A 111,182-nucleotide genomic window follows, 5' to 3' on the forward strand; every position below is an offset into this window, starting at 1 on the left:
ATGTATACTTATAATAATATGTCAAAAAATAATAAGTTATTTTCACTTGAACACTTTTTCAAATACAATCTCGCAAGTCAAAAAACTATTCAAATTCCTTCATTGCATTTAAACAAAAAGAGTTTAAACGCTTTTTTGATTATTGATAATTCTACAGAACTGCTTGGAGATGGTTTTGCCAACATTCTGCACTCAAATTCAGGTATAAAAACACTTCAATATTATGATCAAAATTATAAATTCAATGAAATATTGAACAACAAACAAATACTCAAAAAGACATCATTCTATAACATTGAACACCTCAACCAAAAAACTGATAATATTCCAATTGTTTATGAATACCAACGCATCAAATCCAACTATGTTTCATACAAAAATCGACTTAATTACCTTTCACAAATACTACAAGCAAATGAGTATAAACTGCGTCTTTTGCTAATCAACACTATTAAACAAAATATAGATACTTTTCACACAGAAATGAATGATTTTAAACGAGAGCATATGTTTTTATTCGAAAAATTCATTCGAGAAATAAATCAAGCAAATTTCACTGAGGCCAATAATATCATCAATCGTGAATGTGAAAACTTTGATTGATTTTTAGATAATGTTATAAGTGCATTTATCAAGATTTTTAAGGCCTTATATCAAGAAGGAACTAATTTGCGTGAAACTTTTTACACAAGTTCTGCATACCAAAATAAGGCAAAAATAACAGCCACATTTAAACAATTAAATATGCTTAAAACAATGCAACAAAGTTCTAAGCAAGCACTCAAACAACAACTCTATAAGAATGGAGTTAAAAAAGAACTTTCAATTATTTATAAACTGCGAAAAAACACACGCAAGAATGCATTCAAACGTACTAGCAACCTAATTTTATGATACAAATCAAGTGTTAAACAACTGCGTGAAAAACTGAAAAACTTCAAAAAAACATCACCTGAATACATTCAAATATACAAAGAATTGTACACATCCAAACTAATCATTAAACAACTAAAAAGTATCCGTTTACAAATTCAATATCTTAACATTGAAATTTTTGATGAATTCAAGCAATACCTTGAATCACGAAAAGAACTGTTTATCTCAAATAACCTTTCAACAAATACTCTTCGAGATAAAAATAATCTTAAATTGATACGAAAAATTTCTCAAAGAGAATTTTGCATCGATTTGAACTCATATATAGAACTTTCTTATTCAAATTACAGCCATTTTGTTGATGAAGCAAATAAGTTAAGACATGTTATAAACGATATCAAAACAACACGTCCAGGTGTTTATGGAATTGAAGACTACAAGACTCAAATATCTAAAATTAAAGACGACTTAGAAATAATGATCGCGCAGGATGATTGAAATAAACAAATCGACAAAGAGGCATTGCGCAGCAACATATCAATTAATTCAATAACAAATTCCAAAACAAAAACATTTATACAAAACTATTATTCAATACTTAAATTTAACAAAACCATAGCACCAAAAATCAAGAAAACTATTGAAAATTCAATGTTAAGGGAAAAAGCAGACATTGAATCACTAAACCAATATAAAGCAAAAATTCAAAATATTTTAGGCATCTATAGCTCAATATCATTTATTTTTGATTACCTTGAATTAGTGCGTTATATGGCTTTTGTTAAATTTAAAACAAAAAAAGAAACACTTGAATCTATTGATATTGGTTATCGTTTAATAGAGGTGCTTAATACAGTTGCATTTAACAATAGCACTCTAGTTAAATTAAATGACAATATTTCTCCAATATCTCGATTAAAAATGGGTCTGTTAAGTGAAATTTCAATAGGTTCTAAATTGCTTTTTGTTTCAGACGATGCAAGAAATGATGATAAAAATCTTAAAAATGAGTTTATTCGCATCACTGAAGATTTTTGTAAAACTTATAAACTTAGTTTAGTTTTTATCACAAACGACCTTGAAATTGTTAAAGAAAACAATTTCGAAAATCTTTATGTATTCTGCGACAATAAACTTATTGAATATGGCTTTAAAGATAAAGTTTTATATCAACCACTACACCCTATATGAAAACGCTATCTTGAATCAAATAAATCAAGAAAAATACCGCATGAAAAAATCGAAATAAATAACTATATATTCAGCGATATGTTTGAATATGATGATGATCATTGAATTATTGCGCCTAGTCAAATAACCAAGAACCTAGGTAATAACAATGAAGATCAATGACAAGAATTCACTAAACAACAAACATTAATAAGTGATCTAGAGTCTTATTCTAATGACTCAGACACTATTATTATTGATATTTCTAAGACATCTGACAATGATGTGGAAATTGACCTCAATCAAGGTCTCACACGTGAATTCTATTTAACACAAAAAAACACTATTGAAACTGATACAAAATCAAACACCACAATCAATGATAATACATTCTAATTTTTGACCAATAATACTCAAAAACGTGTATATTGGTCATTTTTTTGTCTTCTTTTTATATCCTTGAGTTGCTCTCAAAGATTATGCAAAATGTGATATAATTTACAAAACTATTACTATATAGATTTTCTTTATTTGTTAGGCGGTATTATGGCATTATTTAAAACTTATGAGCCAAAAAAATTTGAAGCAAAAATATCTAAAAAATGAATAAAAAAAGGATTTTTTAGTACTCATGATGAGACTAAAAAACCTTTTACTATTCTTTTGCCTCCACCAAACGTAACAGGTAAATTACACATCGGACATGCCTTAAACACCGCAATACAAGACACATTAATTCGTTATAAAAAACTAAAAGGCTATGATGTATTTTACATTGCTGGTATGGACCATGCAGGAATTGCTACTCAGTCAAAAGTTGAAAGCAATATTTATAAATTAAGTGGAAAATCACGTCATGACTTTGGTCGTGATGAGTTTTTAAACAAAATATGAGAATGAAAAGACGAATACTCAGCTTCAATTCGTAAGCAATGAGAAGTATTAGGCCTATCATTAGATTACAAACGAGAACGTTTTACACTTGATAGCAAGTCAAACAAGGCAGTAAACAAGGCATTTATTGAACTTTACAACAAAGGACTAATTTACAGGGGTACTAAACCAATAAATTGAGACACAAAACTTAAGACTGCTTTATCAAATATTGAAGTTATCCCAAAAGCAACTGAACAAAATATGCTTTATATCAAATATCATATTGCAAATTCAAATGATTATTTAGTTGTTGCTACAGTTCGACCCGAAACAATGCTTTCTGATGTTGCAGTAATTTATAACCCGCATGATATTCGTTACAACAAACTCAAAAATGTCCAACTAATTCATCCTCTAACCAAAAAAATTATTCCACTGATTGCTGATTCGTATACTGAAGTTGGTTTTGGTAGCGGACTAATGAAGCTTTCTGCACACGCACAAGTAGATATAGATATTATTAAAAAACATGGTCTTGAGGTTATTGAAACAATTGATCAAAACGGTTTTATTAATGCACCAGATTCAATTTTTCATGGTCTTGAACGTTTCGAGGCACGTAAAGAAATTGAAAAATACTTAAAAGAACAAAATTTAATTGAAAAGATTGAAAAAACTGTATCAAATGTAGGTTATTCTGAAAGAAGCGGTGAACCTGTTGAAATATTGGTTATGCCTCAATGATTTGTGAAAATGGACTCACTTTCTAAATCAATTCTTGAGCATCTTAAAACAAGTGATTCAATTAAATTTTTCCCTCCTCGCTTTAAATCAACACTCAAAACATGAATGCAAAATGCATATGATTGAACAATTTCGCGTCAATTGTGATGAGGACACCGCATTCCTGCATGATACAAAGATGACCAAATTAAAGTGCAAATTAATTCACCAGGCGAAGGATGAACACAAGACAATGATGTTCTTGATACTTGATTTTCATCAGGTTTGGCACCTTTTTCATTTTTAGGTTGGCCAGATAAAAACGCTTCAAAAAACCTTCAACGTTATTTCCCTAACTCATTGCTAGTTACTGGTTATGATATTATTTTCTTTTGAGTAGCACGAATGTACTTTTTCTCATTAGCATTCACAAACAAAAAACCTTTCCAACACTTGTTGCTTACAGGTCTTGTTCGTGATGAACAAGGTCGCAAAATGTCTAAATCATTAGGAAATGGTATTGATCCTATGGACGTTGTTGATCAGTATGGCGCTGATGCAATGCGTTGATTCTTGTGTACTAACTCAACTCCTGGTCTTGATATTCGCTATTCAAATGAAAAAATTAAATCAGCTTGAGGTTTGTGTAATAAATTGTGAAATATTGCTCGCTACATTCAAAATCTTGGACAAAATTCAACTACAAAACTAACACCAGCAGATAAATGAATCAACAACCGTCTTACAGAATTAAGCAAAAAAGTTGATAAAGCATATGAAAAATATGAATTAACAATTGTTGGTGCTGAATTAAGTAGATTTATTTACACAGATTTTAGTTCTTGATATGTTGAACTCTTAAAAATAATGCCAAGTAAACAAGCAGCACTCGATAATTTCAAAAAACTTTTAATTCTTTTACACCCTTTATTACCGTTCATCACTGATTATCTATACAAAAAACTATATAATGAAGAAATATTGCTTGCTCAACCACTACAATTAAAAAATAAATCAAAACAAACAGTGGAAGAAGTGCAAAACATTATCAAAATTGTTAATATTATTCGTAAATATCGTGAAGACAAATCGATATCTAAGAAGGTTACTATCAAATATGATCTAAATTTTGCACCAAGTACATTCACATCTGATTCGATTGCTAAATTAGCAAATGCTCAATTACAAAGCAACAAAGACTCGTTGTTTGCTGATGGTAATTTAATTGTATATATTGCTGAATCAAATGAACAAAAACAAGCATATATTACTGAATTAAAAGCAAAAATCCAATACACACAATCAGAGCTTTCTCGTGCTCAAAATATGCTAAATAATCCTAATTTTGTTGCAAAAGCACCAGCTGCAAAAATTGCTCAAGAACGTGAAAAAGTCATTAAATTTACAACAGAATTAGAGCAGTATAGAGAGGAGTTAAAATGAAAATCTTAAAAGGAAAACCTGTTGCTGAAAAATTAAGCGAAAATTTAAAAGTCGAATTTAAAAAAGTTATTGAAGCACTTGGTCGAAAACCTATTTTAGCAATCGTACGTGTTGGTGATAATGAAGTCTCAACCAAATTTATTCAACGTAAAATTGAAAAAGCTAATGAACTTGGTGTTGAAGCAAAAGTTTATCATTTTCCTGAAAGTGTTAAGTACAAAAACTTACTCAGAAAACTTGATGATATAAACGAAGAAGCTGATGGAATTATTGTCCAACTACCTTTACCCGAGCCTCTTAACACTTCAACTCAACCAATACTTGATGCAGTGCGCTGAGATAAAGATGTAGATGGCTTAACCAACAGAAATACATTTAATTTTTACAACAAAACTGATGAGTTTAACTTTACTCCAGCCACTGCTCAAGGTGTAATGGAACTTATTGATTATTATGGTATTGAAGTTGAAAATAAACGTGCAGCTGTAGTAGGTCGTTCACTTTTGGTTGGTCGACCTACAGCAAACCTTTTAAAATCACGCAATGCTACTGTCTCAACACATAACCGTGAATCAGGAATCAAAGGTGTAGAAAACGCTGATATTCTTGTTGTTGCTGCTGGTTCACCTAAATTAATCAAAAAAGAAAACATTAAAGAAGGCGCTGTAGTTATTGATATTGGAACCAGTTGAGTTGAAGAAAATGGTGAAAATAAACTAGTTGGTGATGTTGATCACGACGGATTAGATGGATACATTGAAGCAATTGCGCCAACTCCTGGTGGTGTAGGTCCATTAACTGTAGTTTGTCTATTTGCTAACTTGCTAAAAGCAATCAAATTCAATAATGATTTATAGACCAAAAATACTCAATTTTGTGTCTTTAATGTGCAAATGTGGAAACTTTTGCACATTTATTTTTGATTTTAAATAATATTAATATAAAATATACTAATTAAAAGGAGACAAAATAATGGAATTTACATCTTTAATTCAACACAATGTTGAACAAATTCAAACAAAAAAACGAATTGTGCTTGTAGATGGTAATGACTCTCGTGCAATTGAGGCTGCACAACTATTAGAGCATTTCCATAACCTTGAAATCATTTTGCTTACTGAAAATGATGAAAAAATCAACACTAAAGCTACAGTGTTAAATATCAATGCCAACAAAGCAAAACAAGAAATTTATGCACACACATTATTCAATCGCCGTCAAGCAATGGCTGATGCAAAAGGTAAAGAAAACAAGGACACTCTTGATGTTTGTTTAAAAGCTATGCAACAAAGACCATCTTATGCGATGATGATGTTAGAAAACGGAGAAGTTGATGGTGTTGTAGGTGGTCTAATTTATTCAACTGCAGACATGCTGCGAGCTGCATTCAAAGTTGTTGGACCTGCTCAAGGCATCAAAACAATAAGCTCAGTAATGGTTATGCACCGTGGAGAAGAAACTCTTTTCTTCTCAGATATTTCAGTTAATGCAAGACCACATAAAGCTGCACTTACCGATATTGGAATTAATGCTGCAAAATTTGTTAAAGGTTTTGGAATTGAACCTAAAATTGCATTCTTATCATTCTCAACAGATTACAGTGCTAAAACCGAAGAAACTGTAATGGTGCATGAAGCCACTGAAGAATTCAATGCAAAATATGATGGCGTTAAAGCAATTGGTGAAGTTCAATTGGATGCTGCACTAGACTTAGGTGTTAGAAACAAAAAATACAAAAAAGAATCATTTAATGAACCTGCAAACACCTTAATTTTCCCTAACCTTGAAGCAGGAAATATTGGTTATAAACTTGTTCAAAGACTTGCTGGTTTTGGAGCAATTGGACCAATTATTGTTGGTACTAATAAACCAGTTAATGACCTTTCAAGAGGTGCAAAAGTAAATGATGTTGTCAACACAATTTTAATCACTATGATACAAAGTGAAGAAGGAGAAAAATAATGTCAAAAAAAGTTTTAGTTATTAATGCTGGATCAAGTTCAATTAAATTACAATTATTCCTAAAGGACACTCTAGATGTTATTGCAAGTGGAATAGCTGAAAGAATTACACTTGCTGATGGAATAATCACAATTAAGGCTAATGGTGAAAAATACATCAAAAATGTTGCAATGCCAAATCACACAGTTGCTGCTGAACACATTCTAGAACTTATGTCTCAAGCCAAAATTATTGAAAATGTTGAAGAAATCGAAATAATTGGTTTTAGAGTTGTGCACGGTGGAAAATTTTTCACTAAAACTACTGCAATTAACGATGAAGTTATTGAAGTTATTAAAAAATGTTCAGACTATGCACCATTGCACAACCCTGGCGCATTACAAGCTATCAGTGCATTTAAATCAGTTCTTCCACATGCAAAATTAGCTGCTGAATTTGACACAAGTTTCCACACAACAATGCCAGATGTAAACTCTATTTACCCTATTCCTGCTGAATGAACTGAAAAATACGGCATTCGTCGTTTCGGTTTTCACGGAATTTCACACCAATTCATTACTCTAAAAATGGAACAAATTTTAGGCAAAGAAAAAGTTAATATTGTTAATGCACACATTGGAAACGGTGCTTCATTATGTGCCATCAAAGATTCTAAATCAGTAGATACAACAATGGGATTTACTCCACTTGCAGGAATTATGATGGGTACTCGTTCAGGTGATATTGACCCTGCGATTATTGAATTCGTTGCTTCTCATGCAAATCTTAGTGCTGCTGAAGTAACTAGCGCGTTAAACAAAAAATCTGGTCTTCTTGGTGTTAGTGGAATTTCATCAGATATGCGAGATATTGAAAAAGGAATTGTCGAAGGCAATCTAAAAGCAATTTTTGCTTGAAAACTTTATGTTCAAAAAATTGTTGATTATATTGCAAACTATGCAAACAAAGTTGGCAAATTAGATGCTATTGTTTTCACTGCTGGTGTAGGTGAAAACGCACCTGACTTACGTCAAGACGTTGTTGAAAAAATTACATTTGCTAATATTAAATTAAACAACGAAGCAAACACTAAACCAATTGAAGAATATGCTTTGATTTCAGCTCCTGAAAGCGAAGTTAAAGTTTATGTAATTAGAACAAATGAAGAACTTTTAATTGCTCAAAACTCAATAAAAATCTTCAAATAATGCTCACTAAAGCAATTTATGCAGGTAGCTTTGACCCTTTACACTCGGGTCACCAAGCCGTTATTTCTAAAGCTCTCAAATTGGTTGATCATTTAATAATTGTAGTTTCAAACAACCCAGATAAAAACAATCTCAATAACCTTGAACAAAGATTTAATTTCATAAAAAATCTTTATGCAAATAACAAAAATATTGAGGTTTTATGCAACAAAAACGAATTAATAGGAAACATTGCTGCTCGTTTAAATGTCAATTTTCTAATTCGTTCAGCACGCAACAACACTGATTATCAAAATGAACTTGATATAGCTGCTGGAAACCATGAAGTCAATCCGCAACTTGAAACAATTTTAATAATTCCTGATTATGAAATGATAGGTATATCTTCAACACTTATTCGTCATAAACAAGCTCTCAAAAAGGATTAATTATGTGAAAATTTATTACAAGTTCGCTTGAACCTTCAACCTGACATAACACACAAAATAATCAACAAATTGTGTTTTGAGGTCGTTCAAATGTTGGTAAGTCTTCTTTGCTTAATGCACTAACTTCACAAAATTTGGCGTTTGTTTCTAAACGACCAGGCCGCACTCAATTAATTAACTTTTTTGCAGACAATAACAATAAATATATTGTTGATTTGCCTGGTTATGGATATGCTGAAATGTCTAAAACTCAACAGGAAAAGATGCTCAAAAACATCAAAATGTTTTTAAGCAACGACCCTAATCCAAAACATATTTTTATTCTTTTAGACTCACGCAGCGGAATAACCAAAATTGATTTAGAAATATTGAATTTTATTAGCCAACTTCAATGAAATTATTCACTAATATACACAAAAATCGATAAATTAAACCAAAAAGAAAAATCTGCTTTAATTAAAAAACACACTGAATTTTTAGAGAATTATTCGCTTGGTACCAACATAAACACATTCTTGGTTTCAGCTCAAAAAAGAATAAATCTAGATGAATTAGTATCCTTTGTAGACCAATTACTTTATAGCAATTAAGGAGTAAAATGAAATTTAACAAGAAATTATCTTATTTATTAGTTGCTGGCATTGCTTCAGCTGCCTTTATCACACCACTCGCATTACTTTATAAGCATGCTCATAAAGCTCCTAATGCACTACAACAAATTGCTAACTACAAGTTAAGTTTTGGTAAAGGTCTAAACAAAAAAGAAGCTGCCAAACATTACGCAAGCGAATTTTCTTATGCTTCTTATAATGATTCTAGAACTAATTATTCATACCAAGAGCTTTTTCAACCATTGCTAAAAAATATCTCCACAAAAGACAACGATTTTTGAAAATATCAACTTGAAATTAGTTACAACCGAAAAGACTCTTCTGTTGAAGAATACAAACAATATAAAGATCCTTTATTTACATTAAAAAACAAAATATCTTCAGCACCTATTGATGTTTTAAAGCAAACGCATAACATCTATTATCATTCATATAGCAATGATTTTGAAGGAAAATTGTATCTTAATGTGCTTCTTGAAGACAAAAATGGTATTGAAGGCAAAAAAGATTTATTACAAAAATCAACTTCAAATGAAGAACGTATCAATTCATGAGCCTACTTCACATTTGAACTTGGCGGTTTTAAAAAACTAGATCCAAAAGCAAAAAATGATGCACAATTACTTCAGTCTCCTAACTCAAATCAACATTCATTAATCACACCTTATGGTGTTTCTCAAACATCAACATTAAATGAAGTATTAAACTCTTCACAATACAAAACAACTATCAATGACAAAGAAGTAGTTAAAGAAGTCAAATCGGTCGCACAATTATATGATCTTTTGCCTCATGAAGACATACAAAGACCAATCATTGAACGCTTTACAAATAAACCAGAAGGTGCTAACGAACCAAATAAATTAATCAACCATGTTATCAATACACAAATTGAACTTCTAGAAAACTCACGAGTAGTGAGCGAATTATCAAATAGATTTAAAAACAATCAAAAAAATGCTTATATTGACTCACTCCAAAAACAAGGTTTAAATGAACAACAAATCAATGAAGTAGTAAAAGAAATTGAAAAATATTTAAAATATTTTGAAGACTCAAAAGACGAACTGAAAAAATTTATTGAGCAAAAAGTTTCATCTAGCAATCGTGATGAACTCAAAAAATCACTTAAAAATGCTAAAAATATTGAAGAGTTAATTGAATTGGCTGAACAAGCCTATGAAAAAGCTGCTGAACCAAACAATAATATTGTTAGCAAATTTTTCTCATTTGATACAACAAACTCGCAAAACAAACTTCTTAAATTAGACAATAAACGTCCAATTTGATTCAGTTTAGATCCTAATGATTCTTCAAAACTCATTGCACACTATTACGTGATAAGATATGTGCCTGACGCTGATAAAAAAGATCTCAAAACACTTGCAAAACACAAAATAGTTAAAATCAACCAACCTTTAAAACAACAAATCTACATTAATTACTTTAAACTCAAAGAAATCGCAGACAGTGTTGTAGAAATTAAGGCTAAAGATGGTATTGACATTTCTCAACACACTCAAGAAGGCAAAAATAAATTAAATTTCACACGTAATTCTTCATCTTCAATAGAAAATTCATCAAAAGGTTACTTTGATGAATTAGTTCTTGAGTTTAATAAGCCCAAATTTGAACAACTTATCAAAGACAAAAAATTGCAATTAAGCAATGATGAACAAAATCTTAATCACTATACACTTGCATTCGAAACAGACAACTTTTATAAACCAATTGATTCAAAAACCAAAGAGAAAACAAAAGATTTATTTCCTTTTGTAGGTGAGCAAAATAAAGACGAAATAACCTTTGTTGTTAGTCTAAAATTCACAAATTCACACAGCAAAACTGGTATTAGTCAATACTGAAAAATAATTAAGCTTAAAGGTTTTAAACAACCTGAACAAGAAAACAAAAACTCATAATTGAGTTTTTTTCATTTATGTTTTATGACGCAAAAACTTTTGTTTAATTAATATTGTAATATCATTTATATACGTTATTTAATCAAGGAGAAACATGAAAATAGATAACCATAAAATAAAACTTACAACTACTCTAGGACCTGTAAGTTCTTCTGTAGAAATGATTAAAGAATTAGTAAAAACTGGAGCTACAACAATTAGAGTAAACTTCAGTCATGGCTCAGTTGATGAACAAGTACTTAAATTCGATGCTGCTCGTCAAGCGGCCAAAGAATTAAACACAAACATTTCATTGCTTTTAGACACAAAAGGACCTGAAATTCGTGTTGGAAAAATGCGTGATGGTGCTGTTGCTTTTGCTCAAAACCAATCATTTAAAATTCTCACTACACCTGAAGCATTTGCAACCGTTATTGGCGATGAAAAACAAGTTTGCGTTCCTTATGATATGTCAAAAGACTTAAAAGTAGGCGATAAAGTTCTTTTTGATGATGGTAAATTAACAACCACAGTAACTAATGTTATTCCTGGTGAAATTACAGTTCTAACAGCTAATGCACACACACTTAAAACAAACAAAAGAATTAACCTTCCAAATGTAGAATTTTCATTGCCATTTTTAGATGCTAAAGACATTACTGATGTAACCTTTGGTGCTAAATATGGTGTTGATTATATAGCCGCTTCTTTTGTTAATAGTGCAAAAAATGTTAAAGAATTAAGAGACTTGCTCGATAAAAATGGTGGCAAAAATATTCAAATAATCTCAAAAATCGAAAGTCAAATGGGCATTAACAATATCGATGAAATAATTGAGGCAAGTGATGGAATTATGATTGCTCGTGGTGATTTAGGTCTTGAAATCCCTTATTGAGAAGTTCCATATTGAGAAATTCAAATTGTTAAAAAATGTCGAGCATTAGGCAAAATTGTTGTAGTTGCTACTCAAATGCTTGATTCACTTGAAAACAACCCTCAACCAACACGTGCTGAAGTTAGTGATGTTTATTGAGCAACCTCGCTTGGAGCCGATTCAACAATGCTTTCAAACGAAACAGCTGCTGGTAAATATCCTATTCGCGCAGTTGAAGTAATGCGTACAATCAACAAAAAAGCTGAATATGACTACTTCAATACTGAAGAATATAACACAAATATCAATTCATTAATTTCACAATTTGTAGTTGATGGTGATCAAGCAGTTTTAATTAAAAATATAATTAAAACTACACAAAATGGTGATTATAAATACTGTTTTGTGGTTACAGATGATGCTGAATTACTACACAAATTATCACGTTTCAGAGTTGATACAATGTTTATTGGTATTATCAACAACGAACAAAAAACTACCAGTTTTGGTCTAAATAGTGGTATTAAAATTGCTCCTAAATCTGTAGAATTATTCTCAAAATTAGAAAACAATGCACAAAATACAGAAATTCTTGAAGAATTAGTTGAATTTAATCCAGGTGATAATTATTTAATAGTTATAAATAATGAAATAAAACACAAAAAATTTAACTAATGAAATTTAACTCAGGTATATTTAAACATTTAATTGTTCTTGGCTCACCATTATGTGTCATTTTTAGTTCAAGTTGCACATTAAATCTAAGCAATAATACTGCACACAATTCACCAAAACCTCCTTTACCAAGAGACAACGAAAATAAAATTAATTTAGACAAAAATATCAAATTACTAGATAAATTACCTTATAAATTAGGCAAAACCAGTCAATTTGAGTACAATAAAGCATATAAAGTTCGTATTGAATGAATTAAGGATGGTGATACATTTGATTTTGTTGAACTTATAAGTAATAAACCATTAACATCGCGTTTTTCTGGTGTTGATACACCAGAAAAAACAACAAAAACAAAGCACGGACGCGTGCCTACAAAAGGTCAACAACTCAAATATGCACAAAAAGCAACTGAATTTACAACAAAAATGTTGCAACTTCCTGGTATCGAGGTTTATTGTGTATTTCAAAAAACAAAAAATGGAAGAGATAGATTTTCAGACCATTATGGTCGTTATGTGACAATAAATTACATTAAATATCAAGGAAAATACATAAACTTAAATAGTTCTCTAGTACGTCTAGGTTATGCACGTGTTCAATATATTTCTCTTAGTAAAAGAAGTAAATACTTTACAGAAAATTCTGCATGATTTTATGAACTAGAAGCCGCACAAGATTATGCTAAACAAAATAAACTTGGAATATGAGCACCTGAAGCAAATATAGATAAAATATATCCTTATAACTAATTATGAATAAGCAAAATAACTTTACACAATTCATAAAAAATGAATTAATCTCAAAGAAGAAAAATAAAGTTGAAATCCGTGAATTTATACGCGGGTTTATTTTTGCTAACTCAATAATAGACACAAATATAAAGTTAAAAATAATCAATAAAGACCTTTTTAATTATGTGTGTAATTTGCTCAAAATACTGAATTATGAGTACTATACGTCAAAATTTACTTTATCTCTTGACTTATCACTCTTTAATCTAGATAATAAATTCGAAAGTCCAACAATGTTTTTTGCAGGTGTATTTGTTGGAGGTGGTAGTATATCTGATCTTGATAGGTCTTCATATCATCTGCATCTAAGCTCTCGTTATGAAAATCTTATAGACATCTTGTTAGAAAAACTAAATGAATATGACTTTGGTTTTCAAAAAATTAAGCATCATAATAAGTTTTTGATTTATGTTAAAAAGCATGAAAAAATATCTGATTTTTTAAAGGCAATAAGTGCTTTTGATTCAATGTTTAAGTTTGAAGATTCACGAATTCAACGAGATTTTGACAATTCATTGAACAGAATTAACAACGTAGATTTAGCCAATATCAAGAAAATTGTATCCTCTAATCAAAAACACATAAAAAACATAAAATACGTTTTCGACAACAAATTAGAGTACTTATTCAATCAAAACCAATTAGATTTCTTTAATTTACTTTTAGAAAATCCAGATGAAAGTTTGAGTTCTTTAAGTGATATCTACAACAATAAATATGCACACAAAATTTCCAAAAGTGGTCTTAACCACTGACTCATAAAACTTAATAAAATAAGCAAAAGCACATAGAAATATGTGCTTTTTGATTGTTCAAAGCAACTCATAATATATAATTTTTGTATGTATTTGATTTATGGACCTGAAAAATATTTAGCACAAGAGTTTATCGATAAATTAAAAAAACAAGATCTAAGTATGGACTTGGTGAATTTCTATTGAAGTGATGAAAGTAATATCAAGGATCTTATTGATTTAATATCGCAGAATTCTCTTTTTGGTTTTAAGCGTTTGATATGCATTTATGATTGTCCATATTGAGAAGCAAAAATTGCTAAAAGTGAAAGTCATTGAGCTAATAAATTAGCTCATGAAATTGACATAAACACTGAAGATACAGTAGTTTTTATCAATAATTCATTAAGCGCAAAAGACAAAATTCCGTTTAATTCATTTACAAATAAAATGATGCAGTCCAATATTGAATTCTTCTTTGCAAACACATTAAGCGGAGCAAATTTGCGCAAACAAATTGAGGTTATTGCTAATAATCACGGAGCAAAAATAGATAATTTAGCAATAAATTCACTAATAAGTAAACTTCCAAATGATCTAAATTTAATTAACCATGAACTTATTAAACTTTCTCATTTAAGTCCAACAATTACAGTAGAAAATATTGAAAAAACTGTAAGTGATGTGTATGTTGAAGACGTATTTGGATTTAGCAACAGCATAGATTCAAATGATTTTAATTTAATCTGACGTAAATATAAAGAAAAAACCAATGAAAGTGTTGAAATATACTCATTAATTGCGCAAATAAGTCAATTACTTGTTTTAGCTCACCAGATTTATTGTTTTCTAACCAGCAACCAAACATTAAATGACATAGCAAATAAACTTAAAATCAATCAGTTTCGCGTAAAAAAAGTATATGGTTTTTTAAAAAATACAGGTATCAATAAAATCAATGCAATGATTAAATCGCTTGCGTTAATAGACCAAGAAATTAAATTTGGTCAAACAAACGAAGTATATGCTTTTGAACAATTCCTAATTAAATATTTTCATTAATCACATGAATTGTTTTTACCAAAACACACAAATTTGTGTAGTTTTGGTAAATTCACAATCACAAACAAGTCCAATAAATTTATATTATAATTATCTTGCATTGGCCAACAGCTACAAATGTAGAGGAAAGTCCACGCTAGCACTTCCTGAGATGGAAGTAGTGTTCATGCTAAGCCCAATAAGCTTAGGCCTAGACGACTAGTGCCACAGAGACGAGAATTGTGAAACGCGGTAAACTCCATGAGCTAGAAACCCAAATTTTGGTAGGGGAACTTTTAATTTAAGAATTCAATTAGTTAAAAGAGTTAGAATTTTCTAACTAGATAAATTGTTGGCACCTAAAAGGTACAGAACGTGGCTTATAGATGCAAAATATGTAGAGTATATCTACATATTTTTTTACTAAAAGTACTCAAAAATGTGTATTTTAGTAAAAAAATATATCAACATCAATAAAGCACACTTGCCTAATCATTGCAAAAAAAAAGAGAAATTTATGATAAAATTCTTATTACTTATTATGGAGGTTTTATGTCATTAAAAGCAGGGATTGTTGGATTGCCAAATGTTGGAAAAAGTACTTTATTTAGTGCTTTAACCAAATATCAAGTAGAGGCAAGCAACTACGCATTTACTACTATTGAACCAAACATAAGTTCAGTACCTTTGAAAGACCCTCGTCTTTATGAATTAGCTAAACTTGTAAGACCTAACAAAATAGTGCCTGCAACATTTGATTTTGTTGACATTGCCGGACTTGTTCAAGGTGCTTCAAAAGGTGAGGGTTTAGGAAATAAATTTCTTGGAAATATTCGTGAAGTGGATGCAATTATTCATGTTGTGCGTTGTTTTGAGGATAAAAACATAATGCATGTTGCCAATCAAGTTAACCCAGTTGCTGATAAAGATGTAATCAATCTAGAACTGATTTTAGCTGACTTAGAAACCATAAAAAATGTGCTTAATAGAATAGCAAAAAAAGCAAAATCAGGCGATAAAACCGCACTTATTGAACAAAATTTGTGTTCAAAATTGCAAAAATTGCTTGAACAAGGAATAGCTGCTCGTGAATTAAAAAATTTAACTGAAGAAGAAGCAAAAATAATTAAAGGTTATCATCTTTTAACATTCAAACCAATGATCTACGTTGCAAATATAGCAGCCGACCAAATTCATACATATCAAAATCATCCTCTTTATGTACAGTTTAAGAATTCATGTATGCCTAATGAAAAAATTTTGCCTATTTGTGTACAACTTGAAAGTGAAATTTCACAACTTGCCGAAGAAGACATGAATGAATTTATGCAAAGTTATGAAATAAAACATAGTGGCCTTGACTTATTGACTCGAGAAGCTTTTGATCTATTAAAATTAAAAACTTATTTTACTGTTGGTCAGATTGAAGTAAGAGCGTGAGTCTTTCATGATGGAATGATGGCACCACAATGTGCAGGTATAATTCACACTGATTTTGAAAACAAATTTATTAAAGCCGATGTTATTTCATATGAGGATTTTATAGAGTTAGGCTCAGAACAAGCAGTAAAAGCAGCAGGAAAGATACGTTCTGAAGGCAAAAGCTATGTTATGAAAGATGGTGATATTTGTCATTTCAAGTTCGGTAAATAAATTTAAATAATCATTTACAAATATTAATTTGTAAATGAAATATGGGAGTTTAGTATAGTGGTAGTACTGCAGTCTCCAAAACTGCTTGCAAGGGTTCGATTCCTTTAACTCCTGCCAGATGTTTTGAACCAAAACACCTTTAAATTTAGAAAATAAAAAAATAGAACAATTCCTGAAAAGGATTCAATGTCTATTTTTTTATTTTGTCAATTCATTGAACAATATTATTGATTATTCCTGCAAACTAGTCTGATAAATTTCGTATGAAAGATGTTTATTTAAGCTTATTACATCGAGTAAAATTGCAGTTTTTTTAGCACTTAACTGTGCTTTTTTTGCTTCATCACTTTCATCTTGAAAAGTTTTTAACTTTTCAAGTTTTATAGCAAATATATTTATGATACTAATTACACTAATTCCATAAATAACTATTAATGATAATAAAAGTATAAAAACAAGGTATATTGTAAATCAAATTTTTGAATTAGTTTGATGAGTGGTTGAAAATGCAAATGGTTCTATACCTCTTGCTCAACACACAGCAATCAAAAGAGTTGCTAGAGTTGAAACTATAGACACTCAAAAATAGTTCTTTGCATGTTTTTTGTATTTGACATAATTATTTTGCTGCATAATGTCTCCGTTTCTACATATTATACATTTAAATTCATTACATATAATTTCCCAATATACTCATTTTTCAGTATTAAACGTAAAATTAAAAATAAAATCACTTGCAGAATTAGTGCAAGTGATACTATGTGCCATGTTTGTGGAATGATAAAACAATTATCGTGAACAATACTCCTAAAAAGAACATTGCAAAGGTTAATATTCATCGTTTTTTACCCATTCTATGATGGTAGAACTCAGGTAAAAATTCCATTATTGCAGTGAAGACCATTACAACACCAACTATTGCCATTATAACTGCTTTCAATGCAGGAATAGACTCGATAAAATCACCACCATAAAGTCCGATAAAAATAAAAGGAATTATCAATGATAGTGCACCCATTGAGTTTAATGCAGCAAATGTGCTCGATATACCCATTTCTCGTTGGCGATAGTAAAAAACAATCTCTTCAGGTATTGTGTGTAAAACAAATGAAATGAAAAAAGCTACTGAAATTGCTGAAACATTAGGATTATTTATCAAGTTCGCTAAACTTATTCCAATTAATAAGCCTTCCGGGATTCTATGCGAAAGCAATAAAATTAGTGCAGTTCACTTGTTTTTTGCAACCGCATTTGATTCATTATGCTCAATATTTGCAAGATCATTTGCGTTAAAAATATGATCTTCATGGTGGTGTTCATGAACTTCATCACCATGAGTGTGCTCTTCGCCCATTCCGTGGACATGAATAAACACTGAATTTTTTAAGTTATATTTCTTTTTGATTATTTTATAAACCAGTATTTTCACACCAAAAGCTAGTGTAATTCCAATTAATGCACCACCTCCAACACAAAGGATGTTGTAAATGTAAATATTTGCAGTTGGAATATTTTCACCTTTTAATCCAGCACCACTACTAGTTATTTCAATTGATTCACGTAAATATCCAAATGTTCCAAGAATAATAAACATTCCAGTTATAAACGAATAAAGATAAATTGAAAACTCTTTTTTAGGTTTTTTAAAAATTAGCGGTACAAATGTTGCAACAATTACAGGTATTAAAATCAATAATAAACTGATCGAAAATCCAAAAATAAATTTGGATACACCACCGCCTAATTGCAATGTTTCAGAGAGATAAGAATAAAATGAGTGTAATTTATTGTCCAAAATTTTCCTTAAATCTCAATTTCAAACATTTGTTTAAAGTAATATTGCGGTTTTGATGTATTGTCCTGATCAACGTTTTTAGAAGCAAATGAAGCTTCAAAATATAATTTACCATTTTCATAACCAAACACAATTTTAGGCTGCGTTGTTAGAAGCATTTGAAAAGCCAATACCTTGGTGCTTGGTTTAGAAATATCATTTAATTGTTCCTCATGAATATGTGAATATGAGTTTTTAGTGTCTCAACCTTTGTGAGGTCTTAATGCTGTAAGTTTAATAACAAAATTTCGCTTTATAAAATTATTGATTTTATTGACTAAATCTTTTGATGCGCCAGTATTTTCAATTTCAGTTTCAATATCTTTAATTTTAGGCAATAGTGTTTTATGTCTAAACTCTTGAGAGGTTTGATTTTTATATTCGATATGAACAGATCCAGGTTTTATTGACTTGTAATTTTCAAGACCTTCTAACTCATTTAGACGTCATTCGCCTTCTTTTTCAACAAAAGTGCCATCCAAAAAACAAGACGCAGTCATAACAACAGGTGAAAATGCAAAAACAGAAGCTAATAAGCTTAATTTTTTCATCTTACTCCTTCCAAGCAAAATAATCTATTATTTTATTTTGCTTATCATTAGTATTTTTGTCCTCTAAAATGTCTAAAATATAGTCCAAGTTAGAGCTTATTATATTATGTTGACTTATCTGTTTGTTAATCAAGGTTTTGTTGGTACCATTGAACCCATAAAATTTTATTACTTTTGAGCGATTTTTTTCGTTTAAAATTGATTTTCTTTTATTGTCTAAAAAATCAATTTTAAATGTTATTGTGCCTGGTTCTTCATCGACTTTAATACTGTCTTTGTCTATTGCAATATCATCAATTCATGTGTTTGAATCAGTGTTTTTACCAATTAAATATTTAAATAGATCAATACCTATTCCAGTCTTAAATTGTTCCCAAAAGTACTCATTTTTCAGTATTTTGTGTGCTTCATATGAACTAAAAGGTTTATTGTCAAAAAGAGATAAATCATCTTTAAATTTATAAACTTGAAGACTCAATAATTTCAAAAGTGCTTTTTCGAAGAAATCATTTGGATCAATAATTTGTTCTTTTTTAACTTTAAAGTCACCTTTTTCACGATTGATAGATACAAAGCCATATCTATTTTTATTATCATCAAAATCAAAATCTGGTTTTGTTTTATATTTTGCAAATGTGTGATAATGAGAGTTAAAATCTATCGAAAACCATTTATAAAATTTAGGTTGTAGATCATGAAGACGTTGTACTTCAACCAAAATTTCAATAAGAGAGTGCGATCCATCAAGATATTTATTATTAATTTTTGCTTCCTTTATTATGTATTTTTTGTCTATATTTTTGCGACTTTTAGGAACTTCAATTTCAAAATATTTGTTCAATTTATTATTGCTGGTGATTTGTGAATAATTATGAGTATCTAATGATCCATCATGCTTTAGAAACCATAAAAACGATCTTGCTGTTGCATGATTAAATTTTTTACTTGGGTTTACATAAAATTCGTATTGATTATCATGCAAGGAACGTTGATTTTTGTACATTAATAAAGTAATATCACCAATGTAGCCATTTACATACTCATTAAAAAGAACCTCATCCTCATCAATGTCAAGTGTTGAACTGAAATCGCTTTTTGTGTCATAGTTTCTAAAGACACTTTGAAATTTATTTTGCTCATAATTTTCTTTTGGAATTAAGTATCTAACCAATTCATTAACACTTGATTTTTTTGTTTTTGCAAGAACTCATTCTTTGTCTTTATATTTATTTAACAACGATTTATTATCTTTATCTAATAAATCAATTTTAATGATTGGAGCAATCTTATAATTAGAATTTTTGTTTTTATTTATAAGTCCAACCACATCAATTTTCACTCTCGCTATTGGTTTAAGGTTGCCGAAATTAAATCTCAAAAGGTCGAGTAAAATGTAATCTTCTCAGTATTTTATTTGCTCAGTGTTCAATTTTCAAGCATTCGCTCTAATTCATTCAGCAGGAATAAAGTTAGGATTTAATGTGTTATAAGCACTGTTTAAATTCTCGCTAGTTAATCTTTTTAATATGCTGTTTATATCGGGAGAGTCTACATCATCTTGTTCGAATAAATAATCTTTTTGTTCGAACAAGATATCATAATTAGTTAAATTTGTAGGTTCCGAATATGAACCTTTTATATAACTAAAATCATTTTGCTTCTGAATTACTAAATTTAACTTTTGCACTGGTTTTTGAGTAGTTTTGGTCAATTTAGAATTGTAATTTATTGCTATTTCATGATCACTAAACTTTATATCATTTGAAGTTAAATTTACTCCATTTATTGAGCTATAGATTGGTTGGTATTTGTTTATTAATTTAAGTTGCTCAAGTGTAAAAGTATCGAAGATATTTTTATTATCACTTAATTTATATGTGATGTTTTTGTTAATTTCTGCATTGAAAACACTATTGCAACTAATTGTTGCAATAGGCAAAGTTAATGTAGTTAATGCAAGATATTTAAGATTTTTCATTAGACTCCGTCTACCTTTATGTCTTCAAAATATATTAAATCATCATCTCTTGTTGGTTTAGTAAATCATGGTTGTAATAACTCATATTTAAAGTTATCTAAATCAATGTTTGAATCCAAGTCATAAGGAACTGAATACAGAACTTTTATCTCGTTTATTAGTTTAATGATATCGAAATAGCCTATCATTTTATGCACCTTAAAAACAAATAAATCAATATTTGCTTTGAATTGGTTAGACTCAATTAGCGAACTCAATTCATCAACATTTTGTTTAAATTTGTAATGAAACTCTGTCTCAAACATTTTTTTAAGTCTTGCTAAATAAGGAAATTTTTGTTCATCTATGTAATCAAGAGCAATAAGCAAATTATTACTTCTAGCACTCAAAATTTTAGTTAAATATTCTTGAGTTGATTTTGCATCTAAATCAATAAAGTTGTAGTCAGTCTTGCTTTTTTCATCATGCAAGTTAGTTAATTTAAATCGCAGTCTTTTATCAATATTATTTAATAAAATTTCTATTTCATTGATTAAATTAATGTCTAATTTTGTTGTTTCTATTGGAATGAAAATATCAATAGGTGCAGTAATATTATTGTTGTTTAAAAGCTTTGTTAGACTATCTTTTATTTTACCAAAATACACATTTTTGAGTTGTTCTCGTAAATTTATGTAACTTTCATTTGTATAGTACTTGGCTTTATTTTCATCAGAATAATATTGAGTAATATCACCATTTTCATTAAAAATAATATTATTATTAACGTGGTCATAAGCATCTCTTATACGAACATAATTTGTGTTAAATGCATTTGTAATTTGTGCATCAGGATTAATAAAATTGTCATAATATTGTGTTTTGTTTGCAATGAAATTGATGCTAAATTTATTTAATATTTGAGTAATATTATTCCTAAAAATTAGTCCAGGACCATTGTAAAAATGTCTATACTGATCGCTTAATTTATTACTTTTTCCAAACATTAATTTACTAAAATCACTATCGTTTTGCTTTTTATCCTTGAAAAGAATGCTTAATTTTTTTGAGTTATTTTTTGTTTGTACAATATTTAATTTTGTTTTAGAATTTTGCGTTTTAAATGATTGAATTAGATTTTGCTGTTGCAAATTATTAAATGTTGAAATGTTTTGAGAACTTATAAGACCTTGATTATACTCATTTATTAAGTGAAGTCTGTGTGTCTCAATATCAGTCTTGCCTAGTGAGTTGTATTTGAGTATTACTGTCTTTATGTCACTGTTTTTAAGTGATTTATATTTGGTGTGTTTTGCATCATTTTTAAATAAATAATATGAGCCAGCATAATGATTTTCTTTATACGCGCTAAAAATTTTGTTATTCAATATTTCGCTCAATAAAGTATTAGGTTGTATTGACTCATTTAGTGTGAAAATTACTGATTTTTCAGTAGTTTTGGTCAAATTAAGAAGATCTTTAAAACCGACAAGACTTAAATAATTTAACTGATTAGAACTTAATTCTGCACGCTTGAATGAATTAATTACATCTGTAGGTTTTAAGTCATTATTTGTTATATTGCCTTTTGAATCGTATCATTTTTGCTCATTGAAAATAAACTCAATTTTAGACGCTGTTGATAACTTTTGTATAAAATTGTTTGAATTTATTGATCTTGGATTCTTGCTCTTAAGTGTGTAAAGATAATTTTGATAGCCACGATTTATGTCTCGAGGAATAAATTTGTTTGGTTTATCAAAAACATCATCATCGTCGCTATCAAAAAGATGTTCTTCACCATTTATATTTATCAATTTGATTGCTTTAATAAAACCAAATTTCATAAATTTAGCTGAAATACCTTCATGTAAAAAGTAATTGTTTAAGTAGTCGTATTTTGATTCGCCTATAAACTTATATCTTAAAAAATAGTTGCCTACTAGAGAATCGTGTAATGTATTTCTTGAACCAAAAACACCAGAAACCTGTGCAAAATTATCAATATTAGGGTTAGGTTTGTTATATTCAATCACATACGCGTCTTTAGAAACATAACTATTTGAACAAGCAACAATAGATAAAGGAGTTAGAAGTGCTGGTGTAAGAAATATTTTTTTAAGCATCTTGCCCCCTTTCATTAATGTATGCAGAGTTAAGTGCAAATGATATGGACTTCAAGGAGAATACAAAGGTTGAAATTAAAACAGTTTGAATGATTAGATAATAAGGATTATGACCTACTAAATTAAGTGATTCTTTGATGCTTGTTCCTATAGTTAAAGAAGTTGTATTGATATCAAAAATACTGATTGCACTATAACAAACAAAAATGATATTAATTTGTTCAACAATTTGAATTAATTGAGACATAAACACTGGTTTTAGAGTAGTTTTGGTCAAAATATCTCATTTAGAAAAACCGGTTGCTATGTTTGCATTTACGTACTCATTTTTGAGTATTTCTATAGATTTTTGATAAGCATTAATAAATAAAGAAATTGAGCTCAATGTACTAAATATTACTATCGCATTTACTACATTTATATCAAAGATCAAAAACAGTATTAGACTAATAAATAAATAAGGAATCAATGCAAAAGTTGTAAATATTTTTTCAATAGTTTTAGAGATCTGTTTATTCAAATAAACAGCAAAAAAAGATGCTAAAAAAGTTGAAAGAGTTAATGAAACAACTCCTGAGACTATTGCTATTAAGCAAACATAACCAATTGTATAGATCATTCTTGAGTAAATATCAACTCCATTTGAATTGGTTCCTAATAGATGAATATTAGTGTCATTAAAAAGTAAGTAGGCATTATAAGAAACGCTAAATGTTTGTAGGCCGTCCTTTTGGTCGATAATCCGTGATATTTTAACTGCGTCAGGTTGCAATTTTGCAAATTGTTGAAAGACATTTAATTCATCGGATTGAGGAAGCACAATGTTTTTTCAAGGGTTTAGACTAGAAGGAAGTTCAAAATTTAATGCATAAGCCTTATTTATACTTTTAAATGGACTTTGGTTGTAGAATAATGCACTGAAAATCAACAGTATAAAGAATAAAAATAACAAAATTAGAGTAGGTATACTTGATTTAATGCTAATGAATTTAGCTCAAAAACGACGTCAAGAAGAAAGCGGAATAAATGCATCGTGTTGAAGTAATTTTCGTGATGAAATACTCATTAATTGCTTATTTTTTGTTTTTTTTGCTGCAAATTTAAATGAAATTATCTTACTCATTTTATACCTCGCAGTCTAAAAACCTTCATATTCTTTTCAACATCTAAAGAATAGTTGACTAAATCAGAAATTGATTTAATAACAAAAACAATAGAAATATTAACTAAAATTGTATGCATCAATAAATTGAAGTAATTTCTATCTTTGAGATACTGAAAGATAAAAGATTGGCCTGGTATATAGAAAAATCGTTCAATAACCATACCAAATGAAATTAGGAAGATGTAGATATAAACAAAATTTTGCACACCTTGTGCTATTCAGTTTCTCACAATGACACTAAAAAATGTTTTTCTATTTGAATATGACATTGCAAGAGCATGTGTATAGTATTGACTTTGTATTATTTTTCTCAAAATAGGGTAGTTAAATGCAACAATCATAGGCACAACGACAATAATCAATGTTAAAATTGGCACCAACAATGATAGAATGGTTGCAGCATAATTTTCATAAAAACTATCAATATAAATAATTGGTAATTTTAATGAGTTATTGAGAATAATTAACAGTGCTCCTAAAATAAAAATTGGTATTGAACTAACTATAAAAACAATTGTATTTATTGATTTTAATCAATAATTTTGAGAGTTTTTGGCCAATTTATACGAAATTAAAAAACCAATAATGAAGCTTAAAATAAAACTTATAAACAAGATTACAAAACTTAATAGAAAATAAGGGTTAAATAAGTCAACAACACTTTTTTGTGTATCAAGTTGAATAGTTCCATAGTTGAATATTAGTATATTTGCAATATATTTAAGAGAATTAAGTAGTGAAAAATTATTTGAATAATGAATACTTAATGAAAAATGAACAAAAAACAATATAGCAACAATGACTATAAAATTTAAAATTATATTTTTAAATAAATAAGTAAGGTAATTTAAAAATTTCATTTAGTCCATTCTACATATATGAATATATTTATATTTTAATATATATATTAGTAAGTGATTATTTTTTTTGCTAGTGTATTAAAAAACCAAAAATACACGTTTTTGAGTACTTTTGGTAAATTTTTTACTATAAGCTTTTTGTAAATCTGCAATTAGGAAAATTTGAGCAACCAGCAAATTCAGTTCCTTTTTTCTTATTAACACGTACAACAAGTTTACTTTTACACAATTCACAAGGCTCTTCTAGATAAGGAATAGGCATTTCAGTCAAAATCATTTTTTCTTTTGCTTCTTCAAAAACCTTGCTATATCTATCTCAAAAGTCTTGCATAACAGGTCTATATGGTTTTTCATTACTTGCAATTTTATCTAATGCATCTTCAACACGTGCTGTATAGTTTTCCTCAATGATTGTTGGAAATGATTTGACAAGTTTATCAACAACTGTGCAACCAATAGGGGTAGGTCTCAATGCACCATTAATGTTTTTTGCATACTGACGATCAAGGACAATGTGAACAGTAGAAGCAAATGTAGAAGGACGTCCAACTTTGATCTCATCAAGAGCCTCAATCAATGAACCTTCACTATAACGAGCTGGTGGATTAGTTTGGTGATCTGTAATTTTGAATTCTTGCACATCAATGACTTGATTAGCAATGAAATTAGGGTCTATATTTTCTTCTTTGTCGCCCTTAACCACATAGTAACCATCAAAAAGAATTTTGCTAGCTATAAATTTAAATTTTAAGTTTTCTTTTGCAAAAATATAGGTCTTAGACATTCTTTGTGGCGGAGTTATTAATGCTTGTAAAGTATGTTCATAAATGAGTTTATAAATTTGGTAGTCATAGTTGTCTAGGCTGAATTTTTCTTTTGCTTTTTCAGGTGTTAGAGTTATGTCAGTTGGTCTTATTGCTTCGTGAGCATCTTGATCACCTGAAAAACCTTTAATATTTTTTGCAACATACTCATCGCCAAATTTTTCTCTAATATAAACTCGTGCATTATCTATAAAATTTTGACTTAAACGTGTGGAATCAGTACGTGGATAACTAATTAAACCGCCATCACCATAACCCTCATACAGATTTTGCGCAGCTCGTTGAGTGCTACTTGAATTAAATGGTGATTTTTTGTATAGTGTAGCTTGTTTTAAAGGCGTAATTGCAGCAATACTTTTTTTAGATTGTTTAATAGATTCTACAATTACTGATTTTGGCAAACTAAACATTTGCTCTTCAATTTGAGCTTTTTGTTCAGGATAAATTCAATCTTTTTCGCCTGATTTATTTGCATCATTGAAGTAATCAGCCTTAATATTTTCGTTTATCTGAGCATATGCCTTGTGGTAAAGCACTGGAACAAATGCTTCAATTTCTCTTTCGCGATCAACGATTAATTTCAATGCAATTGACTGAACACGACCAGCAGAAAGATTAGTTGGTGCATTACGAATTTTTTGTTTAAGTAGGTTAGATAAACTAAAACCAATTATTCTATCAAGCATTCTTCTAGCTTTTTGCGCATCAATGAGTGATTGATCTAGTTTTAAAGGGTTAGCAATAGAATTTAATATTGCATCCTTTGTAATTTCGTTGTACTTGATTCTTGAATATCTATTTAAACAATTTAAATATTTAACCAAATGTTCGCCTATTGCTTCACCTTCACGGTCAGGGTCAGTTGCAATGTAAATATGTTCTGCTTTTTTTGCTGCGTTTGAAAGTTTTTTGACTGTTGCTTTATTATTTTTGTTTGAATCTAAAATATAAACAGGTTCTCATTGTGCAATATCAACACCTTTTATAGGACTACCTTTTATGGTTTTAGTTGATAACTTCATAATATGGCCAACCGAAGCCATTACTTCATAATCACTACCTAAATATTTTTGAATGGTTTCAACTTTATTTGGTGACTCAACTATAACTAATTTGCTCATGCTATTAAATTTACCACAATTAATTAGATAAATTTAAAAAACACAAAAAAATGATTTTTTTTGCTTAAATAAATTTCATTTTTTTTGAACATTTCAAATATTTTTTTTAATCAGCATAGGTGTTTTTTTGTTCAACAATCTCTTTATAAAATGTTTAAAAAGTACTCAAAAACGTGTATATTAGTAAAAAAATAAGAAGCTAAAATAGATTAAAAATCAATCAATATTGCAATCTATTAAATATAAAACCTTTTGATATAATTGACAAGAGTAAATTTTACTCCTTGGTCAAATGACCCTGATGTCCAAAAGGAGGATGTATGCATAAATATGAAATTATGATGATACTAGATCCTAAAGCAAACCACGAAATTGGTTTTGAATTAGTTGAAAGTGTCTTCGGAAAATCAAACATTTCAAAGGCTGAAAAATTAGAAAACACTAATTTAGCATATCCAATTAACCATTCAACTCAAGGACAATATCTTTTAATCGAAGTTAATTCAGAATCAAAATTAATCGCTGAATTCGTTCGTCGTTCAAACATTTCAAAAGAAATTTGAAGACAATTGGTTATCAATTTAGATAGCGAAAAAGGTTTTGGAAAACCACGTAAAGGTGTTAAAGGACCTAAAGCATATCTAAAAGACAAACCAAGAACAGAAAAAAGAATTATTAAAAACGACGACACAAAAGAAACCAAAAAAATTACAAAAAACATTAAAGAACAATAATATGTGAAAGGCAAAATATGAATAAAGTTTTATTAGTTGGACGCATCGCAAATGATGTTAGAGTATTTAGTACACCAAGTGGAATTACTTATGCACGTACATCTATTGCAGTTGCAAGAAGAACAAATTCAACTGAGCCTGTAACAGATTTTATCCCTGTGGTTGCTTGAAGAGCGACTGCTGATTACTTGGGTAAAGTATTGTCTAAAGGTTCATTAGTTTCAATTGAAGGTTGATTTACCACTGGAACGTTTAGATCTCAAAACGGTGAAACAGTAAGAACATATGAAGTAACAATTGAAAACTTGCAATCATTGGAAACAAGACAACAAAGAGAAGCAAGAGAAATAAATTCACAAAATAGAGCAAATTCATATTCAAACCAAACATCTAATCAATCTAAATTTACTGGAGCAACACATCAACAAGCAAATAATTTTGCTTCAAACTCATTAAATGAGCGTGATACGCAATATACAGAGCAAAACCAAAATATCCCTGTTAATAATAAGTTTGTAATTGATGATTTTGATGGTGTTGAAGATAATTTAGACTAGGGAGGAATAATGCCTAAATTTCGTAATAAAAAACAAGGTTTCAACAAACGTCGTAGAAGTTTAATTGAAGAATTAAACCTAAATTACATCGATTATAAAGATATTGATTTATTAAGCAAATTTGTTACAGGAACTGGACAAATTAAAGCTAGATCTTTAACTGGTTTATCAGCTAAAGACCAAAGAAAAGTTGCAATGGCTATTAAAAGAGCAAGATTTATGGCTCTAATGCCTTTCACCAAAGAACGTGTGCGTGTAGTTAACAATCAACACAACAATTCTCAACAAGCACAACAAACCACACAACAATAATAACTTAATATTTTAAGTAGACAAAAATAGACTCAAATCATGTTAGATTTGAGTCTTTTTTATTGTATAAATTAAATACGCGTAATTAGACTAGTTTTTTGGAGACTTTGAGCATTTTTTTGCTTTGACAAATACAGGGTTAGTAAGGTCATATTTTCTAGACATTTCAATCAATTCTGCATAGTTTTGTTTAACTCATTCAGAATCTTTTTTATCTCAAACAAAGTGGTAATCATTGATAAAAATGTATTCAAGATCGGCGGTATTGTCTGGAATTTGATTATAAATTTTTTTCAATTTTAGCTTATCTGCATCACTAATATCATTTTTTCTTATTGACATGTCTGCTCGACCAAATTTATTTTTTCAAAAATCGAATTCATGCATTTGTTCCATAAAGTCGAAGTTTTTGCATGTTGATACATAATAGAATGCTTTTTCTAGAATTTCATAGGTTTTTGGATTTTGTGCATCAGAAGCGTTTAATACATAATCAACAAAGTCTTCATCGCTTTTTGATACGAAGTCTCTGTGCACGCCTGTATAGATAATTCCATATTGATATGCTCTAAGTTTGTTAAAGTCACCTATTGCATCATTAGCTATTCTAAATAAGTTGACCATAACAAGGAAATTTAATAATTTTATTGAGTGTTTTTTTACATAATTTAATAAACCTTGTTTTGAAAGGTTTAATTTTTTCATATATCACTTGATATATCTTGCTTGTCATTGGTTTGTTTCTAAATTCATATTTCCTCCTCAATGAAAATATGAATAATTATTAACTTAAGATTGCATTTGTGCTTCATAAATTTTCATTTAAGGCAAAAAAAATCAACAAAAAACACATAATTGTGGAAATATTTTCAATTATGTGCTTAATTTAACGTATTCATTGATGAGTGTCTAAATTATATATTTTGCTAGCTTGGCCACTAGGTTGACCAAAATCATAGACATTGGAAATTTGAGGAAAAATGCTTGCTGCTTGTGAAATTTCAATAGGCGCACAACCTGAAATATTTGCACTTGTGACATACATTGGACCTTTATCTAATAAAAAGTTGATAAGTCCTTGTTGGTTTGGCATTCTAAATCCTTGATTATTTACAACAATTGAGTAATTACCCGGTCAATATTTTTTAGCAAACTCATCAGCCTCATTATTTCATTGTTTAAATTTACGTGCTTGTTCAATTGAACCTACTAAGATCATTATTTTTTTGTTTGCTGGTCTGTGTTTAAGAACATAAAGTTTTTTTAATGTTTCATCATTTATTGGACCGCCTATTCCACATACAGTGTCAGTAGTGGTTATGAAAATATCTGCATACTTATTCATTTTGAGTACCTTTAATGAATAACTTTTTGTTTTCAAAATCTAGTTCAATTTCTTGATTAGAGTGAATTTTGTACTCTAAATCGTGTATATTAGGAAATACATTAGCAACAAGACCTAAGACAAATTCATAAACAACAATCATTGCAACAACATCATTATGGCAATATTCTTTCAATTTATCACTTTTTGCTGCTCATTCTAAGTCTTTAGTTGTATTGTTTGCACGACTTATTGCTAATTCAAGAGCCATTGAACCATTTTTTATTTCAAGCGTAGCATACTCTTTAATTTCATTTTTGTATTTATAGCCTGATTTAGTGATCAATTTTTCTAATTTTTTTATGCTTGTAAATCCTAGCAGTTCCATTATCCTGATTGGTTTAAGACTTTTATCTGCAAAAAACGCATTTTTGTATGAAGAACATAAGTCTAAATATTGTCGCTGAGAACCTGAAAAATTAATAAAATCAAGTTCAAAGATTGGTTTGTGATATTGATTATGCTTAATGTAATTAGATGTAAAAAACATTTCGCATCCAGCGTTTTTTGAGAAGAAATCAACTAAATCTATTGTGTTGGTGTTTATATGTTTGACAATACTATTAAATTCGAGTCAAGAATCTATACCTCTTTGTTGCATTTTACTAATAAATTCAATGTTGCCATTATCATAATATTTTTTAACAAGATCTCTAATTTCTCAGTTACGTGTATTTTCATAGTTTTTATTAAATACTACGTATTTGTGTGCTTTATTTTGATAAACAGCAAGAATCACATCAACAAGATCAATTAAATTTATATTTTTAGGGTCTTTTAATATATCTTCGGAGTGAATTTGACGACCATTTTGCGTAACAATTATTGAAACTTGGTGAGGAATTTGATTTCATGATTTAAGATTATCAAATAGAGGAACTAAGGAACTTACCCCCTCATAGTCGTATCAAACAATTCTCTCATCCTTAATCATTAACAACTTCAATAAGTCAATAGCATCCTTTGTAAAGTAGTTCGGAAAACTATATAACTTATCAACAATTTGTTTATGTTCATCAATATATTGTTGAGTTAATGATGTTCTTAAAGATTTTCCAGTACCGTTATTGCCTGTTGAATATAAATATTGAGTGCCTAAATAAAGATTTTTTATTTTTTGTATTTCTGGATTTTTACCTCAAGGTGATATTGAATCCACAGTGCAATCAAAAACGTATTCATCGCCTTGTTTAATAGAATAAGTAGGCTGTGCAATATCTCTTGCTTCTATTATTTTTTCAATAATTTCATCAAAATCGTCAAATTCTACAGATACTTTTTTAATATCTATTTTTTTGTTATCGTTGTAGTACTTTTTAAGATCGCTTATATTAGCATTTTTTCAGACTTTACCTTCAGTTATTGATGCAAAGACAGTTGGAATAGCGTTCTGTGATGTTAAAGCAATCTCCATTGCCTGACCAGAATTAATCATGCCACGCATTCTAAGTTCATCATCACTTTTAAACATGTTTTCACCATCTCGTTTGACACCAGAATTAGAATTTGATGAGTTGCAGCCATGAATAACATTGAAAGGTATGATCTCTTTTTTATAACTGTTTAAATCTCAATCGAATACAATAAATTTTATTTCTTTTACATCAACATTCATTTTTGTTGCAATTTTGTAGGTAAAAAATGCATTTTGATAATCAGAAAGAGATGTTTTATCTTTTGTTTTAAAGAAATAAAGCGATTTGTGTTCTTTGCAATATGCAAAACAACTTGATTTTGGTAAATAATTAATACCATTAGCACTTTTATGTAAATACACAAAAGCAGGGTCGATAATCATTTTTTTTGTATCATTTTGTATAAATTCATTGAAATTTTCTCCAATTTGGTGGAGTTTTTCAACTGGATAAATACGCGAATTGAAATAAATTTCATCAAAAGTTAAATTATGATTAGCAACAATAAAATCTACTGCTTGCTTTTGAGCTTTCGAAAACATCCCCATATTTTCGCTTTTATAATTTCACTCACTATTTAAAAATAGTTTAAGTTCTTTTGAGTGATAGTGATTAAAAAGTTCATCTTCAAGAGTGTCATCATCGTCATCAAAATCGCTAAATATAGACAAATCATGAGAAGTCAGATTATTAAAAGAGTTATTGTTTTGATCTAAATCATAAAGTTTAAAACCATTTGCATCAAGATTTGGAATGTATTCAATATCTCCATCTACATTTCGCTTAGCTCAAATAAAATAAGGTTGTGAATTGAGAAATGTACGAAAATGACTTAGTGTGATTGGTTGTGCTGTAGTTTTATCTAACTTGGCTAAAGTCAATATCTTCATCGATGTCCCCTAATCTTTTTCAACGGTTAAATAATTGTTCTCATTCCTGTTCGTTGTGGCACTCTAGATATTCAATTACCTTGTAATCTCTTCTTGCATCATATTGTGGACTAATTCCAGTTCTTGAATAATGAGTAAAAAAGTCAGTTATTTCTTTAATATCATCTTCAACCTTAGCTTTTTCTATTGTAAAACTATAAATACCAATGTTTCTTTGCGTAACATCAATAAGTTCTGGTTTTGCATAATCTTGCTCTTCAAGAAAAGCAGCAACAATTGAATATTTGTTATATCCTAATAGGTAAGCATATAATTGAGCCTGTTTTCGATAATCTAAAGGCACTCCTGAATTGTTGTTTTCTTCTCATATTGCTTGTTTTTTTGCTTGTACAGCTTTCATTTCAAGAACAATTTTTTTAGAAGGAATAATTCCATCAGGGACTCCACCTAAAATATCATGGACACCTTTAAAATAATCATAACCGACTTTTGCTGCTTCAATGTGTTGAATATCTAATGCAGGGTTTGCTTTTTTCATCTCTTCAAAAATTTTAGGTTCAACCGCTTCACCAGCAGCAGTATATTTCTTCTGAAATAAAGGAAGTGAAAGTCTAGTCATGTGTAAAAATGCTAAAAATTTACCTTTATATGCGTCTGTTTCGAAAATATTTCCGATCGATGAACCTCCGAATTTTTTAAAACCTTTAGGCGTCCCTACAGGGGCTGATAATAGTTGTTCATGATAAAAATCTCTAAGTTTTAAAGTCTGCGAAAACTTGTCTAAATCATAGTGTACACCATTGTATTTTCTCATAATTCTCCTATATTTTTTATATATAAAAAATATATACTAATTTTTAAAAAAACAAAGAAAAAAAATGCAAATTGCATTTTTTTGCATTTTTAGGTAAATTGTAGAACAAGTAGTAAAGCAATTATGACTAATTCTATAATTATTAGATTTACTAATAGTCAAATTATAGTTTCATATTTTTTTGATGTTGATGCTGGTTTAGTGGTTTCAACAATTTGTTCAGTAACTTCAAGTGGTTGCTCGAGTTGTTCATTTTCTTGTTGTTCAATAACTTGTTCTTGTTCAATTAATTCTTGCTGTGGTGCTAAAACAGTTTCATATAATTTGTTGCTTTCTTCGTTTTGATTATTAAAATCAAAATATGCTCTCTTGATCTCTGAAACATAGTTGTGTTTAGTAAAGAAATAATCAACAACTGCTCTATATTTATCAGTAACATTAATTGAAATTATTTTAGCATCTAGACTCGAATCAGACATAATATGACTACATTTCAATTCAATAGCACTTGTGACATTATCTTTATCTATATAGATATTTGAATGATCCAATAAATCGTTAAAGTCTTCAACTCTAAAAATTTCATCAGTTGCATAAAGTTTGTCTTGACCTGGTTTTAATGTATCGAAAAGAAATACGCATTCTAAAAGGTCTGAAGTTTGGTCATCTTTGAATAGTCTAAAATGCATTAGAGCAATTTTTTTGCACAATACATTTATTTGCTCAATTTTTACTTCTAGATCATTTGTGCAAAAAATGTTTTTATGACATAAGTCAAATGTGTTGTCATTTGGTTTAACACTTGCATAAATTTTTGCAACTGAAACAAGTTCAGAAAACTCGTCTGCACTCATTTTTGAGTATTTTTGGTCATTTTCTTCACTTAAATGTTCTTCTGTGAATACTTCTACTTCTTCTTGTTTATTTGTTTTTTTAGGAGTTGATTTTTCAACTAATTGTTCTTGATTTATGAATTCAATTACGTGTTCATCTTTGGTTTTTTCTTCTTTAATACGTTTTAAAATTACATAACATTGCTCAAGTGAAGCAGTACCTTTGAATGCGCCTTCACGGTGAAATCAAACTTTAGTAGGTGATTTTGATGCTAATGATTTTTCAATGAATGTTTCTAGTGCTTTTTGGAATGTTTTGTAGTTTTCGTGAGTTTTAAGACCTTGTTTTTTAAGATTGAAACTTATATTTCTATTTTTATCGAATTTTTCTGCAAGATAATATTTTATTAATGGTGATTTTTTACTAGCCATATATCTCCTTGTGCTTGTACATAAATAATACAATATATACAAACATATAAATCAATTTTATTGAATTTTTATTAATATTTATTGAATAAGTCAATAAAAAAATGTATCTTAGACATTTTTTTAACCTATCATAACTTCTTCATGAATGTAGTCAATTTTGCGTGAGTTATTTATTTTATTGCCTCAAACGAGCACAGTACTACTAATACCAAACTGACCAACAAACATTATTATTATTAAGAAAATTTTAGATACAAGATTGAAATGACTTGTTGCTCCGGTGGTTAAACCACATGTTCCAAACGCTGAAGAAACTTCAAAAATAATGTGTGAGAAGTCATATTTATTTGCATCAAGTTCACCTCCATAACGATCGAGACTTGTTGTGCAAATTAAACTAAACAAGACAACAAGTAATGTTGAAGTGGTGAATATTATTGAACTCATTTTTACAGTTTTTTCATCAACTCGTCTTCGGAAGGCTCGCACACTATCTTGTCCTTTTATTCTTGCAATTATAGACATAATTAAAATTGCAATAGTTGTTGTACGAATTCCACCACCTGTTGAAACAGGGCCAGCACCAATAAACATTAAAATAGTCATTGTTGCAATACTTCCAGTACTTATATGACCTAGATCGACAGTACTAAAGCCAGCTGACCTTGTTGAAATTGAAAGGAAAAATAGGTGCCAAATTTTTAGCGGTGATGAACCATATTCTCTGCGATCTCAAAACGAATCACCTGCTAATGAGTTTCGAGCCATAAGTTCAAACAAAAGAATAAAAATAAAGCCAAAAAATGTTGTGATTAAGTAAGTCAATAAAGAAAGTTTTGTTATTAATTTGAACACATAACGTTTTTTATATGGTCCTTTATGAATGATTCGAAAACGAATAAAACTTAAAATATCATAAATTACTGGATAACCAAGACCGCCAAGCACAAATAAAAATGAAAAATAAACTTGCAAGCCAACATTGTTATAGTAAGAAAGCAATGATTTTTTACCTATGATATCAAAACCAGCATTATTTAGTGCGGAGATTGAATGAAAAAAACCATATCGTAGTGATAAAGCAAAATCGCTTTTTGGCGAAACAAAATCGCCATGTAAAAATTCATCACCTGCAGGAAGCGGACTAGACAAATAAAAATAAAGTGTTAGAAAAATACCCGAAATAAACGTTGTTATTAATAAAAAACCTACTGAGTTGAATATTATTTTCTTAGTAGTTCCAAAATCATCTGAACCACGCTCATGAGAAACAATGCCCATCTCAGAAATTGAGTTCTTGGAATTTGGCAAAATTAATGAAATAAAGAAGACTTTTAATACAAAAATTCCAATCCCGCCAGCCAAAATTAATATCGCTATAAGTGCTTGACCAAAAGCGTTTCAAGTTTTATAAGTATCTACTGTTACAAGACCTGTGTCACTAAATGCACTAGCAGTTGTAAAAATTGCGTCAGTATATGATACATTAACATCACCAGTTTGAGCCAAAGGACTAAATAAAATTAAACTTGATAGCAAAATAACAAATAAATGGACTAGAAAAATAATTCTAACCTTTGATAATTTGCGTATTTTTAAAATAATTTTATTGAAAAATTGTTTAAAAGTCAATTTGGAGTAATTATTACCTTGTTGAGCATCATTTTGCTTTTTCATAACATAAATTGTATAACATAATTAAAATAATTATTTAGAATATAATAAGATGCAAAAGGAGCAATATGAAGAAAAAATCTATTCAAAATATTTGTGTTATTGGTGTAGGAAGGTTTGGAAGCGCTATTATTAGACAACTTCTAAATACAGATGTTTCTTTAATGGTGGTTGATAAAGATGAAAAAAATCTTAAACCTTTTTCAGACACAGTTGATAAACTCGTTATTGCTGATGCTGCTGATCCAAAAACATTAAAAACTCTTTCAATAACTGACATGGATATAGTGGTAGTTGCAACAAATGATAATATTGAAATAGTTGCAGCATTATTTGAACTAAAAGTTACAAGCATAATAGCTCGTGCAAGATCATCACGGCATGCTAATGTTTTAAAACAAATTGGAGTTAATGTAATTATTCGTCCTGAAGAAGAAGCAGGTGTAAGAACTGCTTTACTTGCTGCTAATCCCTACTTTGCAAAATATTCACTTGACTTACAAGAATTGGGCGATGGTTTTGTAATGGGTACAACCGTTTTAACTTCTCCAAAATTCATTAACAAAACACTTAAAGAATGCAAATTTGTTGATAAAGGTGTTTCAGTAGTACTTATTAAGCGTGCTTCTGAAAGCATATTGCCAAATGGACATAGTATTTTAAAAGAGGGTGATTTTATAACAATTCTCGGTAAGATTGTTGATGTAACTCATGTCTTTGGACTGCTAAATAATGTGGATTAATGTGGATAAGTCTAATAATGTAAAAAATGCGATTTTGCTTCATTTTTAATGCAAAAATCGCATTTTTTCTTTTTTGTGGCTTATTGTGGTGATTTATTAATTTTTTTTGTGTTTTTTTATACGAATATGTATTAAAAAGTTGTAGAATAGTGGTGGATAGTGGAGGTAAGTGGTGTACGGACAGTATGAACGAAATATCGATGTCAAAAACCGAGTAGCGTTGCCCGCAAAGCTGCGTGATGCACTTGGATCGAGCTTTTTTTTGACTATTGGCCTTGATGATATTGTTGAATTACGTAGCAAAAGTGAATTTGATTCATTGACTGCTAATTTGACTTCACAAAGCATTTATGATAAAAATGCTCGTTTGTTGAAACGTTGATGATTAGGAAATACTCATGAAATCGAACTTGACTCACAAGGACGTTTCATTATTCCAAAACAAATACTTATCAAAAGTGCTATCCAAAAAGAAGTAATTTTTGTAGGAGTAGGCAATTCAGTTGAAATGTGAGCTGCTGAAAAATATCAAAATTACAACGAGTCAATGAGTGTAGAACAATTACAAGAGGCTGCTCAAGCATTAGCGGAGAAAAGTTAATATGTTAGACAATCACTTTTCAGTGTTGCTAAATGAAACAATTGATGCTCTCAAAATTAATCCTGAAGGTGTCTATGTAGATTTAACTTTAGGAATGGGCGGTCATTCAGCAAAAATTTTGCAAAAACTAACTACAGGTCGATTGATTTGTTTTGATAAAGATGATTTTGCGATAGAGAAAAGTCGCGTTCATTTGAGCAAAATAAGTCAAAATTTCACACTAATTCATTCAGATTTTAAAAACATAAGTCAAGAATTAGCAAAAATTGGAATAGATCAAGTAGATGGAATAATTGCAGATTTAGGTATTTCTTCTCCACAAATTGATAATAGCCAAAGAGGCTTTAGTTATAACAAAGATGCTCGTCTAGATATGCGAATGGATACAACTCAACAACTAGATGCTCACTATATTGTTAATAATTATGATGCCAAATCACTTGCAAGAATTTTAAACGATAACGCAGAAGTAAAGCTTGCACATAAAGTTGCGAATGCCATCGTTGCAAATCGACCAATTGAAACAACATTACAATTAGCCAACATCATTAGGAAATCATTGCCTGCAAAAATTGTAAAAGCAAAAAACCCTTGCAAAGCAATCTTTCAAGCAATCCGCATCGAAGTAAATAATGAATTAGATTCATTAAAGCAAATGCTAGCGCAAAGTATTAAATTGTTGAAAACTAATGCTCACTTAGCAATAATAACCTTTCACTCATTAGAAGACAGAATAGTTAAAAATTTTTTTGGTGATTTAATAAAAGATAAATTACCAATAAAAATGCCAATAAAAGAAGAAAAAACATTCAGTGTAAAAGTAATCAATCCATCAAGTGATGAACTTGAAATAAATAATCGTTCACGCAGTGCTCGATTAAGAGTTTTAAGCAAACTAAAATAATTAAAGGAGGTAAGCACAATGAAAAATATTGCTGTAAATATCGAAATAAAGAAATATTTAGCAACCGCAAGTATTGTTTATTGCACAAATTCAGCATACAATGTGCTTGCTAACTTTAATCAAAAATATGCAAATATTGAAGAATTAGGTTCTTTAATACAACAAATTAAAGCATTTAGTAAAAAATACATTAATTTAAGACGTTCTAAAGTTTCGTTTAACTTGATCTTAGATCCAAATTTAGTTCAAATTGATATTTTAACCAATCATTTTGAGCAAAAAGTAGATAATTTAATAAACAAAACACACATAAACAACTACAAAAAATACATTGCAAAATCAAGCTCAAACAAAAATTATGACTTGATAAACGATAGTGTATTTATCTATGAAGTTGTTGATAATGATCAACGAAAAAAATATTCTTCATTCCCAATTGATAAAAACGGATCTAAATTAATTATGCACTATGCATTATGAGTCATTAAAAAAGACAACAAAATGTATGCAAAACTAATGGATTTGTTCAAACGCAGCGGAATAGAATTAAGCAATATTTTTAGTCCGCAAAGTTGTTTATTAGCATCACAAGAAGTTAAAAATCACTCAATTTTGATTGATTTTGATTGAAAAACATTGTCAATTGACAATTGTTTCAATACAACATTATTAATCAGCACTCAAAGCAAGTTAAACTTCACAAAACTTTTTAAAGTATGTGGAAATATAGCAAAAGTAAGTGACATTTTAATTATTCCATATGTTAAATCAATACTAAATAATTGAGAACATTATGTAAATGAAACAAAAAATGAGTCTAATGAACAACAAATTTTCAATATCCTATATAAATGCTTTACCGATACACTTAAAACTGTAGAGGAAAATTACGACAAAAACTATCCAGAAGGCCAAAAAGTTGAATTCATTATTAAGGGAGACAACTCTAGATTATTCCAATATCTTTTGGCCAAAGAATTTGGAATAAAATGCCAACTGTATGATGACTATGAAGCACAAATAAGCGCACTAGAAAACACACATTTAGGTGCAGCTATACTAACTTTTGATAAGTCAAAAATAGATCTAGTACAAACATTGACCAATCTTGAAGAAATTAAACCAAAAAACTTCATACAAAAAATCTTTGCTTCACTAAAAAATCATCGTGTTTAGATATACAAAGGAGTTAATTTAATGGATGATAACATTGTTAACATTAAAATAATTGGCGTTGGTGGTGCTGGAAGCAATATCGTTAATGCTTTTCAGCAAGAAAACTCAACAAAAATTGAACTTTTAATAGCTAACACAGATAACCAAGATTTATTAAAAAGCAAAGTAGAAAATAAGATTTTTTTAGGTAAAAACACACGAGGATTTGGAGCTGGTGGCAATCCTGAAGTAGGTGCTCAAAGAGCACAAGAAAGTATTGAAGAAATTAAGCAAGCTCTTGCTAATACAGATTTATTAATAATTGTTTCGGGAATGGGTGGCGGAACTGGAACAGGGGCAAGTCCAGTGATAGCCGAAGTTGCTCGCGAACTTAATATTTTAACTTTAGCAATTATGATAAGTCCTTTTAGTGAATTTGAAGGTGCAAAAATCAATAATATAGCTCAATATGGCATTGAAAAAATGCAAAAATTAGTTAATTCATATGTTATTGTTAACAATGAAAAAATTGCAGAGCAATATGAAGATTTACCTTTTCAACAAATTCTTAAGATTGCAGACATGTCTGTAAAAAATATGATCAATATTATCGAAGAAATGATTTCAAGCAAAATGCATATCAACATTGACTACAATGATATCCTTGCATTATTATCAAATGGTGGTCAATTAATAATTAGTAAAGGGAAAGCTCAAGGTGATAGTTGCGTTTCTAATGCAATTGAAGTAGCAATAAATTCATCAAATTATCTTGAAAAACCTAATAAATTAAGTAGTCTTTTGCTTCATTTCTATATCGATCAAAAAATTAATTATAATTCTCTTAAATTATTAAGAAATACATTTATTGAAAAATATCAACTAGACCAAAAAATCCATTCAAAAATAGGTATAAGCTTTACAGAAAGTAATGAAAAGCATGCTGAAGTAGCAGAATTTAGTTTTATAGCTATAGAAAATATTGATAAACTAGAAATTCAAAACGTTGATCAAAGTCAACAAAACGTTAATACAAGTATTGAAGAATTAACAAGCAGCATAAGCATAATTGATAACACCGATACAACTGAAACAAACATCGATTCTAGTGGTCATAAACTACCTGATTTCTAATAAAAATTTAAACTGACCTTTGTGGTCAGTTTTTTTCATAAAGTACTCAAAAATGTGTGTATTGGTAAAATTATAATATTCAAAATGAATAATTTTTAAGTATAATAATTATTGTATAAAGGTGTGATATGCATAGATTTTTTTGTGATACAAAACAAGGTGATTATTTTATTCTCGACAAGGAATTATTGCATCATATTAAGGTTGCAAGATTACAAAATGACCAATTTTTGATAAATTTTCAAGGTGAATTTTATAAATGCAACTTAATAGCAAACACTAATAAAGCAATAATTCACTCAAAAGAGAACATAGATCATGAGTTTAAAGGTGATATTGTTTTAGCAGCCCCTATAATTAAACCTAGTCGTTTTGAAATAATGCTTGAAAAAGCAGTTGAATTAGGTGTTAAAAAAATCATTCCACTTATAAGTCATTATTGTAACCGCAACCAAATTGAGTTTATATTTGGTTCTGATAATAAAATAAATCGTCTAAATACTAAAATTAAAGAAGCAGCACAGCAATCATTTCGCAATATAATTCCATATTTAGATAAACCTACTGAATTGCAACAAATAATTAAATTATATAAGGAGCAAAATTACACAATTTATGTAGCTCATGAACTCATTAAACCTAGTTGGCAAATTGATAATCTAGCAACAAATTGCCTAATTTTAGTAGGGCCTGAAGGTGGTTTTAGTCAAAACGAGATTGATAACATTTGTGAGGCTGCTGGCGAAAATGTTAAATTAGTTTCGTTAGGTAAAAGAATATTACGTGCCGAAACTGCAGCTATAACTATGCTAGCCAAAATTAAAGAAATCTAGGAGAAATATGCCTGAAATGCCTGAAGTAAGCACGATTGTTAATGCTTTGAGACCTTATGTGAAAGGTGCAAAAATTATTGATATTGAAGTCTATAATGCAAAATTAATTAAAGATATTAGTGCCGCAGATTTTACCAATACACTGAAAAATGAGTATATTTTGGATGTTGAAAACTTAGGAAAACATATCATATTTAAATTAAGTAATGACTTATTTTTAATAAGTCATTTAAGAATGAGTGGAAATTATAGTTTTTATAATAAATACCATCCACCTATGCACCATGACCATATAATCTTAAGACTTGATAAAGGATTTTTATATTACAATGATCCAAGAGCATTTGGTACATTTCATTTGCGCAATACTTTTAATTTGTATACAAGCAAACCATTAATGAATTTAGGTGTTGAACCACTAAAATTAGATACACATAATTTATGAAATAAAATCAAAAATCGCTCTATTGCAATTAAAAATGTGTTATTAAATCAAAATTTAATTTTAGGAATAGGGAATATCTATGCTAATGAGGCATTATGAAGTTGTAAAATTCACCCGCTTACACCAGTTAAAGCATTAAGTTATGAACAGTTTAATGAATTAGTATTATGTGTTGGTAAAATTATGAATGAAGCAACATTAAAAGGTGGATCATCAATTCAATCTTATTCTTCCTTGAATGGTGTAAAAGGTACATATCAAAATGAACTTAAAGTTCATGGAAGAGAAAATTTAAATTGCTTAAGATGTCAAAATAGATTGCAAAAAATTTGAGTCGGTGGTCGTGGAAGCGTTTTTTGTAGCGAGTGTCAGAAGGAAAAAAATGTATAAAATAGATTTACATGGTCATAATGTTGAACAAGCAATAGGAAAATTAACTTCAACTATCTATTTAGCTGAATTAAATGGACATGATGTAATTGAAATTGTTGCCGGTAAAGGAACAGGTGCAATGCAAGTAACTGTTGAAGAATTTTTGAGCAGCGGTGGATATGATTTTGAACGTCAGCGAGACGGTGTTTATGTGGTTTATATTGCAAAAACTCGTTTAGATGACTGAAATATTCAAGATATTATTGAAAACTAGTCAGTATTACATAGAATAATAATATAATTTAAATATTAATTACATATTTATATAAGAGGTATATCTAAAAATGAAAAATAAATGACTAATTTCACTCGGTGCAATTACATCAAGTTTTGCAGCAATGCCTTTACTTGCTGCTGGTTGCAGTCAAAAAGGTCTTAAATTAATTAAAAATGATGAAAATCTAAAAGGTAAAGAAGTTGACGATGATTCTCAAGATGATCGTAAAAAAGCAGTATATTTTTCAGTTACTGAAGAAAAAATTGATTTATCTAAAATAAAATTATCATTAATAAAACCAATCGAAAAAGATAAATTATTTACTAGAAAAAATGTAGAAGGTTTTACAGCTTACTTCCAATCTTTTGAAAATGAAAACCAATTTCAATTCAAACCAGATTCTAGTGATAAAAAAGTCTATCAAGGTGAACCATTTGCAAAATTGTTAAATATTCCTGATGGTTATACAATAACAAATGTACAAAAACCTGTCTATGTTAGCGGCAAAGGTTATAAAAATGCAAGTGGTTTTATTAAATTAACTCAGGAAGGTGATGGTTGAAAAGCAACATTTAGACTATTCAGAAAAGGTTCTAAAAATGTTGATCCAGCTGTGTCAACTGAAGTTTATGAGTTATTCATTCCAAACAAATAGTTTAAGTCAGCTTTAGGCTGATTTTTTGCTAATCTTGCAAAAAATCATTATAGTTATGCATAAAATGTCTTTCAAGGTTGAATATATAGTTAATATACTTAAAAAGAATATAATTTATTTACAACAAAACAAATTACGAGGTACTAATGAAAAATAAATGATTGATAACTCTTGGTGCAATTACTTCAAGCATTGTAGCCGCTCCATTGGTGATTGCCGCAGGATGCAACGACCAAAATAAAGATGGAAAAGGCAAAGATAATACAGGTAATACTCAACCAGGTAAAAACGAAAAGCAAAACAACGATAATAATGCCGGTGGTAATACAGGCAATACTCAATCAGGTCAAAATGAAGACCAAAAAAGTGGACAAGATTCTACTGATAAACAAGCAGTTAAATTAGTTAAAGACGATGCAAGTCTTGAAGGTACATTACCTAAAGGAGTAGATGTTAAAAAACACAAAGAAGTAAAATATACATCATTTGTCAAAAATGTAAAAATTTTCGATGTTTCAAAATTAACTCTAGAATTATTAAAACCTATTGATGAGGATAAGTTAATAACCAATAAAAAAGACAAAAACAAAAAACAAGTCTTTTGACAAGATCACAAGAGCGAAAATGAATTTCGTTTTAAATCAGAAACCGACAAATTCTATGAAGGTGAAACATTTGCTAAATTGCTAAATATTCCAGAAGGATACACAATCGCAAATGCTGAAAATCCAATTTATCACCCTAATCCAAAAAATAAAAATAAAAAAGCTCACAAAAAAGATAAAAATAAAAAAGGTCACAAAGAAATGGCTGCAAAAATGGACGAAAAAATGACCGAAATACAAGATTCTAGAGCTAGTTCATATATAGATGTTACTAAAGATGAAAAAGGGTGAAAAGCAACATTTAGATTATTTAGAAAAGGCACTAAAGATGTTGCGCCTGCTGTGTCAACTGAAGTTTATGAAGTTTACTTTATAGCTGCCTAAAATAAAGAAAAAATCAGCATTAATGCTGATTTTTGTTTGCGCTTTGGAGCGTTAATTAATGAATTAGTTGAAAAAGTCTTCTGAATCATCATCAAATTCGATATTGTTGTCATTTGAAACGTGATCGCCGACTTCTTCAAGTGAAAGATCTGAGAAAATATCTTCGAATTCTGAATCAAGTATTTCATTTTCGTAGTGAATATTATTTTGGTTAAATAATTCTGTGTGTTCAGGTTGATATTTTGAACTAAAGTAACTACGTGGATCACGAATGTCGTATTTTTCTTTATCTTCATAGTTAGCATTTGTACCGGCAGGAATTTTGTGACCAAGAATAATGTTTTCTTTAAGTCCTTCAAGTTTGTCGGTTTGAGCTGCAATAGAAGCATTAACAAGAATTTTTGGTGTTTCTTGATATGAAGCAGCTGCAAGGAATGAATCAGAAAGTAATGGAGTTTGTTTAGCACCTTTAATTTTTACTTCGCCAAATGGAGGACGTTTACCTTGAGCTAAAAGACGGCCAGATTCTTTTTGGAAAGTAAGAATGTCTACAAGTGAACCAGAGAAGAATTTCGAATCACCTGTATCAGTGATCATTACTTTTGAAAGCATTTGACGGATTATGATTTCTATGTATTTGTCAGCAATAGAAATACCTTGAAGACGATAAAGTTTTTGCACTTCTTTTAAAAGATAGTTTTGTACTGCTCGAGTGTCAGCATATTTTAATAGGTCACCAAGAACAATAGGTCCTTCAACAATTTTTTGACCAGGAACTAGTTCATCACCTTCTTTAACAACAATACGACGATCTGCTTTGGTATCAAATACTTTAGATTCAAGATCGCCAATTTCATTGTAGTATTCAATTTCGATTAGTTTAATATTACGAACTGTACTATCAAGTGGTGTAGATATTGATACAACTTTACCATAACCTGGAGAAATAATTGCAGGGCGTCCTCATGGTGAATCATAAGCATCGATTAGTTCCATAAGACGACCAAAACCACCAGTAATATCTTCAACACCCGCAACACCACCGGTGTGGAATGTACGCATGGTTAACTGAGTACCAGGTTCACCAATTGATTGTGCAGCAACAACACCAACAGCTTCACCAATGTTTACAACACGGTTTAATGCAAGATCTTTACCATAGCATTTTTTACATACACCATTACGTGTATAACATGATAATACTGAACGAATTTCTACTTCTTCAATTCCAGCATTTGAAATTCTAGAGGCAATTTCAGGAGTTATGAGTTCATTAGCACCAACAATCAATTCACCTTTAGAATCTATAATCGGTTTGTTTGTAAATCTTCCTTCAATTCGTTCAATTAATGATTCAATAACTGTATTGGTTTTTGTATCTTTAATATCACGAATCACAAAGCCAAAGTCACTTCCACAATCTTCTTCACGAACAACAATACCTTGAGCAACATCGACAAGACGACGTGTTAGATAACCTGATTTAGCAGTGTTAAGCGCTGTATCGGTTAGACCTTTACGAGCACCGTGAGTAGATGAGTAAAATTCATAAGCGGTAAGACCATCAAGGAATGATGATTTAACTGGAATTTCAACAGTTGAACGAACAACACGTTCGTTTTCAGCATCGGCTTTAAGAATTTTAACGTTGTTGTTCATTAAACCACGCATACCAGCAAGTTGCACGAAGTTTGATGAGTTACCACGAGCTCCAGATGTAAACATCATGAATAGAGGGTTATGTGGATCAGATTTTGTTACCTTTTTAAGATCATCCTCTATTGAGTTCTTAATTTCAGATCATTTTTTAATTGATAAACTGTAGCGTTCATCATCAGTAAGCATACCTTCGTAGAAGAATGATTTAAGTTTTTCAATGTATTGCTCACCTTCTTTAATTTTGTTTTTGGTTTCAGGAAGAGTTTTAACATCACTTACAGCAATAGTTGTACCTGAAATAGTTGAGAATCTAAAACCTAATTCCTTGATTTTATCTAATACATTGGCTACAACATTGGTGTATTTAAATCATACTCGTTCAAGCAATCTTGTATAGTCATCAACTGTTCAAATTGCGTTTTGATATTGTTGATCTCTTGATACTTCATATGAAATTTGTTTGAATTCTTCTTTGATTAAATTGCAAAGAATTTCTGAGTGAGCTGTATTAATTTTCTCGCCATTATATGTTGTTAATTCATTACATTTACTGAATACACTATCAAGAGTTTCGCTTGTGGTTTCATTAAGAATTGAAGCTAAGTCTTCCATGCAAATCACTGAAACATATTGGTCATATACACGACGCACAATTTTTGCAATATCTTTTTTAGAAAGAGGTAAATTAAGAGGCATTTTAGCTATGTGTTGAGCAAAGTTTGTTCCTGAAGGAATTAAATAGTGTGATAAATGCTCTTGATTAGCTGATGTATGCACAATTTCTTTACCGTTTTGGTCAATGTATTTACCAAAAATAAATTCAAATGTATTTGGAAAGGCACGGTTGAAAATGAATTTACCTACTGTTGAAACAACATAAATATTGTTATCTTGAGCATTTATTCATTTTTTATCAATTTGATCAATTGGTAAAACAACACGAGAATGCACACTTACAACTTTATTTTCATAAGCAGTTAACAAGTCATTAAATGAAGCAAAATATTTACCTTCACCTAATGCACCTTCTTTTTCCATTGTTAGGTAGTAAAGACCTAGAATCATATCTTGACCAGGGTTAATGATTGGTTCACCATCTTTAGGACCTAAAATGTTTTTAGATGCAAGCATCAATTCACGTGCTTCACGAGTTGCTTCAGGTGAGATTGGCACATGGACAGCCATTTGGTCACCATCGAAGTCAGCGTTAAATGGTGTACATGAAAGAGGGTGTAATTTAATTGCTTTACCACGAATTAACACTGGTTCATATGCTTGAATACTTAAACGGTGCAATGTAGGCGCACGGTTTAAAAGTACAGGGCGTCCTTGAATTGCTTTTTCAACATAAGGTCAAATAATTGGATCAAGGTTTTCAACTGCTTTTTTACCAGCTTTAATTGAATAGATATTATTATCAGTTGCTTTAATTAATTCACGAATAATTCAAGGTTCAAAAAGTTTAGCAGCCATTTCACGTGGAATACCTACTTGGTGCATTTTTAATTCAGGACCTACAACAATAACTGAACGACCTGAATAGTCAACACGTTTACCAAGAAGGTTTTGACGGAAACGACCTTTTTTTCCTGTTAAAGCATCAGAAATAGATTTAAAAGGACGACCATCTTTGGAAGCGACTGGATTTGGTTTTTTTCTTGCATTATCAATTAAAGAATCGACTGCTTCTTGAATCATACGATACTCATTTTGTTTAATAAGCATTGGAGCATCGTTTTCATCTCATTTTTTAAGACGATTATTACGGATGATTATACGTCTATAAAGTTCATTAATATCACTAGTTGAGTGACGACCACCATCAAGTTGTACTAAAGGACGTAAATCGGCTGGAATAACAGGTAAATTGTAAATCAACATTGATTTAGGACTTTGACCAGATTTTATAAAGGCATTAATAACAGAAAGACGTTTGTAAAGTTTGGCACGTTCTTGAATTTTTGAGTTAGCAGAAGGATTTTGAGCAATTTGGAAATTCAATTCATCAATTTCTTCTTCAAGTTTTTTTGCTTCTTCACGAGGATTAACATGTTCTAAAAGATATTCAATAGCTTTAGAACCTGTAGATATTTTTGCATCTGAATACTCATGAATAATGTCATTGTATTCATAAAAGTCAATACCATAATCCTGACCCATTTTTGAAGTCGCTTGCTCTTTAAGTTCGTTGATAGCCTCATCAATAACTTCATATGCTTCTTGCTCATATTCATCAGCTTGTTGATTGAATTGTTCTTTTAATTCTTTTAAAGCTTCATAATAGATAATTGCTGCATCTGAAATATCAATTATTGTGTTTTTCTTAAGAGATTTTAGTCCACCATCTTCTAAAACTATATGACTTTTATAGTAAATTAATTTTTCAAGTTCAGATTTAGTAACTGAACGCGAACTGTTTGCTACTCTAAGCCCTAAAAGTTTAGAAATTATAGAGTGGTCAATTTTAAAGAATCAGAAGTGAACAACAGGATTTTTAAGCTTAATGTGGCCCATACGACTACGACGGGCGATTTTTGGCAATATTTTTGGTTTGTGTTTTACACACATTGGAGTTTTAATACATTCTGCATTTTCATCGCTTCGTTTGTATTTAGTATTACATACAGGACACTTGTAATCAGTGGTTGGCCCAAAAATTATTTCATCAAAAAGACCTTCACGTTCAGGTTTATAACTCTTATAATTAATTGTTTCAGGTTTTGTAACCTCACCATGAGATCATTCCATCACATCAGTATCTGTAGCTAATGATAATGTAATTTTTTCGATTAAGGATTTATTTTCATTTATTCGATTTCTATTCATTTAAGCCTCCTGAAGTGTCAAAGTGTTGAAGAGATGAATCTTCATCATCGCTATCAACTTCATTTATATCTAATTTCATACCTAAGCCCCTAAGTTCATATTTAAGAACGTTAAATGATTCAGGTACTCCTGGTTTTGGTAATTCTCTTCCAGATGCTAATGCAGCATAAAGTAAATTACGACCATTTATATCATCAGATTTATAAGTTAGAATTTCTTGAAGAATGTTTGTAGCACCATACGATTCAATAGCTCATGTTTCCATTTCACCAAATCTTTGACCACCATTTTGTGATTTACCACCTAATGGTTGTTGAGTAATTAATGAATAAGGACCAACTGAACGAGCGTGCATTTTATCATCAACCATGTGGTTAAGTTTTAGCATATACATCACACCAACAGACACAGGGTTGTCAAATTTTTCACCAGTAATAGGATCAATTAAGATCTGTTTTCCTGAAACAGGAAGATTTGCTTCTTTAATTACATCATAAATTGCTTCTTTTTTAATACCATCAAAAGCACGAGTAACAAACTTGGTATTCAACGATCTTGCAGCCATACCTAAATGGATTTCAAGAACTTGACCAATGTTCATACGTGAAGGAACCCCTTGAGGGTTTAACATTACATCAACTGGAGTACCATCTTCTAAGTGTGGCATATCTTCTTCTGGAAGTACTATTGAAACAACACCTTTGTTACCGTGACGTCCAGACATTTTGTCGCCGACTTTAATTTTTCGTTTTACAGCAATAGAAACCTTAACAATTTTGTCAATACCATCTTCTAATTGGTCTTTGTTTTCTCTGCTTAAAATTTCAACACCAATTACAGTACCACCATGACCATTTTTAACTTTTAATGATGTGTCTTTTACAGGAGTTTGTCTTTGTTGTAATACTGCTAAAAGCAATTTTTCTTCTTGTGAAGGGTTGTCATCACCTTTAGGACTTACTCTACCAACTAAAACATCACCAGGAACAACATCACTACCTACACGAACAATACCTAACTCATCAAGATGACGTGTTGAATATTTAGAAACGTTAGGAATATCAGAAGTTAATTCATCATCACCTGCTTTTGAAGATCTAAATTGAATTGTTTGTTCTTCAATGTGTATTGATGTAAAGACATCATCTTTAACCAATCTTTCGTTAAGAATTACAGCATCTTCATAGTTATAACCTTTATAGGTGCTAAATGCAACAAGAACATTTTTACCTAATGCTAATTCACCATTTTGGAATGATGAACCATCAACAAGTAATTGACCTTTTTTGATTTCTTGGCCTTCTTTAACTAATGGTTTTTGATGAATAACTGTATCTTGGTTTGAACGTTGGAAATTTTTAAGGTTGTAGGTATCTAAACCGCCTTTTAAATTTCGAACCTTGATTTTTCTTCCATCAACAAATTCAACTAGACCATCTGCTTTTGCAACAAAGTTACCAGATGAATATTTTGCAATTTCACTTTCAATACCTGTAGCAACATAAGGAGCTTCAGCTTCAAGCAAAGGAACTGCTTGACGTTGCATGTTAGCCCCCATAAGAGCACGGTTAGCATCATCATTTTCTAGAAAAGGAATGCAACCAGCTGCAACCGAAACCATTTGATTAGGTGCAACTTCAATAAAATCAATTTCATCAGCATTACCAATTTGATAAGTATAGTTATGACGAATTGTAATGTTATTGTCGATAATTTGGTTGTTTTTGTCAACTTTTACTGTAGATTGTGCAATTTTGTAGCCCATTTCATCAGCAGCAGTTAAATAAACTGGTTCGCTATAATCAACTACACCATTTTCAACTCTATAATATGGAGTTTCTAAAAAGCCAAATTCATTAACTTTTGCATAAGTTGCAAAGTTCAAAATCAAACCGATGTTTGGACCTTCAGGAGTTTCAATTGGACAAATACGTCCATAATGAGTTGCGTGCACGTCACGAACCTCAAATTGAGCAGTGTCTCTGTTAAGACCACCAGGTCCTAAAGAAGTAATACGTCTCTCATTAGAAATTTCCGCAAGTGGATTGATTTGATCCATAAATTGTGAAAGTTTTGAAGAGTTAAAGAACGTTTTCATTTGATTTGAAATTAATTTGTTGTTTGTAACATTTTTTGGAGTTACTTTTTCAGGATCTTTAGCACCCATACGTTCTCTAGTTGTTTTTTCTAATTTAGAAAGACCAACTTTTAAGTTATTTTGAACTAGTTCGCCAACTGCAACTATACGTTTGTTGGTCAATGCATCAGGATCATCATCTTGACCAATTCCATCAAGAAGGTTGAAATAATAATTAATTGTTGCAATAAGATCAGAAACAACAAGATGTGTTTCGTTAGCTTTAGGATCAGTACCTATAACACGAACTGGTTCTTTTCCTTTTTCCATTCATTTTTTAGATGGATAAACTTTAATTGAAACGATTTTATCTCTTCTTTTTAACGAAACATTAGCTGGATCACTTAATAATTTTGCATAAACAACATCTGTTTTAATGCATTTTAATTTTTCAGAAGGTAATTTTCCGTTATTAAAGTTTCATTGGATTAATACAGCTAACTTGTGTGTTAATTGTGTTCCAACTTCTAAAATGATTGGATTACCAGCTTTATCAACAATTTCAAGTTTTTCAGCCAAGATTGTACCTGAAATACGATCAACTAAATTCAATTTTATGTTGAGCATATATCGACCAGTTTGACTTAAATTATAATGTCTTTTATGGAACAAAAGACTTGGTATTAAGTTGGCAATTGATTCATCCGAAACACGGTCACCTTTACGCAATGTTCTAAATAAGTCATCTTGACAATTTCTTATAATTTCCTCACGAGTCATTTCTTCAGAAACAAGTTTTCTATCTCTACGAATAGATTCAATTAAAACTTCTGATTGACCAAAAAGCTCATAAATATCATCATGAGTTAAACCGAGCGCGCCTAAAAAAGTAATTAAATTAACATTTTTGTTTTTGTCGATTTTTATTTTAACTGTATCAGGGTTTTTTGATGTAACTTTGTGAGAAATTTCTACTCAAGAACCTAAACGAGGCAAAATTTCAACCTTGTTAAAAAGGTCGTCAGATTGTTTATTACGAACTCCACGTCCAAAATATGCACCAGGCGAACGAATTAACTGACTCACGATAACTTTTTCACTACCGTTGATTATAAAACTACCACCTGATGTCATTAAAGGTATTTCACCTAAAAACACTTCATCTTCATGAACTTGTCCATCAGTTGTGATTGTGGTTTTAAATTTACCATACAGTTTAGCTGCATAGTTTGTCCCTTTAACTTTTGCTTTTTGAACTTCGTCGTATTCTTTTGGTGGAATTTCTAGACGAACACTGTTGTGAATGTAGTCTAAAGTCACCATCTTGTTAGATGATGAAATTGGATAATGTTCTCTAATTGCTTCTTCAATTCCATATTTTTTAAATCATTCAAAAGACTCTTTTGAAGTTTTTAAAAAATCTTGAACTTGAAAAATGGTTTTAGTTACTGAATAATCTCTTCTTTGTGTTCCTGCACCAAAATTTGAAATTTTGTAAGGGTGCATTGATTTATTTTCTTCCATATTTCTCCCTCTGTGTGTAGTGCTAAACTAATATATAAATATTAACATAAAATATTTTTTTACAAAATAAATTTTTGATTTTTTCAAATTATTTGTTTTTTTACGAAAATACTCATTTTTGAGTACTTTTGGTAAAATTTAAAAATTTATTTTTTGCCATATTGATAACATTTAGATCAAAAATCGAAAAAAATATTTTTTTTGTTGCTATTGTTGATTAAAATTTAATAAGACTACAAATGAACTCAAATAAAAAAATCAACTGAAAGGTAAAAAAATGATAAAACTTGGCTCACATGTTGGTTTCAATTCTCCAGACTATTTACTCGCAAGTGCTAAAACTTCTATTGATAATGGTGCAAATACTATGATGATTTATGTTGGTGCACCACAAAACACAAAACGAGTTAATGTTGAAAAATATAAACTAGAAAAATTTAATGCAGAATATAGTGCTGTGCTAAAAAATGAGGATATTGTGGTTCATGCTCCTTATATTGTGAATCTTGCTTCTCCTCTAAAGGGAGACTTTGCTGTTGAATTTTTAATTGAGGAAATTAAAAGAGTTGATTATATAGGTGCAAAATACCTAGTTTTACATCCAGGTGCATATACAAAATTCACAAAAGAATTAGCAATTGAAACGCTTATTGAAAATTTAAAAAAAATCATTGCAAAAACTAAAAATGTTGTCATTTGTCTTGAAACAATGTCGGGAAAAGGTAGCGAAATTTTTAGTGATTTTGCAACAATGAAATATGTTTTAGACACACTTAACTCACCTCGAATTCAACTTTGCCTAGACACTTGTCATCTCTGAGATGCGGGCTATAACATTAAAAAATACGCTGAATTTAAAGATGAATTGAATAGTTTTGGCTTACTAAAATATGTAAAAGTTATCCATTTAAATGATTCATTAAACGATATAAATTCGCACAAAGATAGACATGCAAACATTGATAAAGGTTTTATTGGACTTGAAACACTAGCTAAATTTGTTTTTGATAAGGATTTTGATAATATTCCAATAATTTTAGAAACTCCTTGAACGGATCAGGGACCAATTTATAAAGAAGAAATTCAAATGCTTTTAAATTACAATATTAAAAACTAAGTGAATAATTAATTAAAGTATAATAAACATATGAAAAATATTGCAACGGAAAAACCCGTCATTTATAAACCTTATTTTGCAAAAATTGAGCAAAAAAAACAAAATGAAATTATCGCTACTCAATCATTAGGTATAGGAGCTGAATTCATTAAGTTTTTCTTGCTTGTTTTGCTTGTTTCTATATTGCTTTTATTTCAATTTTCACATCATTTAATCAAAGATGATGCAGTAGTTTCAAAAATTGAAATAATATATAAATATTCTTTAGGTTTATCGTTTGGTAATTTAGCTTGGTTTATTGTTTTTGGTATTTTTGCATCACTTGTAATCAATTGAGCTGAAGCAATATTGAAAAAATATTACTGCTTTTGACTCAAACATTACACTCGAGTAGATTACTGAATCATTCGCAAACGAGTAAAAATGTTTTTATGAATGAATATACTCGTTTTTGTGTTGATTTATCATTGATTCTTGGTTTCACAAAGACAATTGAGTTCAAATTTTGTCTATAATAGTGAAGATCTAAAAAACATTTTTATAAGAGGATGATATTGATCTTTTACACAAGATTCAAGTAGCAATAATTTAGGTCATATAGGAATTTTTCTTGATAGCATTCTAAACATTTTGCACATTGTGGCAGTAAGTCCATGACTAGTATTAACATTAATTTTATTGATTCAACTATTAGCTTGATTATATTTACTTACACTTAAGCCATCTACCTACTTCAAATATTTTGCAGGTAATAAAAACCTAAAAATTGTTAAAGCTCAACTCAAAAAAATCAATAATATTTTTCACTACACAAATGAAACTGAACGTTATTTAAACTATTTAATACTTTCAGCGCAAGTACTTGAAATTGATATCAACACAGTTTCGATGAATAAATTAATTAAATTAATTAAAAAAGACATTGATATTGTTGCTCAAAACCCTTTAACATCTAAGTTTTTCATTAAACCACAAAAACTTAAAAAACGATCTAGCGATCAAAATGATGAGTTTGTTGAAAATATTGACCGCGAGTTAAATAAAAGCAGTATTGATGAACATGAAGATAATCAAGTAGTAATTATTGAAGCACAAACAAATAGTGAAATTTCCCAAAACACTGATAATTCAGTAGTTTTAGAAGAAAACAACAATTATTTAACACATTCAAATAACACAGAAACTCAAGATAATAATATTGAAACTAATAATCACGCTTCTAATGAAGAACATGAAGAAGAAATAGCAGATTTATCAAAAAATGTTGATAGCACAGAGACTAGTATCCAATTAAACACCAACACAGTTGAGCAGTCAAATTTAACCAACAATATTGACAAGACCATTGAACTAAACAGTGTTTTAACAAGTGAATTCATTGCAAATCAGACAATTAAAGACATCACAAAACCAGAAACACAAACCGAATCAATAGTTATTAATGTCAATAGTGAAAATGCTCAAACAAGTGATAAATCAACTAGAAAAATAGGATTTATAATTCCAAATACTGAAGAAACAAACATTGAACATGACGAACAAAAAAATGACGTAAACACACAAAAAACAGTAGGTTTTGTCAATATAGACACATCTGAATTCAATACAGTTGAGACTGAAAAAACACAACAAAATGCAAATGAAACTCATTCTTCAGTTAACAAAAAAAATAAAAATTGTATAGAACTTGATGATGGTGATTGAGAAAGTCCTTTTGAGGCTTAAATATGAAACAGTTAAATTGAGATGAAGCACAACACATAATAAGCGACAAAAAAAACAAAAATAAAGTTTTTTTTGTAGTTTTTACTATGCATAATCAATTTGAATCAGCAGTCATGGAATATATTTACGATGAGATTTTTCAGGACTTCAAAAACGAAGGTAATGTTAAATGTATTCAAATTGATATTGATGAAGCAAAAATTTATCAAGATCTCAATGATAAATATCATATCCTTTCAGTTCCAATATTTTTAATAATCCAGAACAATCAAATTAAAAAACGTGGTATTGGTTTTTATCCTAAAGAAATTATTGTTGATTTCATTGAGGAGCATTTATAGTGTCCAATTTCATTAAAGAAAAACTAAAAACAGTACCTAAATTACCTGGTGTTTATTTATGAAAAGACGCAGAAAACACTGTAATTTATGTCGGAAAAGCAAAAAACTTGAATCGAAGAATGAATCAATATTTAGAAGGATCAATAAACTCCTATAAAACTCATGCAATGGTTCAAAAAATTTCAGATTTTGAAATTTTTATAGTTCGAAACGATAAAGAAGCATTGCTTTTAGAAAAGCAATTTATTGAAAAATATAATCCAGAGTTCAATATTTTGCTACTTGATGACCGGCGTTATCCATACATAAAAGTTGAACTCAAAAACGGAAAGCTTGATATTTTAATTGTGCGTAAGATTACCAAAAAAGAGAGCTCGTCTATATTTTATTTTGGCCCTTTTCCACAAGGTTATGGAGCTGGAGTTATTCTTAAACTTCTTCAACGTGAAGCATTTTTTGAAAATGGTCTTAAGATAAGCAACACAGACATTGAATTTTGAAAACAAAAATTTCAACACATTAAGAACATAATAACATTCCAAAAAAAATATATCCAAGAACTTAGACAAAAAATGTTACAAGCAAGCAATAAATTGCAATTCGAAATTGCTCTAGACATTAAAAACAGTTTGCAATACTTAGAAAAAATTTCGCAAGAACAAATAATTGAGTTAAAAAATTTTCAAAATATTGATGTTTTTGCTTTCAAAATAATAGAAAATAAAATGCATCTTACTGTGTTGTTTTATCGCCATGGTAATCTAATTGGAAATGACAACTTAAGTATTGACCTCTATATTGATGAGTATGAAACGTTATTGAACTTATTTAATGCATATTATTTGAATACAATTAAACCTGATGCAATAATTCTTGACAATAATCTAGAGCATTATAACTTCCAAAATGCAACTGATTTTAAATTTATATTCCCTAAAAGTGGAAACTATGAAAAAATAATGCAGTTAGCATACTTAAATTTAGAACAATATTGTTCTAAAAATATTGCTCATATCAAGAGCATTGAAGAAAAAAACTTCACATTGACAAAAGAACTATCAAAATACACAAATGGAAAATTGTGTTCAAAAATTATTGCATTTGATAATTCAAATTATGCAAATACTCTCCCTGTTGGTGTTGCAGTTGCGTATGTAAATGGCTTAAAAAACAAGCATTATTATAGAAAATTCAATCATTTTTCAATAGAATCGCGACATTCAGATGTTGAATATATGCGTCAAAGCGCTTTAAAATATTTTACAAATTTAGAAAAAAATCTTACACCTGATTTAATAATTGCAGATGGAGGTCTTGCTCAAGTTCACGAAGTTAAGCGAGTATTAAAAGAACTCAATCTAAATTTCAGTGTAATAGGTCTTATAAAAGATAATTATCACCGAACCTCTAAAATTGTTGATGTTAATGAAAAAACTAGCATCATTAAGCCACAAAATCTCAAAAATTTCCTTGCCGCTATACAAATTGAGGTTGATAGATTTGCAAAATCTCACTATCATAACCACAAAAAAATATCATCACTTGAAGGAAAATTGCAAAGAATTAAGGGTTTAGGTGAAAAATATGAGCAAAAATTGCTACAATACTTCAAGACATATACAAATATTTATAATGCATCATTCGATCAACTCTGTTTAGTGGTTCCAAAAAACATCGCTAAGAAAATTTTTGATAAAGAATATCTGAAAGGAGATTAATGAATTTTAATCTAAACACAGCCAATGGTGCTAATACTGAATCAATAATTAATCCAATAGGTTTTTTTACTTCAATCAATACATTAAACTCTTTAGTTGTTCTAATCTTACTAGCGCCGCTCATTGCACAAATTGTTTTTTGAAGAAAATTCAATAAAATGCATAAATATTTCAAAGAAAATAACTTAATTTTGGAATTCGTAAAGAAAGATCATTGAATTGCATTTTTAAAATTTATTATTCTTGGTGTTGTTGGTTTTGTTGTTCTTTTATTGACTTTTGTTATTGGTGAAAGTGCTTTTAAAAGCACTACATTATGACAAGAAAGTCGTTATGGTTTACTCATTTGTATTGGTATTATTGCTTTAATTTCTATAATCGGTGTTATCCAAATGGCGATTTCATACAAAAAAATACACATAAACACAAGTTTTGACTGAGACAAGGTACTTGAGTACACAACGCAACATAATCTTAGTTTTTCAGTTCAAAAATTAGAAATCAGATGACTTGATCCAACAACAAAACAGTATGAAAAACAAAATCAAAAGGATGTTGTTGCTGAGTGAAAAAGAGTTGTGCATAACACTCGCTCTTTTTCAAAAGAGATTAAAGTACCAACAAAAATACTCAAATACTGACTAAAAAAAACAGATACATTCTTCTTTAAATTCGAAACACTTCCACAATATAAATATTTATTAGTTGCTTCAGCAGTTCTTAATCAACTCAATGAAGATGGTATCATTAACAATTTAGAAGAATCAATATCTTCATTTAAACAAAATGAATTTAAATAAATTAAAATTGGCTCACTAGCCAATTTTTTTTAAATGTGTGCTTTAACTCTCGATTTACATGACTTTTTAATTAGTGATATTTCACCATATTGATCTCAACCTTCAGCACTTCAGTCAATCTCTGCTTGTGAATATAAATCAGAGCTATCATTAACAACCGACATTATATTTCTAAGAACTTCAACATTAAAAATAGCTGATAAATATTTAGTAGTCAATGTAATTGTGTTTAAGTAGTGTTCATAATCAGTCTGGTCAATTGACTCTAACAATACAATTTTTAACTCATTTTTGTGTGTTTTGGTCAAATCTGCATTTGCAAAATGACTTAATTTTGCACCTTTAGATTCATAAATTAATTCACCTTTTTGTTCAACAAGAGATAGACCGCTTTTAAAATCACTTATATCAAAACTGCTGAATGTATAACCGCTTATTATTGAAAGCATATTTAAAACATTCTGTAAAATATCTTTACCATCAAAAGCATCTTGACCTTGTTGAAAGAGATTGTTATATGAATTCAACCCTATTTTTTTGCACACGAATTCACTTTGGTATTTACTTTGAGTTGCTTCATCCATTAAAAAATCAATTGCAAGAGATTTCAATTCATTGTATGCTTCTTGGTTTTGAACGATATTAGAACTTTGGAATTTGAATGCTGTGATGGTAGCTAATGGAAAGTTTTTAAAAAAACTTGTTTCTATTTTTATATACACATAACCCCTTAATTTTTATTTGTTTTTTAGCAAAATATTGTCGTGTTTTAGTAATTCAACACAATAAAATAAAGCTTTAAGGTCGAACTAAATTGTCAATATGAATGCAGACTTATTATACAAATAGAACAAAAAATAATGCTAAAAAGTTAATTTTTGCATTATTTCTACCAATGTTTTTGCAATTTTTGGTTCTCGCTGTGTGTGCGCTGTTTTACTCAACATATAAAGTTTTGAATTCAATAGAGCTTTATGTAATTCATATGCACCTATTGGTCTACAGTCCAAATCATAAACACCATGGACAATATGCGTTTCTATGTGTTTAATTTTGTCTACATTGTTCAAAATGTAATTTTCTTCCATAAAACCATTGTGTTCAAAATATCAGTTTTCTAGATAAGCAATCTCAATTGTTTCACGAATATTTTTGAGTGGATTGAATTCTAATTTATTGACACTAATTAAACACATTTCTCATTTTGCTCACTCAATACATGTCTGAGTTTTGAGTTGCTCATTAGTTGAGTTCATTAGTTCAAAATATTCATGAACCTTGTTTAGAGTATGAGTTTTTTTACTCAATAGTGAACAAAATTGATCAAATTCTTCAGGTTTAAAATAACTTGCACCTTGTTCAAAGAGTCAGTCAATGTCTGAACGACGATTTAAATAAATTCCTCTCAAGACCATTTTAAGAACATTTTGAGGGTACTTTATAGCATAACAAAGACTGAGTGTTGTTCCTCAAGAACCGCCAAAAAGTACTCATTTTTCAATGTTTAGGGATTTTCTTATTGCTTCCATATCTTCAACCAAATAATCAGTTGTATTGTTAGTTGTGCAAATTGATGGAGTTGATTTACCACATCCACGTTGATCTATAAGGATTATTTTATACTTCTGTGGATCAAAAAATCTACGACAAACTGCAGAAGTACCACCACCAGGACCTCCATGAACATACACAACCGGAATCCCGTCTGGATTCCCACTTATTTCATAGTAAATTCTATGTTTAGAATCATTAGGCGAATAAAAACCTGTGTGATATGGTTCAATTGCTGGATATAAATATTTCAAGTAACTCATAAATTAATTCTAATACAAAAAACGATTAACACATATGTTAATCATTTTTGACTTCTAAAAATAGTTCATCAAGTTGTTTTTTATCAACTGAATTTGGAGCTTGAGTATAAACGTCTTGAGCTTTTGCATTTTTAGGGAATGCAATTACATCACGAATACTTTTTTCATGACAAAGAATCATCACTAATCTATCAAGTCCTAAACCAATTCCACAGTGAGGTGGAACACCATACTTAAATGAATTAACAAATCAGCCAAATTTTGATTGTTGTTGTTGTTCATTCATTCCTATCATTTCAAACATTTTTGCTTGTGTTTTAGCATCATAGATTCTTGCTGAACCTGAACCTAATTCAAAACCATTGAGTACTAAGTCATAGCTTCGAGCCATTATTTTTTCATAAGGGAGATTGTCTAACTCATTTAATTCATGGTCAAATTGTGTAAAAGGGTGGTGTGCTGCTTGTCAAGTATTGTTTTCTTCATCGAATTCAAACATTGGTCAATCAGTAATTCAAGATAGATGATATTCATCAGGTTTTGCATACTCAAACATTTCATTTAACTCAACACGAACTGCGCCAAGTGCTTTTGAAGCATTTTCAAATGAATTAGCCACAATGAAGTATGTTCCATCACCTTTGTTCACTTTTTTGATTAATGTTTGACAAGATTCATATATTTTGTTTGCAAAATTTGTATGAGTGATTTCACCGTTTTCCAACACAAAGTAAAACAAAACATTTGCTTTGTTTTTTGTTGCTATTTCTGAAAGATGTTTAAAATCTTTTTTAGAAATTTTAGTATCCACATAAAGCAATCTTTTTGATTGTGCTTCTTTTATAATATTGAAGTCAGTGTCGTTTGCAAAATCATTAATATCTTGAATTTTGTAACCAAATCTTAAATCTGGTTTATCTGTTCCATAATCACGTAATGCATCAAAATATTTAACTCTTTGAAGTGGTGTTATTAATTTAAGGCCAAGTGATTTAAAGATGTGCACAAATAATTCTTCAATGTATTTTTGGAAATCTTCAACATTCATAAATGATGCTTCAATATCTAGTTGAGTAAATTCTGGTTGTCTATCCTTACGTCCGTCTTCATCCCTAAAACAACGTGCAAATTGATAATATCTTTCAAAACCAGACACCATTAACATCTGCTTAAATAATTGAGGACTTTGTGGAAGTGCTCAAAATTCATTTTTTGTTCTTGTTGGCACCAAAAAATCTCTTGCGCCTTCAGGTGTAGAACGTGCTAACATTGGTGTTTCAATATCAATAAAGTCATTTTTATGCATAAATTCACGTACTGCAAATACTAAATTATTTTTGAGTATTATGTTGCGTTGCATTTTTGGTCTTCTCAAGTCTAAAAATCTATATTTTAGTCTTAAATCTTCTTTTACATCAATATCATCTCTAATTGCAAAAGGTAATTCATCAAGTGAAGTGCTAAAAATGTGAAATCGTTCAACAATAACTTCTATTTCACCAGTTTTCAACTCTTTATTAACTGATTTACGTGCTGCAATTTTTCCCTCAACCTCAATAACACTTTCTTTAGAAATGTGAACATCTTGATTAAAAACACATTGAACAATTCCGCTTCTATCTCTTAAATCAATAAAGGTTAATTCACCAAAACGTCTTTTGTTAGCTATTCAACCTTGTAGGACAACTTGTTCTCCTATGTTTTTGCTTGATAAATCATTATTATTAATATATTTTGTTTTCATTTTATACTCCTATAAAAACTAGATTAAATTATATATTAAAGATTTTAATCAGTGCTTAAATTGTGAATATATTCAATAGATAAATTAATATTTAGATTTGAGACTCTATAATTAAAAAATTCTTTACTCTTAAGTCGAGAATTAACCAAAAGTACTCAAAAACGTGTGTATTGGTAAAATTTTATATCAAAACACGAAAAATAAAAATATAAAAAAATTACGATTTTGCCTTCATAATTTATTTTTATGTTTTTTTGCTTTCTTTGTTAAAATATTAATGCTATTTTATAATATTTATATATAGCTAATGGATAGGATGTGGATGAAAGGCCATACTTAGGTTGGTTTAGCGCTAAACAATTAATTATTCTAATGAAAGGAAAATAATAATATGGCAAAATTAGATTTTAACCGTGATAAAGAACACGTAAATATTGGTACCATTGGTCACGTTGACCACGGTAAAACCACTCTTACAGCTGCTATTGCTTCAACTTTAGCTAAAAAAGGTTTAGCTGAAGCTAGAGACTATGCTTCAATCGATAATGCTCCTGAAGAAAGAGCACGTGGTATTACAATCAATACTTCACACATTGAATACGAAACTGAAAAACGTCACTACGCACACGTTGACTGTCCAGGTCACGCTGACTACATCAAAAACATGATTACAGGTGCTGCTCAAATGGATGGTGCTATCTTAGTTGTTGCTGCAACAGATGGTGCTATGCCTCAAACACGTGAACACATTCTACTTTCTAAACAAGTTGGTGTTCCACGTATGGTTGTATTCTTAAACAAATGTGATATGTTAGCCAAAGAAGAAGAAGAAATGGTTGACTTAGTTGAAATGGAAGTTCGTGAATTACTAACAAAATATGGTTTTGATGGTGATAACACTCCATTTGTTCGTGGTTCAGCTGCTAAAGCTCTTGAAGGTAATGCAGAATACGAAGAAAAAATCATGGAACTTATGAATGCTGTTGACACATGAATTGAAACTCCAGTTAAAGAATTTGACAAACCATTCTTAATGGCTGTTGAAGACGTATTCACAATCTCAGGTCGTGGTACTGTTGCTACAGGTCGTGTTGAACGTGGAAGATTAAACCTTAACGAAGAAGTTGAAATCGTTGGTCTAAAACCAACTAAAAAAACTGTTGTTACAGGTATGGAAATGTTCCGTAAAAACCTTAAAGAAGTTCAAGCAGGTGACAACGCAGGTCTATTGCTACGTGGTGTTGAAAGATCAGCAATCGAACGTGGTCAAGTTCTTGCAAAACCAGGATCAATTGTTCCTCACACAGAATTCTCAGCTCAAATTTATGTACTAACTAAAGAAGAAGGTGGTCGTCACACTCCATTCTTTAAAAACTACAAACCTCAATTCTACTTCCGTACAACAGACGTTACAGGTGGTGTTGAATTTGAAGCTTCACGTGAAATGGTTACTCCAGGTGAAAACGTTGAACTTAAAGTTAAACTTATTGCTCCTATCGCAGTTGAAGAAGGAACTAAATTCTCAATTCGTGAAGGTGGACACACTGTAGGTTACGGTAACGTTACAAAAATTATTAAATAATAATTTACACACAACAAAAATCAGACATATTTGTCTGATTTTTTTCTTATCATACTGAAAAACGTGTATTTTGGTAAAAAAGTAATGTTTGCAAAATATTAAAAAAATTAAACCTATAAAAGGTAAAATTAATAAATAATAAGTATAGAATAGGTAAATATGGAACAGATTTTTGTAAGCAAAATGAATGAAAATATTGATTATATAGCTAAATATGTTTTAAATAATCTAACAAAATCCAAAATAATATTGCTTAACGGTGATTTAGGTGCAGGTAAAACAACTCTAATCAAATCACTTGCAAAATTAATAAACATTAGTGAGCCAATAACTTCACCAACGTTCAATTACATGAAGAATTATGATGGCTTAATTCATATTGATGCATATAATTTAAGTGAAAGTTTAGATGAATTCGAAGATTATTATCTAGACAATATTGTAGCTATAGAATGAGCTAACAACATTAGTCATAATTACTCAAATTATCTAGATATACATATTAGTTTTGATAAAGATAATAATCATATTTTTAATATCAGAAAGGTTGAATAATGAAACTATTTCTAGACACAACTGCTAAAGATTTTGCACTAGCTTTATTTGACAATAATCTAAAACTTATCAACAAAATCATCATTTCTGACCAGCCAAAAAAAGTAGATCTAATTACTGAATATGTGCCTAAAATATGCACTGATTCTAATGTAAACATACACGAAATAGACACTTTTTACACTAATTTAGGGCCAGGACTTTTTACCGGTGTACGTATATCGCTTGTTTATTTACGAACAATTACACTAATAACAAATGCAAAAATAAAAACAGTATCAAGTATGCAAATTTTACAACGTCAAAATCCTTTGCAACGTGAATTCAATATTAATGCTATGGGGAATAAATATTTTAATTATTTTGCCCTAAATACTCATTTTTCAGTAGATTTGGTAAAAGTTGTTCAAGGCGAACTTACAAATTATGATCAAATAGACTATGAAGAATTATTCAATAATTTTGCAGTATATGAAGACTTATTTATTGAAAACAATGAACCAATAAACATTGAACCATACTACATCAAACAACCACAAATAGGGAGCAAAAAGTAATGAAAATTTTAGGTATTGAAACAAGTCATGATGATACTTCAATTGCACTGCTTGACGATGGTAAAGTTATTGAAATGCAAACAATAAGTCAAATTGATGTTTTTAAAGAGTTTGGAGGCACTATTCCTGAATTAAGTTCACGTATGCATGTTAAAAACATCAATTTAATTCAAACAATTTTTCAAAAAAAATATGACCTAAACGATATTGATTTGATTGCATATACTCAAAAACCAGGTCTAATTGGTACATTACAGATAGGATATTTATTTGCTGCTGCATTGTCTTTTTGTCTTGATAAGCCACTAATGCCAATTAATCATCTTGAAGGACATTTCTTTTCAAATGCGATTGAGCAAGAAATTAAATTTCCATCACTTTGTCTTCTTGTTTCTGGGGGTCATACTCAATTAATGTATGTTAAAAATCCTTTAGATATAACAATCATTGGGCAAACATTAGATGATGCGGTTGGTGAAGCATTTGATAAAGTCAGTTCAAGAATAGGTTTAGGTTTTCCAGGTGGCCCTAAAATTGATAAAATTGCACGCAATTACACAGGCGAGTATATAAAATTTACTTTCCCGCACACTGAAAATGAATTTGATTTTAGTTTTAGTGGTCTAAAATCTCAAGTTATTAACTATCACAATACAAAAAAAATGCGTAATGAAGCAGTTGACAACACTCAAATTGCAGCTAGTTTTCAAAAAACAGCCGTTGATTATCTCATAAAGAAAACAAAATTAGCACTTCAAAAGTATGAAATTAACTCTTTGGTTCTTGCTGGAGGTGTGAGTGCTAATAGCGAATTAAGAGAAAAATTCTTAAAATTAAGTCCAAAAGCAATTGTGCCTAATTTAAAGTATGCTACGGATAATGGAGCAATGATTGCAATGTGTGCATATAAAATTAAAGAATTTGAATCAAAATTAAGAAGTTAATTTTACCTATACACACATTTTTGAGTACTTTTGGTCAAAATTTTGTCTAGAAGTAAAATAATAATTATTTATTTATTATTAAAATATATATTATAATATACCAAAACAATATAATATTCTATATAAATATTAAAAAGGAGGAGTTATGGCATACAAGAGACCAGAAATAACAAATAAAATTGTTAAACATATTGGTAATATCAGCGAAACCGGAAGCACTTATACTAAAGAATTGAATTTAGTGTCATGAAACAATGGTGAGCCTAAATATGACATTAGAGACTGAAGTGAAGACCATGCACGTTCTTCAAAAGGGATTACTTTAACAATTGAAGAACTTAAAAGACTTAAAGAACTTCTTGATGAAGAACTTAAAAGTATTTAATAATTTATAAAACTAGGCCTGCAAGGGTTTTGTTTTTATATTATGTAAATAAAAGGAGAGAAATGATTAGAAAAGCACATAAAGATGAATACAATTCCTTAATGGAATTTTTGCAATTAGACAGCGATAACAATTTCTTTTTAATCGGTGATTTAGAAACATTTGGAATTGAATCAAAAATTCACTGCTATTATGTGTATGAAATTGCTAACAAAATAGCTGCAGTATTGTTAAGATTTAATCAAACTTTTCTTTATTTCGATCCAAATAACAAGCTTTCATGAGATCAAATAATCAATTTTGCTAGTGAGCATAAATTAAACAATATCAATATTTCTGAAAAAATGTTTATTCATAACCAGCAACACTATATGAGCAATTCATCATTTGTTATACATAAACAATATTTAGCAAAACTAACTCAAAAAACATCAATTGACACTAGTGGAGTAGTTAAGGCTCAACGAGAAGATATTGAAAATATTGTCAAATCTCGTTTAACAATTGCTGAATTTAAAGACTTTTTCAATACTTTTGATAAAGAAATGCAACTATATCTTGAAGCTTATGATGCTGGTGTGTCTAATCCTTTTATTATCAAAGATAAAAATAATACTGTATTAAGTTGTGCAACTGTTCAAATCAATGTTACTGATAGAGCATTTATTGGTGGTGTTTATACAATTGACTCACACAGAAAACAAGGGTTAGCTTCAAAAACTGTTGCTGCTCTTGCAAATTGAATAATTGAACAAAACAAAACACCTATGCTCTTTTACCACAATGAAAAGGCAGGCAGAATTTACCAAAATTTAGGTTTTAAAAATATTGGTATATTGTATACAATTGTAATTAATTATTAAGGGGGCAAAATGTTTAATTTTTTAGAAAACAAAATCCAAAAGACTCTTAACAAAATGAATTCTAAAACTATTGTCAATGAAGAAGATATTTTAGAAGTAACTCGAGAAATTAAACTGGCTTTATTAGAAGCTGACGTAAATTTAAAAGTCGTAAAAGATTTTGTAAAAAACGTTAAAGAAAAAGCCCTCGAATCACGTCTTGTTGGCTCACTAAATGCTTCGCAACAAATGATTAAAATTGTGCATGCTGAATTGCAAGAAATATTGGGTGGTCAAGTAAAAGAAGTAAAAATCGACAAACGTCCTTATATTATTATGATGACTGGACTACAAGGTTCAGGAAAAACCACTGCAACAGCAAAATTAGCATACTACTTACGCAAAAAAAACTTTGTTAAAAAACCATTAATGGTGGCTGCGGACATTTATCGACCTGCTGCGGTTCAACAATTAGTTACATTGGCCAAAAGTATTCAAGTTGATTATTTTGAAAAAGGTACATCTTTAAGTGCTCAGGAAATTGTTAGCCAAGCATTATTACACGCAGCACAAAATGATAATGATTTAATAATTATTGATACTGCTGGTAGACTAGCGATTGATGAAGCATTGATGCAAGAGCTTTATGATTTAAAAATGATTGCACATCCATCAGAAATATTTTTTGTAGCCGATGCATTAAGTGGTCAGGATATTCTAAATGTTGCAAGTGCATTTAATGAAAAATTATCTTTAAGTGCTGCAATAATTACAAAACTTGACTCAGATGCTCGTGGTGGTGCTGCATTAAGTTTGGCTAAAGTGTTAAATTTACCAATCAAATTTATTGGAACTGGTGAAAAAATTTCTAATCTTGATTTGTTTTATCCCGACCGTATGGCCGACCGAATATTAGGCATGGGGGATGTGCTAAGTTTAATTGAAAAAGCCGAAGAAGTCTATGATCCTAATCAAGCCAACAACTTAATTGCAAAAGTTCTTAAAGGCAATTTTACTTTAGATGATTTAATGGCTAACCTAGCTCAAATGAAAAAAATGGGCAAAATGAAATCACTTTTAAAAATGATTCCTGGTTTAGCAAACAAAATTAGTGATGAAAAAATTCAAGAAGCAGAATCTAAAATCGCTTCTTATGAAATCTTAATGAGTTCAATGACTAAAAAAGAACGTCTAAATCCTAAACTTCTTAAACAAGCAACACGTAAAGCACGAATATTAAAAGGTTCGGGCCGTTCTGCTTTTGAATACAATAGACTTCTAAACGATTTTGACTCAATGAGCAAAAACATGAGCGAAATGGCCAAAAAAGTTAAAAGCGGAAACCTTGCAGATTTAGCAAAAATGGGAATTGGAGGTTTATAGTGCCAAGCTTTTTTGATTGACATTATGCAAACAAACAATTTCGCTTTGAAGGTGTTAGTTTTACAATCTTCTATTTAATTTTTAGCCTTTCTATAATTTGTGGTTTTTTACTTTGATTCTTTAAGCGTCCTATTAATCGTTGATTTAATAGCAAAGAGCGTCATCTAGGTTTTTTATCAAAGAGAGCGCTTTTTGCAACCATTGGCTCGCTTATTATTGTATTTATGGCAACAAAATCAACATTTGTTTTATTTAATAACTATCCTTTCCCTTGAGAAGTATTACCTTTCCATTTATGCCGTTTAATGCTTCTTTTCCTTGGATTATGTTTAGTGTTTAATCGACTTGAACTAGTTAAATACTTTGGTGCTGTCGCATTAATTGGTGCATTCATTGCACTAGTAAATCCAAGTTTTGAATTTGAAAAAATACCAAAAGGAGATAAACCAGCAGTAGGTTTAGATTCAGTGTTCTACTATGATTACATATTAATACACAATTTCCTATTCTTAGGCATTATGAGTGCTTTTGTAATTCACAAAATGAACTTCAAAGCTAAGCATTTAATAATTCAAATTTCATTCTTTTCATGTTTAGCTCTCTTTATGTTTGGCATTAACTGACTTACTTCTCTATTAACCAAAGATGTTAAAAATCCACATGTTTGACAAACAAACTATTTATATTTAGGCAAAGATGAAGTAAATGCACAAAAAAATATTTTTGGACCTGCTTCACACTGACCTTATAACTTAATAAGTTGAAGCGTTGTTGGAATTATTGCGTGTATTTTGGCCACTTGTTTTTGACTTGCTCAAGATAGCATATTCATTGATAAAATCAACAATAAATGAGTGTTTAAGTACCAAAAAACTAGTAACTTCAAAAATTTTATGAGTTCATTTAAAGAAATACGAATACGTCGTAATGTATGCATTCAAAACAACTAAATGTTGTTTTGTTTTTTTAACTTTTTTGATATAAATATATTGCACACTCGGGGGTGTAAATGGTTTCGACATGCAGCGGGTAATAGTAGCATCAGTGGTCTGGTAAACCTAAATACTTCTAGGCTTTATAGTCGCAAACAAAAAAGACGAAGTTCAAGTTGAACTTAAAGACTTGCTAGCAGCTAACGCTCTACAAGCACAATCAAACCTAGTTTTTGCGTAATTTTGCAATCTAGTGCATCAATATCAATGCCTTAGGTTATTGGTGTGGTTTTAAGGCTCGGTTAGAAATAGGCACACTATTCTAGCTTAAATTCAAGTGCACTAAAAGCGTTTATTTTGTTTATTTCTAAATGCTTTTAGAACTCAAAAATAAACTAAACTGTAAAAAGTGCTGCTATGTCTTGTTGTGTGGACACGGGTTCAACTCCCGTCATCTCCACCATTTGTTTTAAACACCAAAAAATCACGTTCGTGATTTTTTTTCTTTTTGTATAAGGTAAAATAGAAGCATGAAAAAAGAAAAAAAATCAAACCTTTTTGATTCAAGTGAAAATACAATTGACGCAACATTAGAAATTAATGTAAAAACTAAGTTTTCACGAAGTGAACTTAGTAATTTAGACCCTTTCACACGCAATCAATATCTTCATCGTGCAAGAGAATTTGCTAATAAAGACACAAGAGTAATACGTAATGCACTTTTTAGAAGAATGTGAACAACAATAGCAATTATTGCAATTGTTGTTGGTTTATTATTTGGTTTGATTATTCTTGGAATTGCAATTTATCGAAGTTCTATTTCATAATTTAAGCAAAAATACTATAGAAATTTTAATAAGTTAGTGCATTTTTTGTCATGCTTATTTAGGTGTATTTGTCTGTCTCTGTTTAGCAGCATAAATAAAAAGTTAGTCAATTAGACTAACTTTATTATTTATTAAACTTATTTTTTATTGCTTTTTTGATTTTTTGTTTTTTTGCTTTTGTTATTTTGCTCTAATTCATAAACCATTGTTTTAGTTTGTTCAGAAAATTGAGCATGACTTTTGTATGAAATGTATTTTGATACTTTAATTACATAAAGTGAACCAGAGATTAAACTAAACACAAGCGCAGCAATTAAAGGAATGTTGATTGCTAATCAAAAACCATAACGTTTAGCATCTGTATCTATACGATAAAATGCAAGAACAAGGCTATCAAAAGAAGGAAAGGCAATCATCAATATTAGTACTCAAGCAATAGCAAAAGTCAAAATAAATGTTTTAATTTTTCCTCAAATTGATGAAGAAACATCTAATTTAAATTCCTTCATCGCAACTCTACAACCATCAACTATCAAATCACGGCAAACAAATAATGCTAAAACAATAAATGAAACATAACCTTTAGAAACCACCGAAAGAAATAAAAGAATTGTGGTGGTTACTAGTTTATCGGCAATAGGATCTCAAAGTTTACCAAAGCTTGTAACATTATTGGTTTTACGTGCAATCTTGCCATCAAAGTAATCTGTTATCATTGCACCGGCAAAAATTACTAAAATTAAAGCTAAAAATACTCTTGCTAAAACACTTGAAAACCAAAAAGTATGAAAATGGAATTGCTGAATAGCTACATACAATGAACAAATCAACAATAAAGGTAATAATAAAAGAATTCTTAATAAAGTTAATTTGTTTGGTGTATTAATGTCTTTTCATTTTGTCCGCATAAAACTCCTCAATATTTTTTTGTGCTTCGATGAATAATTTTTCATCTAGTTTTTCATCAATTAAATGAATTTGTTCATCTATGTATTTATAAACTTCAGTGAAACTTTTTCATAATGTACAACGTTCATCTTTTAAGAGCGCGAAGTATTTATATAACTCCTTTTGCTCAACATTATTAATAATATACTCTTTAAAATCTGGTTGATTATGTTTATCTAAAAGGTATTGGCGAGCACTCTGAACCACTTCTTTCATCTTATACTCACCAACACTAGGTACAAAGTTATTTAATAATTCTTCGTTTTTTTTAAGTAATAAACTAAGTTCAATAATAGTCATTTTTTTGACTTCGTCTGCTTTATTCATAAACTCCATTTGCTTAATTCTTCGTTTTTTCTTTTTAATGCGTTCTTTAATAAATGAATAAACAAAGAATATCACTAAGAGTGCAACAACAACAATTAATATTATTCATGTAGCCATTTTACCTCCGTATTATTAAATTATATATTAACAAGTATAATATTAATTATGCTTAATAAAAAAATGCGTACTTTTTTACTTTTAACTGCAGCATCTGGCCTTTTAACTCCTGCAATATGTGTGAGTTGTGATAATAGAGATGCAAACCAAATGTTTAATGATTATAAAAAAGCTCTTCACGATGCACAACTACTCTATAATGAATATCAAAAAAAATATGATTCTACTGCAAAAAATAATGATGTCGATTACCTATTAAAAGACTTTTTTTTAGATGACTTATTACTTTATAAAAATCATGAAGATTCAATCAAAAAAAATTCTTTATCACCTTCAGCTACAAATCTTTTAAGCTTAAGAGTAATAAATATATTCAAAATTATTGATAGTTTAGACAACAACACTCATCAGCACAGCGACTTTGATAACCAATACAATCAAATTAAAAACAATTTAGAAACCATTAATAAAACAATTGAAGAAAACTATAAAAACAATAAGATTCGGACAACTTTTAAAGAAGTAATTAGCGAACTTGTGAGTGAATATGAGCAAAAATTAATGATGATAAAAAAAGCAGGTTCTAATGAATTGCTAAATTACATTAAGGATGATATTGAATCACTTAAAAAATTTTGCGTAGATGCAGACATTACTAAAAAAGTTGAGAATGCATGGGCCAATATAAACGATTACAATTCTATTAGTTTGCTTTACTCTAATGAACTTAAAAATTATAAAAATCTTATTGACCAAAAATATGACATAGCTAATTTTTTTGAAAATACAAAATATGAAGAACTTAAAGATCTTCATAAAGGTCCATCCGCACAAAACGCCGATGCTAATGTAGAATTCACGCACTTTAAAAACATTGATTTTAATTACATCCTTTTACTTTGAGAACAATACTTACTCATTAATAAAAATAAATTCAATGATGTTCTCATCAATGACAAAGAATTAAATAAAGAAAAAGTCAATGAAACTAAACTTAATGAATTAATAAATCGACTAAATTTGCAGCGCTATAAAGATATTTTAGATAATGCAAAAGATTACAGACAATTAGCAAGTTTTATTTATTATGTAGGACCACAAAGCAGCGAAAATATCAAGCAATTGGGTCTTTTAGATCGTCTATATTTTCACACATCAAACTTTTCAAAAACAAATAATTTATTCAAAAATTGAGAAAATAAAATCAAAAATCTTAAAATTATTTCTTACAAAGATAATTTCAAAAGTGAAATACCTTATTTATTTAGAAAGTCATATGAGCAATCAATATGAAAAAACACATTCAAATCACTATCAAAAAGTTATACACTGCCAAATGATTGGGATAATTTTGTAATTGTGTTATAATTATCAATCAAGAACAAAAAAAGTTTGTTCTTTTTTTATTTACCTATTTTGTTTGATAATAATAAATTCTATATAATTTTAGTGCTTATTATCAATATATTAATAAGTATGATTGAAAAAAATTGATAAACAATAAAATCAATATATAGGGGAACAATGAAAAATAATAAATTTCTTACAACAATGGTAAGTATTGCTGGTGCTGCTGGTACATTATTGCCATTAGTTGCAGTGTCTTGTTCAAAATACAAAAGAGATAAAATTAAATTTGGTGTAACTTTTTCAAGAGGAAAAGACCAATGAAATGCTCTTACAGATGTTATTAATAAATTTAATGAACACACTAGAGCTGAACAAACAAGACTTGATAATCTAATCAAAGAATTAGGCGAAAAAATTAAAACCGAAAAAAATAAAGAAGAAGCTTCAAAACTAAAAGCTCAACTAGAAAAAGCAAAAGTTGATCGTCTTCAAACATTAGAAGTTGACTTAACTCAACTAGGTTCAGGTTATGGTGCTGGACACGAAAAAATTGTTACAGACTTAAAAAACAAAAACGTAAGTTCCATCCCTAACATTACAGTTAACTACGGATCAACCCTATCTGAAATAGTTAACTATGGAAAATCAGTTAATATTGCTGATGCAGAGAAATTTGGAGATTTAGCAGTAAGTAGAGATAAATTCGACCCTAGATTTACAGTAGTTAATGACCAAGTTGCAGGTCTAAAAGAAGGTGGTTTCTACTCAGTTCCTATCTTTAAATCTACTCAAGTATTTGGTATCAATGGACCAATTTACAAATACCTCTTCACAACTCTTAAAAATGCAGGTTATACACTAGATGATAAAATCAAAACTGATTTTAAAGTTGAAGGTACTGACTGAAACGCTGATATTGAAACTTTAAAAGGTGAAACATATTTAGGTGCTGCTATATCGAGTGATGAAATTAAAAAAATATTTACAGAAGATAAATATGCAGGAAAAACTATAAAAGCATCTATCTTTGAAGAATTCCAATCATTTGTTAAATTTATTACTGATGCAATCCAAATCTTCCCTAAAGCTAAAGATAATGGCGTTGCACTTTTAGGTATAGACGATGCATTCGGTACATTAAACACAATAGCATATTCAAAATTAAATGGTAAAAATTCTGAAATGTTAATCAGTGTTGGTACAGATGAAAATGGAGTTATTAAGGTAGGCTACAACAAAATTAACGATAGTGCTAGCGAAGGTTACAAAGCATATAAAGAACTTATCGAATTAGTATTCAGTGCTATGGGACAAGGTGCTATTAAAGTTTATGGTGGTGGTTCATATGGTTCTCAAGATGAAGTAAACCACAAATTAGGTGCAAACATTGGATCATCAGCAGGATATACTCACAACTTTATTGAAGAAGATGATATAAAACCAGAAATTATATTCGGTGCAGGCGATAAAAAAAGAACTATTGAACGTGATGATATCGGTAAAGTTGTTGAAGTTTTAAATGAAAAAACAAGTAAAAAAGAAAAAAAACTTAGATTTAAACACTCAAATGTATTTATTAAATCATCTGGAAGCACAAAAGCATCATACTACTGACAAACTGATGTAGCAAATGATGGACTTATTGATAAATTAAATGCTCTTGAACTAGGTAAACGATATATCTTCCAAGTTGATAAACCAGGTGATAAAGCAGATGATGTTCAAAAAACAAAATATAGCGAGCTTTCTGCATATTTAAGCAAACACTTAGATAGATTTGAAAAACTTGGTGAAATTAAAATGGTAAGCAAAACCAAAACTGAAGTGAAAGAACTTTGAAAATTCAAAGAACTTAATGTTCAACAATTTGAACAGAAAGATGTCTTAAAAATTAATATTCCAAGTACAGCTACAAGCTTGCAAGACACTGAGTTAGTTGTTTATAAAACTCCTTCGAAATTTGATTCTGCTTCACAAAAATCAGTTACATTCCTTCAAGGACCTAACATGGTTTTAATTGATAATGGTCATGACCAAAATGTTGCCACAATGAAATTCATTAACTTTATGCTTCAAAATAGTGAACAAGAATTTTCGAAAAAAGGTGGTAAAGATAAAAAACCGGTAAAGGAAAAAATTCTTACTCATATTTCAAAAACTGCTTCATATGTAGTTCCTTATGCTGGTTTTGACAAAGATATTACTGGTGATAGCAAAATATATGAATATAAAAATGATTATGATCAAATAAAAACCAATACATATCTTAAAGTTGCTTTTGAAGCATTATCTAATAAAGACAATAGCGTAACCTATTATGAAGAACCAGCTTCTAAATATGCTGATCCATTCCGTAAATCATTTAACTCAGCTCTTAGAGCTGCTTCAGATATCTTTGTAAATGGTAATGATTATCCATTTAGCGATTTAGTAAAAGCTCTTGTACGTACAACTACAAACTTCAAATAATATGTAAATAAATTAATAAACGTTTATGCTCTGCATAAATGTTTATTATTTATCATAAGAAAGAAATAATTATGTCTAAACAAAGAATTTTAAATTTGATAGGTATTTCATCTGTTGCAACCTTTGTTCCTTTTATTTCAGCAAGCTGCAATAACAATAAAGATAGCGACAACTATAAATTAGAAATCCATCTTGATAAAGACAACAAAAAAGTAAAACTTAGTGTTTTTAAAGCAAGAGTTGTTGGACACTCTGATGGAGATACTATAACAGTTCAAGCTTTAGAGGACAAAGCTAAAATAAAAATTGTAAAAAACACCAATTACAAACTAAGACTTTCAGGTATTGATACACCTGAAAAAAATGTTAGTGGTACTGATGCAGTAGATCCTGAACTTTATTGAGCTAAAAAAGCTTCTCAATTTGCAAAAGATGAATTAAAAACAAACAAAATTGTTTATGTATATTTTGATGGTAAAGATACATATAATAGAGTAACAGCCGATGTTTTTTATAATAAAACAAAAGATAATATCGATTCTATTGATGATGCAGTTTCATCATATAGTGTTGAAATTACAAAAGCTGGTCTTACATTACCTTATGAAACAGCTAAAGAATCGATTGGTATCAAAATTACAAACTCACACTCTCTACAATACTATACATATTACTCATTAGGTCTTGCACTTAAATATGCATATGAAAATCAAAAAGGTTTCTTTGAAAAACCATGATATAAATTTAGAAAAACACCTGATGATTTTGAAAAAATTTATATGCTTAAACCTATAGGTGCAGCTTGAAGATCATTTTGATATAAAGAAGCAGATGCAACAACTAATCCAAACAACGTCTTCTCATATGCTGATGCAACTTACAACCCAGAAAATCAAGAAAATTAATATAAAACTATAGAAAGGACAAAATGAGATTATTTAATAAAATAAAAGATTTTATCATTAAAGAATTCGTTAATTATACTGATGATGATTTTAATCAATATCAAGACATCTTAAATGAAGTAATAATGCACAAAGAAGAAAAAGATCTTCCTGCCATTGAACTTAAGAATGTTTATATTGATTTTGGTGAAACATTGGCCGTTGATGACGTTAGTTTCAAGATTCCTGAAGGTAAATTAGTTACTCTTCTAGGTCCTTCAGGTTCAGGTAAAACAACAGCACTTAATGCTATTAGTGGTTTATTAACCATTAGTAGTGGTAAAGTACGTTTTTATGGTAAAAACGTAACTGCTCTTTCACCTCAAAAAAGAAAAATTGGTTTTGTTTTCCAAAACTATGCACTTTATCCACATATGAGTGTTTATGCAAACATTGCTTTTCCTTTAAAAAATGATGCAGATTGACAGAACGGAATTATCACTAAACGTATCATTGCTCAAACAAAAGTAAACATTATTTATCTTAAACACTTAGGAGCAAGTGAAGAAGAATGTAAAAGTTATTTAGAAAACGTACAATACACAAGAGCAGTGCTTGATGAATTGTCACGTCAACACTCTCGTGCAATATCAAAACGTCGTAGCGAACTTTCAAAAGCTCAAACTTCATACAAACTTGCACTTAACAAATATGAAGCAAAATCAATGATTTTATCTAAAAATGTTCTTGAACGTTTCTCACAACTAAAAGAAGATTGCAAAAAAATTATTGCTAATATTAAATTTGAAAAAAGCGTTGAGTTAGCAAATGGAATTGTTCGTGATCCTAAAGATCCAGAAATAATCCAAACCATTATTGATTCTGGTCTTCTTAAATTCACTAAACCTACTAAGGTTTCAACAGAAGAATTAAAAGCAAAATTAATGGAAATTAATACTCAATACGAGAAATTAATTAACAAAATTGCTGCTGAAAATAAAATGGATTACTCACAAAAAGATGCAATAAAAATTGCAAAACTTGAAAAAGAAATACTCAAAAATCAAGCAATTTGTATGTTTACAATCAAACAAATTACCAACGATGAAGAAAACAAAGACAAAATTGCTCAACTAAAAAAAGAACTTAAAGAAGCAGAAGTTAATCTAAAAACTATTAGTCTTGATGAAGTTAAAAGAACAAAACGTAATATGCGTATGGTTCCTATCATTATGCAACAACAACATGCAAAAATAGAAGAAGAACTAAACATAAAATACGGATTTAAAGCAATAATCAAAGAAGACAAAAAATTCAGAAATTTTGATCTTTCTGTTGAAGAACGTAAAGAAATTGAAGAACTTTCACAAGATATAATCAGCATTTCTAAAGCATTGCACCGTGATGTTTTAGATGTTGCTAAACGTGTTGAAATTCTTGGAATTTTACAAAAAAAACCTACACGTTTATCAGGTGGTCAACAACAACGTGTTTCAATTGCACGTGCAATTGTTAAAAAACCAAAAATCTTATTGATGGATGAACCACTTTCAAACCTTGATGCTAAATTGCGTATTCAAACACGTCAATGAATTCGTGAAATTCAACAATCTCTAGGCATCACAACCGTGTTCGTTACTCACGACCAAGAAGAAGCTATGTCAATTTCAGACATTATTGTATGTATGTCGACTGCTAAAGTTCAACAAATGGGAACTCCAATGGAACTATATAACAAACCAGTAAACCAATTTGTTGCTCGCTTCTTAGGTATGCCTGAAATGGGTTTAATACCTGGTAAATATGAAAATGAAAAACTAAATGTATTAGGCGTAGAAATACCTAATATCAAACTCCAAAATCGTTCATTTGCTGAAGTGAATGTTGGAATTAGATCAGAAGACTATGTCATCGTTGAAGATGCTAGTCAAGCTCAATTCCATGGAAAAGTCATTACAGTTGAACAATTTGGTAAGGAATCAAAATTAGTTGTTGAATTAGAAGGCAAAATTAAACTTAATTTCTTAGTTCACAACAAATACAACCCTCAAATTAACACAATAATTCACTTTAATATTCCAACTGACAGACTACACATTTTTGACTCAACTACTGAAGAGAGAATAGAATATGATGTTATCTAATTTTTATCGTAAATTAAGCATTAATTCTAATAGTAAATTTCTTTTCAATTTTGCAGTAAAAAAGCAAGCAAATAAAAACACAGCCATTTCAGGCTCTGTTGTTGATAAAAGAAGTAATTTCTTTGTTGCATTCTTGCTAATTTTACCTGCATTACTTGTGTTGGTTTCATTTACTTTTGTACCATTTATTATCAACATAATAAATGCGGTAACTGAAAAGAAAACTGAATTTGGGGTTGAAACACTTAAATTTGTTGGTTTTAAAAACGTTGTTGATTTATTTAAGCAACTTGAGTTTGCAATTGGTATAAGAAACTCATTTATATATGGTCTTTTAGTACTACCTTTTTCAATGATAGTTTCGCTTTTAGTTTCATCATTGATAGCAACCGTTATACGTAAAAGATTAAGAGGTTTTTTACAAACTATATTCTTCTTACCATATGTTACTAACCTAGTTGCTGTTGCATTGGCTTTTGTGCAAATTTTCCAAAAAGATGGTCAATTCAACCAAATTCTTCGTAGTATTGGTATTAACGCACAAACCGACTGACTTGGTTCTACTGATAAAGGTATAGCCGCTTTTAAATCAATATTCGTAATGCTAGTTAATGGTGTTTGAAGTTCACTAGCATTCAACATTCTTTTATTCACAACTGCAATGCTTTCAGTGGATAAAAACCTATATCGTTCCGCTTCAATTGATGGTGTTGGCGGAACAAAACAATTCTTCACAATTACATTGCCATCTATATCAAAAACTATTACTTTTATAATGACCATAGGTATTATTAATGGTATAAAAGTATTCCCTCTAGCACTTTTTGAAAACGATCCTAAAAAAGCCGTTCAAGCAGGTGCTTCAACAATTATGTTATTCATTTACTACTTCGTTAAAAGTGAAAATAACTATGCTTTAGCAGGTGCTGCATCAATTATTTTATTCATAATTGGTGCTTCATATTCAACCATTATTCGTGGTGGATTTAGAGTACTTGCAATTACCTCAATAAATAAAGGAGAATCAGATGTTTGAAACAAAATTAAAGATTCAGCGGAAATGAATGAATTCAAAGCTAAAACAAAAACGCGATTCAGTTACGCTCCAAGTACATGATAAATCTGTTGCATCCTTATTAACGAAGTATTTATTAAAATTAATTCTAATTACATTTTTTGCTTTAATAGTAATTATTCCTTTTGCTTATATGATTTTGTTAGCTTCAACAGATAATCAACAAGCTGACTTAATTAAAAATGGTTCATCAGGAATTTGACCTCAACACTGAAAACTAATTGACAACCTAGTAATTGCTGGTTCAGGTAAAGGTGATGTATGACCTTGACAAGAAGGCTGACAAGAAGGCTATGTATTCTCATTTATTCTTACATTTGCTAACGTACTAGTTTCAATTGTTCTAAAAATATTTATCACAATGCTTCTAGGTTATGCATTTAGTCTTAAAAAATGATATGGTAAAAATGTTGTTTGAGGTTTCTTAATGCTTCTACTTGTTTTACCTGAAGTTGCTCTTCTTTCTGGTCAACAATGAGTAGTTGTCCAAATCGATAAAGTCCTCAAACCTCAAGAAGGTAATAAAGTAGGACTATTCAACTACAACCTATTTATTATCGCAATTCCTTTTGTTGCTTCTATATTTAATGCTTTGATGTTCAGAAACGCTTTTGAATCAATTCCTAACAGAATTAAAGAAGTTGCTATGATTGATGGTGCTGTAGGTGCAAAATATCTTTTCAAAATTGCTATTCCTATGGTTACTCCAACAACTCTTACAATTGTAATCTTAACAACTCTTGCCTCATGAAACTCATATCTATGACCTGCTCTTATTGCTGGTGTTGATTATCGAGTTATGTCTGTTTGATTATTTAATGTTGGTGTTGACCACACCGGAAATGATGAAAGAACATTCTACAACATCAAAATGGCCGGTGCTATTCTTGTTGTTCTTCCTATGTTTGTCTTCTTCTTGTTTGCTCGGAAAAAAATTATGAATGCTATTAGTCGTCAAGGTAGCACAATTAAAGGATAATTTATGCGGAAAATTAATGTTAAATCAATGACTATCAAATGAACAATTGTTGGTATTATAGCTTTAATAGCTTTAATAATTTGCTCAGTAATTATTGGCCAAATCACAAATAGAATTGAATCAATTAAATATGTAAAAATTGAAACTCTTTTAATTGACCAATACATTGCTTATAAAGCATACGGAATAGGATTTTTAGCATTTAGTATAGTTGTATTTCTAATTTCTGCTTCTATAGCATACAAAGGTTATAGATCATGAAATTACCAATCAACACTCTAATTAAGGGGTTATAAATGAAAAAAAGATTGATTTTATCTCTTGTAACAATAAGTGCATCAACTCCACTAGTTGCTGCTGCATGTGTAAATCCATTCCAAGACAACAACATTATCAAAAAAGCTAGATTACACTACAATCAAAACAAAATTCTAGCAACCAAAACATTTGAAGTCTTCAAAGAAAAATTGATTAATTCTAAAATTTATCCAACTAATAGTGACCAAGAAAAACAAACATTTAACTACGTTCTAGCAACTTTTGAAAAATTCTTCAAATCACTCGACAAGTCATCTTATCTTCACCTTGAGTTGTATCGTGAAAACTTTGCACTTGATGAAATAAAACTTAATAACCAGCAAAAAGATGAAAAGGGCAACAATGTTGCTGCTCCAATCAAAAAAGAAGCTCAAGTTCTACTTCTTGAATACTTATTTGATAAATCACCTTTTGCTTATAAACAACTCGAAAACACTCGTCTAAATAAAAAAATAAAAGACAAAAACAGTGTAGAAACAAACATAGATTTCACAGCCTTGGACAATAGTGTTTTACCCGTTTATTTCCCTAACGTTATTGCTGATATTAACTATTCAGATAAATTTGTTAAAAATGATAATCTCGAAAACTTCAAATCAGCTTATCAGTTAGTATTACAAAACGGCCGAAAAATATTTAAAAATTTGAATACTGATGCAAATTTTAATGATGGTTTTACAAGATCTTTAGCGCCTATTTACTACGTTATCAAACCTGAAAAAACTGATAACGATGATAAAAAAGCAATAAATCAAAACTATGCCCCCGATAAAAGTAACTTTACAATGTTCTCAGTTGAAAATTTTGCAAAACTTGAGCAAGATGTCAAAACAAGAATATTTGACTTTGCTGCCGATCCTCAAGCATATCTCAATAAGAATATTAAATATGCTACACGTTCATTCAAAGATAATAAAAACGAAAACAAAATGAATTTCGATTCAGCAGTAAAAAGATACAATAACGGACTTTCGCGTTATGGACTAGCTGAATATGTAGCATATGCTCTTTACTCAATTAGACCTACACAAGTACAATTCTTTGCTTTCACTAATAAAAGTGATAAATCAACACACTATATGGTCGAATACACACTCAATAATCAATCATACTTATTTGACGTTGAAAAAGATTTCCTAAGCAAAGAAAACAATTCGCAACCTACAATTTATTCATCTAAAAATGAATTAAATAATGCTGGCTACGAATATCTTGATAATCGTTTAGGTACTAAACCTATTTGAGCTTAATAACAAACAAAAATCAAGGTTTAAACCTTGATTTTTTATTATACGAAGGCCAAAATAAGTGAACAAGTTACACCTATAAGACCTAACAAAATTAAAATTCAATAAATTAGATTATTTTTCTGTTCGCTTCGTGCAGATTTAATTTTTGAATTCTCTAATTCATCACTCAAAACTTTTATTTCAGCTTGTGTTGATGAATCTTGCTTTGCCGAGTGCTTTAGTTTTTCAATACGATTAATTAATCTATTTTGCACCTTTGAATAATGCATTTGTCTAAATGAAGAACCTAATCCCTTATTAATCGAAATTAATAAAGTTCCATAGACAACTCATCATATTCCTGCACCAAGAAATACATCAGAAAATATTTTTTGTGCTTGTCCATCATACTTATTATACTTATATGCAACAAGTCCTGCAGCAAGTGCAATAATTATTCCAATGACCAAAACTACACAAAAATGAATAGTTTTGGACAATTTAAAGCCTTCACGAAAGTATTGTTTATTCATTAAAATTATTTAACTCATTCATCGTATTGAGCTTTTGTACCATATATGTAGTGGTCTTTTTCAACTTCAAAAATTTCTGGTACATTTGGATATTGTTGACCTTTAAAGTAGTCAAGTTCAAAACTGATGTTTTCAAATTTCTCATTAGCATTCGAAATTTTTGGAATAGCTTTGAATAAATTAATTGTGTATGGATGTAAAGGTCGTTGATATACCTTTGCAGTGTCACCAGACTCAACAATTTTTCCATAGTGCATAATTTGCACTCTATCAGCAATATATTCAATCATTGATAAATCGTGCGCAATGAATATCATACCTATATTTTTTTGCTCGCATAAATCTTTAAGCAAGTTTACAACCTGAGCTTGAATTGAAATATCGAGTGAAGCAATAGGTTCATCGGCCACAATTACTTTTGGTTGAGTAATTAAAGCACGCGCAATAACAATTCTTTGTCTTTGACCACCGCTAAATTCATGTGGATAACGGAATGCAAATTGTTTAAGAAGTCCAACACTTTCTAGTGATTTATAGATTGTAGTTTTAGTTAATAAGTTAGCAATTTTTAATCATGAATAAGGATATGTTGCTAAGTGTTTAATAACTTTTCATACTTTATTTTCAACTAATTTATCACTTTGAATACCTAAAAGCACTTTAATCGCTTTAATATCCTTGTTAAGATATCTAGCTTCAAATTCAAATGATTTTAGTGTTGCTTTTTTACCTTTATATTTAGATTCATAAAGTTTAATGAGTTTTTGTACTTCTTTAACATGTGTTTTTTGCTCATTAGATGTTTTTAAATTGTGCAAGTGTTTATTTATGTATTGAATAAATGTAGCAAATGCTTGATCACATGCGCTATTGCACTCACTTTGAATGTCTTTGAGTGAATTATAAATCAGTTTTTGCTCACTGATTTGTTGTTCAAGAACTTCAAGACGTTTCTTGTGTTCAACAACATACTCATCAATCATTTTTTGGTTCATTGCGACTGCGTCTTGATATGCTTGTTTAGCATTCTCAAATTCTTCGTGAGTTATAAACTCATCAACATTATTAGGTGTTTTTACCAATTCACTCATTTTTGAGTATAATTGGGAAATTTGTTCTTGGTTTTTTATATGATTTTCATCATTTAGTTCAATAAAGCTAGAAGCATCAAAAAAGAAGTTTTTACTGATGCAATCAAGAATATTTGACTTTATTTGAGGTGTGTATGAAATATTTAAAAGATGCTGAGAATAGAATTGTTTTGAGTATTCCTGCAATGACGTAATCACGGCTCGCACTTCTTCGTATTTTAGGTGAGGTAGTTGAGTTTTGAGTTCTTTAGAAACTTTATTGAGTTTTAAACTCAATAATTGATTTTTAATATTGTGTGCATAGATTTCTAGATCAACACTAATTCATTTCGCATTTCGGTAAATTATTGCATCTTTTTTAAATTCAGTTATGAAATTATTGAATGTATTTGTGTTTGCAATTCTTTCTTCTTTGATTGCTTTTTTTAGTTGAATATACTCATTTTTGAGTACTTTTCGTTGATTTAGAGCTTCATAACGTGCTGGTGAAATTTTCTGTAATTTTTGTGCTTTATAATATTTTTCTTTAGCTTCCAACAGATCACTTTCATCAAAATCAATGTTGGATGTACGATAGTCATTTTGTTTTTGAAAATAATAATTCATTAACTCATCAGTGTTTTTATATAAATCATCAACAATTTGACTTTCCACATTTTGTTTGCTTTCTAAATAACCATAAAATGAGTTAAAGTTGTCTTCAAAACTTAATTTTGGGTCAATTTTTCAAAATGCAAAACGTTGTTTTCACTCTTGAAAAAATTCAGCAGCCAACTTATTAATAGTAGTTAAGTTTTTCAACTTCAATGTTTTGTATTTGTGCTTAAAAGTATAGAAAAAGTTTGTTTTGATTTCTTGTCAGTCTTTAAATATATCATTGACTTTGTCTTTAATTATTCCATTAACTACTAATGGTTCTTTGAGTGTTGTATAAATATTTTTTTGACCATTTAGCGAAGCATGCGGGTCTTGGAATATCATTTGGATATTTTTACGTAAAAACTTACTTTTGCGACGTGAAATTCTTTTTCCACTAATCACTTGACCATCTAATGTAACAAAACCATTGAAATCATCATAAAGTCTGAGTAATGAACGTCCAACAGTGGTTTTTCCTGAACCTGATTCACCAATTAATCCAACAATTTCACCCTCATGAACACTAAAAGATACATCATTGACAGCTTTATTAATAATTCCGTTATTGGTAAAATATTTTTTTAGTCCTTGAATTTCAAGAATTAATTTAGCATCATTATTTTTCATCAATAAATACCTTTCTAAAGCTTTCAATTCTAACTTTTAATTCATCAGGAAGTTCAATTTTTGGTGCATCTGGATGGAGTAATCATGTTGCTGCATAGTGTCGTGATTTAACTGGTAAAAGTGGAGGTTCTTTGTAAAAATCAATTTCCAATGCATAATCATTTCGAGGTGCAAAAGGATCACCTAATGGTAGGTTTGCCATATCAGGAGGAGTTCCTTTAATTGAGTAAAGTCGATCTTGACTATTTTCTGGAATAGCAGAAATTAAAGCTCATGTGTATGGATGACGAGGATCAGTAAAGATGTCTTTTCTTGAGCCTCTTTCAACAATACGTCCAGCATACATAACGTAAATATAATCACAGAATTTGGCAACTACACTGATATTGTGGCTAATTAAAATAATTGAAATATTAAGCTTTTGGCGAATTCGTTCAAATAATGCTAACACAGAGGCTTGAACAGTAGGATCAAGTGCTGTTGTAGGTTCATCAGCAATAATTAATTTTGGTCGTAAAGCAATAACCATAGCAATTACAACTCTTTGTTTCATACCACCTGAAAGTGTGTGTGGATAACGATCAAAAACGCCTTGTGGATCAACAATACCAAACTCATCTAGTAGCGAAACTAGGTAGTTTCGCTTTTCAATATATGGTTTAGATTTTCATTCATCATTTAAATTCAATGCATCTAAAAGTTGCTTACCAATTTTTCTTGTTGGATTGAGTGAAGTTAAAGGATCTTGAGGAATATAACCAATATAGTGTCCTCTGATTGCTTGTCATTGTTTTTGATTGGTAATTTTTGTTAAATCTAGGTCTTCAATTTGAAGTGTATCTGCTGTACATAATGCACCTTCATTAACATTAATTAAAGCTTTTGAAGTTACTGATTTACCTGAGCCTGATTCACCAACAAGCCCAACTATTTCACCTTTTTTAATGGCTAAATCAAGACCCCGTACAATACGAATAAAGTTTTTGCGTCCATTTTTAAAGTCAACTCTTAGGTTTTTAACAACTAAAAGTAAGTCATCTTCGAGTGATTTTGTTTGAAGTTTGCTAAGTTTACTTTGCTCTGATTTATTTTGAATAATATCTTGTGTCATAAATTCCTATCTTTTGACTTTAATAACTTTAGGGTCAAGTGCATCGTGTAGACCGACTGCAATAAATTGTAAACTAATTGAAATACTTAGCAAAATGAAGGCAGGTAAAATTAGCAATCAAATATTTGTTTTTGAATCACTTAGGTTATCAAGCATAAATTTACCTAAGTTAGCTGAATTATCATCTTTGAAAAATCCTAAAAAGGCTAATGAAGCAATTGAAAGAATTACTGAAGGAATTCTACGTACATAACTCAATGCAATTTTTCCTAAAATTGCTGGTAAAGCGTGTAAAAAGATTTGTCTTTTAGTACTTGCTCCAATACTTTTAGCAGCCAATATGTACTCTTCATCTTTTACAGTAATAATAAAAAGTCTAGTAACACCAATAGGACCAGTTCAGCCAACAAAAAGTAAACCGGCAATCAATACTCAAGGGTTAGTTCCTCAAACCGTAACAAAAAGTAGCAATCAAATTATTGAAGGAGGAGAAGTAAAGATCTCAATAAGACGCATCATAAATGTATCTAATCATTTACCAGTATTAAAACCTAAGTATGCGCCAACAAAAACACCAATAACTATTTCAACAGTAGCAACTAAAAGTGCAATTCACAAGCTTTCAAGTGTTCCTGTTCATACAGTTGTTCAGATATCTGAACCTTGTTTATTAGTACCAAAAAATGTTCTTAAATGTGGTATTTGTGCTTTAAATTCAGCAATTAAACTTGCATTATTTTCAAGTGTTGGTCAAGAATTATTAATTTCGTGATATTTAACTAATTTTGAAAGTAGTTGAGCCCCTTCAAAATATTTGTATGCATCATAACGCAAAATTTCTCCAGGCTTAATTTCTTCAAAGACTGCATAATCCTTAAGAATACTGTAATAATGCGGTTTATTAGGATCGCTTCAATCATAAAGGTTATTTATAATTTCTTGATTAGATGTTTCTTTAAATGGTGAAAAAAGTGGGGGTAGTTCATAGAAGTTCGCAACTCTTTGCGAAAAGTTTTCATCAATTCTTTTTACTGCTGGATAAGGTGAAGTTAAAGTTACAACAGCTGCAGCAATAATAATTGCAAAAAATACAACAAAAGCAATAAGAACAGCAGGGTTAGTAAAAAATCTTTTAACAATTTCAATAAGTAATATTTTAGGTTTACCAGCAATATTGTTATTGTGTTTTTCGCGATTACTGAGTACAAATTTTGAGGCCAATTCATCACTAAGACTATATTTTGCTTGCACAAATTTAAATTTTTGCGACATTATTGACCTCCTTGTAGTTGTTTTTGAATATTAGCTCATTGCATTTTACGTAATTTATGAGCTTTAAAAATTTGGAAAATATTAATTCCGCTGCTTGCTTGATATTTGATACGTGGATCGATGAATGGATAAGAAATATCAACAATAATTTGTGTAAAAAGACCAAGAGCTGTGAAGAAAAAGACACTAAACATTACAACATTTATTTCACCATTAGGGAATGAGTTTGCAATTGTTGTCGCAGTACCCGGAATAAATCAGAACTGCTCAACAATAATAGAACCAGAAAGCAAGATCAAATATGAAGGAATAATTACAGTAGCAAGCGGGATTGAAATATTTCTAAATACGTATTTGCGGAAAATTTGTCAATTGCTCAAACCTTTGGTTTTAGCAATTAAAACATAATTTGATGTTAGCACTGTAACTACTTGATTTCGTGAATAAAGTGTATATCCTGCAAGTGAACCAAGTGAAACAACAACAATGGCTGGAATAACAGACAATATTGTGCTGCCTCATCCTTCGCCAACCTCTCTAGGGTGAATAAAACGAGTATCAAATCCAAGTTTTTGGAATATACCAAGAATAATTGGAGCTAAGACAAAACTAGGGACTGCAATAAAGACAAAAACAAAAGCGCTTATTGCATTATCTATTCATGTACCTCGTTTATAACCGGCCAAAACACCAATCATTACTCCTAAAATTGAAGAGATAATAAATGAAGGTAATGAAACCAATATACTTCAGCCAAGTGGTTTAAAGAATAAGTCAGGAATTGTGTTGTACCCACCTGTTGGTTTGAATATTTCACCATAGTCAAATCTGAAGAATTTAGCAAAATATTGAGCCATTTTTACAATAACTGGAATTTCATTGTACTCTTTTGATTTTGCTTCCAAAGCCAATCTCTGTGCATGATTATTTTCACTAAGTAATTGAATTTCGTAGGGGTTTTTGATAAATAATACAACCAGTGTGTATGAAAAGATTAGCACAACAAATAATGTAAGAATGGCCAGGGCCATTCTTTTAGTAATATATTTAAACATAATAGATTATTGTACCACTTCAATATCCATGTATCATAATTGTTCAGGACCAGTAAATGGTCTTATAAAGTGGTCGTTTACTAATGTTGGAGTAAATCTTTCTAGAGAAATAGATTTAAGTACACCAATAGTTACACCTGAATATGAAGTAATTTCTTTTGATAATTCTAGAATTTCTTGGTTGCTTAATGTTGATATGTATGTTGTGAAAAATCTTGATGTTACTGATGATAAGTCTGCATCTGTTGATTTAATTTCTGAATCGGTTCTGTGAACTAGTTTTCCATTTTCCAATTTATATTTGTGATATTCACTGTGTATTTCACTTAGTTCTCTTAAAGAAAGTGTGCTTAATTTTTCAAAAGGTATTGAAAGTGTGAATGATTTTTTATCAAGTTCTTCTTTAACTCATTTGTTTAGTTCTTCACTTAATTTGAAAATTCTAGGGAATGATTTTGCAAAGTCTTTTTGTTGTTGAGTGTACTTGTCACCAGATTTTTGAGCAATAATTGCTAAAGGAATTGAAAGTTTTAGCGTATTTGAAAAACCATCGAAACCAGAACCTGCTGAATCATAGTCATAACCTCAACCACCAATTGTAAATGGTGAGCGACCAAAAATGTGTTGAGCACGTCAATCAGCAGCTTGAGCACGTTCATATTTCACAAATTTTGCTTCTAGACGAGGGTCTAATTCTTTATAAAGTTCAGGCATTAATTTATAGATTGTTTCCATTTTTAATGGAAGTCAGTTTATTCATCTAAATGTTTGTTGTCATTTAACTTTTTCATCTGCTTTAATACCTGCATCATCTAAAAGTTTTTTCATTTCTTTTTTTAGTGCTTCAAAATGAGGTGATTTTAGTTTTTCCAAATCTGAAGAAGCAGTTCTTGAACGCTGTGAGTAATCGCTGTATCCTTTAGATTCTGATCAAGTTCCGTCTTCTTTTAGATAGCTAAATTTGTGTAATTCTTCATATGAGTCACGTGGTGTTTTGGTTGAAGCACTTAATTGGTCTTTTCCACCTCAACTAGCATCAGGAGCTAGTCCTGCAAGATACATTTTTTGTTTACCATCTGAAACAAATGATGAAACATACTCAAAGTTGATTGCTAAAGACAATAGGTTTCTAAATCGAGTTGCAGTTTTACCAGTATAGAATGTTTGTAATGCATCATAACCTTTAATTTTATCCTCAAGCAATTCACGTAAAGTTTTACCATAAGCAAGTTTTGCAAACGCATCATTATAAGAAGCTTCACCTACTAATTTATCAATTGATTCTTTTTTAGCAGGATCAAAATCTTCAGGCAAGTTTTCAAAGGCTGGTACAAATGATCATCCTTGTTCAAACATTAATGAATTTTTGTTCAATGATTGAAGATGTTTTACACCATATTCTTCACCTTTGCTATCAACTTTTGATTTATCCGAATCAGGTACTAATATATAAGGTATTGATATTATTCGACCATTTAAGTAGTCGTCTCATTGAGTTTGTTTAAATTGATCTTCGTTTCCATTAGCAAAATATCTTTGTCTTATTTCTCTTACAGAACGATCTGATTTAACTCAATCTTGGTCTACATAATGATCGTTTTTAACTCATTTTTCTTCTTGTGTTGATTGATCATAACCTGCATAGTAGTATCCACCTGCATACAAGTTGTTCTCAGTGTTAAATCCATATCAATATGTACCAGCAAGTGCTAATAAACTATCTTTTGGAATTGCATTAATCAAACTTGAATCAACAACACTTGAGTCTTTAAATGATTTTAGTTGTGGAATTGTACCTTTTTCAACCATTTCTTTAATATATTGACTTGGTGCTGCTGAAAATTCTTGTGAAGCTGTTAGATGACTAAATAATAAATCGAATTTACCAACTTGTGAAGTAGCAAGTTTATTGAATGTAATTTTGCCATCCTCTATAAATTTATCTTTTTGGCTAATTGGAGCAACATCAATGTCATAAAGACCAAAAATATAGTCATTAGGATATCTTAATTGTTCGCTAAAGTATGTAGAACCTTGATCAGCTGCATTAGTCAATAATTCGTCTAATTTTGCTACCTCAACACCTTTTAGTTTACCTTCAACTTGTCTTTCTTTAACTCCTAAAAATCTTGTACGCATTCATGAAATGTAGAAATCTTCTGGTACAACCTCATATTTTGTTTCTTTACCCTCTTTATCAACTCATTTAGTACCTTTTTTAACTTCAAATTGTAGTTTTGTTGCATTTTTTAAAGTTTCAAAGAAGTGTTGTGAGTTAATGCTTTTTGAATCTTTTGATAAACCTTGAACTAAAGCTTCATGATAAAGACCATCTTTTGGTGTATCTAATAATTGTGCATCATCTTTATCAAATGTTTCAACTTTACCATCTTTTGTTGTAACAATTACTGATTTTGCATACTCTAATTTATAACTTCATACTGATGGTTTGTGAATTTTATATGAATTTTGTCGTGTGCTTCTATCAAATTCTTTTTTTATCTCTGGCTGACCGACAATTCTTTTTCTTATTAATGATGCTGCTGTTGCTTCATAATGTCTACTCTGTCAACTACCATAAGTAATTGATGTATCTTGTGAAAATTCTTTTGCCTTAAATGGTGAATTAGAACCAGTTCGAGCAACTCTTTGAGTTATATATTCTGAATCTTTTATTTGTGATCTTTTAGTAGTGCCTGTGCTTCCACCACTACCTCCACTACATGCAGCTGCTAGACCCACTAATGGTAATGCACCAAAAGACAACGGGACTAGTCATAAACGTCTTTTTTTCATAATACCTCTAAATTTTAAATTTTTATTGAATTTTGATTTTGTTATGTTGAAGCCTCATAATTTTTAAAAATAAAAATTTTGTAAGACTCTATAGCTCCTCGAGTCTTACAAAATAATAAAGTATGGTTTATTACAATTATAAGACTATAGCACCAATGCTTCCAAAGAGCAACAAACTGTTATGAATTGTTGCCATTGATTAAGTATGCCTACTTAAACAATTCGGCCTTCTTATCCTTTCAATAGTTTCTTAGCTTGCCTGCTCCACTATTTACTCTTATAGAAGGCTCCTCTATAGTATTTTGAGTATTTTTAGAAAAAAAGCAGGTTCGTTATTATCAACCTGCCTTCCTAAAAATATATTTTATTCACCAGGTATCAAATTAAATAGAAATCGCGTTAATTGCCATTCCATTAATTCAATTGATACGTTTAGATGAATAAGTTTGTTGTAACATAACGCCATTATTATAATGCACTTTTTTTGTAATGAGAAAAAAATTTCATATTTTTTTGTGATTTTTTTTGTTATTTGCAAAAATGAATACCACAAAAAAAATAATAAATATATATAATAATACTATGAAATATAAACCGCTTCAAGACACAACAACAATGGAAGTTGTGCAAACTGAAATTGAAAACAAAGATAAAAAACAAGTAAAAGACCCGCAAGGTCAAATTTCTCCACGAGCATTTCGCGTTATTCGTTCTGAAAAAATTATTAAAAAATTGAATTTAGGCATCTCATTTTCTCTAATGTTAATTAGTTTGATATTGTTTGCTTTTGCATACTCTAAAGTACCTCCTTTTGATAAAAAATATATTGGTTATTTGATATTTTTTGCATCAACTGCTTTCATATTTTTTGCACTAGGTACAAAAAATTCAATTGAAGATGTACAATGAAGCAACACAATTAAACGATATCGTGAAGCCTTAAGCAATGGTGATTACACATCATCAAACACGTTTCATCTTGCATACAAAAGAATTGTTTTAAAAGGTGTAAACATTACTTGAATATTGATTTTTATATTGACTTACTGAGGTTTAATTACTGCAATAATTTTTGGTTTATATCAAGCTGATCGACTAAAACTAAATTGACAAACATATATTGTTATAGATTTACCTTGACGCGAATGACTTAATAAGGGTTTTGGAAACACATTGCTTTATTGCCTAATTAGTGTTATCGGAATGTGTAGTTTAGTTGTCTTTTATGTAATTATGTTATTAGTTGACAAAAAGCGATTAGCAGATTTAGATGATTTTTTAGGTGAAAAAAGTGTAGAAATACACGAACAAATTAACAAAGCTCGAAAAGATCGAAACAAAGCTTGACTAATTGCTTATCTAGTTATAGTATTAGTAACCATCTTTATTCCACTCACATTAATTGCTCTTGCAATTTGACGTTCAGTTGTACGTCGTCGTAAAACAAAATAAAATATATTTACAACATAACGCACTTACGTGCGTTTTTTTTACTAAAAGTACTCAAAAACGTGTGTATTGGTAAAAATAATGTTAATTAATAATTTATCTAATTAAACAATTAGATTTCTAAATATTGTGCTTATTTTTTTACCAAAAGTACTCTAAAACGTGTATAAAAGCAAAATTATTGAACCTAAAACTTATTTATAAACATAAACCAAAGCGTTAAACTCTTTTTGACTTTTTAAACATCATAAAACCACAAAAAATTGATTCAGTAATATCGAATTAAAAATTCAATGAAATATCTTTATAAGTATTAAATTAAAACACAGCAACTACTTGCTGTGTTTGTAAGGCGAATAAACATATGGTACCTGAGACAGGACTTGAACCTGCACGGATTTCTCCAGTAGATTTTGAGTCTACGGTGTCTACCATTCCACCACTCAGGCATATTTGCTTAACAATTATAATTTATTTTTTATAATTTAAAACGATTTAATAAATTAAAAAGAAGGCAAAAATGGCTATTGGAATAATCGTTGAATACAACCCTTTTCATAATGGACACATACGGCAACTTAATTGAATCAAACAGAAATGACCAAATGAAAAAATAGTTGTTGCTATGTCTGATAAATTCTCTCAACGTGGCGAGTTATGTATTGATACATTTGCACATAGAAAAAAGATTGCTAAAAAATATGGTGTTAATAAAGTAATCAAACTTAAATTCGAACAAAGTGTGCAAGCTGCTCATATTTTTGCTCATAATGCAGTTATTGCGCTTCATAAAGCAAAAATAGATAAACTTGTTTTTGGTTCTGAGTCAAACAATGTTGAACAAATGAAGCAAATTGCAAAATATTTAATTCAGCATGAAGAAGAATTCAATGAATTAATCCGCAAGTTTATTAAAATTGATAAATTAGGTTATCCAAAAGCATTTGCGATTGCTCTTGAACAATTAACTGGTCAATCTTATTCGCTTCCTAATGATATTTTAGGCTTTGAGTATGTTAAAACAATCGTTAAAAATAATTTAAATATTGAAGTTTATACAATTGAACGCAATATAAGTTTCCATGCTGATGAGCCTATTGATTCATATGCTTCAGCTTCACATCTTAGAAATATGTTGCGTCACAATTTAGACATCTCTCAGTATAGTCCATCAGTTATCAAAAAGCCATTATTCATAGAAAATTTATACGAGAAGTTCAAAAAAATACTGAGAAATACAGCAATAAGAAAAATTAAAAAAATACCATTAATTTCTGAGGGTATTGAAAACTTATTACTAAAAAATATTCATCACAAAACATATGATGAATTTGTTCTTGCATGTGTATCAAAACGATATACTTCAGCAAGAATAAAACGAATTATGGCCTGAATTTTAGCCAAAAAATGAAGATAGGATAATAATGCAAAAAATAGTTATAGGCAATGAAACAAATATTAATAAAGCACTCAAAAATTTTGAGTTAGAATTAGATGAATGTTGAGAGAGTGGAGCAGATAATATTGAAGTTTATTTAATCCACCAAGACTCACAAAATATGTGAAATTCACTACTAAAATATTTACAAGAGCACTCTGACGAATTTAAATATGAAGTAGTCAAAGAATTTGAAAAATTATTGATAAATTTTGTTATATAGAATGCGTTTTTTACCAATACTACTCAAAAATGTGTGTATTGGTAAAAAATTTTTTATTTTTCAATTCTTATATAATCTATATTTTATGTTAAAATTAAAAAGCAATGTTTAATTGCAGAAAGTAGATCACATCTCACCTGATGGCCATATAGCCTTGGGTTTCTAGCTACAATTAAAAGTCATTTTATGAAGTAGTTTAGAAAGTGGTGAAACCACTTTAATTTTATTTATCTATTATTAAGGAGTTATTATACAACCTACAAATACAAAATCAAAAAAACCTGTTGCAGAACATATGATTAACAATAATATTCCGTTTTCAAAGGTATTTTTAATTGGACCAGAAGGCGAAAAATTAGGTGTTACACCAACTCGTCAGGCAATTGAAACTGCTAAAGAATATCGTATGGATTTAGTGTTAATTACTGTGGACCCTAAACCTATCGCAAGAATTTTAGATTATGGAAAATTCAAATACGAACGAAAGAAAAAACAAAAAGCTGCAAAGGAAAAACAAACTATTATTCAAAATCGACAAATTCGTTTAACTGTAATGATTGGTGATCATGACTTGCAAGTTAAAGCTCGTAAAGCAAGAGAATTTTTACTTGATGGTGATAGATTAAAAGTTAGTCTTAAATTTAGAGGTCGTGAAATATCGCGTCCTGAACTAGGTCATGAAACAATGAATAAGTTCTATAAACTAATAGAAGACATAGCTGATATCACAAAAGAAGCGGTTTTGGTTAATAACAAGTTTCTTGATCTATATTTACAACCTAACAAAATAAAAGTTGCAAAATATAAAAAAGAAAACAACATAGTAGATAAAAACACTACAAAAAGTTCTGAAAATTCAGATTCATCTAACGAAGATCAAGATGAAGATGATGCAGAATAATTTAAGGAGTAAGCATGCCTAAAATGAAAACTAAAAGTGCTCTTAAAAAACGTATCAAAATTACTGGTACAGGTAAAGTTTTAAGAGAACAAGCATACCGTTCACATTTAGCCCAAAATAAAACCACAAAACAAAAACGTCAAGCACGTAAATCTGTTCAAATGCACGCATCTGACATCAAAAGATTCAAAGGCTTATTTTAATAATTAAGGAGAAAACGAAACTATGAGAGTTAAAGGCGGAACAGTTACAAGAGCTAGAAGAAAAAAATGATTAAAACTAGCTAAAGGTTATTTTGGACACAAATCAATAGGCTATAAAGTTGCTAAACAAGCCGTTGTAAAATCATGAACATATGCATTTAGAGACCGTAAACAAGTAAAAAGAAACTTCAGAAAACTTTGAATTGCTCGTATTAATGCAGCAGTTAGAGCACAAGGAGTTAATTATTCACAATTTATTAACGGACTCAAAAAAGCAAACGTATCAATTAATAGAAAAATGCTTTCTGAACTTGCAATTAATGAGCCAAAAGTATTTGCTTCATTAGTTGAACTTGCTACAAAATAAGATATTAATAAACTAGGTTAATTCCTAGTTTTTTATTTTAAATAATGAAAAATATATGAAAATATTACCAAATTCAATTTTTAATTCAATATTAAGTCCATTATTAACTAATAAATATTTTAATAAAATAAATATATATATAATAATAGCGATACAAAAGGTATCATGAGCAATGAAAATTGCGTTATTCTGGAGGCATATAAAAATGAAACATAAATTACTATTATCTTTAGGTGCTAGTTCAGTACTTGGACTAGTTCCTGCTGTGACTGTTGCATGTGCAGTGCGTGCATATGATCACCCTCTTGCTCCATCTGTGGCAACTGCAAATGTTGTACTTAATGATAAATTCAATCTTACTGATGAACAAGCTAAAGAAGCTCCATCAATTGTGCTTATTAATGATGGTGGTGATATCAATGATAAATCATTCAACCAATCTGCTTGAGAAGGTGTTTTAAACTTCACAAGAAAACAAAACAAATATCCAATTTCAAAAATTGGTGTTCAAGACGTTAAAAATGGGGAATATGTAAAAGCATATCAAGCTGCTTTAGATAGTAAATTTAAAATCTGAGTAGCTCCTGGTTTTCTACACGCTAAACACTTAAAATCATTCTTCAGCAATCCTGAAAATGTAAAAAAATTTAAAGAAAATGGTTCAAAAATTATTGGTGCTGATTATGCAAGTGGTTTAGACTTAAAATCACACTACCAAGACTTCAATGTTAGAGAAGGTGCATGAATCGCTGGTTATGCAGCTGCAATGTTTTTATCTAATGAAGCAGAAGCAAAAGATAGAACATTTACATCATTTGGTGGTGGTAACTTCGCTGGTGTAACTGACTTTATTGAAGGTTTCTATAAAGGTGTTTGATACTGAAACTCACAACAAACAGATGAAAACAAAAAAGTACACTCAACAGAAGCAAACGTAAACTTAAGTACTGGTTTTAATGCTACTGAACCAAAAATGGCAACTGCAGTTCAACAATCAACTGCTTCTGGAGCTAAATTAATTCTTCCAGTTGCTGGACCTGCAACATTTGTTGTTCTTGATGACCCTACATTTACAAGTCAAAACAAATATATAGTTGGTGTTGATACAGACCAAGCACAAGCTACTGAAAAAGGTAAAAACAGATTCTTTACTTCAATATTGAAAAATCTAAGTCAATCTACATATGATATTGTTGGACTTTTAGCAACAACTCCTACATCAAATAACTGAGAAGAACTATGAAAAAGTATTGAAGGTAAATTAGGTGTTGATAAACAACTTGATTCAGAAATTGATAGTGACAAACACAAAACAAATGATAGAGTTCTCAAAGGTGGAATTGATGAAAAATGAGTTGATGTATCAAGTACATACATCGATGGTGATAAAAAAACTCTAGCAGAACAAGCATTAGTTAAAGCTAAAGCGTTGTTTGAAGAACTTAAAAAAGCAAAAGATACTGATCCAACTGAAATGTACAAAACTCTTTTAAGTAAAAAAGCTAAAAAAGGTTCTACAGATTACTCAACTAGTGAAACTAAAGAAAAACCAGCAGCAGTGTCTGTAATTGAAGAGCTTGCAAAAGAATTATTGATTAAAAGATAATGTTTGCTGTTGAATTTAGAAATATAACTAAAACTTTTCCCGGAATTATTGCTAATAGTGATGTTAGTTTCAAAATTAAAAAAGGAACTATACATGCACTAATTGGTGAAAACGGGGCTGGAAAAAGCACTTTAATGTCCATTTTGTTCGGTCTTTACGAACAAACTAGTGGAGAAATACTAGTAAATGGCAACAAAGTGCTTTTTACTGGACCAAATGATGCTAATGAAGCAGGAATAGGAATGGTCCATCAGCACTTTAAATTAGTTGATATATACACAAACCTAGATAACATAATTTTAGGTGATGAATGAGTTAAAAAATTTGATGTAATAAACAGAAATATTGCCATCAAAAAAATTAAAGCATTGCAAAACACCTATAACTTGCACTTTGATTTATTCCAAAAATCAGGTGATGCAACTGTTTCAACTCAACAAAAAGTTGAAATTATGAAGATGCTTTATCGTGGAAACGAAATTTTGGTTTTCGATGAACCAACTGCAGTTTTAACCGATGAAGAAATTCAAGGTTTGCTACAATCTTTTGAAATATTTAAAAAAGCAGGCAAAACAATAATTTTTATATCGCATAAACTAAAAGAAATCGAGCAAGTTGCAGACACTGCAACTGTGCTTAGACTTGGTAAGGTTGCGGGTAACTTTGATGTTAAAAATACAACAACTGAAGAACTTATTAAAGCAATGGTAGGTTCAGATGTTATTGAAGTCAAAAATAGTATGCCAGCAACTAGAGAAGATGTCGTTTTTTCACTTAAAAACATTTCAACACACAACTTACACAAGAATCTAAAAAATATTTCTTTTGATGTACATGCAGGTGAAATATTTGCAATTGCAGGTATTTCAGGTAATGGACAAGAGGAACTTGAACACGTTGTTGGTGGTTTAGTTTCTCCTTCAAAAGGTTCAATCTTTTTACGTGTCAAAGATAACAAAAATAACACATATGCATTAAAAGACATAACCAAAAAATCTGCATATGTTCGTAGCAAAGATCATATGGCTTATATACCAGCCGATCGACACCACCATGGTGTAATTCTTGACTATACAATTGAAGAAAACTCAATTATTAGACGTCTATGAGATAAACAATTTCAATCACTTGGTGTTCTAAAGCAAAAAAATATTGCTAAGTTCACTGATGAAATTATTCAAAAATATGATGTTCGTAGCTCACAAGGTGCAAAAAGTATAGCTCGTTCTCTTTCAGGTGGAAACCAGCAAAAATTCATTGTTGGTCGAGAGATGCTTTTCGACCATGACTTCATAATCATAGTTCAACCTACTAGAGGTATGGATATTGGTGCAATTACTAATATTCACTCAGAGATAATTAAAGAAAAGCAAAATGGAAAAGCTATTCTACTTATTTCTTATGAACTTGATGAAGTTTTAGCATTAGCTGACACTATTGCAGTTATCAATGAAGGTAGAATCTTATCGATTCAAGATGCAAAAGACGTATCCAGACAACAAATTGGTAAATTTATGTCTTCAAGCACCAACGATAACGCTGACATTTGATTCGATCCTGAAAACGTTGATGAATCACGTGAAAGTTATTTAAACATTGTTGAAAAAAAATACAATTCACTCATTGAAAAATCAAAACTCAATATTGCAACACTAAAATCAGCGCTTTATATTGCTAAAACTACTCGCGCAAGCAAAGATCATCTTGACGAAATAAAACAAAACTTTAAAGAAGCACAACAACAGCTTCAACAAGTTCAAAATGAACACAAAAATCAAATAAAAGAAGCTAAAAATAATTTTGAAATTATCTTCTATCAAAAATTAGACGAAGAGCATGCTGATATCTGATTTGATGCTAACAACATTCAAAAATCAATGAGTAATTATTTAAAAATTACTAATCTTAAATATGTTGCTCTAATTAAAAAACAAAAATTGAACATTGAATCATTAAGACATCAAAATAAACAATTTAATAAGCAATTTTTAGCTGAAATTAAAGAATGTGATTTAAACTTTGAACAAATCTACAATCAACAACAAGAACTTGAAGAAAAAGAACTTTGGTTTGACAAAGATAACAAACAAGAGTCTAAAAATAAACTTTTAGCCTCAATATCTACAAAATACAATGATCTTAATAAAGATATAAATGAAAATATAAACTTGGCCCTTCAACAAATCAAGCAACTTAATCAAGAACTAAAATCTGAAATTAATGATATTAATGCAAATTTTGAAGAAATTTTCAATCAAAAATTAAACGAAGTTAAAGGAGAGGAGGAAGCAATAAACAATGCAGTCTAATCGTACAAATATTAAACAAGCATTCGCAACATTTGGCCAAAAAATGTCAGAATTTATAAGACGTGATAAAACAAAATCAACTGGCCGAAAAGTCGCCTCTTCATTATGAGCGCTTGGATTTGGTATATTCATTGCACTTTTATATATGGTGCTAAACTCAGGAATATCAAAAAATATTGCTCTAAACCCTTTTGATATATTTAAAGTAATCTTTGAAAGCTTTAAAGAATCAAGAAAAGAATATATCATTAATTTCTTCCTTATTTTTGGATTTAGTTCATTTGCATGTGCTATTAGTTTTAAAGCCGGACTCTTTAATATAGGGATTCCAGGTCAAATGATGGCGACTGGTTTTACTTCATTTGCACTATTTATCCATTGAGGACACAATAATACCAACCAAGTAACACCTTCACATCTTGTTATAGCATTAATTGCTTCTGTAGCACTTGCAGCATTATTAGGAATAATTGCTGGTGTATTAAAAGCATACTTAAATGTACACGAAGTTATTACCACAATAATGCTTAACTGAATAGTTGTTGGTATTTCAATGGCTTTATTTCAACTTTCATCTGCTCCTTTATTCTGAAAAGGTTTAGATCCAAAACAAATAGCATATTACTTCAGCGTTGAAAATGAGGGTGTCACACCTGGAGCCATTACAATTTCACAAAATGTTAAAAATATATTCAGTATCATTGGTCTTGTTTCACTCATTGGTTTAGTAATTATTGGAGCATTTATATTTAGTTTCACATCTTTAGGTTACAAAATAAAAATGCTAGGGATATCAAAAACCAATGGTAAATACATGGGTGTAAATGATAAATTACTAACCATTATAATTCTAGGTGCTTCAGGAGGAATTAGTGGTATTGCCGGCTTCTTCTATTATGTTGTAGCACCTTCACCTTTATATGGTAGCATAACTCAACCATTAGCAATTGGTTTTGAAAGTATTGCAATTAGCCTTTTAGCCTTAAACTCACCTGTTGGTATATTGTTTACAAGTTTATTCTATACAGGTATTTACAATGCTCGTCAACCTCTTCAATTTGCACCTACATTCGTTAAACAAGAAGACATTCAAGTTATTACTTCGCTTATTCTTTATCTTGCAGCTACCTCATTAATGTTTCTTAACTTTAAACCTGCTCGATACTTTACATTATTAGCATTCCTACAACGTGATTATCGTACGCGAGCTAATAAAAAATTGTTCAGATTACAGCTTAAACGTCATCGTCTAATTCGAAGTTATGAACTCAAAGTTCATAAACTTAAACTCAATGTAAGTAAAGTAAATCTTGTTGAATTTGAGCAAAAACTCAATGAAATTGAGCTTAAACACCAAAGACAAATGCTTAAAAACAATGTTTTATCACAACGAGCACACACACTTATCTTGCATGCTAACCAAGTTCATGAATTGCAAATTCAACTTCACCAAGCTAAATTAAATTACATTACTCAAAAACATATTTATCAAGATAAACAAAAACAATTGCAAAGAAATGTGTTAGCATTGCAAAACTCTACTCATAAAATTAATCAACAAAACGCATTTTGAAAACTACAAACCAGACTTAATGATGCAAAACTAGCAAAACTTGCTCAAAAATGTGCTCAAATTCAAACACAAATAAAAGAGTTAAAAAACACTCATAGTGATGAAATCAGCACATGAACATCATTTAAAGCGGCCCTTTCATCTCTACAAACTGATAGATTAAGTTTGCAAGCAGATACAATTTCTAAAGCTCAAAAAATTAAAAACTTGCAATTAGAATTGAAAAAAATAACAAACCAATTTTTAAGCAAAGCAATGAATTATAAAAATAGTGACCAAGAAACTATTGAATATTTTGAAAGCATAAACGCACAAAAATACCAAATTCTTAATGAAATGAAAGAATTAGGTAGCGATGCTAAATTCAAAATAAAACAACAATACACCGCATCTGTTAAAAATACAAAAAATAGTTTTAAAGAACTATTCAATTCATTTATCAAAGAACAAATCACAATGTTTAAGGAGTGCTACAGAGCAAAACTAAACACCAGCAAAATGGAGGTAAAATAAATGTTATTATTAAATTTATCTGTCAATGTCTATAATAACCTTATTATATTCTTCTGTTTATTTGCACTCGGTGGAATAAGTGGTTTATTCTGTGAAAAAGTTGGTATTGTAAACATTGGTATTAACGGGATGATGGTAATTGGTGCAGCCACATATCTCTCATTTGCAGATATTATGTCCAAAGTTTATCCAGGTGGTGCAAATAATGTTCCAGGTGGCTTTATAATACTTGGTACAATAGTTGCAATGCTATTTGCTGCATTATTCGCACTACTTCATGGTTATGCAACTATTAAATTAAAAAGTGAACACACAATCAGTGGTTTTGCTATCAACCTTCTAGCTTTTGGACTAGCTATTCTTCTTCTTGAAATATTTGGAAATGGTTCAAAAAGACCTGCTAATACAATAGCTCAACTACAATATAATCTTAATGTTGGTGCAACAGTGCCTCTAGATTTAATCTCATTTAAACTTGTTGTTACATTGCTAGTTATTGCAATCGGTGCATTTGCACTATACAAAACTCGTTGAGGTCTTAGATATAGATCAGTTGGTGAAAATCCTCAAGCTGCTGATGTTGCAGGAATTAATGTTTATAGCATTAAATGACAAGGAATTTTAATTTCTGGTGCTATTGCAGGTATTGCAGGTGCAATCTTTGCACAAAACCTAGGTTCTTCATTCAACGGTGATGTTAGAGGTTATGGTTATCTAGCTTTAGCAATCATGATTATGGGTCAATGAAACATATTTATTGTTTCAGGTATCTCATTAATATTCTCATTCTTATATGCACTTTCATTCTCTTCAGGTACATGAATTCCTGAATTAAGACAATATAGTGGTATGTTAACTATTACTCCATATGTTCTTTCATTAATTGTTATTATGCTTACAGCTCGCAAGTCGCATGCCCCTGCTGCTTCGGGTAAAGTATATGACAAATCAATTCGTTAAAACCACATCAAAACTAGGCATCTTTGCCTAGTTTTTTCTTTACTTTTTTTGACCAATATACACACTTATGAGTATATTTGGGCAAAATTTACACTGCTTAAAGCCTCTAAATAACCAATACAATATGTACAATAATTACACCAAATTTGATAGAATTAAAGCAATAATGCTAAGGAGAAAATATGTCTAAAATATTTGCTTTTGATCTTGATGGAACTCTATTTATGCAGGCCAACGATATGCATCCAAACACACAAATTGCACTACGCAACGCTCAAAAATTAGGCCATCACAATCTCATTTCTACTGGCCGATCATTACCAAACATCTTAGTTTCGCTTGGCGAAAATGTCAATATGTTTAGTTATATAGTCGCTTCAAATGGATCTGTGCTTTATAACACTACCACAAAACAAATTAGCATTCTAGGAAATGTTGCTCTTGATGCTTTTGAAATCCTTTTTGACGCTACTCTCAATCACAACTACATTATGCGTATAGACACAACGCAAGAAACTACATCATATCTCAATTCCTCTCAACCACCACAGTGACTAAGCAAACAAAACGTTATGGACATAAACAAGTTCAAAGTATGCGACCAACAAGAATTTAAACGCTTTGCCTTGCAAAATAAAGACCAAATTGTACAGATGGCTTTACGTGGTCCTAAGGACGAAATTTACCGCGAATTTCTTAAGATACAAGAAAAACTTGGCCAAAAATATGAGGTTAAATACACAAATGAAGTCTATGTTGATATCAATGCAAAAGACATAAATAAGTGAAGTGGTGTTAAATATGCGGCCAATAAACTCAATATAAGCACAAGTGATGTCTATTGCTTTGGTGACTCAGGCAATGACATAGAAATGCTAAAATATGCCGGCATTGGTGTTGCTATGGGTAATGCAACACAAGATGCAAAAGGGGCTGCCGATATAATAATTGGTGATAATAAAAGCGATGCTATAGCAACATTTATCAACGAAACAATTTAGCAACAAAAAAATGACGAAAACACTGATATTTGAGTAGTTTTCGTTATTTTTTATCACTATAATTTGATTTAATACACGCACTATTGTATGTGCATGTTTGAATTTATTTTAGCTTAATATCTATGTTGTTACTCAGCACAAGACACAATGGACAAAATTTACCTAAACACTGAATTTTCAGTATTTTATGACTAAATAACTACTGATATTTTGACTCAACCACAATAAAAATATACAAGTGTACCTTAATATTAATGAATTAAATAAAAGAAAAACTCCTATAACTTTATATAGGAGTTTTTACTATTTAAATCTTGCAAGATATGCTTTTCATACTTGATTATCAATATTGTTAGCATCAATAAGTGAAAAATCAAGAATGCTTAATAAATAAAGAAAACTCTTTTTGAACTCATTATCTTTTTTAAATAATTTGAAAAATAATGCAATAAATTTTGTTGACCATAGAAGAATTCTATAGTTGCTATATCCATTTAAGTTAACTTTAACAAATGAAGGTAATGAAATGCTTTCATTAGTGTCTAAATGTTCGAAATTAGGTGTTTGAACGCTTTGAGAATCTTTGTTGCATATTTTTTTCAATGATTTTACTTCCTTAAAAATAACGATTTGTATTACAAAAAATACAATTGTCAAAATCAAAGCAAAATTAGAAACAAACAAAAAAATGTGAAAGACTATGTTAGGGACATTGTCATACATTTTGATAAGTCCAAATGCGAAGAACACCACACTCGAAAAAATAGCACAAATTGCAAGAATACTGAACCAAATTCAGCTTAATACTCCAATTTTTTTATATACATACTCAAGCGCATTTAAAGAAGTTGGTATATTGTTTTTGATGCGTTCAGGTAGCACGATTAGTCTTAACATCTTTATAAAACTGCTAAAACCAAAAGATGTAATAAATAGTGTAGCAATGATGAGTGGAACTACAATAATGTTTAATGCTCACACTGCAAAAACTCAAATATCTATAGATAAAATCATAATTAGTTATCTCACTTAAAATTATATAAATTAATAATACTTTAGTTTTGTGTAATTTTGATTAAAATTTACACCCGCGCAGCAAGACTAAAAAGTCCACTGTAGAAAATCAATTTAACAAATGTTCATTAAAGTTTAGAAATCAATTGGTACATCAAATAATTTATTTTTTAGGTGCTTGAGTTATAAATTTTCAATAAATTTATTAAATTCTTGCTCGAATTCAGATATTTTTGACTTATTGAAGAAAGGCATACCAATAACTTTTCAATTACCATCATTAGGCATTAGATTGATATCACTATTTATCAAACTTAATAAATTTGCCTTCCAGTTGTCATGCTCAAGTAGGTGAGTTCCTTTAGGTTCAACAAATACTTGAGAATTTATTTTATCGGTTTTGAAATAAAGAAGAAAATCAGGTTCAAAACGATTACCATTATCAAAATCATAAAGTGCAAGTTCACTGAATCGTTCGTTTCTAACTAAATAGAATTCAATATTTTTGCTTTCGAGACGCTCTGCATAATTGTCGCTAAATCATTTGACAAATTCTTTTTCTTCACTTGTTCCATAGTTTTCATTAAAAACATATCATTTTTTAGAACTTAGGTCCATTCTAAGTTTTTCACTTGCTTGACTTTGAGGATTACCGTTTCCGTCTTCATCTTCAACTTTAGCAACATATATTAATTTATCATCGATAACTTCTTTAAGTTTTTTAGGACGGAGAACTTTTTCACCTACACTTGCATCTTTGAGCGAATAAAGATAATTTTCAATTTGTTTAAATACTTCCATAACAGCATTAAACATATCTCTTCCACTTATTTTTGCTTTCTTGTCATTAGACTTAAAGATAATTTCAACATTTGAACCTAGATATTCAGAAGAAGTTAGAAATTCTTGAAGTGATTTAAGATTAGAAAACTTAGATTTTAGAAAATCAAACTTCAATGATTCAAAATAAAGTGCACAGCCCTCAAGAATGTGATATTCAACATCTTCAAGTTTAAGTTCTCGAACAGTTTTAAGTTCTTCTATTTCATTATTTGATGCTGCATTTAAATCAAAAAGTCTTTCCTCATTAGCCTTAATTTGTCTAATTTTAAAATCAATAGTTTTAGTGAAATTAACTTTATCTTGCTCGCTTGGCATACTATTTTGTTTTGGAACTCTTTTGTTAGTTCAAACTAAAGCATTTTGAAAAAACTCCGAATTTTTAAATTCTTCTTTGAGTTTAATTTCGACTACTTTACCATTATCATCATCAATAAGACCAGTTTGTTTAAGTGTATTTTGAAGGTCATTGATATAGCGCGAATCATTTTTACAGTGATAATAAAGGGTTTCAAGAACACGGTATTTATTGCCTAAGTCGGCATCGAATTTTCGTTTGTTACGATTTTGTTCATCATTGTTATACACAAAAGGACAATAACGGGCTCCACGTCCAATTAATTGAGCTTCTTTAATTGTATACTTGTTGGTTTTTACACGTGTATTTTCTTGACGTTCATCATGTAGTCTAACAATGTCAAAAAGGTTAAGTACATCTCAACCCTCATTTAGTTGATCAACTACAAAAATACCACGCAAGACATTGTCTTTATCTTCTAATGTATTGAGCAACACTTGCATTTGTGCATCAATTGCACTTTCAGTGGATGAGTTAATAATGATTAGTGTTTGCTCACGAAAACTTTCTTTGAGTAGATTAACTAATAATTGATAGTCTTGATGTCCTAAATTTTTAAAGTAACTAAGACTTTGCTTCATAATTGGAATATCAATAGTTTCAAGAGCAACTATATCTTCAATGTTTAGTTTTTGAATTTTTTCTTTAAACTCTTCAAAAAACTTCTTACTTTCTGCAATGGTTTTTGACTTAAATAAAACCACAGGTTTTATTTCTAAGCCTAAATCATTAAAAAGCATATGACGATATTCACTAATAATTAATGCTATAAGAGATCTTTGTCAATATGTTGTCTCAGAACTTATGTTTTGAAAGTTTTTGGTTCATTTTTCGTCTCTAAAAGTTTTGAGAGGATAGTCAAAAATTAGTTTATCAGCGTATTTTTTATTAATATCTTCATTATTAAGACCTGCAGTTGCGCTAAATTCAAGTAAAAGAGATTCGGGGTGTTTATTATATAAACTAATTACCGTGTTTTCTCAAGAGGGTTCTTCGAAAATCTCGAGTTTTTGTGCTTTACTTTTGGCTTTTGTGCTTGCATTTAGGTGATGAGATTCATCGCTGATGAATACTACTTTTTGATTGCTAAAATCATATTCACTCATAGCATTTTCACGTGGACTAATAATGTCACTGTGCAATTTTTGAATGGTTGTAAAACATATATTAATTGAGTCTTTATCAATGTTTGAAGCTTGAAAATTATCAACAACATTAATTTTTATTGTTTTATTGAAGTGTTTTAAAGGTGAAGCAAATAAATATTTTGAACTTGCTGGATTTGCAAAATTTTCTTTAGTTTTCTCAAGAATATTGGTTTGAGATACAAAGAAAATAAAGTTTCTATAACCTTGTTGATATAAAAACAGAATTAAAGCAGCCATTATTACTGTCTTTCCACTACCAGTCGCCATTTGAAATAGGTTGTGTATTTTGTCTTGAGTACGTAATTTTGTATTACCTTCATCAAGATAATACAAAATAAATGACTGAATTGCTCTAGTTTGGTAATCTCTCAATTTAATTTTAGGATTTAGTCCATTTACAATAAATGTATCAAGGTCTTTAGGTGGAAAATAATCTAATATATTTTTTAGTTTATCAGCTAAATTATTATTCATTCTCTACCTCATAAAATGATTTACTAAATTGTTTGTCAGCTTCACTAATACCATATGACTCATCATCTATTTGTGAATAATCTACATACAATTTGTTTTTATTAATTATTGAAATAAGACGTGCTTTTTGTTCATCAAGACTAAGTGAATCAAAAGTACTTAAGGTAGATTCAATTTCTTCTTTACTTAAATAAGGGATTATGTCATCAGAATTTAGTATTTGGTTTTTAATATCAACAATGTTGCAGTCAGTTGCTTTTTTTACCAAATCTACTCATTTTTGTGTATTTTGGGCTAATTCACAGTACACAAATGAGCCACCGCTTTGTCAGCCTACTAACTTAGATATTCCACCTTGTTCACCATCAATAACTTTTTTAAGTCTTTCTACTGAGATGTCTTCGATATAATCCATTTGTTCAATACCAATATATTGTCGATTCATTTTGTGTGCTACAGCAGCAGTTGTTCCTGAACCGAGAAAGAAATCTAGAACGATATCATTTGGAGATGTGACTCATTTCAAAATTTCCATAACGATACCCTCGGGTTTAGAATAATTAAAGGGTACTTTATTGAATAATTTCTTCATATGCTTATTTGATTTCGTATTAGAATATTTTTCTATAACTGGAATAGGTTGATTTGTTCTGCTCACAATATTTCCATCTTTATCACAATTTAAGTATTGTTTAGTATAAATTTGACTATTCTTAAAAACTACAAATTTATTTTCAATACCTCATTCAAGTTTTTCCTTACCTCATCTTCAACCTCAGTCTTTTACACTAGCACCACCTTTTTGTCTATCTTCTCATTTATCTTTATCTCCACCTGCATAATATGTTTTTCCATCATATTCTATTGGATAATCTAGACTTTGTGACCATTCTAAACTTCCACTATCAAGTTTAACGAGTTGATATTTACCTCTTATATGCTCAAATTCATCAACTTTTGTATACCTTTCAATATCTTCAACATCTTGAGGGATGATTTTAGCGTAATTCTTATCATTGCAAAAACATAATATATATTCATGTTTTTGTCTAAAAAATTTACTATCACTCTTCCCGCCGCCTTCTTTGTTTAATCAAATAATTGTACTTAATTCATTTATTCTTCCAAATATACTGTCCATTAATACTTTTAAATAAGCATATTCATTTCTATCACACTGAACAAAAATCACACCATCATCCCTTAATAATTTTTTGGCCAACTCTAGTCTATTCTTCATAAACACAAGTCAGGTTGAATGGTTGAATTTATCATTGTATTTAAATGAATCATTACCTGTGTTATAAGGTGGATCAATATAGATACATTTAACTTTTCCCTCATATCTCTTTAATATAGAACTTAAAGCTATAAGATTATTACCTTTAATGATAAGGTTATCTTTTTCATTAAATGATATGTTTTGCTCAACACCTTGTGAACTATAACGTTTTGCATTAACTAATACTTTAGGATCAAGAAGTCTATTAATATCGTCAAGACCAAGAGTTTCATTGAGCATAACTTCACTGCGTTTTTGGTCATCTTTGTCTTGATTGCCAACTAAAACACAATCTTTGTAAGGGAATGATAGTACAACATCGTTGCTCTCGTCAAGAAAGTGTCCATTGTTATCAACCAGGCCAATGCGATTTTTAAAAGAAGTGAAACTATCAGGCATAAAGTCTTTAAGATTAATAAAATCTATGAATTTTTTGTCATTAAAAATTCAGATGTCTTTAACCTTAACAAAGAAATTTTTACGTATTGATTCATTTGAATAAAGAATCTCCATAAGATCACTGTCATGATTATTAACTGCAGCAAAAATGTTGCCTAATAAAAGCTTATTTTGTTCAGAAGAATAATATTTATTATTATCTTTAAGTATATCTAATAAACATTGAGTTAATGATGTGATTTTTGTCTCCATATTAGTCCTTTCCTTGAGGAGTTTTATTGTAAAAACTGTAGTTGAATTTCTTGTCTTGTTCACTTATGTTATATGATTTGCTTTCGATATCACTCAAATTTATGTAAAGTTTGTTCTTATTGATAATTGATAATAAATGTTGTTTTTGATCGTCAAGATCTAAATTATCAAAATTGCTTAATGCTTCAATGATTTCACATTGAGATAAATATGGAATAATAGATGAAGAATTAAGAACAATGTCTTTAATGTTAGAGATATTATCGATTGTTGACTCCATAATTAGATTAACTAGATTTTGTGCATCTTGAGCTAATTCACAGTACACAAATGAGCCACCACCTTGTCAGTTGACTGACCGTGATATTCCGCCTTGCTCGCCTTGGATTACTCTTTTAAGTCTTGCTAGTGTGATGTCTTCGATATAGTCCATTTGCTCAATGCCAATATATTGTCGATTCATTTTGTGTGCTACAGCAGCGGTGGTTCCAGAGCCTACAAAAAAGTCAAGCACAATGTCACCTTCAATTGTGGTAGACTCAATAATCCGTTGAATGAGTTTTTCAGGTTTTTGGCCCTTAAAATTCCTGTTGTCGATTAGGATTGTTTCTTCATCGATGCTTGTTGAGTTTTTGATTGCAACGCTGTCAAGTTCATCTCATTTATTGCAGTTTCATGTGTCTTCAAGCGGGTATCGTTGACCGCGTGAGGTGTGATTGATGTAATTAATTGTGCTGTCGATTTGTGTCTTAGATAAGCCATTTTTTGTTAAAAAGTTAATTAGATCTTTGGTTGGTTTAACTATTTGTTTAAAATCATTGTTAGCAATATAAGTTTTATTAAAAAACATATTAGCAGCATTCTTAGAATAAAAAAGAATTGTGTCATGATTTCTTATGAAGTTATTTACACTGGTTTTATAGCCAGATACAAAGCCCATGCGTCATATAATTTCACGTTGAAAGTTTTTAGCACCAAATATCTCATCCATTAATACTTTACAATAGTGCACCTCATTGTAGTCTAAATTAATGAATATAGAGCCATCATTGCTTAAAAGACGTCTTGCAAGTTCAAGACGGTTTTTCATATAAAGAAGTCACGTGGAATGATTAAATGAGTCATTATAGTTAAATGAATCAGAGCCTGTGTTATAAGGTGGATCGATATAAATACATTTTATCTTACCTTCATAGCGTTCTATTAGTGAGGAAAGAACAATTAGATTATTACCTTTGATAATGAGATTATCGCGCTGATTAAAATGAGTTGCAGGCGTATCAAAACCTTGTTGATAACGGCGAGCATTAAGCAAAACTTTAGGTGCTAGCAGACATGAAATTTCATCAATAGCAAGACTTTGATTAAGAAATCTCTCTTGACGCTTCTGTTCTTCTTTGTTTTGTTCTCCTAGTATAAAACAGTCTTTAAATGGAAATGATAATACTATTTGGTCATCTTCGTTTAAAAAGTTTCCATGAGTATTGCTTAATGCAATTTTATTTTTAAAAGCAGTATAACTATTAGGTAAAAAGTCTTTAAAATTAATAAAATCATAAAAACGTCTTGCATTAAATATATAAATATTTTCGTTATGGATGAAAAATTCTTTTCTAATGATTTCATCATTGTATAGCGGCATTATAAAATCTAATTCATAATTGTATATTGCTTGAAATATATTTGCAAGCAATAAATCACCTGATTCTTTTGAATAATATTTCTTATTATCTTGCAGTATAGTTATTAAGTGCTTCTTTATTTCCATTTTTGTCCTTAATATTAATATATATATTTAATTATATATAGATATATAGTTTTGTCTTGTATTTAGATAAAATTCCTACTATTTTGTAGGAAAAAAGCAAAATAAAAACCCCTAAGGGGCGCTTGGTTCTTTGAAAACTGAATAGTAAATTTTAATTCATTGAAATGTCTAAAATACACATTTACTTTTAAACCTATCGATTTATTAGTACTGGTCAGCTCAACATATCGCTATGCTTACACATCCAGC

Annotated in this window: 91 protein-coding genes, 2 tRNA genes, 2 other RNA genes and 1 riboswitch; of the genes, 63 read left to right on the plus strand and 32 right to left on the minus strand. The window is 29.7% G+C overall.

What is annotated here, in order from left to right; genetic code table 4:
* Positions 1 to 18: 18 nt before the first annotated feature.
* The 15 genes from E1I18_RS00005 (at position 19) to E1I18_RS00075 (ending at position 17,065) form a co-directional block, all read left to right on the plus strand.
* Positions 19 to 2,442: an MAG1360 family OppF-related protein gene (locus E1I18_RS00005; protein ID WP_141483561.1), complete on the plus strand. Its 2,424-nt coding sequence runs from the start codon at positions 19 to 21 to the stop codon at positions 2,440 to 2,442.
* A 150-nt stretch (positions 2,443 to 2,592) separates the two neighbouring features.
* On the plus strand, positions 2,593 to 5,097 hold the full coding sequence (locus tag E1I18_RS00010) for a valine--tRNA ligase (RefSeq protein WP_141483562.1): 2,505 nt from the start codon (positions 2,593 to 2,595) through the stop codon (positions 5,095 to 5,097).
* The gene (locus tag E1I18_RS00015) at positions 5,085 to 5,945 is read left to right on the plus strand and encodes a bifunctional 5,10-methylenetetrahydrofolate dehydrogenase/5,10-methenyltetrahydrofolate cyclohydrolase (RefSeq protein WP_141483563.1); all 861 of its coding nucleotides are present in this window, start codon (positions 5,085 to 5,087) and stop codon (positions 5,943 to 5,945) included. The genes E1I18_RS00010 and E1I18_RS00015 overlap by 13 nt, the downstream gene beginning before the upstream one ends.
* Before the next feature lie 115 nt (positions 5,946 to 6,060).
* Positions 6,061 to 7,050, plus strand: a complete 990-nt coding sequence (locus tag E1I18_RS00020; protein ID WP_141483564.1) for a phosphotransacetylase — start codon at positions 6,061 to 6,063, stop codon at positions 7,048 to 7,050.
* Positions 7,050 to 8,237 carry an acetate/propionate family kinase gene (locus E1I18_RS00025; RefSeq protein ID WP_141483565.1) on the plus strand — a complete coding sequence of 396 codons (1,188 nt, stop codon included), beginning with the start codon at positions 7,050 to 7,052 and terminating at the stop codon, positions 8,235 to 8,237. Before E1I18_RS00020 ends, E1I18_RS00025 begins: the two co-directional genes overlap by 1 nt.
* Entirely contained in the window at positions 8,237 to 8,665 is a 429-nt protein-coding gene (gene coaD / locus E1I18_RS00030) for a pantetheine-phosphate adenylyltransferase (protein ID WP_141483566.1), read from the plus strand. The genes E1I18_RS00025 and coaD overlap by 1 nt, the downstream gene beginning before the upstream one ends.
* Positions 8,666 to 8,667: 2 nt before the next feature.
* Positions 8,668 to 9,255, plus strand: coding sequence for a ribosome biogenesis GTP-binding protein YihA/YsxC (gene yihA / locus E1I18_RS00035; RefSeq protein ID WP_141483567.1), 588 nt, complete (start codon positions 8,668 to 8,670; stop codon positions 9,253 to 9,255).
* 8 nt (positions 9,256 to 9,263) lie between these two features.
* Entirely contained in the window at positions 9,264 to 11,198 is a 1,935-nt protein-coding gene (locus E1I18_RS00040; RefSeq protein WP_141483568.1) for an MAG1430 family protein, read from the plus strand.
* Positions 11,199 to 11,292: 94 nt separating this feature from the next.
* Positions 11,293 to 12,726, plus strand: coding sequence for a pyruvate kinase (gene pyk, locus E1I18_RS00045; protein WP_141483569.1), 1,434 nt, complete (start codon positions 11,293 to 11,295; stop codon positions 12,724 to 12,726).
* Positions 12,726 to 13,478 (plus strand): thermonuclease family protein, encoded by a 753-nt coding sequence (locus E1I18_RS00050; protein WP_141483570.1) that lies wholly within the window; start codon positions 12,726 to 12,728, stop codon positions 13,476 to 13,478. The genes pyk and E1I18_RS00050 overlap by 1 nt, the downstream gene beginning before the upstream one ends.
* Before the next feature lie 2 nt (positions 13,479 to 13,480).
* Positions 13,481 to 14,311, plus strand: coding sequence for a DNA-binding protein WhiA (gene whiA, locus E1I18_RS00055; protein WP_141483571.1), 831 nt, complete (start codon positions 13,481 to 13,483; stop codon positions 14,309 to 14,311).
* 51 nt (positions 14,312 to 14,362) lie between these two features.
* Positions 14,363 to 15,316, plus strand: a complete 954-nt coding sequence (holA, locus tag E1I18_RS00060; protein WP_141483572.1) for a DNA polymerase III subunit delta — start codon at positions 14,363 to 14,365, stop codon at positions 15,314 to 15,316.
* A 96-nt stretch (positions 15,317 to 15,412) separates the two neighbouring features.
* An RNA gene (gene rnpB, locus E1I18_RS00065) (RNase P RNA component class B) lies at positions 15,413 to 15,683 on the plus strand.
* A 164-nt stretch (positions 15,684 to 15,847) separates the two neighbouring features.
* Positions 15,848 to 16,948 (plus strand): redox-regulated ATPase YchF, encoded by a 1,101-nt coding sequence (ychF, locus tag E1I18_RS00070; RefSeq protein WP_141483573.1) that lies wholly within the window; start codon positions 15,848 to 15,850, stop codon positions 16,946 to 16,948.
* A 43-nt stretch (positions 16,949 to 16,991) separates the two neighbouring features.
* Positions 16,992 to 17,065: transfer RNA gene (locus E1I18_RS00075), tRNA-Trp, on the plus strand.
* Between the two features lie 114 nt (positions 17,066 to 17,179).
* Here the strand turns inward: E1I18_RS00075 and E1I18_RS00080 are convergent.
* From E1I18_RS00080 to topA, 8 genes are all read right to left on the minus strand, one after another.
* On the minus strand, positions 17,180 to 17,581 hold the full coding sequence (locus E1I18_RS00080) for a hypothetical protein (protein ID WP_141483574.1): 402 nt from the start codon (positions 17,579 to 17,581) through the stop codon (positions 17,180 to 17,182).
* A 124-nt stretch (positions 17,582 to 17,705) separates the two neighbouring features.
* Positions 17,706 to 18,743 (minus strand): ZIP family metal transporter, encoded by a 1,038-nt coding sequence (locus tag E1I18_RS00085; RefSeq protein WP_141483575.1) that lies wholly within the window; start codon positions 18,741 to 18,743, stop codon positions 17,706 to 17,708.
* 8 nt (positions 18,744 to 18,751) lie between these two features.
* The gene (locus tag E1I18_RS00090) at positions 18,752 to 19,333 is read right to left on the minus strand and encodes a hypothetical protein (protein WP_141483576.1); all 582 of its coding nucleotides are present in this window, start codon (positions 19,331 to 19,333) and stop codon (positions 18,752 to 18,754) included.
* Position 19,334: 1 nt separating this feature from the next.
* On the minus strand, positions 19,335 to 21,311 hold the full coding sequence (locus E1I18_RS00095) for an MAG3240 family lipoprotein (RefSeq protein ID WP_141483577.1): 1,977 nt from the start codon (positions 21,309 to 21,311) through the stop codon (positions 19,335 to 19,337).
* A complete protein-coding gene (locus E1I18_RS00100; protein WP_141483578.1) occupies positions 21,311 to 23,416 on the minus strand; it encodes an OppA family ABC transporter substrate-binding lipoprotein in 2,106 nt (701 codons plus the stop codon). The genes E1I18_RS00095 and E1I18_RS00100 overlap by 1 nt, the downstream gene beginning before the upstream one ends.
* Positions 23,409 to 24,539: an ABC transporter permease subunit gene (locus E1I18_RS00105; RefSeq protein ID WP_141483579.1), complete on the minus strand. Its 1,131-nt coding sequence runs from the start codon at positions 24,537 to 24,539 to the stop codon at positions 23,409 to 23,411. The genes E1I18_RS00100 and E1I18_RS00105 overlap by 8 nt, the downstream gene beginning before the upstream one ends.
* Positions 24,527 to 25,441, minus strand: coding sequence for an ABC transporter permease family protein (locus E1I18_RS00110; RefSeq protein WP_141483580.1), 915 nt, complete (start codon positions 25,439 to 25,441; stop codon positions 24,527 to 24,529). The genes E1I18_RS00105 and E1I18_RS00110 overlap by 13 nt, the downstream gene beginning before the upstream one ends.
* A 127-nt stretch (positions 25,442 to 25,568) precedes the next feature.
* The gene (gene topA, locus E1I18_RS00115) at positions 25,569 to 27,386 is read right to left on the minus strand and encodes a type I DNA topoisomerase (RefSeq protein WP_141483581.1); all 1,818 of its coding nucleotides are present in this window, start codon (positions 27,384 to 27,386) and stop codon (positions 25,569 to 25,571) included.
* Between the two features lie 320 nt (positions 27,387 to 27,706).
* Between topA and rpsF the strand changes: the two genes are divergently transcribed.
* The 3 genes from rpsF to rpsR are packed head-to-tail and all read left to right on the plus strand — an operon-like array spanning position 27,707 to position 28,989.
* On the plus strand, positions 27,707 to 28,120 hold the full coding sequence (rpsF, locus tag E1I18_RS00120) for a 30S ribosomal protein S6 (protein ID WP_141483582.1): 414 nt from the start codon (positions 27,707 to 27,709) through the stop codon (positions 28,118 to 28,120).
* Between the two features lie 17 nt (positions 28,121 to 28,137).
* Positions 28,138 to 28,677, plus strand: coding sequence for a single-stranded DNA-binding protein (locus E1I18_RS00125; protein ID WP_141483583.1), 540 nt, complete (start codon positions 28,138 to 28,140; stop codon positions 28,675 to 28,677).
* Between the two features lie 9 nt (positions 28,678 to 28,686).
* Positions 28,687 to 28,989 (plus strand): 30S ribosomal protein S18, encoded by a 303-nt coding sequence (gene rpsR, locus E1I18_RS00130; RefSeq protein ID WP_141483584.1) that lies wholly within the window; start codon positions 28,687 to 28,689, stop codon positions 28,987 to 28,989.
* A 90-nt stretch (positions 28,990 to 29,079) separates the two neighbouring features.
* Here rpsR and E1I18_RS00135 read toward each other — a convergent pair whose 3' ends face one another.
* From E1I18_RS00135 to E1I18_RS00160, 6 genes are all read right to left on the minus strand, one after another.
* Complete coding sequence (locus tag E1I18_RS00135; RefSeq protein ID WP_141483585.1) at positions 29,080 to 29,742, minus strand: hypothetical protein; 663 nt, start codon at positions 29,740 to 29,742, stop codon at positions 29,080 to 29,082.
* Between the two features lie 133 nt (positions 29,743 to 29,875).
* On the minus strand, positions 29,876 to 30,334 hold the full coding sequence (locus E1I18_RS00140) for a Sua5/YciO/YrdC/YwlC family protein (protein WP_141483586.1): 459 nt from the start codon (positions 30,332 to 30,334) through the stop codon (positions 29,876 to 29,878).
* Complete coding sequence (locus tag E1I18_RS00145) at positions 30,327 to 32,678, minus strand: UU173 family protein (protein ID WP_141483587.1); 2,352 nt, start codon at positions 32,676 to 32,678, stop codon at positions 30,327 to 30,329. The genes E1I18_RS00140 and E1I18_RS00145 overlap by 8 nt, the downstream gene beginning before the upstream one ends.
* Positions 32,647 to 33,492, minus strand: coding sequence for an MAGa7180 family putative nuclease (locus E1I18_RS00150; RefSeq protein ID WP_141483588.1), 846 nt, complete (start codon positions 33,490 to 33,492; stop codon positions 32,647 to 32,649). The genes E1I18_RS00145 and E1I18_RS00150 overlap by 32 nt, the downstream gene beginning before the upstream one ends.
* Before the next feature lie 89 nt (positions 33,493 to 33,581).
* Entirely contained in the window at positions 33,582 to 34,757 is a 1,176-nt protein-coding gene (locus E1I18_RS00155) for a hypothetical protein (RefSeq protein WP_141483589.1), read from the minus strand.
* Positions 34,758 to 34,877: 120 nt separating this feature from the next.
* Positions 34,878 to 36,434 carry a TrkH family potassium uptake protein gene (locus E1I18_RS00160; protein ID WP_141483590.1) on the minus strand — a complete coding sequence of 519 codons (1,557 nt, stop codon included), beginning with the start codon at positions 36,432 to 36,434 and terminating at the stop codon, positions 34,878 to 34,880.
* Between the two features lie 65 nt (positions 36,435 to 36,499).
* Here E1I18_RS00160 and E1I18_RS00165 point away from each other — a divergent pair, with 65 nt between their 5' ends.
* The 10 genes from E1I18_RS00165 to E1I18_RS00210 all read left to right on the plus strand — a co-directional run bounded on the left by E1I18_RS00165 (position 36,500) and on the right by E1I18_RS00210 (position 44,539).
* Positions 36,500 to 37,174, plus strand: a complete 675-nt coding sequence (locus E1I18_RS00165) for a potassium channel family protein (protein WP_141483591.1) — start codon at positions 36,500 to 36,502, stop codon at positions 37,172 to 37,174.
* 169 nt (positions 37,175 to 37,343) lie between these two features.
* Entirely contained in the window at positions 37,344 to 37,775 is a 432-nt protein-coding gene (gene mraZ, locus E1I18_RS00170; protein ID WP_235888464.1) for a division/cell wall cluster transcriptional repressor MraZ, read from the plus strand.
* A 1-nt stretch (position 37,776) separates the two neighbouring features.
* Positions 37,777 to 38,679: a 16S rRNA (cytosine(1402)-N(4))-methyltransferase RsmH gene (rsmH, locus tag E1I18_RS00175; RefSeq protein ID WP_141483592.1), complete on the plus strand. Its 903-nt coding sequence runs from the start codon at positions 37,777 to 37,779 to the stop codon at positions 38,677 to 38,679.
* Positions 38,680 to 38,697: 18 nt separating this feature from the next.
* Positions 38,698 to 39,855, plus strand: coding sequence for an MAG3720 family protein (locus tag E1I18_RS00180; RefSeq protein ID WP_141483593.1), 1,158 nt, complete (start codon positions 38,698 to 38,700; stop codon positions 39,853 to 39,855).
* Between the two features lie 21 nt (positions 39,856 to 39,876).
* The gene (locus E1I18_RS00185; RefSeq protein ID WP_141483594.1) at positions 39,877 to 40,968 is read left to right on the plus strand and encodes a cell division protein FtsZ; all 1,092 of its coding nucleotides are present in this window, start codon (positions 39,877 to 39,879) and stop codon (positions 40,966 to 40,968) included.
* Between the two features lie 128 nt (positions 40,969 to 41,096).
* The gene (locus E1I18_RS00190) at positions 41,097 to 41,801 is read left to right on the plus strand and encodes a 16S rRNA (uracil(1498)-N(3))-methyltransferase (protein WP_141483595.1); all 705 of its coding nucleotides are present in this window, start codon (positions 41,097 to 41,099) and stop codon (positions 41,799 to 41,801) included.
* A 7-nt stretch (positions 41,802 to 41,808) separates the two neighbouring features.
* Positions 41,809 to 42,636, plus strand: coding sequence for a bifunctional DNA-formamidopyrimidine glycosylase/DNA-(apurinic or apyrimidinic site) lyase (gene mutM, locus E1I18_RS00195; protein WP_141483596.1), 828 nt, complete (start codon positions 41,809 to 41,811; stop codon positions 42,634 to 42,636).
* A complete protein-coding gene (locus E1I18_RS00200; RefSeq protein ID WP_141483597.1) occupies positions 42,629 to 42,892 on the plus strand; it encodes a Smr/MutS family protein in 264 nt (87 codons plus the stop codon). Before mutM ends, E1I18_RS00200 begins: the two co-directional genes overlap by 8 nt.
* A 70-nt stretch (positions 42,893 to 42,962) precedes the next feature.
* A complete protein-coding gene (locus tag E1I18_RS00205; RefSeq protein ID WP_141483598.1) occupies positions 42,963 to 43,550 on the plus strand; it encodes a variable surface lipoprotein in 588 nt (195 codons plus the stop codon).
* A gap of 146 nt (positions 43,551 to 43,696) precedes the next feature.
* A complete protein-coding gene (locus E1I18_RS00210; protein ID WP_141483599.1) occupies positions 43,697 to 44,539 on the plus strand; it encodes a variable surface lipoprotein in 843 nt (280 codons plus the stop codon).
* 63 nt (positions 44,540 to 44,602) lie between these two features.
* Here E1I18_RS00210 and rpoC read toward each other — a convergent pair whose 3' ends face one another.
* Both rpoC and rpoB read right to left on the minus strand, forming a co-directional pair.
* On the minus strand, positions 44,603 to 49,024 hold the full coding sequence (rpoC, locus tag E1I18_RS00215; protein ID WP_141483600.1) for a DNA-directed RNA polymerase subunit beta': 4,422 nt from the start codon (positions 49,022 to 49,024) through the stop codon (positions 44,603 to 44,605).
* Positions 49,017 to 52,625, minus strand: coding sequence for a DNA-directed RNA polymerase subunit beta (rpoB, locus tag E1I18_RS00220; protein WP_141483601.1), 3,609 nt, complete (start codon positions 52,623 to 52,625; stop codon positions 49,017 to 49,019). Before rpoB ends, rpoC begins: the two co-directional genes overlap by 8 nt.
* Positions 52,626 to 52,902: 277 nt before the next feature.
* Between rpoB and E1I18_RS00225 the strand changes: the two genes are divergently transcribed.
* The 5 genes from E1I18_RS00225 to E1I18_RS00245 are packed head-to-tail and all read left to right on the plus strand — an operon-like array spanning position 52,903 to position 58,326.
* The gene (locus E1I18_RS00225) at positions 52,903 to 53,742 is read left to right on the plus strand and encodes a deoxyribonuclease IV (protein WP_141483602.1); all 840 of its coding nucleotides are present in this window, start codon (positions 52,903 to 52,905) and stop codon (positions 53,740 to 53,742) included.
* Between the two features lie 30 nt (positions 53,743 to 53,772).
* Complete coding sequence (locus E1I18_RS00230; RefSeq protein WP_141483603.1) at positions 53,773 to 55,467, plus strand: ring-infected erythrocyte surface antigen domain-containing protein; 1,695 nt, start codon at positions 53,773 to 53,775, stop codon at positions 55,465 to 55,467.
* Between the two features lie 2 nt (positions 55,468 to 55,469).
* Positions 55,470 to 55,808, plus strand: a complete 339-nt coding sequence (locus E1I18_RS00235; protein WP_141483604.1) for a thioredoxin family protein — start codon at positions 55,470 to 55,472, stop codon at positions 55,806 to 55,808.
* Complete coding sequence (locus E1I18_RS00240) at positions 55,808 to 57,526, plus strand: GIY-YIG nuclease family protein (RefSeq protein WP_141483605.1); 1,719 nt, start codon at positions 55,808 to 55,810, stop codon at positions 57,524 to 57,526. Before E1I18_RS00235 ends, E1I18_RS00240 begins: the two co-directional genes overlap by 1 nt.
* Positions 57,526 to 58,326: a hypothetical protein gene (locus E1I18_RS00245; protein WP_141483606.1), complete on the plus strand. Its 801-nt coding sequence runs from the start codon at positions 57,526 to 57,528 to the stop codon at positions 58,324 to 58,326. The genes E1I18_RS00240 and E1I18_RS00245 overlap by 1 nt, the downstream gene beginning before the upstream one ends.
* A 29-nt stretch (positions 58,327 to 58,355) precedes the next feature.
* On the opposite strand, the gene E1I18_RS00250 is transcribed toward E1I18_RS00245, so the two are convergent.
* The 3 genes from E1I18_RS00250 to aspS form a co-directional block, all read right to left on the minus strand.
* Positions 58,356 to 59,048, minus strand: a complete 693-nt coding sequence (locus tag E1I18_RS00250) for a hypothetical protein (RefSeq protein ID WP_141483607.1) — start codon at positions 59,046 to 59,048, stop codon at positions 58,356 to 58,358.
* 141 nt (positions 59,049 to 59,189) lie between these two features.
* Entirely contained in the window at positions 59,190 to 60,140 is a 951-nt protein-coding gene (gene pip, locus E1I18_RS00255; RefSeq protein ID WP_141483608.1) for a prolyl aminopeptidase, read from the minus strand.
* A gap of 37 nt (positions 60,141 to 60,177) precedes the next feature.
* Complete coding sequence (gene aspS / locus E1I18_RS00260) at positions 60,178 to 61,884, minus strand: aspartate--tRNA ligase (protein WP_141483609.1); 1,707 nt, start codon at positions 61,882 to 61,884, stop codon at positions 60,178 to 60,180.
* 391 nt (positions 61,885 to 62,275) lie between these two features.
* Here aspS and tuf point away from each other — a divergent pair, with 391 nt between their 5' ends.
* The 10 genes from tuf to E1I18_RS00310 all read left to right on the plus strand — a co-directional run bounded on the left by tuf (position 62,276) and on the right by E1I18_RS00310 (position 69,891).
* Positions 62,276 to 63,466 carry an elongation factor Tu gene (tuf, locus tag E1I18_RS00265; protein WP_141483610.1) on the plus strand — a complete coding sequence of 397 codons (1,191 nt, stop codon included), beginning with the start codon at positions 62,276 to 62,278 and terminating at the stop codon, positions 63,464 to 63,466.
* Between the two features lie 159 nt (positions 63,467 to 63,625).
* Positions 63,626 to 64,021: a tRNA (adenosine(37)-N6)-threonylcarbamoyltransferase complex ATPase subunit type 1 TsaE gene (tsaE, locus tag E1I18_RS00270; RefSeq protein WP_141483611.1), complete on the plus strand. Its 396-nt coding sequence runs from the start codon at positions 63,626 to 63,628 to the stop codon at positions 64,019 to 64,021.
* Positions 64,021 to 64,578: a hypothetical protein gene (locus tag E1I18_RS00275; RefSeq protein WP_141483612.1), complete on the plus strand. Its 558-nt coding sequence runs from the start codon at positions 64,021 to 64,023 to the stop codon at positions 64,576 to 64,578. The genes tsaE and E1I18_RS00275 overlap by 1 nt, the downstream gene beginning before the upstream one ends.
* On the plus strand, positions 64,578 to 65,522 hold the full coding sequence (gene tsaD / locus E1I18_RS00280; RefSeq protein WP_141483613.1) for a tRNA (adenosine(37)-N6)-threonylcarbamoyltransferase complex transferase subunit TsaD: 945 nt from the start codon (positions 64,578 to 64,580) through the stop codon (positions 65,520 to 65,522). The genes E1I18_RS00275 and tsaD overlap by 1 nt, the downstream gene beginning before the upstream one ends.
* 145 nt (positions 65,523 to 65,667) lie before the next feature.
* A complete protein-coding gene (locus E1I18_RS00285; RefSeq protein ID WP_141483614.1) occupies positions 65,668 to 65,907 on the plus strand; it encodes a YdbC family protein in 240 nt (79 codons plus the stop codon).
* 62 nt (positions 65,908 to 65,969) lie between these two features.
* A complete protein-coding gene (locus E1I18_RS00290) occupies positions 65,970 to 66,770 on the plus strand; it encodes a GNAT family N-acetyltransferase (protein WP_141483615.1) in 801 nt (266 codons plus the stop codon).
* Between the two features lie 9 nt (positions 66,771 to 66,779).
* Positions 66,780 to 68,132 carry a signal recognition particle protein gene (gene ffh, locus E1I18_RS00295; protein ID WP_141483616.1) on the plus strand — a complete coding sequence of 451 codons (1,353 nt, stop codon included), beginning with the start codon at positions 66,780 to 66,782 and terminating at the stop codon, positions 68,130 to 68,132.
* Positions 68,132 to 69,082 (plus strand): YwaF family protein, encoded by a 951-nt coding sequence (locus tag E1I18_RS00300; RefSeq protein ID WP_141483617.1) that lies wholly within the window; start codon positions 68,132 to 68,134, stop codon positions 69,080 to 69,082. Before ffh ends, E1I18_RS00300 begins: the two co-directional genes overlap by 1 nt.
* Before the next feature lie 49 nt (positions 69,083 to 69,131).
* Positions 69,132 to 69,527, plus strand: a transfer-messenger RNA (tmRNA) gene (gene ssrA / locus E1I18_RS00305).
* A 67-nt stretch (positions 69,528 to 69,594) separates the two neighbouring features.
* Positions 69,595 to 69,891, plus strand: coding sequence for a hypothetical protein (locus E1I18_RS00310; protein ID WP_141483618.1), 297 nt, complete (start codon positions 69,595 to 69,597; stop codon positions 69,889 to 69,891).
* Positions 69,892 to 70,028: 137 nt separating this feature from the next.
* Here E1I18_RS00310 and pgsA read toward each other — a convergent pair whose 3' ends face one another.
* Complete coding sequence (pgsA, locus tag E1I18_RS00315; RefSeq protein ID WP_235888465.1) at positions 70,029 to 70,799, minus strand: CDP-diacylglycerol--glycerol-3-phosphate 3-phosphatidyltransferase; 771 nt, start codon at positions 70,797 to 70,799, stop codon at positions 70,029 to 70,031.
* Entirely contained in the window at positions 70,774 to 71,283 is a 510-nt protein-coding gene (locus E1I18_RS00320; RefSeq protein ID WP_141483619.1) for an MHJ_0274 family protein, read from the minus strand. Before E1I18_RS00320 ends, pgsA begins: the two co-directional genes overlap by 26 nt.
* 48 nt (positions 71,284 to 71,331) lie before the next feature.
* Here E1I18_RS00320 and E1I18_RS00325 point away from each other — a divergent pair, with 48 nt between their 5' ends.
* The 8 genes from E1I18_RS00325 (at position 71,332) to E1I18_RS00360 (ending at position 81,752) form a co-directional block, all read left to right on the plus strand.
* Complete coding sequence (locus E1I18_RS00325; RefSeq protein WP_141483620.1) at positions 71,332 to 72,651, plus strand: hypothetical protein; 1,320 nt, start codon at positions 71,332 to 71,334, stop codon at positions 72,649 to 72,651.
* Between the two features lie 156 nt (positions 72,652 to 72,807).
* Positions 72,808 to 75,102: a P68 family surface lipoprotein gene (locus E1I18_RS00330; RefSeq protein ID WP_141483621.1), complete on the plus strand. Its 2,295-nt coding sequence runs from the start codon at positions 72,808 to 72,810 to the stop codon at positions 75,100 to 75,102.
* Positions 75,103 to 75,173: 71 nt separating this feature from the next.
* On the plus strand, positions 75,174 to 76,007 hold the full coding sequence (locus E1I18_RS03710) for a thermonuclease family protein (protein ID WP_170218480.1): 834 nt from the start codon (positions 75,174 to 75,176) through the stop codon (positions 76,005 to 76,007).
* Between the two features lie 23 nt (positions 76,008 to 76,030).
* The gene (locus E1I18_RS00340) at positions 76,031 to 78,130 is read left to right on the plus strand and encodes an ATP-binding cassette domain-containing protein (RefSeq protein WP_141483622.1); all 2,100 of its coding nucleotides are present in this window, start codon (positions 76,031 to 76,033) and stop codon (positions 78,128 to 78,130) included.
* Entirely contained in the window at positions 78,117 to 79,250 is a 1,134-nt protein-coding gene (locus tag E1I18_RS00345) for a carbohydrate ABC transporter permease (protein ID WP_141483623.1), read from the plus strand. The genes E1I18_RS00340 and E1I18_RS00345 overlap by 14 nt, the downstream gene beginning before the upstream one ends.
* On the plus strand, positions 79,159 to 80,184 hold the full coding sequence (locus E1I18_RS00350) for a carbohydrate ABC transporter permease (RefSeq protein WP_141483624.1): 1,026 nt from the start codon (positions 79,159 to 79,161) through the stop codon (positions 80,182 to 80,184). Before E1I18_RS00345 ends, E1I18_RS00350 begins: the two co-directional genes overlap by 92 nt.
* Positions 80,185 to 80,187: 3 nt before the next feature.
* A complete protein-coding gene (locus tag E1I18_RS00355) occupies positions 80,188 to 80,466 on the plus strand; it encodes a hypothetical protein (RefSeq protein WP_141483625.1) in 279 nt (92 codons plus the stop codon).
* Between the two features lie 14 nt (positions 80,467 to 80,480).
* Positions 80,481 to 81,752 (plus strand): hypothetical protein, encoded by a 1,272-nt coding sequence (locus tag E1I18_RS00360; RefSeq protein ID WP_141483626.1) that lies wholly within the window; start codon positions 80,481 to 80,483, stop codon positions 81,750 to 81,752.
* A gap of 38 nt (positions 81,753 to 81,790) precedes the next feature.
* On the opposite strand, the gene E1I18_RS00365 is transcribed toward E1I18_RS00360, so the two are convergent.
* Genes E1I18_RS00365 through E1I18_RS00390 form a run of 6 tightly spaced genes read right to left on the minus strand, consistent with a single transcriptional unit; the run spans position 81,791 to position 90,855 of the window.
* Positions 81,791 to 82,264: a hypothetical protein gene (locus E1I18_RS00365; protein WP_141483627.1), complete on the minus strand. Its 474-nt coding sequence runs from the start codon at positions 82,262 to 82,264 to the stop codon at positions 81,791 to 81,793.
* Between the two features lie 5 nt (positions 82,265 to 82,269).
* Complete coding sequence (locus E1I18_RS00370) at positions 82,270 to 84,621, minus strand: ATP-binding cassette domain-containing protein (RefSeq protein ID WP_141483628.1); 2,352 nt, start codon at positions 84,619 to 84,621, stop codon at positions 82,270 to 82,272.
* The gene (locus tag E1I18_RS00375) at positions 84,611 to 85,732 is read right to left on the minus strand and encodes an ABC transporter ATP-binding protein (protein WP_141483629.1); all 1,122 of its coding nucleotides are present in this window, start codon (positions 85,730 to 85,732) and stop codon (positions 84,611 to 84,613) included. The genes E1I18_RS00370 and E1I18_RS00375 overlap by 11 nt, the downstream gene beginning before the upstream one ends.
* A gap of 6 nt (positions 85,733 to 85,738) precedes the next feature.
* Complete coding sequence (locus tag E1I18_RS00380; RefSeq protein WP_141483630.1) at positions 85,739 to 87,004, minus strand: ABC transporter permease; 1,266 nt, start codon at positions 87,002 to 87,004, stop codon at positions 85,739 to 85,741.
* Positions 87,004 to 88,059, minus strand: coding sequence for an ABC transporter permease (locus tag E1I18_RS00385; protein ID WP_141483631.1), 1,056 nt, complete (start codon positions 88,057 to 88,059; stop codon positions 87,004 to 87,006). Before E1I18_RS00385 ends, E1I18_RS00380 begins: the two co-directional genes overlap by 1 nt.
* Before the next feature lie 6 nt (positions 88,060 to 88,065).
* A complete protein-coding gene (locus E1I18_RS00390) occupies positions 88,066 to 90,855 on the minus strand; it encodes an OppA family ABC transporter substrate-binding lipoprotein (RefSeq protein WP_141483632.1) in 2,790 nt (929 codons plus the stop codon).
* A gap of 139 nt (positions 90,856 to 90,994) precedes the next feature.
* Positions 90,995 to 91,158: riboswitch (Lysine riboswitch) on the minus strand.
* Between the two features lie 279 nt (positions 91,159 to 91,437).
* On the opposite strand from E1I18_RS00390, the gene E1I18_RS00395 reads away from it, so the two are divergent.
* Positions 91,438 to 92,307 (plus strand): MSC_0882 family membrane protein, encoded by an 870-nt coding sequence (locus E1I18_RS00395; protein ID WP_141483633.1) that lies wholly within the window; start codon positions 91,438 to 91,440, stop codon positions 92,305 to 92,307.
* 362 nt (positions 92,308 to 92,669) lie between these two features.
* Here the strand turns inward: E1I18_RS00395 and E1I18_RS00400 are convergent.
* Positions 92,670 to 92,753, minus strand: a tRNA-Leu gene (locus E1I18_RS00400).
* A gap of 71 nt (positions 92,754 to 92,824) precedes the next feature.
* Between E1I18_RS00400 and E1I18_RS00405 the strand changes: the two genes are divergently transcribed.
* From E1I18_RS00405 to E1I18_RS00450, 10 genes are all read left to right on the plus strand, one after another.
* Positions 92,825 to 93,721: a nucleotidyltransferase gene (locus E1I18_RS00405; protein WP_141483634.1), complete on the plus strand. Its 897-nt coding sequence runs from the start codon at positions 92,825 to 92,827 to the stop codon at positions 93,719 to 93,721.
* A gap of 7 nt (positions 93,722 to 93,728) precedes the next feature.
* Positions 93,729 to 93,965: a hypothetical protein gene (locus E1I18_RS00410; protein WP_141483635.1), complete on the plus strand. Its 237-nt coding sequence runs from the start codon at positions 93,729 to 93,731 to the stop codon at positions 93,963 to 93,965.
* Between the two features lie 295 nt (positions 93,966 to 94,260).
* Positions 94,261 to 94,866, plus strand: a complete 606-nt coding sequence (gene infC / locus E1I18_RS00415; RefSeq protein WP_141483636.1) for a translation initiation factor IF-3 — start codon at positions 94,261 to 94,263, stop codon at positions 94,864 to 94,866.
* A gap of 14 nt (positions 94,867 to 94,880) precedes the next feature.
* A complete protein-coding gene (rpmI, locus tag E1I18_RS00420) occupies positions 94,881 to 95,069 on the plus strand; it encodes a 50S ribosomal protein L35 (RefSeq protein WP_004419201.1) in 189 nt (62 codons plus the stop codon).
* Between the two features lie 22 nt (positions 95,070 to 95,091).
* Entirely contained in the window at positions 95,092 to 95,436 is a 345-nt protein-coding gene (gene rplT, locus E1I18_RS00425; protein WP_141483637.1) for a 50S ribosomal protein L20, read from the plus strand.
* Positions 95,437 to 95,641: 205 nt separating this feature from the next.
* Positions 95,642 to 97,042, plus strand: a complete 1,401-nt coding sequence (locus E1I18_RS00430) for a BMP family ABC transporter substrate-binding protein (protein WP_141483638.1) — start codon at positions 95,642 to 95,644, stop codon at positions 97,040 to 97,042.
* Positions 97,042 to 99,351 (plus strand): ABC transporter ATP-binding protein, encoded by a 2,310-nt coding sequence (locus tag E1I18_RS00435; RefSeq protein WP_141483639.1) that lies wholly within the window; start codon positions 97,042 to 97,044, stop codon positions 99,349 to 99,351. The genes E1I18_RS00430 and E1I18_RS00435 overlap by 1 nt, the downstream gene beginning before the upstream one ends.
* Positions 99,341 to 101,437: an ABC transporter permease subunit gene (locus tag E1I18_RS00440; protein ID WP_141483640.1), complete on the plus strand. Its 2,097-nt coding sequence runs from the start codon at positions 99,341 to 99,343 to the stop codon at positions 101,435 to 101,437. Before E1I18_RS00435 ends, E1I18_RS00440 begins: the two co-directional genes overlap by 11 nt.
* Complete coding sequence (locus E1I18_RS00445; RefSeq protein ID WP_235888466.1) at positions 101,438 to 102,397, plus strand: ABC transporter permease; 960 nt, start codon at positions 101,438 to 101,440, stop codon at positions 102,395 to 102,397.
* Positions 102,398 to 102,579: 182 nt separating this feature from the next.
* Positions 102,580 to 103,398, plus strand: coding sequence for a Cof-type HAD-IIB family hydrolase (locus E1I18_RS00450; protein WP_141483641.1), 819 nt, complete (start codon positions 102,580 to 102,582; stop codon positions 103,396 to 103,398).
* Between the two features lie 303 nt (positions 103,399 to 103,701).
* On the opposite strand, the gene E1I18_RS00455 is transcribed toward E1I18_RS00450, so the two are convergent.
* Positions 103,702 to 104,001, minus strand: coding sequence for a hypothetical protein (locus tag E1I18_RS00455; protein WP_141483642.1), 300 nt, complete (start codon positions 103,999 to 104,001; stop codon positions 103,702 to 103,704).
* A gap of 97 nt (positions 104,002 to 104,098) precedes the next feature.
* Here E1I18_RS00455 and E1I18_RS00460 point away from each other — a divergent pair, with 97 nt between their 5' ends.
* Positions 104,099 to 104,431: a hypothetical protein gene (locus E1I18_RS00460; protein ID WP_141483643.1), complete on the plus strand. Its 333-nt coding sequence runs from the start codon at positions 104,099 to 104,101 to the stop codon at positions 104,429 to 104,431.
* Between the two features lie 164 nt (positions 104,432 to 104,595).
* Here the strand turns inward: E1I18_RS00460 and E1I18_RS00465 are convergent, their stop codons facing one another.
* Genes E1I18_RS00465 through E1I18_RS00475 form a run of 3 tightly spaced genes read right to left on the minus strand, consistent with a single transcriptional unit; the run spans position 104,596 to position 110,933 of the window.
* Complete coding sequence (locus E1I18_RS00465) at positions 104,596 to 107,232, minus strand: DEAD/DEAH box helicase family protein (protein ID WP_141483644.1); 2,637 nt, start codon at positions 107,230 to 107,232, stop codon at positions 104,596 to 104,598.
* Positions 107,225 to 109,165 (minus strand): DNA methyltransferase, encoded by a 1,941-nt coding sequence (locus tag E1I18_RS00470; RefSeq protein WP_141483645.1) that lies wholly within the window; start codon positions 109,163 to 109,165, stop codon positions 107,225 to 107,227. The genes E1I18_RS00465 and E1I18_RS00470 overlap by 8 nt, the downstream gene beginning before the upstream one ends.
* Position 109,166: 1 nt before the next feature.
* Positions 109,167 to 110,933: a site-specific DNA-methyltransferase gene (locus E1I18_RS00475; protein WP_141483646.1), complete on the minus strand. Its 1,767-nt coding sequence runs from the start codon at positions 110,931 to 110,933 to the stop codon at positions 109,167 to 109,169.
* Positions 110,934 to 111,182 lie beyond the last annotated feature (249 nt).

The sequence above is a fragment of the Mycoplasmopsis mucosicanis genome, assembly GCF_006546935.1.
GTDB lineage: Bacteria > Bacillota_I > Bacilli_A > Mycoplasmatales > Metamycoplasmataceae > Mycoplasmopsis > Mycoplasmopsis mucosicanis.